A 112,692-nucleotide genomic window follows, 5' to 3' on the forward strand; every position below is an offset into this window, starting at 1 on the left:
CGAGAAGGCCTTCGCCGCCGGCGCCGATATCGGCTTCATGAAGGATTTCGATTACCTGCACGCCTACAAGACCGATTTCATCACCCGCAACTGGGAGCGCATCAAGACCGCGCGCAAACCGGTGATCGCCGCAGTGGCCGGCTTCGCCCTGGGCGGTGGCTGCGAAATGGCGATGATGTGCGACATGATCTATGCCGCCGACACCGCCCGCTTCGGCCAACCCGAAATCAAGCTCGGCACCCTGCCCGGGGCCGGCGGCACGCAGCGCCTGCCGCGCGCGGTGGGCAAGGCCAAGGCCATGGATCTGTGCCTGACGGCGCGCATGATGGATGCGGCGGAAGCCGAGAAGTCCGGGCTGGTCGCCCGTGTTATCCCGGCCGACCAGCTGCTCGACGAAACCCTGAAGGCGGCACAGACCATTGCCGGCTTCTCGCTGCCGGTGGTCATGATGATCAAAGAATCGGTCAATCGCGCCTTCGAATCCAGCCTCAACGAAGGCCTGTTGTTCGAGCGCCGCGTCTTCCATGCCGCTTTCGCCGTCGAAGACCAGAAGGAAGGCATGGCCGCCTTCGTCGAGAAGCGCAAGCCGGTTTTCAAGAATCGCTGAGGCCCGCCATGTACCAAACCCTGGAAATCGAACGCGCCGGCAAGGTCGCCACCATCTGGATGAACCGCCCGGCCGTCTTCAACGCCTTCGACGAACAACTGATCGCCGAGTTGGCTGCCGCCTGCAAGGAGCTCGATGCCGACGACAGCGTCCGCATCGTCATTCTTGGCGGGCGCGGCAAGCACTTCTCGGCCGGCGCCGACCTCAACTGGATGAAGCGGGCTTCGCAATTCACTCATGAGCAGAACGTCGAGGATGCCCGCAAGTTCGCCGGTATGCTGCGCACCCTGGCCGAGATGGGCAAGCCGACCATTGCCCGCGTGCAGGGTGCCGCGTTGGGCGGCGGCACCGGCCTGACCGCCGCCTGCGACATGGCGGTGGCCAGCGACGATGCAGCCTTCTCCACCTCCGAGGTCAAGTTCGGCATCATCCCATCGGCGATCAGCCCCTACGTGCTGCGCGCCATCGGGCCGCGCCATGCCCTGCGCTACTTCCAGAGCGCCGAGCGGATCAGTGCCCAACGGGCGCTGGCTATCGGCCTGGTCGGTGAGGTAGTGTCGCGCGACGAACTCGACAGCTGCATCGCCGGCATCGTCGACGCGCTGCTGGCTGGCGGCCCGCAGGCGCAGAAGGCGGCCAAGGACCTGATCGCCGCGGTGCACGGCCAGCCGATCGACGAAATCATCAGCGAGGAAACGGCGCAGCGCATCGCCCGTCAGCGTGCTACCGATGAAGCGAAGGATGGCATCGCCGCTTTCCTCGACAAGCGGCCGCCGGCCTGGCTGTAGTCCTGGCCCGGCCGGGGAGTGCAGGGCAGCCAAGGAAGCACTAGAATGCCCGCCACCAACCCCGGCCTTGCCGGGAGTCCCCCGACTTCGCCAGGATCCGCCATGCCGACGAAACACCTGTATCCGATCGCCCTGCTTGCCGCCACGCTACTGGCGGGCAGTACCTTTGCCGCCGAACCGCCCGAGCATCACCCGCACCATCATGCCTTTGCCCAGGATGTCGATGCCTTCCATGCCGCCTTGGCGCCGCTCTGGCATGCGCGGCCGGGCAAGGAACGCTCGCGCAACGCCTGTGCCAAGGCCAACGATCTCGAGACATTGGCCGGCAACATCCGCTCCGCCGACGCCAAGCCGCTGTTGGGCAGCATCGCAGCCTTCAGGAAGCAATGCCAGACCAGCCCGGGCAAGGTCGATGCCGCGTTTTCGGATGTGCACGACGCCTTTCATCGCCTGATCGAGCCGGCAGGGCGCTGATTGCTTGGTCAGCTATTTTTCCGCTAGCCGTCGTGCGGCCATAACCGAACTGGGCCGGCCCCGGAGTCCCAAGTGCTTCAGGATGCTAAGTCCGGCCTACTTGGCCTTGTGGCGGTCGGATTCCTCGAAGAAATCGAGGAATTTCGTACCCGCCGTCAACCTGGCGCTATGCACCGCTCCGGCCGGGATGGTGTACGAACAGCCGGCAGTCAGCGTAGAGGTCTTGCCGTCGATGGTCAGTTCGACCGTCCCGGCGAGGACCGTTCCCCATTGCCCGCCGTGGCTGTGCGGCGGGATGTCGGCATCCTGCAGAATTTCGAAGAAAACGACCTGTCCGCGCTCCGCTTGCAGCAGGTAGGCGCGCATGCCGTCGGGCGGGAAGGGCAGCGCCACTTCCGGCAGGTTGGTGATCATTTGCGGCAATTCCATCATTCACCTCCCGTGTCCTGCTGAATATATGGTCGGTGGGTTGCCCGGCGAGTTCCGTGTCAGGTCGGAACTTTCGGCTCGCCATGCATGCCCAGTCGCAACGACAGCGCCTCGGCATGCCGCTTCAGGCTGGTCACCGCTTCGCTGTCGGCGCTGACGTCGAACATGCCCTGTACGCCGACGACGAGGACGGTCATGGTGATTTCGTTCTTGAAGTTGAAGACCGGGGCGGCGACCGCCTCGACACCGGGGACGCGGTGAAAGCCGTTGGTCGTCGCGAAGCCGTCGCGGCGTACTTCGGCCAGCATGGCTTCAACGCCGGCCTTGGTCTTCAGGTCGGGCGGCACATCGCCGGCCTTTATTTCGGCGGCGATCAGCGGGGCGACCGTCTTTTTCGGCAGCCAGGCGGCGAAGACGCGGCCGGTGGCTGACGACAGCATATCGAGCACGGTGCCGGTGATGACATTGACGGTGATCGGCCGGCGCGGCCGTTCCCAGCGCACGATGACCGGGCCCTTGTCGCCCCACACGGCGAGGGCGGTGGTCTGGTTGATTTCGTCGCGCATTTCGGCAATGACGTTGAGGCCGAGGCGGACGCGGTCCAGGCGGTCGAGGGCGACCAGGCCGATGTTCATGGCGAAGGGGCCGAGGTCGTAGCGCGAGGACATCGGGTCCTGCTCGACCAGCCCGGCGCGGATCAGGCTGACCAGATAGCGGTGCGCCTTGGACGCCGGCATGTCGGCGGCGGCGGCGATTTCCTTGAGCATCATCGAGCGCTGGCCATTGACCATGGCACGCAGGATACCCATGCCGATTTCCAGCGACTGTACGCCGTGCTTGCCATCGCTTTCGTCATTCATGGCTGCTCCCGAGGTTCTGTTATGTGAAACTGATTCTATAATATCGTACAGGAAATTATAAGTGAGTGTCCCCATGCAATCCTTGCGCGTCTATGCCATCGACGGCATCGTCCCGGTCGTCGATCCGACGGCTTATGTCCATCCCAGTGCGGTCCTGATCGGCGATGTCATCGTCGGTCCGGGCTGCTATGTCGGCCCCTGCGCCAGCTTGCGCGGCGATTTCGGCCGCCTGATCCTGGAAGCCGGGGCCAACCTGCAGGACACCTGCGTCATGCACGGTTTTCCCGGCACCGATACGGTGGTCGAGGAAAACGGCCATATCGGCCACGGCGCCGTGCTGCACGGCTGTCGGGTCGGGCGCAATGCCCTGATCGGCATGAATGCGGTGATCATGGACAACGCGGTGATCGGCGAAGCGAGCGTCGTGGCCGCCTCGGCCTTCGTCAAGGCGAGCCAGGAAATCCCGCCGCGCATGCTGGTCGCCGGCATGCCGGCCAAGGTGATTCGCCCGCTGAGCGACGAGGAAATCGCCTGGAAGGCCGACGGCACGCGCACCTATCAGGAACTGACCCGGCGTTGCCTGGCCACCATGGTCGAGACGGCGCCGTTGACCGCCGTCGAGCCGGATCGCCCGCGCATCGAGATGCCGGACGTCATTCCGCTGACCGAGCTGAAAAAGCGCGGCGGCTGATCAGGCCGATAGCGGGTCGTACTGGGAAAAGCGCTCGGCCAGCGAACTGTCCACCACCGGCACGCTGCCGTCGGCGAGGCACAGCAACTGATCGAGGTGGCGGTTGGACGCCACTTCCAGCCGCTTGTACAACTCCTTGCACAGCAGGCGCGCCTGCTGGCCCGGCCAGTCCGCCGGGAGCAGGACTTCCGGCAATTCCGGGTCGCGCAGCAACAGCCGCCGGTAGTCGTGGATGAGCAGCATGCGCAACAGGAAGGCGTCCTGGTCGCTGATGGTCGCCAGGTGGTCGCGCCGCAGTTCTTCGAGGATGGGCCGGTAGGTGGCGACGAACTCGCTGTAGGCGTCGGCCAGCATGGCGAGATCCCAGGCCCGGCTGACCAGGTCGGCGTCGCTGGCCGACTGGGCCGACCGCGAGTCGGCGGCGAACAGCGGGAGCAGGGAGGCCAGGGACGACGACAAGCCTTCGGCGATCAGGGCATCGAGCACGCTGGACAGCTCGGCGCTCGGATGCACGAAGCAGTCGGCGCCGAGGGCGCCGAAGCCCTGCCAGAAGAGGGCGCGTCGCACCTGGTCGCGGACCTTGCCTTCCAGTTCGCCGACCACCAGGATCAGGCGCCAGCGGCGATCCCATAGCGGGGCGTGCGACGCGTAGATGTGGCGCGAAGCCTCCTCGAAGCGGCGGCGGCCGGACGGGGTCAGCACATAGTCTGCGCGCCTGCCGATGGTTTCGGTGCGTAGCCATTCATCCTTGGCCAGCCGGAAGACCGAAGTGCGGATCAGACGCTCATTGAGTTCGAGCGGTTCGAGCAGGCGGATCAGGCTGCCCAGCCAGATGCGCCCGCCACGCGGCAGGATGGCGTCGCCGAACATGGTGATGATCAGCGAACCGGCCTGAACGCGGCGTTGCTGACGGAAAGCGTCGAGACGCCGGCGGACGAGGTCGCTCACGAGATAAAGGCCAAGGGAGAGGCGGAAAATGGCACGGCAGGCTCGGCAAAAAACAGGGGTGGCGGAATTGTACTGCACCCCGCGTATCGTTTTCTGTTGCAGGTCAAGGTTTTGGCCAGCCATGTCCACGGGGGATTAGTGTTTTGTGGATACCAAAATTAACGCAATTTATATAATTTTGTATCATTTTGGCGGCCGGGCGAAGACGTCAGGCCGCGGCCTCGTTTCGGTGCGCCGACGGGGCCGGTGGCCTGCGCCGGCGTCGGGGTCCGTTACTCGGCGCCGGGCGGTGCGCGGGCTGTCCGGGGAAATGTGGTAGATTCGTTGCCGATGCCGCGCTCCGGGTGTCCGGCAAGCGGTTGAGTTGATTGGCTTTTGTCGGTAGCTTTGGGCGCCGAAGCCGCACCGCTGAGGAGCGGGACCGGCAAAGCCGGCGGTCGCATTTCAACCGGAAGCCGCGTTTTTCGATGCAGGCTTCGCCAATATCGGGATGGTCGATGAAATATCTGCTGTTGTTCGCATTGCTGGGCGTGGTGTGGTGGATCTGGTCGAAGCGCACAGCGGCCGATCAGGCCGATTCCTCGCCGCGGCCGGCGAAGGATCCCGAAAAGATGGTCAATTGCGCCCAGTGCGGCGTCTACCTGCCGGAGAGCGACAGCATCGCCGACGGTGGGCGGGCCTATTGCTGCGAGGCGCATCGTGCCGCCGGTCCTGCCGCGGGCCGCTGATGACCGAATGGCTGTCATCCACCTGGGAAGCCAACTGGCGTTCCTTTCAGTATTTCAACCTGTACCGGCTGGTGCTGGCCGCGCTGTTCGGCCTGTCCCTGCTTTTTCCTAACGAATGGACGGCACGCCTGAACCTGTTGCCGTCGTGGCTGATGTTCGGCCTGACCGGCGTGTACATGGCGGCAACCATTGCCGGCCTGGTGCTGGCCACCCACTGGCAGCGCCACTTCAATGCCCAGTTGTCGGCGCAGGTCATGGTGGACATCGTGGTGGTCACCACGCTGATGCAGCAGGCGCGCGGCGTCAGCAGCGGCCTCGGCGTGCTGCTGCTGGTCTCCCTGGCGGCATCCAGCCTGGTCGGCCGGGGGCGGCTGGTTCTGTTCTATGCCGCCATGGCCACCGTCGCGGTGCTGCTGATGCAGTCCTTCGGCATTCTGCTCGAGCAATACGACCCGGCGTCCATCGTTCAAGCCGGCTTCATTTCGGCCGGCTTTTTCGCCACGGCCATCCTTGCCCGGCTGCTCGGCCAGCGCGTCATGATCAACGAAGACCTGGCCCGCCGGCGGGGCGTGGCGCTCGACAACCAGATCCTGATCAGCCAGCGGGTGGTCGAACGCATGCAGGACGGCGTGCTGATCGTCGGCCAGGATGGCTTCATCAATCGCTGCAACCCGGTCGCCCAGGCCATGCTGGGGCTGCCCGACGCTCCCGCTCCGCTGTCCGGGTATGCCGCAGCGCTGGCCGAGGCGCTTCGCGCCTGGCTGCGCAGCGACGGCGCCGAGCGCTTTGATTTTTCGGCCAATGACGGCGGCGCACTGCGGGCGCGCTTCGAGCGGACGGCAAGCTCCGACGGCGAGGTCCTGGTTTTCCTCGAGGATGTCGGCCGGGTCCGCGAACGGGCGCAGCAGATGAAGCTCGCTTCGCTCGGGCGGCTGACGGCCAGCATCGCCCATGAAATCCGCAATCCGCTGTCGGCCATCGGCCATGCCGGCGAATTGCTGCGTGAGGAAAGGCGCGGCGAAATGCAGGACCGCCTGCTGCGCATCCTGAACGACAACGTGTTGCGCCTCGACCGCATCGTCAAGGACATCCTGGAAGTGGGGCGGCAAAACCAGGCCGAGCCGGAACCGCTGCCGGCTGACGAATTCTGTGCCGGCTTCCTCGATCAGTTCGCCGCGAGCGAAAACCTGGCCAATGGGGTAGTCGTGCTCGAGGTGCAGGATGCCTTCCGCATCAGCTTCGACCGCTCCCATCTGCACCAGGTGTTGTGGAACCTGGTCAGCAACGCCCTGCGCCATTCGACGCGCGGGCCGGGCGCCGTGCGCATCGTGCTGCACGGCAGCCACGCCGACGGGCGGGTAGAATTGCATGTGATCGATGACGGTCCGGGCATTCCGGAGACGGTGCGCGAGCAGGTCTTCGAGCCCTTCTTCACGACCCACACGCAGGGTACCGGCCTCGGACTGTTCATTGCGCGCGAACTGTGCGCGACCAACGGGGCCAGCCTCGAACTGGCGGCATCGAGCCGCGGGGCGCATTTTATTGTTGCAGGGAGAAACGACACATGCCTGTTGCCAAAACCGAACGACGTACGCGCGGCGAACTGAGCCGGGTGCTCGTCGTCGACGACGAGGCCGACATCCGTGAACTGATCGACCTGACCTTGGCCCGCATGGGCCTCGCCACGGAATGTGTCGGCTCGGTCGCCGAGGCCCGGGCGGCACTCGATGCCGGCGACTTCCAGCTATGCCTGACCGACATGCGCCTGCCCGACGGCGAGGGCCTCGATATCGTCCGCTATATCGGCGAGCATTGCCCGCAAACCCCGGTTGCCGTGATTACCGCCTACGGCAGCGCCGGCAACGCGGTGGCGGCGCTGAAAGCCGGCGCCTTCGATTACCTCGCCAAGCCGGTCGGTCTCGAACAGTTGCGGACGCTGATCAAGTCGGCCCTGCGCCTGCCCGGTGGAGAACAGGACAGCGAAAACCCGTTGCAGTCGCTGATCGGCGAATCGGCCAGCATGCAGCAGGTGCGGACCATGATCGAAAAGCTGGCGCGCAGCCAGGCGCCGATCTACGTCTCCGGCGAATCGGGGAGCGGCAAGGAACTGGCGGCGCGCCTGATCCACAGCCGCAGTGCCCGTGCCGCCGGACCGTTCGTGCCGGTGAACTGCGGCGCCATTCCGGAAAACCTGATGGAGAGCGAATTCTTCGGTTACCGGAAAGGCGCTTTCACCGGCGCCCAGGACGACCGCGAGGGCTTCTTCCAGGCGGCAAGCAGTGGCACGCTGTTCCTCGACGAAGTGGCCGATCTGCCGCTCGCCATGCAGGTAAAGCTGCTGCGCGCCATCCAGGAAAAACGGGTGCGCAAGGTCGGCAGCGTGGCCGAGGAGCCGGTCGATGTCCGCATCATCTGCGCCACGCACAAGAACCTGCGCGACCTGGTCGATAAGGGGACTTTCCGCCAGGACTTGTACTACCGGTTGAACGTCATCGAATTGCGCATGCCGCCCCTGCGCGAGCGGATGGAGGATATCCCGCCGCTGGTCGACGCCATCCTGCGCCGCGTTTTTGGCGATACGCCGCCCCGGCTGTCGCCCGGCGCCCTCAAGGCTCTGCAGTTCTATGCTTTCCCCGGTAATGTGCGCGAACTGGAAAACATCCTGGAGCGGGCGACTGCGCTGTGTTCCGGGGACAGCATCGAGGTCGACGACCTGCACCTCGGACCGGAGGAAATGCACGAGGACGAAATCGAGGGCCGGGGCAGCGAAACACTGGACGAGTACCTGAACCGTCTGGAACGCCAGGCCATTCTCGAAGCTCTGCAGAAGGCCGAAGGCAACCGTACGGCGGCGGCCCGCCTGCTCGGCGTCACCTTCCGCTCTATGCGCTATCGTCTCGAACGGCTGGGTATCGAATAATGACCTGGCAGGACGGTGGCTGGCTGGAGGGGGGGCGCTGGCTGCCCTCGCCGAATTTCGGCGAACGGCCGCCGGGTGCCGAGGTATCGCTGGTCGTCATCCACAACATCAGCCTGCCGCCGGACGAATTTGGCGGCGATTGGGTCGAGGATTTCTTCCTCAATCGCCTCGACCCGGCGGCACATCCCTATTTCGCCACCATCGCCGACCTGCAGGTCTCGGCCCATTTCTACATCCGGCGCGACGGTGGCGTTGTCCAGTTCGTCGGCTGCGACCGGCGCGCTTGGCATGCCGGACAATCGTGCTGGTGCGAACGCGACAACTGCAACGACTATTCGGTCGGCATCGAACTGGAAGGCTCGGATACGCAAGCCTTCACTGCCGCGCAGTATGCGGCGCTGTGGCCGCTGCTCGACGCGCTGCGTGGGCACTACCCAATTGCTGCCATAGCCGGGCACAGCCATGTCGCGCCGGGCCGCAAGACCGATCCGGGACCGCATTTCGACTGGGCGGCCCTGGCCGCCCGCCACGCCGACCTCGCTTTACCGTCCGAAATAGGCGCTTAGGCGACTGACCGCTTCGGCCAGGCGCGGGATTTCCGTCGTGTAGGCAAAGCGAATGTGTTTTTCCGGTTCGTTGCTGCCGAAATCGAGCCCCGGTGTCGCGGCGACGCCGGTCTTTTCCAGCAGGTCGCGGGCCAGCACGAAACTGTCGGCGGCCAGCGCCGAGCAATCGCAATAGAGATAGAAAGCGCCCTCAGGGCGGGCGGTGACGCGAAAGCCAATGGCTTCCAGCGCCGGGGCCAGGAAATCGCGACGGCGACGGAATTCGCCGCGCCGCGCTTCGAGTATTTCGATGGTAGCTGGCGCAAAAGCGGCGAGAGCGGCGTACTGGGCCGGCGTTGACGGGCACAGTGTCAGATTCTGCGCCAGTTTCTCGACGTCGCGCACGTAAGGCTCCGGAATGACCATCCAGCCGAGACGCCAGCCGGTCATCTGGAAATATTTCGAGAAGCTGTTGATCACCCAGATGTCGTCGCCGGCGGCGCAGGCGGTGGGGGCATCCACCTCGTCGCCCAAGGGGACTTCCTGCGCCGCGGAGCAAGTCCCCTTGGGGGACGGGGCGTACGTGAGGCCGTGGTAAATCTCGTCGACCAGGAAATGCCCGTCTTTGGCTCGGCATTCGTTAGCCAGCGCCGCGATCTCGTCTAGGGTCAGCAGCGTGCCGGTCGGATTGGCCGGTGAGGCGACGAGCAGGCCGGCGGTGCGTTCATTCCACTCCGCTGAAACCTGTTCCGGCGTCGGCTGGAAATTGCTGTCCGGGCCGACCGGGATGCTGCGCGGCAGGCCTTCGTAGGTGCGCAGGATGTGCCGATTGCACGGATAGCCGGGGTCGGCCAGCAGCCATTCGTCGCCGGGATTGGCCAGGGCGGCGAAAGCGAGGTTGAGGGCGCCCGAGGCGCCGTTGGTGATGGCGATGCGGCTGGCCGGCACCGTCACGCCGTAGCGTTGGCCATAGAACGCCGAAATGGCGGCCCGCAGTTCGGGCAGGCCGAGCGCCTGGGTGTACAACGTCTTGTGGTCGCGGATGGCGGCGATGGCCGCCTCGGCAATTGGTTCCGGCGTCGGGAAATCCGGCTCGCCGACTTCCATGTGGATGATGTCGCGCCCTTCGGCTTCCAGTTGCCGGGCGCGGGTCAGCAGTTCGACGACGTGGAAGGGCTCGATGTCGGCCAGGCGATGGGCGGGACGGTAGGTCATGGCATTCCTCAAATGAAAACGGCCACCCGAAGGTGGCCGTTGCATTATCGCTCAGGGACGAATCAAGCAGCGTCCTTGAAGATGCCCATTTCGAACAGTTCGCGCTTGAGCACGAGTTCGCGCGGCATCTTTTCGCCCATCTTGTCGAACCATTCCTTGTGGCCGGCCAGTTCGGCCTTCCAGGCGTCGGCGTCGATGCTGGTCAGGGCTTCGAAATCGTCCTTGTTGATTTCCAGGCCGTTCCAGTCGAGGTCCTCGAACTTCGGCATCCAGCCGAGCACGGTTTCCTTGGCGGCGACGGTGCCCTTGCAGCGCTGGACGATCCACTTCAGGACGCGCATGTTGTCGCCGAAGCCCGGCCACATGAATTCGCCCTTCTCGTTCATGCGGAACCAGTTCACGCAGAAGATCTTCGGGGTGGCATCGACGGTCTTGCCCATCTTCAGCCAGTGGTTGAAGTAGTCGCCCATGTGGTAGCCGCAGAACGGCAGCATGGCGAACGGGTCGCGGCGGACGACACCCTGCTGGCCGAAGGCGGCGGCAGTGGTTTCGGAGCCCAGCGTGGCAGCCATGTAGACGCCGTAGTTCCAGTTGAAGGCCTGGTAGACCAGCGGCACGGTGGTGGCGCGGCGGCCGCCGAAGATGAAGGCGGAAATCGGCACGCCGGCGGGATCTTCCCAGGCGGCATCAACGGACGGGCACTGGTTGGCCGGGGCGGTGAAGCGGGAGTTGGCGTGGGCGGCCTTCTTGCCGGCCTTGCCGTCTTCCGGCGTCCAGTCGTTACCCTGCCAGTCGATCAGGTGATCCGGCGCCTGCTTGGTCAGGCCTTCCCACCACACGTCGCCGTCGTCGGTCAGCGCGACGTTGGTGAAGATGATGTTTTCCTTCAGGGTGGCCAGGGCGTTGTAGTTGGTCTTTTCAGACGTGCCCGGGGCGACGCCGAAGAAGCCGGCTTCCGGGTTGATGGCGTAGAAGCGGGTGACGCCGTCGGCATCGACGCGCGGCTTGATCCAGGCGATGTCGTCGCCGATGGTGGTGATCTTCCAGCCGTCCAGGGTCTTCGGCGGAATCAGCATGGCGAAGTTGGTCTTGCCGCAGGCCGACGGGAAGGCGGCGGCGACGTAGGACTTTTCACCTTCCGGCGATTCGACGCCGAGGATCAGCATGTGTTCGGCCAGCCAACCCTGGTCGCGCGCCATGTTGGAAGCGATGCGCAGCGCGAAGCACTTCTTGCCGAGCAGGGCGTTGCCGCCGTAGCCGGAGCCGTAGGACCAGATCTCGCGGGTTTCCGGGTAGTGCACGATGTACTTGACGGTCGGGTTGCACGGCCACTTGGCATCCTGCTGGCCGGCCTCGAGCGGAGCGCCGACCGTATGCACGCAGGGGACGAATTCGCCGTCGCTGCCGAGCACGTCGAACACGGCCTTGCCCATGCGGGTCATGGTGCGCATGTTGACGACCACGTAGGCGGAATCGGAAATCTCGACGCCGATGTGGGCGATCGGCGAACCGAGCGGGCCCATCGAGAACGGGATGACGTACATCGTGCGGCCCTTCATGCAGCCCTTGAATAGGCCGTTCAGGGTCTCGCGCATCTTGGCGGGCTCTTCCCAGTTATTGGTCGGGCCGGCGTCTTCCTTCTTTTCGGAGCAGATATAGGTGCGGTCTTCGACGCGGGCGACGTCGGATGGATCAGAGAAGGCCAGGTAGGAGTTCGGGCGCTTCTGTTCGTTCAGCTTGATCAGGGTGCCGGCGGCGACCATTTCGGCGCACAGACGGTCATATTCTTCTTGGGTTCCGTCGGCCCAGTGGATGCGATCCGGTTGGGTCAGGGCGGCGATTTCGGCTACCCATTTCTTCAGGCCTTCGTGCTTGACGTAGGCAGGAGCGTTCAGCGGTGCGGTCATGGCGATATGTCTCTCTCTAAGTTGCTGATAAAGCTAGGTTTCACGCCAGTCGCCGGGAGCTGCCACCAAGACTGCGAGCGGCTGGAGGCCGTCGGCTGGGAAGCGCATAATTATGCCTCAACTTAGGGTAAACATCTACTTGACGGAAGCGGCTACGTGATATCCGATGGTGTGGTATTTCACGGTCGGCATGCTATTATCGTTGCGCAATTCGAAACCGTATTTCACGATATAAAACGGAGACAAGGAAATGGACCCTCGACAGCTACGCGAAGCAGCCCTTTACTATCACCGCCAGCCCAAGCCGGGCAAGATTGCGGTGACCCCGATCAAGCAGCTCACCAACCAGTACGACCTGTCGCTGGCCTATTCGCCGGGTGTCGCCTACGCTTGCGAGGAAATCGTCGCCGATCCGCGCGAAGCCAGCACCGTCACCTCGCGCGCCAACCTGGTCGGCGTCATCACCAACGGCACCGCCGTGCTCGGGCTCGGACCGATTGGCGCCCTGGCCGCGAAGCCGGTCATGGAAGGCAAGGGCGTGCTGTTCAAGAAATTCGCCAATATCGACGTCTTCGACCTCGAAATCGACGAGCGCGACCCGGATAAGCTGATCGACACCATCGCCTCGCTGGAACCGACCTTCGGCGGCATCAACCTTGAAGACATCAAGGCGCCCGAATGCTTCTACATCGAGAAGAAGCTGCGCGAGCGGATGAAGATTCCCGTTTTCCACGACGACCAGCACGGCACGGCCATCGTCGTCGGGGCCGCCATCCTCAATGGCCTGCACCTGATCGGCAAGGACCTGTCCAAGGTCAAGATCGTCACCTCCGGCGCCGGCGCTGCCGCGCTCGCTTGCCTCGACCTGCTGGTCATGCTCGGCGCCCCGGTCGAGAACATCTGGGTCACCGATATCAAGGGCCTGGTCTATGAAGGCCGCGTCGAGGAAATGGACGAGATCAAGGCGCGCTACGTCAAGAAGACCGACGCCCGCACCCTGGGCGAGGTGATCGAAGGCGCCGACGTCTTCCTCGGCCTGTCGGCCGGCGGCGTACTGAAGCCGGAAATGGTCGCCAAGATGGCCGCCAGGCCGGTGATCATGGCGCTGGCCAACCCGACGCCGGAAATCCTGCCTGAAAAGGTCAAGGAAGTCCGCGACGACGCCATCATCTGTACCGGCCGCTCGGACTACCCGAACCAGGTCAACAACGTGCTGTGCTTCCCCTTCATCTTCCGCGGGGCGCTCGATGTCGGGGCGACCACCATCACCGAGGAAATGAAGATGGCCGCCGTGCGGGCCATCGCCGAGCTGGCGCGTGCCGAACAATCGGAAGTCGCCGCCCGCGCCTACGGTGAGAAGGTGGCCAGCTTCGGTCCGGAATACCTGATTCCCAATCCCTTCGACCCGCGCCTGATCGTCAAGATCGCCCCGGCGGTCGCCAAGGCCGGCATGGATTCGGGCGTCGCCACCCGGCCGATCAAGGACTGGGATGCCTATCTGCAGGGATTGAACGAATTCGTTTACCACTCTGGCATGATCATGAAGCCGGTCTTCTCTCAGGCCAAGTTGGCGCCCAAGCGCATCGTTTTCGCCGAGGGCGAGGACGAGCGCGTGCTGCGCGCGGTCCAGGTCGTGCGCGACGAAGGCATCGCCATGCCGGTGCTCATCGGCCGCCGCAGCGAGATCCAGCGCCGCGTCGAAGCAGCCGGCCTGCGCATCCGCGAAGGCGAGGACTTCGAAGTCATCCATTCCGACAACTGCGCCTTCTTCGACGAGCATTACGAAGAGTTCTGCGCGACCTACCACAGCATCATGGAGCGCAAGGGCGTGTCGCCCGAGTTCGCCCGCCGCGAAGTACGCCGCCGCAACACCCTGTACGGCGCGCTGATGGTCCGCCTGGGCTACGCCGACGGCCTGATCTGCGGCACCTTCGGCCGCCACGAGACGCACCGCGAATACGTGCAGAACGTGATCGGCACCCGCGCCGACCAGGATCGCTACTACGCGATGAACCTGCTGATTCTGCCGGAACGCACGGTCTTCATCGGCGACACCTATGTCAATTACGACCCCAGCGCCGAACAACTGGCCGACATGACCCTGCTCGCCGCCGAAGAAATCCGCAATTTCGGCATTACGCCCAAGGTTGCGCTGCTCTCGCATTCGACCTTCGGCACCGAGGACACGCCGACCTCGCTGAAGATGCGCGAAGTGCTGACGCAACTGAGCCAGCGGGCGCCGGAACTGGAAGTCGAAGGCGAAATGCACGGTGACGCGGCGCTCGACGAGAGCATCCGCCTCAAGGCCTTCCCGAACTCCCGCCTGAAGGGGCAGGCCAACCTGCTGGTCATGCCGACGCTCGATGCGGCGAACATCTCGTTCAACCTGCTGAAAGTAGCGGCTGGCGACAACCTGACGGTCGGTCCCATCCTGCTCGGCGCGGCCAAGCCGGTCAACATTTTGACGCCGACCGCCACCGTGCGGCGCATTGTGAACATGACGGCGCTCACCGTGGTCGATGCAGGCTAATATGGGCTAAGTCGTTGCTTTAATTTGTTTTTATATCTGCTTATTTTTATTGAAAATTCCACGTCTCCTGCTAAACTCGGATAAAATGCCGGCGATTGGCGGGAGATGTGAAATGAAGCAGAAATTGAAGGCGGCCTTGCTGGTCGGTGTCGTACTTGGACTGTGTGGGCAAGCGCCTGCGTTTGCCGCGCAGACCACAGAGCAAAATACCTCGAAAAAGGCCGCCAAGAAGGCACCGGCAGTGGCCAAGTCGGGCAAGCAGCCGGCTGCTAAAACGGCGGCCAAGGCGCAGCCGAGCAAGACCGCTGCCGCCAAATCCTCGATTAAGCATGCCGCAGCGAGCCAGCCTCGTCCGTCGGCGAAGAATTCCCTCGTCGCAGCCAAGCCTGCCGTCAAGCACGTTCGCCATGTCGCCATGGAAATGGACGGCGACCCGCGTCGCCTGGCTCTCTATTCGGCTTCGGCGCTGGTCATCGACCAGACCAGCGGCCAGCCCCTGCTGGAAAAGCAACCGGATGTCGTCGTCCCCATCGCTTCCATTTCCAAGCTGATGACCGCCATGGTCGTGCTTGATGCCAAGCTCGACCAGCAGGAAGTGATCTCCATCGGCGACGAGGATGTCGATGGCCTGAAGGGCACGCGTTCCCGTTTGCCGGTCGGCACCACGATGACCCGCGAAGCGGCCATGCTGCTGGCCCTGATGTCTTCGGAAAACCGCGCCGCCCACGCTCTTGGCCGCCATTACCCGGGCGGTATGCCGGCTTTCGTGCAGGCCATGAACAAGAAGGCGCAGGCGTTGGGTATGTACAACTCCCGCTTCGAAGAGCCGACCGGCCTGTCGAGCAACAACGTGTCCACAGCACATGACCTGGCCCGCATGGTGGCCGCTGCCGCCCGCTACCCGGAAATCCGCCAGCATTCGACGACGGCCGAGGCACGGGTCGAACTGAACGGCCGCATTCGCGACTTCCACAACACCAACGCGCTGGTGCGCAGCGACAACTGGGAAATCGGCGTGTCGAAGACCGGCTACATTTCCGAAGCCGGCCGTTGCCTGGTCATGCAGGCCCGCGTCGCGGACAAGCCGGTGGTCATCGTGCTGCTCGATTCGGTCGGCAAGATGACCCGTGTCGGCGATGCGCAACGGATCAAGCGCTGGATGGAAAGCGCCTCGTTGGCTCCGGATCGGCGCAAGGTCTGATCACGTTTTGCGCATATGGAGAAGGCCGCGTCGAGCGGCCTTTTTGCTTTATGGGCGCCGGGTCGGCGCTGATATCGGGGGTTACTTGCGCGGGCTGCTGTAGCCGAGCGCTTGCGACACAGCGTCGGCGGTTTTCCTGACCTGCAGCGCCCAGTCCGGATCGTGGCGGTCGGCGGGGGCGGAAACCGACAGCGCGGCGACGGTGTTGCCTTCGTCGTCGTGGATCGGTGCCGCGACGCACTTGAGGCCAAGTTCGGCTTCCTCGTCGTCGTAGGCGATGCCGTGGCGGCGAACCTTGTCCAGTTCCTTTTCGAGGGCGGTCAGGGTGGTCAGCGAACGCGGCGTCTTGCCGGGCAGGCCGGTCCGTTTGGCGTAGTCGCGAACTTTCTGCGGGCCATCGGTGGCCAGGAACAGTTTGCCGAGGGAGGTCAGGTGCAGCGGCGCACGGCCACCGACCAGATAAACGACGCGGACCAGGGAGCGGCCCGACGAGGTGCGTTCGAGATAGACGATTTCGTCGTCGTGGCGGGCGCCGAGGTTGATCGCCTCGCCGATGCGTTCGTGCAGTTCCTGCATGTAGGGCAGGGCCACTTCGCGCACATTGATGCGCGATTTGACGATATTGCCCAGTTCGAGCAGGCGGATACCAAGCCGATAAGTGCCGGCGTCTTGACGTTCGACAAAGCGGGCATTGCTCATCGCTGCCAGAATGCGGTGCGCTGTCGACGGATGCAGGTCGGTGGCGAGCGCCAGCTGTTTCAGGCTGGCAGCATCGGGCGACGCGGCGAGCGCGTCGAGTAGCGACATCATGCGCTCGATGACCTGGATGGATCCGGGAGCTTTTCCGGACCCGCTGACTGCTTCAGACAACTGGATTCCTTTATTGGTGTGGTTTGAGTAGCATTAGCCACTTCTATTTCTTGTGCGCCGCAATATTAGCATGCGCGTAGCCCTCTACGTTACCTGTCTGGTGGACCTGATGCGACCGTCGGTCGGCTTCGCCTCTTTGCGCCTGCTGGAAGCGGCCGGCTGCGAAGTGTTTGTTCCGGAAGGACAAACCTGCTGCGGCCAGCCGGCGTGGAGCGCTGGCGAGCGCGCCGTGGCGGGCGATCTGGCGAAGAAGGCGATTGGCGAACTGGAAGGCTACGACTACGTGGTTATCCCCTCCGGTTCGTGCGCCGACCAGATCCGCAATATCTATCCGCAACTGTTCGCCGACGATCTGCAATGGGGGGCGCGCGCTCGGGCCGTGGCCGAGCGGACCTACGAATTGACCGCCTTTCTGGCCGATATTCTGAAAGTGTCAGCGGTGCCCGGCGAATTTGCCGGCAGCGTGACCTACCACGACTCGTGCAAGGGCTTGCGCGGCCTCGGTATCAAGCGCCAGCCGCGCGACTTGCTGCAGCGCGTGCCGGGCCTTGCGGTCAAGGAAATGAGCGATAGCGAGGAGTGCTGCGGCTTCGGCGGCGCCTTTTCGGTGAAATTCGGCGAGGTATCGACGCGCATCGTCGATCGGAAGTGCGATTCGATTGCCGCGGCTCAGGCCACGGCGGTGGTCGGCGGCGACCTCGGCTGCCTGCTGAATATCGAAGGCCGTCTGCGCCGGCGTGGCGACGATACGACGCGCGTGCTGCACATCGCCGAGGTGTTGGCCGGAGACGAGGCGTGACGGCTGCCGCCCGGCATTCGCAGGCCATGCACTTCCAGGCGCGAGCCGGCGACAAGGTGCGCAACCCGGTCCTGCAGCGTGCCCTGCAGAAGGCCAAGCCGCTGTTCGTCGGCAAGCGGGCCAAGGGGATCGCCGCGCTGGCCGAGGATGGCCTCGATTTCGAAACCCTGCGTATCGCCTGCGAAGACATCCGCAACCGGACGCTGGCCGATCTTGATGTCTGGCTCGACATCTTCGAACAGCGGGCCATGGCGAGCGGAGCCGAGGTGCTTTGGGCGCGCGATGGCGAAGAGGTCGGCCGGCTGGTCGTCGACATCGCCCGTCGCCACGGCGTGACCGAGGCGACCAAGTCGAAGTCCATGCTGTCCGAGGAGGCGCATCTCAACGAAGCCCTGGCTGAAGCCGGCATCCGGCCGGTGGAGACCGATCTCGGCGAATACATCGTGCAACTGGCCGGCGAAACGCCGTCGCACATCATCGCCCCGGCCGTGCACAAGACCATCGAGGAAGTCGAGGCCCTGTTCGCCAAGGAGCACGGCCGCCCGATCGAAATGCGGACTTCGGCCGACATTCCGGACATGACCCGCGAGGCACGCAAGGTGCTGCGCCAGCATTTTCTGAGCGCCGAAATGGGCATTTCCGGCGCCAATTTTCTGATTGCCGAGACTGGCACCGCGGCGCTGGTCACCAACGAAGGCAACGGTCGCATGGTGACGACCCTGCCCAAGGTGCACGTGGTGGTTACCGGCATCGAGAAGGTCGTGCCGACGCTGGAGGATTTCGCCACCCTGATGCGCTTGCTGCCGCGCTCGGCGACCGGGCAGAGCATCTCCAATTATGTGTCGCTGCTTACCGGCACCAAGCGGGATGGTGACCATGACGGCCCGGAAAAGACGGTCTTCATCCTGGTCGACAACGGTCGTGCCAATCTGCTCGGCTCGGCCTACCAGGACATGCTGCGCTGCATCCGCTGCGGTGCCTGCATGAACCATTGTCCGGTCTATTTTTCGCTCGGCGGCCACGCCTACGGCTGGGTCTATCCGGGGCCGATGGGCTCGGTGCTGACGCCGCTTTACACCGGCATCGAAAACGCCCTCGACCTGCCGCATGCCACCACCGGTTGCAACCAGTGCGGCAGCGTCTGCCCGGTGCGCATCCCGCTGCCCAAACTGATGCACCGCTTGCGCGAGGAGCAGGTCGAGCGCGGCCTGCGCCCGTGGTCCGAGCGTCTGGCGCTCAAGGCCTGGGCATGGGTGGCCGGGCATCCGGCACTTTATCGCTGGGCCACGCGGCGGGCCATCCGCTATTTGAACTGGCTGGCCGACGACGCCGGCCGCATCCGTATTTTCGGCCTGGCGCCGGGGTGGACCGCTGGACGCGATCTGTCCGTCGGCTCGGGCCGGACGTTTCACGAACTCTATAAAGCAAGAAAGCGAGCTTGAGCATGGAATTTGCAGCCGACGGCCCGATGGCCATCCCCATGTGGGTCAATGGTCACGCCTTTTTGACCGTCACCAGTGACTTCTTTACCGTGACCAACCCGCAGACCGGCGAAGCGCTGCGGCGCGTGCCCTTGTGTGGCGCCAGTGAGGCTGCCGAGGCGGTGCAGGCGGCGCAAGCCGCGCAATCGGCCTGGGCCATGATGGGCATGCCGGCGCGCCGGGTCTGCCTCGGCCGCCTGGCCGATGGGCTGGATCGCTATACCGGCCATTTCGCCAAGCTGCTGCAGGCGGAATGCGGTTTCGACGAGGCGCGGGCTACGGCCGAGGTCGGTGAAGCGGTCGAAGCTCTGCGTGGCGCGTCGGTCGGCGAGACCGGCGTGCTCGGCGTCGTGCTCGATGCTTCTCGCCCGCTCGCTGGTTTTGCCGAAACCATCGCGCCGGCGCTGATGGCCGGTGCCACCCTGGTCGTCAAGCCGAGTCCGAAGGCGCCGTCGGCGGTCTTCGCGCTGTGCGAACTGACCAGCCGGGAAGAATGGCCGGCCGGCGTGGTGAACCTGGTGCACGGCGATGTCGCCGCCATCGAGGGGCTGTGCGCCAGCTCCATCGATCGCCTGGTCTATTGCGGCAATGCGGCGCTCGGGGCGCAGATCGGCGCCATGGCCGAAGCGGCCGGTAAGGCCTTCGAACTGAAGGCGGCCTGAGCGTGCGCATCGTCCAGCTCGAGAGCGAAGGGCTGGTCGCCGACGTGCGGCGGCCGGCCTTTGCCCACGAATGGGTCGAATACGGCAAGACCCTGCCGGGGCAAGTGGTGGAGCGGCTGGCCGGGGCGACGGTGGCCCTCATCAACAAGGTGCAGATCGATGCTGCCATCCTCGACCGCCTGCCCGAACTGAAAATGATCGCCGTCGCCGCCACCGGCACCAACTGTGTCGACTTGGCGGCGTGCAAGGCGCGCGGCATCGTCGTCTCGAACATCCGCGGCTATGCCGTGCATACCGTGCCCGAACACGTCATGGCGCTGCTCCTCGCCCTGTCGCGCAATCTGGTCGCCTGGCGCGAAACGCTGCAGGCCGGCGGCTGGCAGAAATCCGGACAGTGGTGCTTTTTTGACCACCCGATCCGCGACCTGCACGGCGTAACGCTCGGCCTGATCGGTAGCGGCACGCTGGGCAATGGTGTGGCCCGCCTGGCCGAAGCCTTCGGCATGCGCGTGCTGCGCGCCGAACGCAAGGGGGCGGCAACGCTACGCCCCGGCCATGTCGCTTTTGACGAGGTGCTGGCCCAGGCCGACGCGATCAGCCTGCATTGCCCGCTGACCGACGAAACCCGTGGCCTGATCGGCGAGGCAGAATTGCGCGCCATGAAGCCTAGCGTCCTGCTCATCAATACGGCGCGCGGCGGCATCGTCGACGAAGCCGCTTTGGTCCGGGCGCTGAAGGAAGGCTGGATCGCCGGCGCCGGCTTCGACGTGCTGACTGCCGAACCGCCGTCCGACGATCATCCGATGGTCGATGCGGGCCTGCTCGCCTTGCCCAATTTCCTGCTCACCCCGCATGTCGCGTGGTCCAGCCGGCCGGCCATGCAGACGCTGGCCGACCAGCTGATCGACAACGTCGAGGCTTTCGCGGCCGGCACGCCGCAGAACCGGGTGGCATGAGCGCCAGGGACGACATTCTCGGACGCGTCCGTCAGGGCGTCGGCAAGGGCGACTTTGTCGGACGGCGGGCAGCGGCCGAAGCCATGCTCCGCGCCCCGCTTCGCGGGCCGCAGCCGGCAATCTCGGGCAGCCTGGTGGAGCGCTTTCGGGTCAAGGCCGAAAGCCTGGCCAGTACGCTGGATGCGGTCGCCGACCGGCAAGCGGTGCCGGCTGCCGTGGCCGCTTATCTGACGGCGGCTCATTTGCCTCTGCGTGTCGTCGTGACGCCCAATCTGGGCAACGTGGACTGGTCGGGCCGTGCTATCGCCAGCGAAGCGCGCGGCGCGGTCGATGCCGATCAGGTCGGCGTCACCGGCTGCTTCTGCGCCGTGGCCGAAACCGGCACCTTGATGCTGCTGTCCGGGCCCGACTCGCCGGCCACCGTCAGCCTGTTGCCGGAAACGCACATTGCGCTGGTCGACACCACGCGTATCGTCGCCACCATGGAAGAGGCCTTCGCGCTGCTCCGGGTCGAACGCGGCGAGGTGCCGCGGGCCGTCAATTTCGTTTCCGGCCCGTCGCGGACCGGCGACATCGAACAAACCATCGTCCTCGGCGCCCACGGGCCTTGCCGGGTGCACCTGATCCTGATCGGAAACCCATCATGACCATCCGCTTTGCCGTGCGCGGCGACCATATCCAGCTCGACCAACTGCTCAAGGCGACCGGCCTGTGTGAATCCGGCGGCGCGGCGCATGCGGCGATCGCCGAGGGGCGGGTCAAGGTCGATGGAGTGGTCGATACCCGCAAGCGGGCCAAGCTGCGGCCTGGACAGGTGGTGGCGTTTGCTGGCGAGACCGTCGAACTGGTCGCCGAATAGGGGTTGTTTGGTGTTTGGGTTCAGCTGGCCGGCTGACCAGGGGACTGGCCCGTAGCGACTGGCGCCAGCCGGAAGCGGCTCAGCCCCGTACTTTGTCGAAAATATCGGCCGCAGCTTCTTCGGCTTGTTTATCGGCAGTCGATGAGGCGCCGAAATAGCTGAGCCACTCCGTTTCCGTCATGTCTTGTTCCTCGACGGTCGGAATGCGTCTTTCGGTATGGCGCCGGCGGTCCTTCCAGCCATCGGGCGGCCCGAGATCATCGTCGCGGCGGTCTGTTGCTGCGCGTGTCTTGTGTTCCTTGCCCATGCCTGAATCCCCGGTTTTTCTTGCGACCAAGTTGTATTGTATTTCAGGATCTATGTCTTTAGTCGTGTCTAATTTAACGCAGCATGGGATGTTTTGAACAGGCCACACCCGTTGATTTTGACCCGGCGCTTTGCGCGCCATCCAGGCTGCTTTCCAGAGCTTTTCGTGGGAATGGACGAAAAAAAAGCGGGAGACCAGCTCCCGCCAAGCGGAGTCTGCCCCCGATCTACTGGGGTAGGAGGAAAGCGGCTTTTTCCCGAACCTTGATGTCCGGGTTGTCGACGGCGACGATGTCGAAGTGGATCGGATTGGAGCCGACCTTGCCGGCATCGGGCGGCACGCGGACGACGGTGTTGTACGAGGTCAGGCCGGCAGCGCCGGCATCGACTTCCGGATTGCCGGCGATCTCGGCACCGGGCAGGCCGTCGACGCTGATCCGGTAGCGGTGCGGGCGTTCCTCGGTATTCATGATTTGCAGCATGTAGACGTTCTCGATACGTCCGTCGTCCGCCTCGCGCGCCAGCACCGAACGGTCGCGGATGATATCGACCTTGAGCGGGATGCGGTGGGCGAGGAACCAGGCGCACAGGCCGAGAATGACGGCCAGAATGGCGGTGTACAGCAGGATGCGCGGGCGAACGATGTGGGCCAGGATGGCCTTGCGGTCGAGATGCTGCGCCATGGCGTTTTCGGTCGAGTAGCGGACCAGTCCGCGCGGCTGGCCGGTCTTGTCCATGACCTGGTCGCACACATCGACGCAGGCGGCGCAGCCGATGCACTCGTATTGCAGGCCGTTGCGGATGTCGATGCCGGTCGGGCAGACCTGCACGCACAGGCCGCAGTCCACGCAATCGCCGAAGCCGGCCGCTTTGGCATCGACCCCCTTCTTGCGTGCTCCGCGCGTTTCGCCGCGTTCCGGATCGTAGGTGATGATCAGTGTATCCGGGTCGAACATCACGCTCTGGAAGCGGGCATAAGGGCACATGTACTTGCACACCTGTTCGCGCATGAAACCGGCGAACAGGTAGGTGAAGCCGCCGTAGAAGAAGATCCAGAAAGTCTCCCAGGGGCCGAGGTTGCCGGTGCGGACGTTGTTGATCAGTTCATTGACCGGCGTGAAATAGCCGACCAGCGTGAAGCCGGTCCATAGCGACAGCAGCAGCCAGAGCAGGTGCTTGGTCCCCCTGATGCGGATCTTGCGCGTATCGAGCGGCGCCTTGTCGAGCTTGATGCGGGCATTGCGGTCGCCTTCGACCCAGTTTTCTATCCACATGAAAAGCTGGGTATAGACCGTCTGCGGGCAGGCATAGCCGCAGAACAGGCGGCCGGCGACGGCGGTGACCAGGAATAGCGCATAGGCGGAAACGATGAGCAGGGCGGCCAGGTAAATGACGTCCTGCGGCCAGAACACCACGCCGAAGATGTAGAACTTGCGTTCGACCAAGTGGAGCAGGATGGCCTGTCGGCCATTCCAGTTCAGCCACAGGCCGCCGTAGAAAATGACCTGGGTCAGCACGACCAGGGTGATGCGCCAGTTGTCGAAATAGCCGCGGATGCCCTTGGCGTGGATTTTCTTGCGCTTTTCGTAAAAAGAGACTTGGGCAGGAATTTCCTGCGCGCGGGCTTCTGACTGGCTCATCGGTCCTCGTTGGCTGGGTGAATAAGTCGGAAACCGTGACCGCTGACTTCGGGCGACCTGGACGCATCAAGCTGGCCGCGCGGCGAACTCAAGGGGGATATGCGGCCAGGAGCCGGTTGGCCAACCGCTGCCCATTGGGTGGTGAGGAAAGCGCCGTGGGCAGAGGGGTCATCGGTTTCCGGTAGGGCTTATATCAAGATGCATGCCCGTTTTGATCAAGGTCGGAAGCCGTTGTTAATCAATTGGTTGTAATTCCTTGGTCGGGCTGGTCTTGCTATTTGGCGGGTCGGTGTGTCAATAATGGCGGACGAACTTTGCCGTGGTGACAAAATTGGCATGCCAGCACATTCGCTCAATGAACTGATTTCCTTCCTCGACGGCTTGCCCGAGCCGCGTATCGTGATGGATACCGACTACCGGATCGTCGCCGCCAATGCCGCCTATGTCCGGGAATTCGGCGGCGGCCAGCCGCTGGCCGGGCGAAAGTGCTATCAGGTGTCCCATCATTTCGACGTGCCCTGCGACCAGGCCGGCGAATCGTGCCCGCTGAAGCTCAGCCTCGAGGGCGGCGAGCCGCAGCGCGTGCTGCATCTGCACCACACGCCGCGCGGCGAGGAGCACGTCGCCGTCGAAACGACGCCGATCCGCGACGATCAGGGCAGGATCACCCATTTGGTCGAAACCATGCGCGTCGTCCGCCAGGCCAGTAGCCGGGCGGCTGCGCAGGGGCTGGTCGGCCGTTCGCCGGCCTTTGTCGGCATGCTGGAAAAGATCCTGCGCGTCGCCCCTTCCGACGCTGCGGTGCTGTTGTTGGGCGAAACCGGGACCGGCAAGGAACTGGTCGCCCGGGCCATACACGAGGCCAGTGCCCGTGAAGACGGGCCGTTTGTCGCCGTCGACTGCGCCGGGATGACGGAAACCCTGTTCGAAAGCGAGCTGTTCGGCTACGAGAAAGGCGCCTTCACCGGTGCCATGGCCCGCAAGCAGGGGCTGGTCGAGGCGGCGGCGGGGGGCACGCTGTTCCTCGACGAAATCGGTGAGTTGCCGCTGGCCTTGCAGGTCAAGCTGCTGCGTCTGCTGGAAACCGGTACCTATCGCCGGGTCGGTGGCCTGGACTGGCTGCCGGCCGATTTCCGCCTGGTCACCGCCACGCACCGCGACTTGCGGGCCATGGTGCAGGCCGAAACCTTCCGCCGCGACCTGTATTTCCGGATCAATACCTTTCCCATCCATGCGCCGGCCTTGCACGAGCGGACAGAAGACATCCCCCTGCTCGCCGCATCGCTGCTTGAGCGGGTCGATCGCAAGGCGGGGCGCCGCTTTTCGCCGACGGCGCTGGCCTGGCTGTCCGAACGGCGGTTCGCCGGCAATATCCGCGAACTGCGCAATCTGATCGAGCGCGCCACCCTGCTCGCCGATGGCGAAATCATCGACCAGCCGCACCTGACCGAACTGGCCGACGACTTGCCGCCGCTGGCCCGGCCGGCCGCCGATGCCTTCTCGGTAGGCGAAGTGGTGGCGCTGGATGATCTGGAACGGAGCTACCTGGCGTGGGCGAAAGCCCGGCCGGGGTTGGACATGGCCGGCCTGGCGGCCCGCCTGGGCGTCAGCCAGCGTACCCTGTACCGCAAGCTGCAGGCACTGCCGCCGGCCTGATTCCATCCAGACCGGCGCGCATACGATCAGACCGACACGGAGAGCAGGCTGCTCAGGGCCGAATTGCTGCTGTTGTCGTTGAAGCTGCCGTAGGCGTGCATCAGTTGCATGATCTTGAACATGACCTGGCTGTCGCTGTTGGCGGCCGCCGTCGTGCTACTGGCCGTAGTGCTCGCCGTGCCGGTGGTGTCCGTGCCGGTGCTGGTCGACGACTTGCTGTTGTAGGCCTGGGCCTCGCTGAACGAGACCTTGCCGTCGCCGTCGGTATCGGCGGCTTCGAAATTCTGCACGACGTTGGAAATGAACGAAGAGCGCTGGCTGTCGCTGCTGCCGATATCTTCCAGCTGGCTGCTCAGTTCGTCCTTGGTGAAGCCGGCGTCGTCCTGCGGCGGCGGGGGCGGCATGCCGCCCATGCCCTGCGGGCCGTGTCCGCCATGGCCTTGCATGCGCATCTGGGTGAACTGGCTGTCGAGTTTTTCCTGCAGCTTGGACAGCGTCGTGGAAAATTCGCTTTCGGTGACCTTGCCATCGCTGTCGCTGTCGAGCGCCTGAAAGACTTCGTCGGCGCTCGATGAACTGCTGTCGCCGCCGATCTTGGCAAATGCCGAAAGCAGGTCGCTTTTTTCCAGGTAGCCCTGGCTCTTGGTGTCGAGTTTGGCGAATAGCTGGCTGATCGAAGAGTTGCTGTTAACGCTGCTGACCATGATGATCTCCTTAAATAGTCAATGAATCGGGAGCCCGGGGCGGGTTGCATGATTCTGAGCAATTTATCGGCCAAAAGCGCCTGAAACTGGCGGTGATTCGCGTTAAACGAGGTAAATTTCGGTTAACGAAACAGCGTTTTTGCGCTGTTTTGCTCGAAATTTGGTTGTTTTTGCGTGTTTTTCGGGAAAAAATGGCCGCCGACAAATACTGCCGACCGCCGCTTTGCCGGCCAGTCGTAAATATCTGTAAAGCCCGCCCCGCCCGGATAGGTCGCCCGTCGCGCCTTGGCTATCATTGAGCTTTCTCAACGAATTCATCGGGATATGGCGCACATTCTTCTGGTTGATGACGATGTCGAGTTGGCGGGCATGCTGCGCGACTACCTGGACGGGGACGGCTTCACCGCCACGGCCGTCCATGATGGCGAAGCCGGCGTCGCCGAGGCCCTGTCCGGGCGCTACGCCATCGTCGTGCTCGACGTCATGATGCCGAAGCTCAGCGGCGTCGAAGTCTTGCGCCGCATCCGGGCGGCCAGCCAGGTGCCGGTGCTGATGCTGACCGCCAAGGGTGACGATATGGACCGCATTGTCGGCCTTGAGCTGGGGGCCGACGACTACGTACCCAAGCCTTGCCTGCCGCGCGAACTGGCGGCGCGCTTGCGCGCCATTCTGCGCCGCACCCAGGCGGCTGAATCGGCCAGCGCTCCGCTTTGTGTCGGCCCGCTGGCGGTCTATCCGGAGCAGCGGCGTGTCGAATGGCAGGGCAGTTCGGTAGACTTGACCAGCACCGAGTTCAATCTGCTGGAAGTGCTGGCCCGCAACGCCGGGCGCCCGGTGAGCAAGGGGGCCTTGTGCGAACAGGCTCTCGGCCGGCCGCTGGCGCGCTTCGACCGGAGCATCGATGTCCATCTGTCGAGTATCCGCCACAAGCTGGGGCTGTTGGCGGACGGACGCTCCTGCATCCAGACCGTGTTCCGGCAGGGCTACCAGTTGATTCGGGAATAGCGTGGGACGGCTGTTCTGGAAGCTGTTCCTGTTCATCTGGCTGGGCCAGATGGCAGCCGTCGCCGGCACCGGGGCGCTGTTCTGGGCGGAGCACCGCGGCCTGCTCAGCGCCATCGAGGGCGAGCGGCGGCCACCCTTGCTGCCGGACGAAAGGCGAGGGGAGGGGCCGCCCCGGCCCCCGCCGTTCTCGCCCGATTCGCCGCCCTTCGATGACAGGCCGCCGCCACCTCGGTTTCGACCGGGACCGCCGGGCCAGCATTTACCGCTGTGGCCGCTTTTTGCCGGGTTCGTCGCCAGCCTGTTGTGCGCCGGCGGGGTGGCGTGGTACTTCGCCCGGCCGATCCGCCACCTGCGCAGCGGTTTCGATGCGGTTTCCAGTGGCGACTTGGGGGCGCGCGTGATGCCGGGAATGGGGGCGCGGCGCGATGAGCTGGCCGATCTCGGTCGCGATTTCGACCATATGGCCGACCGCTTGCAGGCGGTCGTCGAAGGCCAGAAGCGCCTGTTGCACGATGTGTCGCACGAGCTGCGCTCGCCGCTGGCCCGCCTGCAGGCCGCGGTCGGCCTGGCCCGCCAGCAGCCGGAGCGGACGGAAGACACGATGGCCCGCATCGAGCGCGAAAGCGAGCGGATGAACCGCCTGATCGGCGAACTGCTTACCCTGTCCCGTCTGGAGGCGAAAAGTGCCGTAGAGCTCGGCCCGGTGGATATGGACGAGCTGATGGCCGGCCTGGTCGAGGACGCCCGTTTCGAAGGCATGGGGCGCCACATCGACATCGACTACGCGCCGACAGGCATGGCCAGCGTGCTGGCCAACGGCGAACTGCTGCATCGCGCCATCGAAAACGTGGTGCGCAATGCCCTGCGTTACGCGCCAACCGACAGTTCGGTGCGTATCGAGGCCGGGGTGTGCGCCTCCGGTGTCTTTCGCATTTCGGTCCTCGATTGCGGGCCAGGGGTGGCCGACTCCGATCTGGCAACGATTTTCACGCCCTTCTTTCGCGGTCAGGCCATGGCCGGCCATGAGGGGTATGGCCTCGGGCTGGCCATCGCCCGCCGGGTGGTCGAGAGCGTCAACGGGACGATTACCGCGACAAACAGAAAAAATGGCGGCCTTGCGGTGTGCATCGAAATCCCGCTTTCAACAACATAGTCGTTTGTTTTCAGACGCTTGGTACGTTGGTGTGGTCATGACGCCGGCACCCGTGCTATGGGCGTTGGCCATCGCCGATAGGTGATGCCATGGGCGGCGTAGATGGGGCATGTCATTGAAAAAAGACGGTTTTTTCCCGGCAAATTTGTGATTTATTTCTCACTCCGTTTTACTAATTCCTACTAAGAGGTAATACGTACTACCTATAATTGCCGGCATTTACTTGGAGTCGCTCCTTCTTTTGAGGTTTCGGTCGCCGTGCCGGAGGTCGAGTTCCTGTCAAACGAGTTTCCCTGTGCCGAATATCAAATACAACGCCGTTGCCTCCCTCTTCCTCGCCGTGACCATTCCGGTTCTTGCCCAGACGGCATCGGCGCCGCTTCCGGTGCAGTCGACCTTGAAGGATGTGGCGCAACGCGCGGTTCTCAATAGCCCGGAAGTGACGTCTAAGTGGCACAACTACAAGGCCGCCGACGAGGAAATCGGTGTCGCCCGCGGCGGCTATTTTCCGCGCGTCGATCTGTCCGCCGGCGGCGGCCGCGAAAGCCTGCGTCAGCCCTCCGCAGCCGACCGCGACTACACCCGCAGCGGTTACGTGCTCAGCCTTAACCAGATGTTGTTCGATGGTTTCGCCACGCGCAACGAGGTGCGCCGCCTCGACAAGGCCCGCCTGGTCCGCTATTACGAACTGCTCGATGCTTCGGAAACCGTCGCTCTCGAGGCGTCGCGCGCCTATCTCGACGTGCTGCGCTATCGGCAGATGGTCGATCTGGCCAAGGACAACTATGTCCAGCACAAGGCGACCCACGATCAAATCCAGCGCCGCGTGCAGAGCGGTGTCGGGCGTCGGGTGGACCTCGAGCAGGCGGGTAGTCGCCTGGCCCTCGCTGAAATCAACCTGGTTACCGAGCAGGCCAACCTGCACGACGTTTCGGCGCGTTACCAGCGCCTGGTCGGCACCCAGCCGACCGGCGCCATCATTGCGCCGATCCAGGTCAACAGTGCCTTCCCGGGGCAGGCGAAGAGTGCCCTGGATACGCTGCACCGGAAAAATCCGGCCCTGCTCGCCGCCACCGAAAACATCGAGGCCAGCCAGTACGAGATCGATGCCCGCCGCGCCGCCTATTCGCCCAAGCTCGATTTCCGCGCCCGCACCGACCAGACCAAGAACTACCTGGGCGACGAAGGCCAGCGCGATTACAAGGTGGCCGAGTTGGTCGTCAGCTGGAACCTGTTCAACGGCGGTTCCGACCGCGCCCGCGAAAAGCAGACCATCGAAAAGAAGAACCTCGCGTTCGACATGCGCGAAAAGGCCTGCCGCGACACCCGCCAGACCCTGCTCATCGCCTATAACGACGCCCTGCGCCTGAAAGAGCAGTCGGCCCATCACGCCCGCCAGGTCGCCATGCTGGAAAAGACTCGCGATGCCTACCGCGACCAGTTCAACGTCGGCCAGCGTACCCTGCTCGATCTGCTCGATACCGAAAACGAACTGCTCTCCGCACGCCGTTCCAGAGTCAATGCCGATACCGATTTGAGCTTGGCCTATCTGCGCACCTACGCCGGGATGGGAACGCTGCTCGAATACCTCGGTCTGCAGCGCCTTGATGCCCCGACCCCGGAGGCCAGCGAACTGGCCGAGGTCGATCCGTCCCTGCTGTGCCCGAGCGATCCGATCGCCCTTGACCTGACCGATCGCGAGGCGCTCGATGCCAAGGCGGCAGCCTTGAACGCCACGCGTCCGCAGTTGGTGCCGGCACCGGTGCCAGCGCCGGTTGCTGCCGGACCGGAGTCCGACATTGAAAATCGCGTCAAATCCTGGGCGGCGGCCTGGGCGTCCCGCGATTACGCGGCCTACACCGGTTTCTATGCACCGAGCTTCACTCCGGACGGCGGCCTGTCCCGCGAAGACTGGGCCCAGTTGCGCCGTGGGCGGATTTCGCCGCGGGCCGACATCGGCGTCGAGATTCAGGAGTTGAAGGTCCGCATGGACGGTCCCGACCGTGCCTTTGTCGAGTTCCGCCAGGTCTATTCGTCCACTGCTTTCAGCGATACCACGCAGAAGACGCTGGAGATGATCAGGGTAGGTGGCAAGTGGCTGATCAACCGCGAAAGCTCGGTGCCCTGCGTCGGCAACACGGTGGGTGGCTGCAAGCCGAAGCGCTGACTGTCAGCCAATCGCCAAGCAAAAGGCCATGCATTCGTGCATGGCCTTTTCTCTTTGCAGCGGCTGGATTCAGCCTTGCAGCAGCGGATTCAGCGTATAGCTACCAGTCAGGCTGGCTTCGGCCAGGATATGCCCCTGCATCGCGGCGCGCACCTCCGGTCCGCCGAATTTGCCATCGATCGGTAGTTTGTCGACATCCAGCGCAAACACCGTAAAGACGTAGCGGTGGATGATTTCATCGTTCCACGGCGGGCAGGGGCCGTCGTAGCCGTAGTAGTCGCCGCACATGTCGTGGTCGCCGGCGAACCAGTCGGTGTAGTTGTTGATGCCCTGGCGGGCGCCGTGCGCAGCCTGCGGCCCGGGCTTGCCGCGCGGCGTCACTTCGCTGCTGAATTCGCCTTCACGGAGCGCCGTGATCGAAGGCGGCAGGTCGATCAGCACCCAATGGAAGAAATCGACGCGCGGCAAAGAGGCGGGAACGGTGCGTCCCTCCTGATTGACGTCGTCGCCCTGGCTGGGAACATCCGGATCATGGCAGACCAGCGCGAAGGACAGTGTGCCGGCCGGCGCTTCGGTCCATGCCAGCTGCGGATTCAGGTTGCGGCCAAGGCAGACATGATGGGCCGGGTCGGGAATACAGAAGGAATGGTCGCCGGGGATAGTCTGGCCATCGGAAAAACTGCTGCTGCTCAGTTTCATCGTCATGTCTCCTGTTAGACGGCCGTGCGCTTCTTGAAGTCGCGCAGCCGGAAGCCGAATGCCCATAGTGTAGCGAAATATGACCCACAACCAAGTGGAACCAGCCATGCCAAACGGACGCCGCGCGCCATGAAATCGGCCTGCAGCCAGCTTGCCTCGCTGCCCATGCCGAACCACAGCACGGCGGCCATGACGATCAAGGCGAGGCTCAGCTTGAGCAGGAAACTGCCCCAGCCTGGTTGCGGATGGTAGATGTCCAGGCGGCGCAGGCCGCGATAGAGCATGGCCGCGTTCAGGCAGGCCGCGAGGCCGATCGATAGGGCCAGGCCGGCGTGGCCGATGCCGACCCACAGCACGAAGGCGAGGTTCATGACCTGCGTGGCGGTCAGCGAAATCAAGGCGATGCGCACCGGCGTTTTGACGTTCTGCCGGGCGTAGAAGCCGGGCGCCAGCACCTTGACCAAAATCAGGCCAACCAGGCCGACCGTGTAGGCAACAAGCGCCTCGCGGGTGCGGAAGACGTCATCGGCCGCGAAGGCGCCATGAAAGAACAGCGTCGCGATCAGCGGTACGGCGAGGATGGCCAGGCCGACAGCAGCTGGCGCGGCTAGCAGCAGGGTCAGGCGCAGCCCCCAGTCGAGCAGCCGGGAGTATTCGACATGGTTTTCGCTGGCATGGTAGCGAGACAGGGAGGGCAGCAGAATGGTGCCGAGCGCCGCGCCCAGCATGCCGGACGGGAATTCCATCAGGCGGTCGGCGTAGTACAGCCAGGACACGCTGCCGGTTTTCAGGAAGGAGGCGAAAATGGTGTTGATCAGCAAACTGACCTGCGACACCGAAACGCCGATCAGCGCCGGACCCATCAGCGTGGCGATGCGGCGGACGCCGGGATCGGCCCACGCCGCCCGCCAGTTCAGTGTCGGGCGCGGCAGCATGGAAATTTTTTTCAGTGCCGGAATCTGGATCGCCATTTGCAGCAGGCCGCCGATGAACACCGCCCAGGCCAGCGCCAGCACGGGCGGATCGAAATACGGGGCGGCAAACAAGGCCATGGCGATGAACGACAGGTTGAGCAACACCGGCGTGAAGGCGGGCAGGGCGAAGCGGCTCCAGCTGTTGAGCAGGCCGCCGGCCAGGGCGACCAGCGACATGAAGAAGATGTACGGAAAGGCGATGCGGGTCAGGGTGACCGTCAATTCAAACTTGCCGGCATCGGTGCTGAAACCGGGGGCGGAGATCCAGACCAGCAGCGGTGCAGCGGCGATACCGACGACGGTGACGGCGAACAGCATCATGGACAGCAGGCTGGCCACGTGGTCGACCAGGGTGCGGGTATCCTCGACGCTGCGCTTATTCTTGTATTCGCCGAGAATGGGCACGAAAGCCTGCGAAAAGGCGCCTTCGGCGAACATGCGACGGAGCAGGTTGGGCAACTTGAAGGCGACGAAAAAGGCGTCGGTCGCCAGCCCGGCGCCAAAAGCGCGGGCGATCACGAAGTCGCGAACAAAGCCGAGGATTCTCGACAGCAGGGTCATTCCGCTGACGGTGGCCAGCGCGCGAAGCAGATTCATTGGTTGCTAACGTTGCCTGAAGAGGGGCGAAAAAGCTATAATTCTACGCTCTGCTTTTTCGGAAGCGGCGAAAGCCCGGTGTTTGTGGGCTTTTGGCAAGTGTGCCGTTGTAGCTCAGTTGGTAGAGCAACTGATTCGTAATCAGTAGGTCGAGTGTTCGATTCACTTCAACGGCACCAGTAAAATCATGCACTTAGGCTAACTTTTCGAAGTTGGCCTTTTTGCGTTTTGTGTTTTCTGTATTGCTCCTCTGTTGCGCCTTGGCGAGGAAAATTATCCTGGTGTTTTTTGCCGGGGTCCAATTTTTCCTCGTTCAAGAACACTGAGAGAAGTTATGCATAAACCGAGTAAAGGATAGGCGATGACGACTCCCAAGGTTCTTGATCATCTCAAAAAGCACGGGCAACTGCTCGATCTGGAAATCGCGAATGCCATCAAGCTTCCCCTTGCTGAAGTGCGCGCCGCGCTGTCCGAGTTGTCGGCGCAGCAGGAAATCTCCATGTGCAGCGTGACCAGCTTCAAGAACGGCAAGCCGGTCGAAGCGATCCAGTGCCGTATTTTCGGGTATTTCCCCAAGCCCGCTCCGGGCCGCAAGCCGGCCAGCAAGCCGGTCGAGTAAACCCACGCTCTTCGAAGGCAGCCTATCCACGGCTGCCTTGCTGATCACCGTCGTCGGCCACAGCTTGGCGAACGGCCGGCACCAGACGTCTGTGGATATCGTCGAGTACGGTAATGAAGCTTGCCAGCGGTTCGCCATGCAGATCGTGGAAAGGCAGATGGATGCGCCTAACCGGGCGCGGAAAGATAGGGCAGGCTCCTGGGCGTTGTCGCAGACGCTGACCGCCAGGTCGATGGCCAGCGGCGTCGGCACGCCGGCCAGTTTCAGGGCTTCGAGGGCGCCGTCGGCGACGGCGGGCTGCGGGCGCGTACCTGCCGATATGTCGCGCACTTGGCCTGCCTGGTCGTGGTTCAGAATGGCCTCGGCCATCTGGGAGCGGCCCGAGTTGTCTGTGCACGGCACCAGCACGGTTTTCGGGGCCGGCATCGGGCAGTCTTCGCTTTCCGCGGCGGTGCTTTTTCGTGCGGCCGCAACGGCATTCAGTTGAGCATTTCGCTGCTAATCTCGACCCGGTTTCGCCCAGCCCGCTTGGCCGCGTACAGGCCGGCGTCGGCAAAGCGAAGAAGCTGGTGCGGAATCCTGTCCGGGCTGGGATAGATGCTGGCGACGCCAAAGCTGCACGAGAGCTGGCCGCCGATCCCTTTTTCGTGCGGAATGCACAGTTCCCGCGCCGACTGGCGCATCCGTTCGGCCACCGCATAGGCGCCACTGGCGTCGGTACCGGGCAGGATGGCGACAAATTCCTCACCGCCGTAGCGGGCCACGCTGTCTTCAACTCGGAACAGCGATTCGCTCAGTGTGCTGGCCACCGCCTTGAGGCAGGCGTCGCCTGCCTGGTGTCCGTAGATGTCGTTGAACTGCTTGAAGAAATCAACGTCGCTGAGCACGATGCTCAACGGCGTTTCAGTGCGTAGACAGCGTTTCCATTCGCTCACCAGCGTATCGTCAAAATAACGCCGGTTCGGGATGCCGGTGAGGCTGTCGAGGGTGGCAATATCCTTCAGCTGGCGATGGACTTCGCAAATTTCCCGTTGCCGGGCGGCGATACGCAACATGGCCCGGACCTTTGCGAGCAGCACCACTTCGGAAACGGGCTTGCAGACGAAGTCGTCGCCGCCTGCCAGGATTCCTTGCGCCAGCAGGTCTTCGTCGTTGATCGAGGAGAGGAAGACGATCGGCGTCCACGGCGAAAAAACCTGGTTGCCGCCGGATTGTTCCCACGCGCGGATGGCCCGGGTCAGCGCAATGCCGTCTATGCCTTTTTGCGCGCTGTCGAGCAGGACCATGCTGGGCCGGGCCTGGCGGACCAGTTGCAGCGCCTGCTCGGTGTCGCCGGCGGCCAGTACATGGATATCCGCCAGTTGGCTCAGGCACTCGCAAATCTGGGCGCGATCGATCGGCGAGGGGTCGATGACCAGAACCGTTGCATTCCGGGTCCTGACGGGGAGGCGATCAGACATGGTCGGGAAGAGGGCGCCAGATGATCATCCGTCAATCATAGCACCGGTCGTGATACGGGGATTTTTCTTTGTCGTGGCGAGGAGTAATATGTTTGTTTTCCATACGGTACCGTCTGGAGTGACGGCCGATATACACACAGAGGAGAGCGGCAATGCAGATCAAGGACAAGATTTTTCTGGTGACTGGTGGTGGCTCCGGGCTGGGCGCGGCGACGGCGACGAACTTGATCGAGGCGGGCGCCAAGGTGGTGCTGGCCGATCTCAATCGCGAAGCAGGCGAAAACCTGGCGGCGCAGCTCGGCGCCAATGCCGTGTTCGTGGAAACCGATGTGGCGAGCGAGGCTTCGGCGATCAACGCCGTGAATTCGGCCGTCACCAAGTTCGGTGCCCTGCATGGGCTGGTTAATTGCGCCGGCGTCGCTCCGGCCGAAAAGGTGGTCGGCAAGGAAGGTCCGCACAAGCTGGAAAGCTTCGCCAAGGTCATCAACATCAACCTGATCGGCACCTTCAACATGCTGCGCCTGGCGGCCGAAGCGATGCTGAAGAACGAGCCGGACGCCGGTGGCGAGCGCGGCGTGATCGTCAATACCGCCTCGGTGGCGGCCTACGAAGGCCAGCTCGGCCAAGCCGCCTACGCCGCCTCCAAGGGCGGCATCGTCGCCCTGACCCTGCCGGTAGCGCGCGAACTGGCGCGCAGCGGCATCCGTTGCCTGACCATCGCGCCGGGCATCATGGAAACCCCGATGCTGCTGGGCATGCCGGCCGAGGTGCAGGATGCGCTGAACAAGATGGTTCCGTTCCCGACGCGCATGGGCAAGCCGGCCGAATACGCGGCGCTGGTTCGCCATATCGCCGAAAATGCCTACCTCAATGGTGAGGTGATCCGTCTGGACGGCGCCATCCGAATGGGGGCCAAATAAACTATACTTTCGTACTGCCCTTGATTCAAAAGGCACTTCGGTGCCTTTTTTCGTTTGTATGTCCCCCTGCTCCTGCTATCACTGTGGTTTGCCCATTCCTGACGACGTCGATCTGTCGGTCTTGATCAAGGGGGAGGCGCGGGCGGTCTGCTGCTACGGCTGCCAGGCGGTGGCCCAGTCGATCGTCGATAACGGGCTGGCCGACTACTACAGCAGCCGTGACGCGCTGCCCGAGTCGCCGCGCGAGGCGATGCCGGCGGTGCTCGACCAGTTGGCCATGTACGATCATGCCGAATTCCAGAAGAGTTTCGTCAAGGCGCTCGGCGACAGCGAGCGCGAGGCTTCCTTGCTGCTCGAGGGTATTACCTGTGCCGCCTGTATCTGGCTGAACGAGCAGCATGTCGGCCGTCTGTCGGGCGTGACGGCGATCGACATCAACTATGCCACTCGCCGCGCCCGGGTCCGCTGGGACGAATCGCGCATCAAACTGTCGGATATCCTGGCGGCGGTTGCTGCCATCGGCTACCGCGCCTATCCCTACGATGCGGCCAAAAATGAGGAAATTTCCCGCAAGGAACGCCGCGATGCCCTGTGGCGCCTGTGGGTGGCTGGTTTTGGCATGATGCAGGTGATGATGTACGCCTATCCGGTGTACATCGCCGACGGCGACATGGCGCCGGATATCGAAAGCCTGATGCGTTGGGCCAGTCTGCTGCTCACCCTGCCGGTCATCTTCTATTCGTCCGCCCCGTTTTTCCGTAATGCCTGGAGGGATCTCAAGCTGCGCCGTGTCGGCATGGATGTGCCGGTGGCGCTGGGGGTCGGCGCCGCTTTCCTGGCCAGTTGCTGGGCGACTTTCGTCCAGCAGGGCGAGGTGTATTTCGACTCGGTGACTATGTTCATCTTTTTCCTGCTCGGCGGCCGTTTCCTTGAGATGACGGCGCGCCAGAAGGCGATCAGCGTGACCGAGGCGCTGGCCAAACTGCTGCCGGCCTTTGCGCAAAAAATGCCGGCCTTCCCCGGCGATCGCACCGCCGAACAATGCGTGGTCGCCGATCTGCGTGCCGGCGACCACGTCTTGGTGCGTCCGGGTGACATCGTTCCGGCCGACGGCCGGGTGGTCGAAGGAATGAGCTCGGCCAACGAGTCCCTGCTGACCGGGGAGAGCAAGCTGGTGCCGAAGGCGCCGGGAGATGCGGTCACCGGCGGTTCGGTTAATGCCGAAAGCCCGCTCGTCGTGCAGGTCGAGCAAGTCGGCGAAGGCTCGCGCCTGTCGGCCATCATCCATCTGATGGAGCGTGCGGCGGCTGAAAAACCGAAAATCGTTGAAATGGCCGACCGCATTGCCAGCTATTTCGTCGCCGCACTGCTGCTGGTCGCCATCGGTGTTGCTGTCGGCTGGTATTTCGTCGAACCGGCCAAGGCCTTGTGGATTACGGTGTCGGTGCTGGTGGTGACTTGTCCCTGTGCCCTTTCGCTGGCGACGCCCATTGCCCTGACCGTGGCGGCTGGGGCGCTGGCCAAGGACGGTTTGCTGGTCACCCGAGGCCATGCCATCGAAACACTGGCCCGCGCCACGCATTTCGTCTTCGACAAGACCGGTACTCTGACCACCGGTCGCATGCATTTGGTCGATGTCCTGCCGACCGGCAAGCTCGGGCGCGAGGATTGTTTGGCCTTGGCGGCAACCTTGGAACACGCCTCTGAGCACCCGTTGGCCATGGCCTTGCGCTCCGCGTCCGGGCGCCCGCCGCTGGTTGCCGTTGAGGCGCGGAGCGAGCCGGGGCTGGGGGTTGAGGCCGTTGTCGAGGGGCGTCGATACCGGATCGGGCGCCCGGATTACGCCTTGGGTCGGGCCACAGGGCGCTTGCCGGAAAGTGCTGGCGATTGGCTGGGTAGCGGCGATACCGTGGTCGTCCTCGGCGACGACAGCGGCTGCTTGGCACTGTTCCGTATCGGTGACGAGTTGCGGCCGGAGTCGGCGCGCCTGGTCGCCGATTTGCGTGAGGCGGGCAAACGGGTCGTGCTGCTGACCGGGGATGCCGAAAGCGTGGCGCGCCGCATCGGCGGCGTGCTAGGTATCGACGATGTGCGGGCCGGGGTGACGCCACAGGGCAAGCATGCGTGCGTCAAGGAGCTGCAGGCGGCGGGGGCGGTTGTCGCGATGGTCGGCGACGGCGTGAACGACGCGCCGGTCCTGGCTCAGGCCCAGGTCTCGGTGGCCATGGGCGGCGGTGCGCAACTGGCGCGTACTCAGTCCGATTTCGTGCTGCTGTCGGAAAATCTGGATCATCTGCGCCATGGTTTGCGGCGTGCCCAGCGCACCCTGCAAATAATTCGCCAGAACCTGTGGTGGTCCTTCGCATACAATTTCGTTGCACTGCCCTTGGCTATCGCCGGCTATGTCACGCCATGGCTGGCCGGTATCGGCATGTCGGCCAGCTCCTTGCTGGTCGTGCTCAATTCTCTGCGCATCCAGCGCCAGGAGGCTGACGACTGATGGAAAGCGTCTATCTATTGATTCCGGTGTCGGTGCTGCTTGTTTTCGGGATCGCGATCGCCTTCTGGTGGTCGGTGCGGAGCGGGCAGTTCGACGACCTCGAAGGGCCGGGTTTTCGCGTCTTGATGGACGATAATCCGCCGCCACCCCCAGTCGAAAAGAGCGACCCTGATAAAACAGAGAAAGTTTGACCTGCGTCAACGCAGGCTTCGGCCCGATCGCCATAATGGGCGCATTGCGGAGCGAGTGTCCCGCTGCGATTCTCTGTTGGGGTTGGGGTGCGTTACGACGCACCCTTTTTTTGTCCACGCCACCCCGGAATATGATCTTCCGGCTAGGCAATTCGGACTAATTTGACTTAGATAATCGGTAGATTGATCTAGGTCAAAACGCCCCCGTTCAACTAGAATACCATCCGTTTCTATGTGCCCCCTTGGTCTCAGGGAGGTGGGCATCCCGTTTTTTATTAACGAGAGGTGGGTTCATGTCTGGAACGCAAACCACATATAACGATAAGGTCGTACGGCAATTTGCCGTCATGACCGTCATCTGGGGCATCGTCGGCATGCTTGTCGGTGTCATCATTGCAGCGCAACTGGTCTGGCCGGAGTTGAATTTCGGTCCGTGGTTGCACTTCGGGCGTCTTCGCCCGTTGCACACCAATGCAGTTATTTTCGCGTTTGGTGGCTGCGCGCTGTTCGCAACGTCCTACTGGTGCGTGCAACGTACCAGTCACACCCGCCTTTGGGGCGGTCCGCTGATCCCCTTCACCTTCTGGGGTTGGCAAATCATCATTCTGTTGGCTGCCATTACCCTGCCGCTTGGTATCACCACCGGCAAGGAATACGCCGAACTGGAATGGCCGGTCGACATCCTGATCACTCTGGTCTGGGTCTCCTACGCGCTGGTCTTCTTCGGTACGGTCGCCACCCGCAAGGTTTCCCACATCTACGTGGCAAACTGGTTCTTCGGCGCCTTCATCATCGCCGTCGCGCTGCTGCACATCGTCAATAGCATGGAAATGCCGGTCACCCTGACCAAGTCCTACTCCATGTACTCGGGCGTGCAGGATGCCATGATTCAGTGGTGGTACGGCCACAACGCCGTCGGCTTCTTCCTGACTGCAGGCTTCCTGGGCATGATGTACTACTTCGTGCCGAAGCAGGCTGGCCGTCCGGTCTACTCCTATCGTCTGTCGGTTGTGCACTTCTGGGCGCTGATCTTCACCTACATGTGGGCGGGTCCGCACCACCTGCACTACACCGCGCTGCCGGATTGGACCCAGTCCGTCGGTATGCTGTTCTCCCTGATTCTGCTGGCTCCGTCGTGGGGTGGCATGATCAACGGCATCATGACGCTGTCCGGTGCATGGCATAAGCTGCGCGACGACCCCGTCCTGAAGTTCCTGATCACCTCGCTGTCCTTCTATGGTATGTCCACCTTCGAAGGCCCGATGATGTCGATCAAGACCGTCAACGCCCTGTCGCACTACACCGACTGGACCGTCGGCCACGTGCACTCCGGTGCTCTGGGCTGGGTGGCCATGGTTTCCATTGGCTCCATCTACTACCTGCTGCCGAAGCTCTTCGGCAAGACCGAGATGTACAGCACCAAGCTGGTGACCGCTCACTTCTGGATCGCGACTATCGGTACTGTTCTGTATATCGCCTCCATGTGGATTGCCGGTGTGATGCAGGGCCTGATGTGGCGTGCGGTGAATACCGACGGCACGCTGGCTTACAGCTTCGTCGAATCCGTCAAGGGCTCCTACCCGTTCTGGGCGATCCGTTGGCTGGGTGGTGTCCTGTTCCTGTCCGGCATGCTGATCATGGCTTACAACATGTTCAAGACCATGGCTGGCGGCAAGACCCAGGATATGCCGGTGGTTGCTCCGGCTGGTCATCACGCCTGATTAGGGAGAGATAACAATGCTTAAGCATGAGCAAATTGAAAAGAGCGTAGGCCTGCTGATTGTGCTGACGCTGCTCACCGTGATTTGGGGCGGTCTGCTCGAAATCGTTCCGCTGTTCTTCCAGAAGTCGACCACGACTCCGGTTGAAGGCACCAAGCCTTACGACGCAGTTCGTCTGGCCGGTCGCGATATCTACATCCGTGAAGGCTGCTTCCTGTGCCACTCGCAGATGATTCGTCCGTTCCGTGCCGAAACCGAGCGTTATGGCCATTACTCCGTCGCTGGCGAGTATGTTTATGACCACCCGTTCCAGTGGGGTTCCAAGCGTACCGGTCCTGACCTGCATCGCGTTGGCGGCCGCTATTCCGACGAATGGCAACGTGCCCACCTGATGAACCCGCGCGACGTGGTTCCGGAATCCAACATGCCTGCTTTCGCCTTCCTGGCTGCTACCAAGGCCAAGGATTCGGTTGGCGCCGACATCGAGAAGAAGATGGAAATCATGCGCGGCTATGCCAAGGTGCGTGGTATCCCGACCTATTCCGATGAGGAAATCAAGGGTGCCAAGGCTGCCATCGGCGACAAGACCGAAATGGATGTTCTGATCGCCTACCTGCAGGGTCTGGGTCTGGCGCTGAAGAACGTCAAGTAATAGCCATGGACATCAACGATCTCCGATCCATCGTCACCGTCGTCGGCCTGCTTTGCTTCCTGGCGATTGTGGCATGGGCCTACGGCCGCAGCAGCAAGAAGGGGTTTGACGAGGCTGCGAACCTGCCGTTCTCCGGAGATGATGATCAGGATGCGCCGTCAAAAACGACGCATCCGCGCTGAAAAAAGGAAAGCAAATGAGCGATTTCGTTAGCGATTTTTGGAACCTGTATGTAGTGGTGATTGTGGTGGGCAGTATTCTGGCCTGCGTGGCACTACTCATCATTCAGGGCAAGGCGACTTTCACGCCGGGCAAGACCATGGGTCACGTCTGGGATGAAACTCTCGAGGAATACAACAATCCGATGCCGAAGTGGTGGACCTGGATGTTTGTGATCACGGTCGTGTTCGCATTCGTCTATCTGTCCCTCTATCCGGGCCTGGGCAACTTCAAGGGCATGCTGGGCTGGACCGCGGTTGGCCAGCACAAGGCGGAGGTCGAAAAGATGGATGCCACCGTCAAGCCGCTGTTCGACAAGTTCATGGCCATGGATCTGAAGGCGGTCGCTGCCGACAAGCAGGCAATGGAAATGGGCAAGCGCCTGTACCTGACCTACTGCATGCAGTGTCACGGTGCTGATGCCCGCGGTGCCAAGGGCTTCCCTAATCTGACCGACTCCGACTGGCTGTATGGCGGCGAACCGGAACAGATCAAGGAAACCATCTCCAACGGCCGTACGGGCGTCATGCCTCCGCATGCGCAACTGGGCGGCGACACGATCAAGGATCTGGCGAACTTCGTTCGTTCCCTGTCTGGTCTGCCGAACGATGCCACCCGTGCTGCCAAGGGCAAGGAAACCTTTACCTCGGCCGGTTGCGTGGGCTGCCACGGTCCGGAAGCCAAGGGTACGCAAGCCGTCGGTGCCCCGAATCTGACCGACAAGGTCTGGCTGTATGGTTCTTCGGAAGCCACCATCACCGAGACCATCACCAAGGGTCGCCAAAACCAGATGCCGGCTTGGAAGGAATTCCTGGGCGAGGCCAAGGTGCACCTGCTGGCTGCTTATGTGTTCAGCCTGAGTCAGGGCGCGAAGTAAGACTGTGAAGCGGGGCGGCCCTTGGCCGCTCCGTTTTTTCACGCATCAGCATGCCTGATCTGTATCCAAATTGCGTTGCCGCAAATTTGACTCACATTCGCCTAGCGTAATTTCGATACGGATATAGCCTACGATGGAACCACAAGACAGCACTCCCCAGCCGGCGCCCGCGCCGGTCTCCTTCTACGAGAAACACAAGAAGATCTATATCCGGGATGTCAAAGGCTGGTGGAATACCTGGCGCTGGGTTCTGGTCTGGTTTACGCAAATCCTCTTTTACGGTGCGCCTTGGCTTGAATGGAACGGTCGCCAGGCTGTCCTCTTTCACCTGGTCGAACGCAAGTTCTATCTCTTTGGCTTGGTGTTGTGGCCGCAGGACGTTTTTTATCTGGCGTTGCTGCTGATCATTTCGGCTTACGCCTTGTTTTTGTTCACGGCCATCGCCGGTCGCCTGTTTTGCGGCTACGCCTGTCCGCAAACGGTGTATTCCGAAATCTTCATGTGGGTCGAGAACAAAATCGAAGGCGATCGTTCGACCCGAATGAAGCTCGACAAGGGACCGCTCACCGCTCGAAAATTCGGGCTTAAAGCGGTCAAGCATGCAATCTGGTTGTTGATTTCGCTGTGGACCGGATTCACGCTGGTCGCCTATTTCACGCCGGTGGACGAGCTGCTGGCCGCCTTGCCGTTCGATTTTTCCGGCTGGGAATTGTTCTGGACCTTTTTTTACGCGGGTTTCTGCTACATGCAGGCCGGCTTTCTGCGTGAGCAGGTCTGCAAATACATGTGCCCCTACGCTCGTTTCCAGGGCGTGATGTTCGATCCGGACACGCTGGTCATCACTTATGATCCCGAGCGCGGCGAGCCGCGCGGCACGCGCAAGAAGGGATCGGCGGCCAAGACGACCGGCGATTGCGTCGATTGCGGTTTGTGCGTGGCGGTCTGTCCGACCGGCATCGATATCCGGAAGGGCATCCAGTACGAATGCATCGGCTGTGGTGCCTGCATCGACGCCTGCGATCCCGTGATGGACAAGGTCGGCTCGCCGCGCGGACTGATCCGGTACACGACCGAGAATGCGCTGGAAAAACACTTTACGCCCAAAGAGGTCGTTGGCCACATCCTGCGTCCGCGGGTCATCCTTTATACGGCGGTTCTGGTGGCCATTACGTTGGCTTCCATCTGGTCGCTGGCGACCCGTGTTCCGCTTAAGGTCGATGTGATACGCGATCGCTCGATTCTGGCGCGCGAAGCCGACGACGGGCGTATCGAGAACGTCTATAACCTCAAGCTAATGAACACCACCGAAGAGCCCAAGCGTTATGCACTGTCCGTCGAGGGCATGGACGGGATCGAGATCGTCGGCGACCGTATCGTCGAGGTGGCCAGCGCCGAAAATCATGAAGTCACGATCGTCGTGCGGGTGCCGCCGGAGTCCGGCAAGGCGGGCGCCAACACCATCTATTTCGATATCAAGGCCCAGAACCACGACAGTATCGCGGTTCATGAAAAAGCCACTTTTTTGATGCCCTGACATGAGCCATACAATGACTTTGCGTAGCGACAATCGACCCTGGTACAAACAACGCTGGCCGTGGCTGCTGATGGCCGGGCCCATTGCCGTGGTTATCGCCGGGGTGATCACCACCTGGCTGGCCGTAACCAGCAACGACGGTCTGGTCACCGACGACTATTACAAGCAGGGTTTGGCGGTCAATCAGACCTTGCAGCGCGATCACCAGGCGAGCAGCCTTGGCATCCAGGCCGACGTCATGCGTGCCGGACAGAACATGCGGCTGCTTATCCGGGCCAATGAAGGTGTTGCCGTGCCACAGGCCCTGGAACTGAAGTTGGCGCACCCGACGCGCGCCGGCCAGGACCAGTCGGTGGCGATGACAGCAGAAGGACAGGGCTTCTACAGCGGAAAACTGACTGGGGAAGTCGCGGGGCGTTGGCTTGTTTCCATTGAAGACCCAGCCGGACAATGGCGGCTTCATGGAGAGTGGCAGGCCGATTCGGAGGAACCGCTGCGCCTGACGGCACAAGCGGGTAAGTAGTTTTTATTTGTTACTGGGAGGTAACTTATGGCGTGGGAACTTTTGTTTAGCAGCGATATCGGCCTGATGAGCCTGGTCGTCATTGTCGGTGTTCTGATCATCGGCGCCGTGATGGGCAAGATGTACTCCAACAAGATCGAAGAAGAGTCGCGCAAAGTCGGCAAGTGACTCGAGCGGCGGCGCCACTCGCTGGCGTGCCTGCCTGGCCCCCGTTCCGTTCATTCGGGCGGGGGTTTGTTTTTTCCGTGACGGCGTAACACAATGCCTTATGCGCCGTGCCATTGTCATATCCATTCTGGTTCACCTGCTCATGGCCGCCAGCCTGATGGAGCCGCTGGCACTGCCGACGGGTGCGCTACGGCAGGCGAATGGCGGCTTACCCCTGTCGGTCAGTTTCAAACTCACTAGCGAACTTGATAACAAGGACACCGCGCTCCGCGGGACGGCAATGCTGCCAATAGCGGAGCGGCCGAAAAGCGCAGTATCGCCTGCCGTGGCGAAACGGAAAGGCAAAGTGCTGGCACGGCAGGAGCGCGGCGAGGCCGGGGTGCCTGTTCCAAGTGAAGCGGACGAAAACCTTGCCTTCCTGGCGGCAGACCTGGAGCGCGAGTATCGTCTCGATCTGGCGCGTGCGGCACGCCGATCCCCCGATTATCCGGCTGCGCTCGCCGCCCAAGGACAGCGAGGCATCGTCCGGATGAGCATTTCGTATTGGAGCCGCCAAGGGGCGCCAAGCGTTGCCCTGGAACAGTCCAGCGGGCATTGGGAACTCGATCAGCAGGCGCTGAAAACCCTAGCCCTGGCGATCGGCATGGTCCCCGTGCCGCCAGGGGCGCAGGGCACCAACTTCCGCATGCACTATGCCCTCGAATATCGCGGAATATCGCGTGACTGACTAAACTGCTTACAGAGGGCGCAGATTGGTCTCGTGAAAGCCGTAGCGTGCGGTTTCGCGATCGGCCAGGTAGCGCTCGAGACAAAATGCGACGCTACGAAACGCCAGATCGTTCCAGGGAATGTCGGCCGGGGCCACCAGGCGGACTTCGAGGCTTTCGTCGCCGGCAGCAAAGGCCGGGCTACGTAGTTGCCCCCGATAAAAGAGGTGCACTTGGTTGATGTGCGGGATATTGACCATCGCAAACGGCGCCTGGACCTCCACGTCGGCACCGGCTTCCTCCTGGGTTTCCCGCATGGCCGCCTGCGCCGTGGTCTCACCGTTTTCCATGAAACCGCCGGGCAGCGTCCAGTAGCCATGCCGCGGCTCGATGGCGCGGCGACACAACAATATCTTTCCTTCCCACTCCGCCGCGCAGCAAACGACGAGGCGTGGATTTTCATAATGGATATGCCCGCAGCTCTGGCAGACGTGTCGGGGCAGGGTGTCGCCTGCCGGGATGGCCAGCGAGACGTTCGAACCGCAGCGGTTGCAATACTGGATCACGGCAAGAGAACGGGCTGTTTCGGAGCGAACCAGTTTAGCACTTTGCGACTCGTTTTCGCCCGAGTCGCCCGCAAATCGGGCGTTTCTTTCTTTACACTACGGCAATCCAAGTAGATACAATAGCGCCAACTAGTGAAGGGATGAATAAGCGCCGGTTTGCTGGCTGGCGCTAGGGGGCTTGCATGTTTTTGATCGTCGGGTACGTCATTATTCTGGCTGCGGCCTTGGGGACCTACGCCATCCACGGGAGCCTGCTCGCGCTGTGGGTGCCCACCGAATATGTCGCCATTGTCGGCCTGACCATCGGCTACTTCGTCGCGGCGAACAACATCACGGTCATCAAGGCCACTGTCGCTGCAGTGCCCGGTATCCTCAAGGGTTCCAAGTTCACCAAGGCTTTCTATATCGACGCCTTGGCCATGCTCTTCGAAATCCTGGCCAAGGTGCGCAAGGAAGGCCTGATGTCGATCGAAAACGACATCGAAAATCCTGATGCCAGCCCCATTTTCTCGAAATACCCGAACCTGGTGCAGGACCACCACATCATGGAATTCGTCACCGACTATCTGCGCATGATGGTGGGCGGTAACCTGAATACGGTGGAAATCGAAAGCCTGATGGATGTCGAGCTGGAAACCCACCACCATGAAGCGGCGGAGCCCGGGCATGTAGTGTCTTCCATGGCTGGGGCGGTTCCTGCCTTCGGTATCGTCGTCGCCGTCATGGGCGTGGTCAACGTGATGGGGTCGGTGGGCTCGCCGCCGGCGGTGCTGGGCAAGATGATCGGCGGCGCGCTGGTCGGTACCTTCCTCGGTATTCTGATTTCTTACGGCTTTGTCGAACCGGTGGGCAAGCTGCTGGAGCAGAAGGCGGCGGAAGAAGGGACAATCTACAAGTGCATCAAGATGGTGCTTCTGGCCTCGATGTCCGGCTACGCGCCGCAGGTAGCGATCGAATTCGGCCGCAAGACGCTGGATTCGCATTCCCGTCCCAGCTTCCGCGAGCTCGAGGAAGAACTGAAGGCACGCAAGGGCAAGTAGCCTGCCTGCCGACTGAGTTAATGCGATGAGCGACGATTCCACTCGCCCCATAGTCATCAAGCGCAAGAAGGTGGTCGCCGGCGGCGCGCATGGCGGCGCCTGGAAGATCGCCTATGCCGACTTTGTGACGGCGATGATGGCCTTCTTCCTGCTGATGTGGCTGCTCGGCTCTACCGCCAAGGGCGACCTGCAGGGTATCGCCGAGTTTTTCCAGAACCCGTTGAAGGTTTCCCAGCAGGGTGGCGCCGGTTCGGGCGACGCGACCAGCGTGCTGCAGGGCGGCGGCAAGGATTTGACACGGCAGTCCGGGCAGGTCAAGAAGGGTGATGTCGAAGCCAAGAAGTCCACGTCGTTTTCCAAGGAAGCGCAGGCTGAGTTTCGCCGCAAGGAGCAGGAGCGGCTCGAAAGCCTGAAGATGGAAATCGAGAAAATGATTGAACGCAGCCCCCAGTTGGCCCAGTTCAAGAAGCAGATGCTGCTCGATATCACGTCGGAGGGCTTGCGCATCCAGATCATCGACGAGCAGAACCGCCCGATGTTCGACTCCAGCAGCGCCGATCTGAAGCCGTACACCCGCGATATCCTGCGCCAGATCGGCAAGGCGCTGAACGGCGTGCAAAACCGGGTCAGTCTGGCCGGACACACCGATGCGGCGCAATTCGCCGGGGGCGAAAAAGGGTTCTCGAACTGGGAGTTATCGGCCAACCGGGCCAACGCCTCGCGACGGGAACTGGTTGTTGGCGGCATGGATGACAGCAAGGTGATACGTGTGGTCGGTCTGGCGTCCACCGTGCTCTTCGACAAGAATGATCCGCTCAGTTCGGTCAATCGCCGAATTAGCATCGTGATCCTGAACCGCAAGACCGAGCAGGCCATCCTGCAGGAGGAAGGGCCGGAGTCCGAAGTGAGCGAGGACGAAGGCTTGCCGCAAGGATTGAAGCTGCCGGGAGTGGGCGCCAAGGGTACCGCCGGCTGAGCGTCCCCCGGTTGGCGAGGGACGGGAAGGCGCCATTCCGCAAGAACTGAATAATCATTCCGATAACCAAAACGGCTTCGCCAGCGGCGACGTCGAGCTGTACTGAATAATCACGAGGTAGAGATGGCAAAAACCGTTCTGGCAGTTGATGATTCCGCATCTATTCGACAGATGGTTTCATTTACGCTGAAGAGCGCCGGTTACGAGGTTGTCGAGGCAGTCGACGGAGTGGACGGGCTGGAAAAAGCCAAGACCCAGGCCATCAATCTGGTACTGACCGATCAGAACATGCCGCGCATGGACGGACTGACCCTGATCAAGAGCCTGCGCGGCCTGCCGCTCTATGCCTCGACCCCCATCCTGATGCTGACCACCGAATCCTCCGACACCATGAAGGCACAAGGCCGCGCGGCCGGGGCCACGGGTTGGCTGGTCAAGCCCTTCGATCCGCAAAAACTGATCGAAGTCGTGCGCAAGGTGATCGGCTAGCGTTTTGGCCGATCGACCCACATCAGGGTGGGAAGGTCGCATTCCATTTTCGGCTGCCCTCGCTTGGCGGCCGTGCTCCGGGGGGTAGCATGGCTATCGACATGAGTCAGTTTTACCAGGTGTTCTTCGAGGAATCGGCAGAACACCTGGCGGCTATGGAGAGCCTGCTGCTCGACCTGGATGTCGGGAATCCCGACGCGGAGCAACTCAACGCCATTTTCCGCGCCGCGCACTCGATCAAGGGCAGCGCCGGTACTTTCGGGTTCACCGATCTGGCCGAGACGACGCACATCCTGGAAAGCCTGCTCGACCGCATCCGCAAGCAGGAACTCGCCTTGCGTCCGGAGATGGTCGATGCCTGCCTGCAGTGCGGCGACCTGCTGAAGGGCATGCTCGGCGCCCACCAGGGGCAGGGCGCCGTCGATGTCGCGGCGGTCCAGGCGAATGGCGCCCGCCTGCGCGAACTGGCGACGGACCGTGCCGCAGCCGCTCCGCCGGCTGAACCGGTGGTGTCTCCCGCCGCTGCTGAGCCCGCTGAGACTGCGCCGCACGGCCAGCGGGTATTCGTCATCCAGTTCGTGCCGACCGAGCTTTCGGCCAGCGGTGATGGCGTCAACAACCTGCTCGAGGAGTTGAAACTGCTCGGCCAGTTGGAAATCGTTCGCCAGCCGGATACCGGCGTGCATAGCGTCGGTTTCTGGGAAGTGCGCCTGTGCAGCGATTTCGGCCAGGAAGCCTTTACCGACCAGATCGATTTCATTGCCGACAACGGAGCCTGGCGGGTACTCGAGAGCGCGCCGGAAGGCGAGCCGGATGAAAAGCCATTCGGCCTCTTTGCCGATGCGCCGGGTGCCCCGGTCGAAGAGGCTGCCTATGGTCTTTTTGAGCCGAGCGAATATGCGGATGAGTCGGGCGCCCCGCCGACGCCGGCCGACGACGAGGCGTATGGCTTCTTCGCGCCCCTGCCGCAGGTCGCCGCTTTTACCGCTGCGGCCGACGACAGCTACGGATTTTTCGAACCGCTACCTGGGCCAGTGGCGCAGCCGGTGAGCGAACCAGCGGTGGCGACACCCGTGGCTCCTGAAGGTCGTGCCGGGGCCGACGTTGCTGTTGCCGAAAAGCCGCCGGCCGGAATGCGAGGCCGTCAGCCTCGCTCGGCGTCTGATGCGTCCATCCGCGTCAGCGTGGAAAAGGTCGATCAGCTGATCAACCTGGTCGGTGAACTGGTCATCACCCAGGCCATGCTGCTGCAGACGGCGGGGCAAATGCAGGACAGCGCCCCGGAGCGTTTGCTCAACGGCCTGACGCAGCTGGAGCGCAATACGCGCGACCTGCAGGAATCGGTGATGTCGATCCGCATGCTGCCGATCTCCTTCGTCTTTTCGCGCTTTCCGCGCGTCGTTCGCGATTTGTCGGCCAAACTCTGCAAGCAGGTCGAATTGAAGACCTCGGGGGAAACGACCGAGCTGGACAAGGGGCTGATCGAACGGATCGCCGATCCGCTCACCCACCTGATCCGCAACAGCCTGGACCATGGCATCGAATTGCCCGAGCAGCGCGTCGCCGCCGGCAAGAGCCCTGTCGGGACGATCACCCTGAAGGCCAGCCACCAGGGGGGCAATATCGTCATCGAGGTCGGCGACGACGGCGCCGGCCTGTCGCGCCAGCGGATATTGGCCAAGGCCCGCGAGCGCGGCTTGCCGGTTGCCGACCAGATGAGCGACCAGGAAGTCTTCGCGCTGATTTTCGAAGCCGGGTTCTCGACGGCCGAGCAAGTGACCGACGTATCGGGACGCGGCGTGGGCATGGACGTCGTCCGCCGCAATATCCAGTCCATGGGCGGGCGGGTCGAGATCGACTCGATGCCCGGCATCGGGACCCGCATGACGGTCCGCCTGCCGCTGACCCTGGCCATACTCGACGGCATGTCGATCGCCGTCGGCGAACAGACCTACATCATGCCGCTATCCCACGTGGTGGAGTCTTTCCAGCCGCGCCCTGGCGAGGTTAAGACCCTGTCCAACCAGGCACGGGTGATCCAGGTGCGGGGCGACTATCTGCCAGTGCTCGCCCTGCATGAGCTGTTCAATATCGAGTCCCCGGCGGAAGATTTCGCGCAAGGCATCGTGGTCGTCGTCGACGCCGACGGCATCAAGGCGGCGCTGTTCGTCGATGCGCTGCTCGGTCAGCACCAGGTGGTGATCAAGAGTCTGGAGGCCAATTACCGGCGGGTGCATGGCATTTCGGGGGCGACCATCATGGGCGACGGCCAGGTGGCGTTGATTCTGGATCTGGTGGCGATTGCCGGCCTGGCCCGGAGCAGTGTGCAGAGAGCCGGCTGACGGCGGAAGCGAGGAGCAAGACATGGAAACGACGACGCAAACCACCAGTGCCGCGCCGGAAGGCGATCTGCCGGCCAGCGAGTATCTGACCTTTACGCTGGGCAGCGAGGAGTACGCGATCGATATCCTGAAGGTCCAGGAAATCCGTGGCTACGAACGGCCGACCCTGATTGCCAATACCCCGCCTTTCATCAAGGGGGTGATCAACCTGCGCGGCACCATCGTCCCCATTGTCGATCTGCGCATCAAATTCAATCTGGGCCGCATCGAATACACCCCGTTCACCGTCGTCATCATCCTCAATGTGGCCGGGCGGGTGATCGGTACGGTGGTGGACAGCGTTTCCGACGTCATTGCCCTGACCCGCTCGCAGATCCGCCCGGCCCCTGATTTCTCGGGCAGTTTCGATACCCAGTACATCCTCGGTCTGGCCACCCTCGACGACCGGATGATGATCGTGACCGACATCGAGCGTCTGATGACCAGTGCCGACATGGAGCTGATCGACAGCGCCGCGGCATGATGGCCCCGGATGCGGACAAGCGCCTGGACAAACGGCACCGCGCAATATCTCGTGAATGGAATCTTCTGGCATGAAATCGGAAAAGCTGGCCCACAAATTTATCGGTCTCGGACTCCTGGCGGCGATTGCCGTGGCGGTGCCCATGGTACCGTTGATCAACGGCTTCAACGAACAGATCGGCCTGGTCGCCAAGGAGCGGGCCGGCGTCGCGGTGCACAAGGAGTTGCGTCTCGTTCTGCAGGACGCCCAGCGACATCGCGGCGCAACGACCTCGCTGCTGCTCGGCAAGCCGGAATTCAAGGAGCGGGCGGATAGTGCCCGGGCCGGGGTTGATGCAGCCATCGCCAATGCCGACGCGGTGATCACGGCGAGCCAGGAGAAAATCGGCGAACTGGCTGGTTGGCGCGACTTCAAGGCGGGTTGGCAACGCCTGAAAAGCGAATATTCCGGCCTCGCCGCGCCGGAAAACAGCCGCCGCCATACCGAGCTGATCGTCCACCTCATGGGCCTGATGGACCGGACGGCCGATCAGTCCGAGCTGGTCCTCGATCCCGAGGCGATCAGCTATTTCGCCATGGACCTGGCCGTCTTGCAGGTGCCGCACGTCACCGAGCGCATGGGCCAGGCCCGGGCGCTTGGTTCGGTGATCCTGTCCAGCAAGCTGCTGACGCAGACGCAGCGCGACGCGCTGATCGACGGCTTCTCCGAAATGTCGCTGCGCCAAAAGCAGATCCTGGCCGATGCCGGCAAGGTCTTCGCCGAGGATGCCGGTGCCCAGGCGTCGCTGGCCGGCGTCTTCGCCGAGGCCAAGGGCGGGCTCGAAGCCTTTGCTACCAACATTCAGCACAACATCCTCCAAGCCGAGGCTCTGGCTTACGACCCGGCCCGTTATTTCGACGAGACCACCCACAGCATCAACGCCCTGTTCAAGCTGTACGACAGCTCGGCGCATTACCTCGACCAGACTCTGTTGCAACGGAGCGAACGGATCCGCAGCCACCGCCTGACGGTCCTCGCCATATCCTTCGCCCTGATCGGGCTGGTGGCGCTTGTCGGCTTCGTCATCCTGCGCCGGGTGAACCGCTCGGTGGTGGAGGTTTCCGATGCCCTCGACCAGATCGCCGGCGGGCGCCTGGATGTCGCGCTGAATCCCCGCAGCCATGACGAAATCGGCCATATGGTCGACCGCCTGGCCGAGATGCAGACGCAGCTGCACAAGCGCCTGGCGGCCGAGCACGCCGCGGCCGATGCGACCTTGCGCATCAAGGTGGCGCTCGATGTCAGTTCGAACAACGTGATGGTTGCCGACCCGGATGGCCAGATCATCTATTGCAACGCAGCAGCCTTGGCCATGATGCGGGCGGCGGAGAACGATATCCGGCAGCAGCTGCCGGACTTCCGCGCCGATGCCATTCTCGGCTCCGATTTCGATCGCTTTTACCAGAGCCTCAGCCAGCAGCAAAATTCGCTGGCCGGTCTACGCGGCAGCCAGCGCGCCGTGCTGAATGTCGGCGGCCATCATTTCAATCTGGTGGCCTCGCCCATCATTAATGAACGCGGCGAGCGTCTGGGTACCGTGCTCGAGTGGCTGGATCGCACACCCGAGGTGCTGGTCGAGCAGGAAGTGGAAGGCATCATCCAGGCGGCCGTGGCCGGCGACTTCAGCAAGCGTCTCGACAGTTCGCGCATGAACGGCTTTTTCAAGCAACTCGCCGAGGGGGTTAACAGTCTGCTCGAAGCCAATACACGGGCGCTGGAAGATATCGGCGCCATGTTCGCGCGCCTGGCCCAGGGCAACCTGACGCAGAAAATCGACCACGACTATCAGGGCATGCTCGGGACCTTGAAGAGCGACGCCAATGCGACGGTCGATCAACTGGAGCAGATCGTTTCGTCGATCCAGGAAGCGACCGAGGCGATCACCAATGCCGCCGAGGAGATTGCGGCCGGCAACCAGGATCTGTCGGGGCGTACGGAAGAACAGGCGAGCAGCCTGGAGGAAACGGCGTCGAGCATGGAAGAGCTGACCGGGACGGTGAAACAGAACGCCGACAATGCGCGGCAAGCCAAGGAACTGGCCGGCAACGCGCAACAGGTGGCGATCAAGGGCGGCGAAGTGGTCGCCCAGGTGGTGGACACCATGAGCGCCATCCATCAGTCGAGCAACAAGATCGCCGACATCATCGGCGTCATCGACGGCATCGCCTTCCAGACCAATATCCTGGCCCTCAACGCTGCGGTTGAGGCGGCGCGGGCCGGCGAACAAGGGCGTGGCTTCGCCGTGGTGGCGACCGAAGTGCGCAATCTCGCCCAGCGCAGCGCGGCGGCCGCCAAGGAAATCAAGGGGCTGATCTCCGACTCGGTGGACAAGGTCGAAACCGGCAACCGGCTGGTCGATCAGGCTGGGCGGACGATGGAAGAAGTGGTCGGCAGCATCAAGCGGGTGGCGCGGATCATGAGCGAAATTGCCGACGCCAGTCGGGAACAGACGGCGGGGATCGAACAGGTCAGTCAGGCGGTCAGCCAGATGGACGAAGTGACCCAGCAGAATGCCGCGCTGGTCGAGCAGGCGGCGGCTGCGGCGGAAAGTCTGGAAGAACAGGCGCACAACCTGGCCCAGGCGGTGGCCGTCTTCGTGCTCGGCGACAGACCGGAAGCGCCGCAGCGGCCAGCGATCGGCGCGCCGGCACGCTTCTCGCGGACGCCGTCCCGTCCGGCCTTGCCGCACCATCAGCCGGTTCGTCTGGGGGCGCCGGCTATTATGGCCAAAACGCTGGCGGCGAGCAGCCGCGACGACGATGAGTGGCAAGAATTCTAAGCAAAATATCGATAGCGACAGCAAATCGAGCATGGAGACAGCATGAGAATCAACCAGCCGGTCAGCGACCGGGAAGTGGTGTTGCGACCCGAGACCTTGATCGTCTCGAAAACCGATCTCAAGGGGGTGGTCACCTACATCAACCGCGACTTTGTCGACATCAGCGGATTTCCCGAGGCCGAGCTGCTGGGTGAGTCCCACAATATCGTCCGCCATCCGGACATGCCGGGCGAAGCCTTCGCCGACCTGTGGCGCGATATCAAGGCGGGCCGGCCGTGGACCGGCATGGTCAAGAACCGCTGCAAGAACGGCGATTTTTACTGGGTCGAGGCGACGGTGACGCCGACCCGCGATGCCGGCGGCAATATCGACGGCTATATGTCGGTTCGCCGCATGGCCACCGCTGAGAAAATCCAGGCCGCCGACCAGGCCTACCGGCTGCTCCGTGAGAGGCGGGCCGGCAATCTGCGCATTCGCCATGGTGCCGTGGTCAAGGGGGGCTTCCGGGGGCTGGTCGATCTGAGCCTAAAGGCCCGGATGATGGGCGGATTCGGCGTCATGCTGCTGGCGCTGTTCACTGTTGCCATTCTGGGTTCCTGGGGCATGGCGCGTACCGCGGACCAGGTCAAGGGACTCTACGAGCGCCGGGTGGTTCCGCTACAGGAAATTGCCGTCATCGGTAGGCTGATGGCCGACAATCGGGCTCAGCTGCTGGCCGCCCTGCAGCATGATCCCACCAGTCCCTACGTCAAACCGCAGGACCATGCCATTGACAGCCATCTGGCGGCGATCGACCGGAACGTTGCCGCCATTGCCGAACATTGGGCGATTTATCGCCGGCATGTCGATAGCGCCGAGCATGGTCGGCTGGCCGACGCCTTTGATGCGATGCAAAAACGCTTTATCGCCGACGGACTGCTGCCGGCCCGGGCCGCCTTGGCCGACGGGCGGTTCAGCGATGCCAACGATATCCGGCGTCTGAAGTCCGACCTGGCCTACGTCGACGTCTCGCAGGGCATCGACAATCTGCTCCGGCATCTGAACGAGGGGGGCGAGCAGCAGGTCAGGCTGGCCGACGAGGCGTTCGAGACGGCGCGCCTGTGGATGCTCCTGGCCGGCCTGCTGGCGGCGGTGTTCGGCATCGCGATCGCGCGCCAGCTGGTCCGCGCCGTGACGCAGCCGATTGCCGAGGTGGTTGCCACGTTCCAGTCGCTGGCGCGCGGCGACTATACCCACAACGTCGATACCACCCGCAACGACGAGATGGGCAAGGTCTTGCAAGGCCTGCAGGCGATGCAGATCCAGCAGGGCTTCAATGTCGCCGAGGCGGAGCGGGTAGCCAACGACAACCTGCGCATCCGCAGCGCGCTCGATTGCGTGTCGGCCAATCTGCGCATCGCCAATGACGACGGGGTCGTTCTCTATGCCAACAAGGGCCTGCTGACCACGCTGGGCCAGATCGAATCTGGGCTGCGCGAGCAGGTGCCGGGCTTCACCATTGACGGCTTCGTCGGCAGCAATATCACCGGCTTCTACGCCGATCCGGCCGCGGCGCTCCGCTCTTTGCGCGAACTGCAGGGGACCCGGCAGAACGAATTGATGCTCGGCGGGCGCATCTACAACGTGATCACCAATCCCATCGTCAACGAGCGTGGCCAGCGCCTGGGCACGGTCGGCGAGTGGGTGGACCGGACGGCCGAACTGAATGCCCAGCATGCGGTGGCTGAACTGATCCACAAGGCGGCGGCCGGGGATCTGGCGGCGCGGCTCGATACGGCCAGCCTCGAAGGCTTCTATCGCGAGTTGGGGGGCGGCATCAATCGCCTGCTCGAAACCAGCGGCAACGCCATCGCGGCGATTGCCGAAATTCTCGGCCGGGTCGCCGCGGGCGATCTGACCCATACCGTCGAAGCCGAGTTCCAGGGGACCTTCGGGCAGCTCAGGGACGACGCCAACAGCACCGTTCGCCGCTTGCGGGAGGTGGTCGGCGAAATCAAGATGGTTACCGATTCCATTAATATCGCCGCCCAGGAGATCGCCTCGGGCAACCAGGACCTGTCGGGGCGTACGGAAGAACAGGCGAGCAGCCTGGAGGAAACGGCGTCGAGCATGGAAGAGCTGACCGGGACGGTGAAACAGAACGCCGACAATGCGCGGCAAGCCAAGGAACTGGCCGGCAACGCGCAACAGGTGGCGATCAAGGGCGGCGAAGTGGTCGCCCAGGTGGTGGACACCATGAGCGCCATCCATCAGTCGAGCAACAAGATCGCCGACATCATCGGCGTCATCGACGGCATCGCCTTCCAGACCAATATCCTGGCCCTCAACGCTGCGGTTGAGGCGGCGCGGGCCGGCGAACAAGGGCGTGGCTTCGCCGTGGTGGCGACCGAAGTGCGCAATCTCGCCCAGCGCAGCGCGGCGGCCGCCAAGGAAATCAAGGGGCTGATCTCCGACTCGGTGGACAAGGTCGAAACCGGCAACCGGCTGGTCGATCAGGCTGGGCGGACGATGGAAGAAGTGGTCGGCAGCATCAAGCGGGTGGCGCGGATCATGAGCGAAATTGCCGACGCCAGTCGGGAACAGACGGCGGGGATCGAACAGGTCAGTCAGGCGGTCAGCCAGATGGACGAAGTGACCCAGCAGAATGCCGCGCTGGTCGAGCAGGCGGCGGCTGCGGCGGAAAGTCTGGAAGAACAGGCGCACAACCTGGCCCAGGCGGTGGCAAACTTCCACCTTGGGGACGACAGGCCGGCGCCGCGCCTGGCGGCACGCGATGCCGTTCGGGCTGTGCCACGCCCGGCTCGGCGGCCATCGCCGAACCCCGAACGCAACGACGCCAGGGCCGTACCGGCGTTACCGACCAGCCTCGACGATGAGTGGGAAGAATTCTGATTATGAGTGATCTGCGCAAACCTGTTCCGCCCTCGCCGCCCTCGCCGCCTTCCCGGCCGTCATCGCCGCTGGTCCCGCCGCCGCGCGATAACGCCATACGGGAATTCGCCTTCTCGACGGCCGATTTTGACCGGGTTCGCCAGTTGATCTACAAGCATGCCGGGATATCGTTGTCGCCGGTCAAGCAGGACATGGTGTACTCGCGTCTGGCGCGCCGCTTGCGGGCCACCGGCAAGCAGACCTTCGGCGAATATCTCGATGCCCTGGAAAAAAACGGCGGCGATGAATGGGAGCGTTTCGTCAATTCGCTGACCACCAATCTGACCTCCTTCTTCCGCGAGCCGCATCATTTCCCGATCTTGGCCGAGCACCTGCAGAAGCTGGGCAGCCGCCGCCCGGTGCGGGTCTGGTGCTCCGCCGCATCGACTGGCGAAGAGCCGTATTCGATCGCGATGACGGTGGCCGAAACTTTGGGCAGCAATTGCTCGCATGTGTCGATCGTCGCCTCCGACCTCGATACCAATGTGCTGGCCACGGCGCAGAAAGGCGTCTATTCGGCCGATCGGGTCGAAAAACTTTCGCCCGAGCGCTTGCGCCGCTTTTTCCTGCGCGGTGCCGGGGCCCAGGAAGGCTACGTCTCGGTGCGCCCGGAATTGAAAAACATGATCCAGTTTCAGCGCATCAACCTGCTCGATCAGAATTACGCGGTGAAAGGTCCGCTCGACGTCATTTTTTGTCGAAACGTCATGATCTACTTCGACAAGCCGACCCAGTACAAAATACTGTCGCGCTTCGCTCCGATGATGCAGCCGGATGGCCTGATGTTCGCCGGGCATTCGGAAAGTTTCCTGCATGCCGCCGACCTTTTCAAATCGCTGGGCAAGACGGTCTATGCCCTGGCCCGGGCGCGATAGGGGAAAGGCTCGGTGCACCACGCCTACGACGAAAGTCTGTCCAACAACCGTTACTTCGACCGCAAGTTCGGGCTCGAAGCGGCCAAGATTCTGCCCGGCGAGTATTATGTTTCCAACCAGGACGCTCTGCTCGTCACTGTGCTCGGGTCGTGCGTCGCCGCCTGCATCCGCGATTGCGAGTCAGGCATCGGCGGTATGAATCACTTCATGCTGCCGGACGACGGAGGACGCGATGTCATCGCCACCTCGGCGCGCTATGGAACCTACGCCATGGAAGTCTTGATCAACCACCTGCTCAAGCTCGGTGCGCGGCGCAATCGCCTTGAAGCCAAGGTGTTCGGTGGTGGCGCCGTGCTGCCCAGTCTGACCAGCAGCAACGTCGGCGCACGCAATGCCGAATTCGTCCTCGATTTCCTCAAGACCGAAAAAATCCCGATTGTCGCCAAGGACTTGCTCGATTCATACCCGCGTAAAGTCTACTATTTCCCGCTGAGTGGCAGGGTCCTGGTCAAGAAGCTGCATCGTGTTCATAACGACACTCTGTTCAGTCGGGAAAACGACTACAAAGCCAGGTTGTCCGGTTCGTCGCTGGCCGGCGAAGTCGAGTTGTTCATTTAAACCGCTCGCCGCCCAACCCCGATATTTGTCTTGACGAGATACATGCCGCAAAAGATTCGAGTCCTGGTGGTCGACGATTCAGCCCTGATGCGTGGCCTGCTGAGCCAGATGCTCGGCTCGGTCCCCGATCTCGAGGTTGTCGGCGCCGCGCCGGATGCGGCGACGGCGCGCGAGATGATCAAGTCGTTGAATCCGGACGTGCTGACCCTCGACGTCCAGATGCCCAGGATGGATGGTCTGGAATTTCTCGAGCGCCTGATGCGCCTGCGTCCCATGCCTGTGGTCATGGTCTCTTCCCATACCGAGGCCGGATCGGAAACTACTTTGCGGGCGCTTGAACTGGGCGCCATTGATTTCATCGGAAAACCGCGTTCCGATGGTGGAAGGAGCATGGACAGCTATGCGGAAGAACTTGTTGAAAAAATACGCGCCGCCAAGGCTGCGCGTTTGCGTCGTCCGATGACCACCTCGCCAGCCACATCGTCGCCGAAGCCTGCCGCCATCCCGAGGAACGGGCCGAGTGCCACCGGCAGAATTGTTTTCGTCGGCGCGTCGACCGGCGGGACGGAGGCGATCAAGGATTTCCTGCTCGGTATCCCGGCCGACTGTCCGCCGATCCTGATCGTCCAGCACATGCCGGTGGCGTTTACCGCTTCCTTTGCCCGGCGCCTGGACGGTCTCTGCGCGCCGCGCGTCATCGAGTCGCAAGGCAACGAAAAAGTGGAGCCGGGCACCGTGTATATTGCTCCCGGCCATTCGCATCTGCAGATCAAACGCTCCGGCAACGGCTATCTGACTGAATTGACGGCCAGCGAGCCGGTCAACCGGCACCGTCCGTCGGTCGATGTACTGTTCGATTCGGCGGCCAGTGTGGTCGGCAAAAAGGCCATCGGGGTCATCCTGACTGGTATGGGCAAGGATGGCGCACAAGGGCTGCTCCGCATGCGCCAGGCCGGGGCCCGGACTTTCGGACAGGATGAAGCCAGTTGTGTCGTCTATGGCATGCCGCGGGAGGCCTATCTGATCGGCGGCGTCGAGGAACAGTATGCCCTCGATGAAATCGCCCGGCGGGTGGTGGTGGCGGCCGCCGCGGCCTAGCGCTGGCTGCGCAGGACAAGCTTGTCGACTATGGGTAAAGTATTAAACTAATGAGAAATCTGGTTTTTGGATAGGAATACGCATGCAAGCAAGCATTCTCAATGAATCCGGCAAGGCAATCATCAAGCTGACGGGGCGTTTCGACTTCAATACGCACCGCGAATTCCGTGCTGCCTATGAGCCCCTGGTCGGCGATGCCGCCGTTGGCTCGGTGGTCGTCGATTTCTCCGGCGTCGATTACCTCGATAGCTCGGCATTGGGTATGTTGTTGATGTTGCGCGACAAATTGGGCGGCGCCAATAAAGAGGTGGCGCTGGCCGGCGTGCGTGGCAACGTAAAACAGGTGCTAGATATTGCTAATTTTGGTAAATTATTTCAGATTTCCTAAATGTTCTGTTCGGTGGGCCACTCCTACGGTGATAGCCTGCCTGCTGCTCTAGGGAGAAGGACTTCGTTGCTGTGGTGTTTCGCGGCGGAAGAACGGCCGGGAAACTGCGGAAGTAACGCGCGAGAGGAATGCAATGTCGGAATTGTTGAAGAATATTGATGCACGGACCAAGTTGGCTGGTACCAACAAACTGGAAATCCTGCTCTTTTTCTTGGGTGTGGACCAGCGTACCGGTCGTCGGGAAACCTATGGCATCAATGTCTTCAAGGTCCGGGAAGTCATGCGCACGCCAGCCATCACGGCGGCGCCGGACATGCCGGCTTCGGTCGAGGGCATGGTCAGCCTGCGCGGCGCACTGGTTCCGGTGATTGATCTGGCCAAATATTCGGGCATTACCTCCGATACGCCGCGCGAGATCATGATCGTTACCGAGTACAACGCGCGGACCCAGGGCTTCCTGGTCGAGGGGGTGGATACCATTCTGCGCCTGGACTGGAGCAAGATGCGCGTCCCGCCGGAGATGCTGACGGCGCAGACCGGCGGTCTGGTGACCGCGGTGACCGAGCTCGATGACAATCGTCTGGTCATGATGATGGACGTCGAAAAGGTCTTGTCCGAGACGACCAACATCGACAACGAAATCATGTATCGCAGCGTGATTACGGTTAATCGTCCCGACTGCACCGTTTTCTATTGCGACGACTCCAGCGTCGCCCGCAAACAGATCGAGCGTACCTTGGCCGCCATGGGCGTCAAGGGCGTGTCGGCAGTGAATGGCCGGCAGATGTGGGAAGAGATGGACAAGGTGGCCAATTACGCCCAGTCGATCGGCCAGCCGGCGTCCTCCATCATCAACCTGGTGCTGACCGATATTGAAATGCCGGAAATGGACGGCTACATCCTGACCAAGAAAATCAAGTCCGACCCCCGATTCAATGGCGTTGCGGTGGTGATGCATTCCTCCTTGTCGGGGATGTCGAACCAGAAGCTCGGCTTGTCGGTCGGCGTGGACGAATACGTACCCAAGTTTGAACCGCAACGCCTGTCGGAAACCCTGGCCCGCCGCCTGGGTGTCGACACCTCGCGGCCCAGCTTGCCTTGAGAGAGCGGGAGTAAAGATGGACCTCGTCGAAAACAAGAACCTGCTGGACAGCGTCGATGCCCGGACGCGCCTGGCCGGTTCCAACAAGATGGAAATCCTGCTGTTCTCGCTGGGGACGCGCGAGATATTCGGTATCAATGTGTTCAAGGTCCGCGAGGTGGGGCGTACTCCCCATATCACCAAGACCCCCAACATGCCACGCGGCGTCGAGGGACTGATTTCCCTGCGCGGCAATGTCATTCCCGTGCTGTCGCTGGCGCCGTTCCTGCAGTTCGACACCCAGCCCGAACGCGGCAAGACCATGATGGTCGCCGAGTATTCCAAGCGCACCCTGGGCTTTCTCGTGCACGATGTCGACCGCATCATCCGCGTCGACTGGGAGCGCGTGAAGGCGCCGGAGAGCGTGCTGACGGCCAACCAGGGCCTGATCACCGCGGTCATCGAGTTGGAAGGTGGCGGTCTGGTCTCCATCCTCGATGTCGAGCAGATTCTGGCCAATGCCTTTGGCGAAGCTATGATCGTCGATATCCAGCCGGCCCGCGTCGATCCGGAGACCAGCGTGTTCTTCGTGGACGATTCGAGCGTCGCCCGGCGCAAGATTTCCGAAGTGCTCGACAAGCTGGGCGTCCGCCACAAGCATGCGACCAACGGCATGGAAGCCTGGACGCGTCTGCAGGGGATCGCCGCGCACACTATGCAGATGGGGCGAAATATTCGCGACGACGTGCGCCTGATACTGGTCGATGCCGAAATGCCGGAAATGGACGGCTATGTCCTGACCAAGAACATCAAGTCCGACCCCCGCTTCGAAGGGGTGCCGGTGGTCATGCACTCATCCCTGTCGTCGGAAGCCAATCGCGCAATGGGCAAGTCAGTCGGTGTCGATGCCTATGTCGCCAAATTTGATGCCGAGGCGCTGGCCGATACGTTGCGCCCCTTGATTGAACGATAACAAATAGAGCTCCTGGAGTAGTAGATGGCTGATCCCAAAATGAGATTTCTGGTGGTGGATGACTTCTCCACGATGCGCCGTATTGTCCGTAACCTTCTGAAGGAACTCGGCTATACCAACGTCGATGAGGCCGAAGACGGCGCCATTGCCTTGCAGAAGCTGCAAGCCGGCGGTTTCGAGTTCGTTGTGACGGACTGGAACATGCCGAACATGGATGGCCTGACCCTGCTGCAGACCATCCGGGCAACGCCGAGTCTCAAGCATTTGCCGGTTCTGATGATCACGGCGGAAGCCAAGAAGGAAAACATCATTGCCGCTGCGCAGGCCGGTGCTAGCGGTTATATCGTCAAGCCATTCACGGCGGGTACTCTTTCCGAAAAGCTGAACAAGATTTTCGAAAAGATGGGTCAGGCGTAAGGGGAAATCATGTCTGCCAGTAACGATTCCGCCGATCTCGAAGCGCTGTTCGACTCGGTCTCCGCGACCTTTACGCCCGCCGCACCGGCCCCTGCCCCGAGCCCGGTTCCCGCCGCCACGGCAGCTGCTGATGGCGATTCGGACGATCTGCAAGCCCTGTTCGATAGTGTCGCGGCCGAAACCGTGGCCGCCCAGCCTGCTCCCGATGAGTCCCCGGCACAGGCAGGCGAGGATTGGTCAAAACAGGAGGCCGTGTTCAACCGCATCGGCCATATGGCTCGGAGCCTGCATAACACCCTGAGGGAATTGGGGTATGAAAAGCTGGTCGAGAAGACTGTCTCTGCCTTGCCGGATGCCAAGGATCGCCTTGCCTATGTGGCGAATCTGACCGAGCAGGCCGCCTGCCGGGTGCTGAACGCCACCGATATTGCCGGCCCGCTGGTCGATGATATCGAGAATGCTGCCGGCGCCCTCGGGGACCGCTGGGACAAGGCTTTCGCCAATCAGCTGGGCGTCGCCGAATTCAAACAGTTGGCCGAAGAAACGCGGACCTATCTGAAAGAACAGCTGCCCGCCAAAACGCGCGGGACGCACGCCCAGCTCACCGAAATCATGATGGCCCAGGATTTCCAGGATCTGACCGGGCAGGTCATCAAGAAGGTCGTCGCGCTGGCGCAGGAGCTCGAAGCCGGTTTGTTGGGGACGCTGATCGACGTGCTGCCGGAAACCCGGCGTACTGAAGAAGTGGCCAGTTTGATGAATGGCCCGGTGGTCAACGCCGAGGGGCGTACCGATGTCGTGGTCAACCAGGAGCAGGTGGATGACCTGCTCGATAGCCTCGGATTCTGAGGAGGGGCACTATGAGCGACTTTAGCGGAATGGAAGATCTGCTGCAGGATTTCCTGCAGGAGGCGAGTGACCTGTTGTCGGATGTCGATAACAAGCTGGTCGATCTGGAAAAAATGCCGGACGATCGAGGGTTGCTCAACGATATCTTTCGCGGCTTTCATACCGTCAAGGGCGGAGCGGGCTTCCTCAATGCGACGGAACTGGTCACCCTGTGTCACCTGACCGAAAACCTGTTCGATCGTTTGCGCAATGGCGAACTGGAACTCAATCCGGAGCTGATGGACGTCATCATGGCGGCCACCAAGGGGGTCCGCGAAATGTTCGGCGAACTCGGCCAGATGGTTCAGCCGCAGCCGGCCGATCCGATGGTAATCGCCGCCCTGCAGGGCGCCCTCTCCGGCGAGGCGCCGGTTGCCATGGCCGCGGCGCCCGCTGCGGCGGTGCTGGCCCCGGCGGACGCCCTGAGCGGAGCGCTGAACGAACCGGACTGGAATGCCTTGCATGCGGCCGTCACCGGCCAGCCGGTGGCGGCCGTGGCGACACCCGCTGAAGTGATTCCCAAGGCGGAGGCCATTGCCGTTACGCCGGCCGCGGCCCAATCGGGGGCACCATCGCCTTATGGGCGGCGTGCGGCCGACCGGCCGGGCGGGCAGCCGACCAATGCGCGGCGGGCCGAGGAGCGGGTGCGCGAAAACACCATCCGCGTCGATACCTCGCGCCTCGATCAGGTTCTAAACCTGTCCGGCGAAATCGGCCTGACCAAGAATCGGCTGACCAGCTTGCGTGCCGACATCCTGGCTGGCAAGAACGATTCCGAAACGCTGCATGCCCTCGACCAGGCGGTCAGTCAGCTCGATCTGCTGGTCTCCGACCTGCAGAATTCGGTGATGAAAACCCGGATGCAGCCGATCGGTCGCCTGTTCCAGAAATATCCGCGTATCGCCCGCGACCTGGCACGCCAGTTGGGCAAGGACGTCGAACTGGTGCTGGCCGGCGAGGAGACCGAGGTCGACAAGACCATGATCGAGGATCTCGCCGATCCGCTGATCCACCTGATCCGCAATGCCGTCGATCATGGTGTCGAGATGCCGGCCGAACGCCAGGCTGCCGGCAAGCCGCCGAAGAGCTTGGTGCGCCTCGAGGCGCGTCAGGAAGGCGACCACATCGTCCTGATCATTGCCGACGACGGCAAGGGCATGAGTGCCGAGCGCATTCGCGCCAAGGCCATCGAGAAGGGGCTGATTTCCGAGGAAGAGGCGAATACGCTGGATGAGCGGCAGAGCCTCAACCTGATTTTCCTGCCGGGGTTCTCGACCAAGGCGCAGATTTCCGATGTGTCGGGACGTGGCGTCGGCATGGATGTGGTGAAGACCAATATCCAGAAGCTGAATGGTTCGATCGAAATCCGTTCGGAACCGGGCAAGGGCTCGGTTTTCATCATTTCCCTGCCGCTGACCCTGGCTATCCTGCCGGTGCTGCTTGTCCTGCTGGGCGACCAGCCGTTTGCGCTGCCGCTGTCGATGGTCCGCGAAATCCTCCCCATCGAACAGAGCCGGATACAGGAGGTGGGCGGCAAGGAAACACTGGTCGTTCGCGGCGAAGTGCTGCCGGTCATCACGTTGTCGCGCATGCTCGGCTGGCCGCTCGACCACTATCCCGAGTACGGCGTCTTCATGCAGACCGCCGAGCGCAGCTTCATCCTCGGCGTGGACAGCTTCGCCGGCCGCGACGATGCGGTGATCAAATCGCTCGAGGATTTCCGCCCGAGAGGGGTTGCCGGGGTGACCACGCTGTCCAATGGGCAGATTGTGCTGATTCTGGACATGAAGGAGTTGCTGGCCGATCTCGGGCAGCATGCCGACATCGGATCGGGTGTTCGGGCGCTCGACTTCGCCTGATTCACGTTTCAAGTCAACGAGTTGGGAGGGGGCTGCGGCCCCCTCTCTGTTTTTGGATGTTTACTCTGTTGTCATGTGCTTGCGTCCGGCATCTAAGAAACCAGCTAAAAAAAGCGGTGTACCTATTTAATTTTTTTGGTTTTTTCCTATAATAGCCACAACATCAATTGACTGTGGCCATGGCGGAAGACAGCGACCTCGATAAAACCGAAGAGCCTACTGGTAGGCGAATCGATCAGGCCCGCGAGCAGGGGCAGGTCCCCCATTCCCGTGAGTTGGGTTCTTTCCTTATATTGATCGTTGCAAGCGCCGGGTTTTGGATGATGGGTGGCTGGTTTGCCCAACGCGCCATGGCTATCGTGCGGAAGGGGTTCGCTATCGAGCCCCAATATGCGCGCGAGCCCGCGTTGATGCTGCCGCGCCTGGGCGAGATTTCCTGGGATGCGCTGGTTGTTTTTTCTCCTCTGTTCGGTTTGTTGTTGGTTGCCGCTATCCTGCCGCCGTTTTTCATGAATGCTTGGATTTTCTCCACCAAGGCATTGGTGCCCGATCTTAGTCGTTTGAATCCTTTGACGGGGCTGGGGCGGATGTTTTCCTGGAACAGCCTGATGGAGCTTGGAAAGGCTGTGCTCAAGGCGCTGTTGATCGGTGGCATTGCGGCCATGCTCATCTGGAAGGAGCGCGACGAGATTTTCGGCTTGCTGGCGGAGCCGCTCGAGCTTGGTTTGGCGCACGCCGGTCATCTGGTGACCTACTCATTCATTATTCTTGTCGCGACGCTGATCCTTCTGGTGGTCGTCGATGTGCCCTTCCAGTTCTGGCAATACTTCGACAAGCTGAAGATGACCAAGGAAGAGGTCAAGCAGGAACTGAAGGAAATGATGGGCGATCCGCACGTCAAGGGGCGTATTCGCAGCCTTCAGATGCAGGCCGCACGGCGTCGCATGATGGCGGCCGTTCCCCAGGCAAATGTGATTGTGACCAACCCTACCCATTACGCGGTTGCCCTGTCCTATTCTGCAGGCATGTCGGCCCCGAAGGTGGTCGCCAAGGGGGTAGGGGCCGTTGCGCTGAAGATACGGGAGTTGGGTGCGGAGCATTCCGTACCCCTGTTGGAGGCGCCGCCCTTGGCGCGAGCGCTATACAAACACGCCGAACTCGATGCCGAGATCCCCTCCGCCCTGTATAACGCAGTCGCGGAGGTTCTTGCTTATATCTACCAGCTTGCCAATTGGCGGCAGGTCGGTGGGGCCTACCCAGTCCAGCCGCGTGATTTGCCTATCCCGCCGGAACTTGTGCCGGAGGCTACGTAAATGGCCGCAATTTCTCTGGGAGTGCAGAACTTTCTGGGGCGCCTCAACGTTACCCAACTTGCGGCACCGATTCTGATCCTGATGATCCTGGCAATGATGGTGCTACCGTTGCCAGCGTTCGTGCTCGATCTGCTGTTTACCTTCAATATCGCCATTTCCGTCCTCGTCTTGCTGGTGGCGGTGAATACTCAGCGCACCCTCGAGTTTTCCGTTTTCCCTGCTGTGCTGCTTGTTACAACCTTGCTTCGTTTGTCGTTGAACGTGGCCTCGACCCGCATCGTCATGCTCCAGGGGCATACTGGTCCCGATGCGGCCGGTAAGGTGATTGAAGCGTTCGGGCATTTCCTGGTTGGCGGCAATTTTGCAGTAGGCATCCTGGTATTCCTGATCCTGGTGGTGATCAATTTCGTTGTTATTACCAAGGGCGCCGGACGAGTAGCTGAAGTTTCCGCGCGGTTCACCCTGGATGCGATGCCCGGCAAGCAGATGGCGATCGATGCCGACTTGAATGCCGGATTGATCGGCGAAGAGGAGGCGCGCAAGCGCCGCTCCGATATTTCACGCGAAGCCGAATTCTTCGGTTCGATGGACGGTGCGTCGAAATTCGTACGGGGCGATGCCGTTGCAGGCATCGTCATCATGTTGCTCAACGTTGTTGGCGGTCTGATTGTCGGTGTTGTTCAGCACAACATGGAGTTGGGGCTGGCGGCGAAGAACTACACCCTGCTCACCATCGGCGACGGCCTTGTTGCCCAGATCCCAGGCCTGATCATCTCGATTGCTGCCGGTATGGTAGTGACCAGAGTGTCCGATGACCGTGATATCGGGCAGCAGGTGATCGGGCAGATGTTCCAGAACGGCCGGGTAGTCGCCATCACGGCCGCAATCGTCGGTTTCCTCGGCCTGATTCCCGGTATGCCCAACGTGGTATTCCTGCTCTTGGCTGGATTGCTGGGCTGGTTTGCCTGGAAGATGATGGAGAAGGAAAAACACGCTGTGGCTACCCCGGTACAGGTTGCACCCGCGCCGGTTCAAGAGGCGATGGAGGCCACCTGGAATGATGTCGCACCGCTGGATGTGCTTGGTCTTGAAGTCGGTTATCGTCTGATTCCCCTCGTCGATAAGTCGCAAGATGGCGAGTTGTTGCGACGGATCCGTGGCATCCGCAAGAAGTTTGCGCAGGAGGTCGGTTTCCTCGTTTCCCCTGTGCATATCCGGGATAACCTGGAATTGAAACCCAATGCCTATCGAATTCTGCTCAAGGGGGTAGAGGTTGGCGTAGGCGAGGCGTATGCCGGTCAGTTCTTGGCAATCAATCCGGGCCGTGTTGCCGGGACGCTCAATGGTACGGCGACGACAGATCCCGCCTTTGGTCTGCCTGCGATCTGGATTGACGCCAGTCAAAGGGATCAGGCCCAAGCCTACGGTTATACCGTGGTCGATGCCTCCACTGTCGTGGCGACGCATCTAAATCACCTGATTCTTACCCACGCATCCGAACTTCTGGGGCGTCAGGAGGTTCAGCAGTTGCTCGAGCATCTCGGCAAGGAAATGCCGAAATTGGTCGAAGACCTCGTGCCCAAGGTTCTGCCGCTGGGTACCTTGCAGAAGGTGCTTCAGGGTTTGCTTGATGAAGGCGTTCATATCCGCGACATGCGGACGATTATCGAGACGGTGGCCGATCACGCGATGCGAACGCAGAACGCCGACGACCTCATCATCCAGGTTCGCAACTCGCTGGGTCGGGCCATTGTGCAGCAACTGTTCCCCGGGACCGGCGAAATGCAGGTCATGTCCCTCGACCCGACATTGGAGCGCCTCTTGTCGCAAGCAGTGGCTGGTGGCTCGGAAAACACCAGTTTTGAACCCGGTCTTGCCGATACGCTCGTCCGTGAAACGGCTTCTGCTTCGGAACGTCAAGCGAGCCTCGGGCTCCCTGCAGTCTTATTGGTTCCGGCCAGCTTGCGTCTGCTGCTGTCCCGGTTCCTGCGCCGAACCATTCCTCAACTCAAGGTGCTTTCCCATAACGAAGTGCCTGAAGCTCGAATTATCAAGGTGACCTCGATCATCGGAGGTAGAACATGAACGTCAGAAAATTCATCGCCGCCAACGCAAGGGATGCCTTGAGGAAGGTAAAGGAGACCCTGGGCAACGACGCGATCATCCTCTCCAACCGTGGGGTTCCCGGTGGGGTGGAGATCATGGCGGTAGCCGCACGGGACATGGCCATGATCGCGCCCACACCGGTCGCTGAGAGTGCACCGGTCCAGCGGCCGCAGCCAGTGGTGGAGCCAGATGACGATTACCGTGTGGTGCTCAATTCGGCGCGCGCTCGTATTTCGCAGCCGGTGCCGCCGCCGGCCGCGGTTCGGCCGGCCCCCGTTATGCAGCGCCCGCCAGTGAATCACGCCATTCCGCAGAGAGCAGCCGGTCCGGTCAATGCCGGCATTCCGAAGAATGGTGCATTGCGCAATCTGGAAATGGCTCGCCCGCAGCAGCCGGTAGCCCCGCGCCCGGCCGTCGCACCGGCGCCGGCCATGGCTCCAACTCCCGCTCCGCAGGCGGCGGCCCCGGCGCCGCGCCGGCCGGAGGCGGAGGTCGTGCCGATGGAGGTCATGGAGGAAATCCGTTCGCTGCGCAAGATTGTCGAGCAACACTTGGCTGGCTTCGCTTGGGGGGAAGTTGCCCGCTCCGAGCCGGTGAAGACAGATATCCTGCGCCAGATGCTGGACACCGGTTTCTCGCCGCAATTCGCCCGTGACCTGCTGACTGACCTGCCGCCGGAAATGAACAGCATCGAGGCCATGGCCTGGGTCAAGGGGGCGGCCGATCGCTCGTTGATGACCTTGGGCAACGAAAACGATATCGTCGACCGCGGTGGTGTGTACGCATTGGTCGGTCCGACCGGCGTCGGCAAGACGACGACGACGGCCAAGCTGGCTGCGCGCTGCGTCTTGCGCCACGGCCCGAGCAGGGTCGCGCTGGTGACCACCGACGGCTACCGGATCGGCGCCCACGAACAACTGCGCATCTACGGCCGCATCCTCGGGGTGTCCGTCCATCTGGTCAAGGATGCCGTCGAACTGCGCCAGACCCTGAACGAACTGCAGCACAAGCACATGGTGCTGATCGATACCATGGGCATGAGCCAGAAGGACAAGCTGGTTCCCGAACTGACCGACATGCTTGCCGGTTGCGCTGTCCAGCGCCTGCTGCTGCTCAATTCGACGTCGCGCGGCGATACGCTGGACGACGTGGTGCGGGCCTATGCCGGCGATTCGCTGGCCGGCTGCATCCTGACCAAGATCGACGAGGCGGCGAGCCTGGCGACGGCGCTCGATGTCATCATGCGCCAAAGCCTGAAGCTGCTGTACGTGTCGAACGGGCAGCGTGTTCCGGAAGATATCCATCTGCCCAATCGCAGCTATCTGCTGCATCGTGCCTTCAAGGACGTGCCGGAAAGCTCGCCGCACAAGTATGACGGTATCGAACCGGCAATGATGATGGCCAATGCCGGCATGGTTGCCGTCGGAGGACGCCGTGGCTGATTTCCGCGTCGATCAGGCCGCCGGCCTGCGGCGTCTGCTCGGGGGCGGCCACCAGCTGCAGGTGGTCACCTTCGTCGCCGGTTGCGAAGGGGTCGGCCGCAGCGTGGCCGTGGCCAATATCGGCGTGGCGCTGGCCCGTCTCGGCAAGGAAGTGCTGATCATCGACGAGCATGCGCCGGGCGACGATATCGCCTCGACCTTCGGCCTGATCGCCCGTAACGACTTGCTGAACGTCGTGCAGCGCGAAGTGCCACTATCCCAAGTTCTGCTACAGCCGATGCATGGTCTGCGCGTGTTGCCGGCAGCACGTGCGGTGAAGAAACTGGGCCGCCTGTCGCTGCACCAGCAGCAGACCCTGCTCGACGCCATGTCCGGCCTCGAGCGCCCGGTGGACGTTATCCTGGTCGATGCCAGCACGGCGCATCCGCATGGCTTTTCGCCTTTCGGCGTGGCAGCCCAGGAGGCGGTGGTGGTCTTGTCGGGCAGCAGCGCGTCGATCACCGAAGCCTATTCGCTGATCAAGAAGGTCAGCCACGCCTTTTCGCGCCGGCATTTCCGCATCCTAGTGAACAAGGTGCGCAGCCAGCCCGATGCCCGTTCGATCTTCGACAATATCGCCCAGGTTGCCGCCCAGCGCGGTATCGCCCGTCTCGACTACGCCGGCGCCATTCCGCTCGATGATTCCCTGCGCCAGGCCGCCCAGCTGTGCCGGCCGGTCCTGATCCAGGCACCGGATTCAGCCGCCGCGGCGGCATTCCGCGACATCGCTTCCGACATGCTGTACTGGCAGCGCAGCGAGAGCGAAGCGGGTGGAGTCGAGCAATTCATGCAGCAACTGCTACACTTGAGCCAACGCATAACTCCCAACGTACTTCGAGCTTGATGTATACCGCTGCCGGGCAGCCAGACAGGGATCAGTTGGTTCAGCGCTTCGTGCCGCTGGTGAAACGTATTGCCTATCACCTGATGGCGCGCCTTCCGCCCAGTGTGCAGTTCGACGATCTGGTGCAGAACGGGATGATCGGCCTGCTCGATGCGATTGACCGTTTTCAGGAAGGCTTCGGCGCCCAGTTTGAAACCTATGCCACGCAGCGCGTGCGCGGCGCCATGCTCGACGGCTTGCGCGAGAACGACTGGCTGCCGCGCAATCTGCGCCGCGAATTGCGCCGCATCGAGACGGCCATCAACCAGCTTGAACACGAGCATGGCCGTGTCCCGTCCGAGCGCGAACTGGCCGACGCCCTCGGGATGTCGCTGGCCGATTACCAGAAGACCTTGCAGGAGGCCCGTGGCCACCAGCTGGTCTATTTCGAGGACATCTCGGGCGACGGCGAGGAAGACTTCCTTGAGCGCCATCTGACCGACAATGACGCAGACCCGGCAGCCATTCTGGAAGACCGCGGCATCAAGGCCCTGCTGGTTACCGCTATCGCGCAATTGCCCGAGCGAGAAAAAATGATGATGGCCCTGTATTACGAGCAGGATCTCAATCTGCGCGAAATCGGCGAGGTCATGGGCGTCACCGAGTCGCGAGTCTGCCAGCTGCACAGCCAGGCGGTGGCCCGGCTGCGCGCCCGCATCGTCGGCGAGGTGCCGCTAGCCGCGAAGCGCCGCAAGGAGAAGGTGCATGGATAAGATCAGCCTGGCTGGTCTGGTCATCGGTCTGTTTGCCATCATCGGCGGGCAATATCTCGAAGGCGGCAGTGCGGGTTCGCTGGTCCAGCCGACGGCGCTGCTGATCGTCCTCGGTGGCACGCTGGGGGCGGTGCTGCTGCAAAGTCCGATCCACATCTTCCGGCGCGGCATGAAGATGGCGAAATGGGTGTGGGTGCCGCCGGTAATCGAACAGAAGCGGCTGATCGAGCAGATCATGCTGTGGAGCCAGCTGTCGCGGCGCGAAGGCTTGCTCGCCCTGGAAAACCAGATGCCGCGGGTCAAGGACGAATTCGTCAAGCGCGGCCTGCAGTTGCTGGTGGATGGGGCCGATCCGGAGCGGATACGCGAATTGCTCGAAGTCGAGATCAATACCTTCGAGGATGAGTGGCGCCAAGCGGCAAAGATCTGGGAGTCGGCCGGCGGCTATTCGCCGACCATCGGCATTCTCGGGGCCGTCATGGGGCTGATCCACGTGATGGAAAACCTGTCGGATCCGACCAAACTCGGCGGCGGCATTGCCGTGGCGTTTGTCGCGACCATTTACGGTGTCGGGCTGGCCAACTTGGTGTACCTGCCCATTGCCGGCAAGCTCAAGTACTACATCGGCCGCATGGTGGCTACCCGCGAAATGCTGATCGACGGCCTAGTCGGCATCGCCGTCGGCGACAATCCGCGCATCATCGAAGGCCGCCTCAAGGGCTATCTGCACTGATGGCGCGTCGTCGTCGCGAAGATGAGCATGAGAACCACGAGCGCTGGCTGGTTTCCTACGCCGACTTCATCACCCTGCTGTTCGCCTTTTTCGTGGTGATGTACGCCATTTCGTCGGTCAACGAGGGGAAGTACAAGGTTCTCTCCAACTCGCTGACCAATGCCTTCAACAACAAGACCGCCGAAACAGGCGGGCAGCCCATCGCCGTCATCCAGGGGGCGCCCCTGATGCCGGTCAAGCCGATTGCCAAGCCGGACAAGCTGGCCGACCAGAAGAAAGAAGAAAAGAAGAACGAGCAGCGGAAGAAGATGAAGAATGTCGCCGACGACATCAAGAATGCCCTGCAACCGCTGATTGCTCAGGGGAAGGTCAAACTGCTCGAGACCAGCCGTGGCGTCACCATCGAAATCAACGACAGCATTCTTTTCCCGGCGGGGCAGGCGCGATTGCAGTCCGCGTCGATCAACGCCATGCTGGCAATCGCCCAGGTTCTGGCCACTTCGGACTTTCCGATAACGATCGAAGGGCATACCGACAATGTACCGATCGCCACGGCCCAGTTCCCGTCCAACTGGGAGTTGTCAGCCATGCGGGCGACAACGGTGCTGCGCCTGTTCAACGATGGCGGCGTTGGGGCGGAGCGCCTGACGGCGATCGGCTACGGAGAGACTCGACCTATCGAAACCAACACGACAGCGGAGGGCCGGGCGCGTAATCGCCGGGTAAGCATCCTCATCGATTCGGCTCGCCCGGAGGAGCCGACGGAAATCGGCTCTGCGCGGGGCAATTAGGCGCCATAAGGCGCGCCAGGTGGCGCGGTTCGGTTCAGGCCTGATCGATGATCCGGCTGCCGCTGCTTTGGTGCGTCTGGCCGTTCGCTCCATATAGCGTCTGGTGTTCGCTGCGCTTGAGGACCGCAAGCAGCTCGCTGGTCCGCTGAAGATGCATGGCAATCAGTTGTCCATTCAGGTCATGCAGTCGCTTGGCTTCGCGAGCCAAGTTCTTCACCGCCAGCCAGGTGTCGGCGGTCGCCTTTTGGTCAGGATGCACGGCCAGCCATTGCGACATTGCTTCGCGCGTATTCTCCCCTGGCGCCAGCTTCAGAATTTGGGCACGTATCTGTTCGTGGCGGTCCAGGTCTGCCAGAAGAATCAGTTTCCGATTGTTGATGTCGGACAACGAGCCAGGGTCGGCACGAACCAACGCCTCCTGTTCCTGCTTCAGGAGGGCGATAAAATCACCGAGCAGCGCGACTTCCTGCTGCGTTACAGGCTGTCCCGCTACCATCAGGCTTGACGTCTGCCGATCAATTCCCGTGCAGATTCGATCAGGCCGTCCGCGATGGCTTCCGGATTGATCTTGAAGCGTCCTTCGGCGATGGCCTGCTTGATTTCCTGAATCTTCGCGCTATTAACCGGCGGCTGGTCATTGCTCTGCAGGCTTCCCGCGAGCGAACTCAAGCTCACTGCATCCTGTGCTGCGTTCGCAGCAGGAGGGGCGGTTTGTTGCCTGGACGACGGCAGCGGTGACGCAGGCTTGTATGAATTGTCAATTTTCATTTTGGATCTCGCATTACTTTAGAACTCAATCCGGTTAACGACCAATTTTTCTGAAACTTTAGCCTAAAAAGAAATTTCAATGCTGCCATCGCTTTTGGCCCGGCCGCTGACGGTCTGGCCCGACGGCATGCGGATTTGAACAACTTCTCCCTCGGCCGCATTGGTCAATGCCTTGCCTTCGCTGCTCACCATGAAGCCGTTCCCTTGCGATATTACGCGGACAGTCTGGCCTAGGCGAATCACGATAGGCGCGATGAGCTGATTGCTCCGTAAGGGTTGTCCGGCTGCCAGCGAGTTCCGCACGGTTTTTCCGATAGCGGCGGACGCTTCGTTGACGACGCCCGGCGGAAGCGATTCGAGATCTCCGGTCGAGGTAACCAGATCGCCTGCAGTGATAACTTGACCGGCAGTCAGGGGGCGGGCCGTACTGACGTAGGTGCCCGTAACACTTATCTGGACGGGGACCAGAACGCTCCAGATATTCGGGCCAAGGCAGCGGACGGCGACATGGGTCTTGCCGCTCATGCGGGTGCCCGGAGGGGCATAGGCCTCATGCGCTGAGCAAGCGGGGAGGCGACTGACATCAACCTTGCCCAGGGTGATATTGACTTTGCCCGGCAGCCCCTGGGTTTGCATCCGGACGTAGCGTTCGGCGGTGTCGAGCACGGGGTCAAAATTTACAGCCCAAGACTGCGGCAGGCAGAGGAAAAAAATAAAGAGAATCAACAGGCGACAGAGCATGACGATATTTTGCCCGAGGCAGCTGCGCAACGGGGGATAAATCCGTTTGCCGGGCGGCAAGTTTTGCCGAGGCAAAGCAGGCGCCAGTATCGAAACTTGCCGTTTGAAGCGATAAGTCGTTATGGCATGGAAGGTGCTTTTCAGGAAGCGAGTCTTTTGGGAGTCCGCCATGAATAGTCTGCAACAGAACCTTTCGGTATTCAGCCAAGCCATGAATCTGCGCACGCAGCGCCATCAAGTGCTGGCGTCCAATATTGCCAATGCCGATACCCCCAATTACAAGGCGCGCGACTTCGATTTTGAAAAGGCCATGCAGAACGCGATGGCCGGGCGTAGCGGCGGCGGGCTGTCGCTGAGCACAACGACCCGTGGCCATATTGCCGGTGGCGGGGGCGGTGCCGCTGCCCTGCAGTTTCGTACCACGACCCAGTCGGCAGTCGATGGCAATACGGTCGATATGGACGTGGAGCGCTCGCAGATCGCCGAAAACGCGCTTCAGTACCAGATTGTCAGCCAGTTCATCAGCGATGAGTTCAAGGGCATGCGCAGTGCGTTGTCGAGCACCTCGAGTTAAGGAGTAGGGAATGAGCCTGTTCAATGTCTTTAAAGTGTCGTCGAGTGCGATGACTGCGCAGTCGATGCGCTTGAACACGACTGCATCGAACCTTGCCAATGCGGATAGCGTGATTTCCTCCGACGGCAAGCCCTATCGCGCCAAGCAGGTCGTGTTCGAAGCCACGCCGATGGGCGGCGCCGACGAAACGGCCAAGGGCGTCCGGGTTCGTCAGGTGGTTGAGGATGCATCGCCGCCGCGCATGGTCTATGACCCCAAGAATCCGTCCGCTGACGAGAAGGGCTATGTCGCTTTCCCGAACGTCAATGTCGTCGAGGAAATGACCAACATGATTTCGGCCTCGCGTTCGTATCAGACGAACATCGAGGTCATGAATACCGCCAAGACCATGATGCTGCGCACGCTTAGCATCGGTCAGGGCTAATCGGAGATTCTCATGACCACCACTTCCGTATCCCAAGCTGACACCATTGCCGCCCTCAATGGAACCAGAAGCTCGGTCAGCAAGAATCCGCAGTCGGCGGCAGAGTTGCAGAGCAGCTTTCTCAACATGCTCACCACGCAGCTGAAGAACCAGGATCCGCTGAAGCCGATGGACAATGCCCAGATGACCTCGCAGCTTGCGCAGATCAGCACGCTGCAGGGTATTCAGGGACTCAATACGACCCTGACCCAACTTTTGTCTTCCTACAATACGAGCCAGGCCTTGCAGGCTTCGGGATCGATAGGTTCCCAGGTGCTGACCGAAGGCAACAAGCTGCTCTTGAGCAAGGGTGTGGCGCAGGGAGGGGTCAGTCTGGGCAGCGCAGCCGACAAAGTCACGCTGACCATCAAGGATGCCACCGGCAAGATCGTACAGACCGAGGAACTCGGGAAGCAAAACGCTGGCATGGTCGCCTTTGCGTGGGATGGCAAGAATGCGGCGGGGGCCCAGCTGGCAGATGGCAAATACACCTTCGAGATCGCCGCGAGCAAGGCGGGGACCACGGTGAGTACGACACCGATTCAGGTTGGCACGGTATCTGCTGTAGTGAAGAACGGATCAGCGTTCCAACTCGAATTGTCGTCGGGCGATATGGTCGATTTCAACGAAGTACTGCAATTCATGTAATTCCGGGAGATAGCGATGGCATTCCAACAAGGGCTGAGCGGCCTAAATAGCTCCTCCAAGGCGCTGGACGTCACCAGCAACAACATCGCGAATGCGAGCACCGTGGGCTTTAAGACCTCGGCGGCACATTTTGCCGATGTCTACGCCGCCTCGCTATCGGGTGGTGGAGCAAGCCAGGTCGGGATCGGTACTTCGGTGAGCTCGATTGTCCAGCAATACACCCAGGGCAATATCACGACGACGAGCAATCCGCTCGATGTCGCGATCAATGGCGCCGGTTTCTATCGCATGGCTAAGGATGGCGCGGTGATGTATTCGCGCACCGGGCAATTTCACCTTGATGCCAATGGGTTCATGGTGAATGACGCAGGCGCCAATGTCACCGGGTATAGCGCTAACGCCAATGGCATCATCACACCGACCACGCCGTCTGCCCTGCAGATTTCGATGGCCGACATCCCGCCGCAAGTTACCGGTTCGACGTCAAAGGGCGTTGCCGCCCAACTCAACTTGGACTCGACCAAATCGGTCCCGGCAACCGCGTGGACGTCACCGGTTGGTGTCAATACACCCCAGACGGATACTTACAACTACTCGACCGCCACCACGATCTACGATACCTTGGGCAATCCCCATACGATGACGATGTATTTCGTTCGCGGTACCCCGACTGCTGCTGAAGCGCTGGCTGGGGCGACTGGTGCCTGGGATGTGCATTACCAGGTCGACGGGACTGCCGAGGCCAATGTGACGAGCTCGCCGAGTCGCCTGACATTCAACAGCTCGGGTACCTTGCTCTCGACCACGCCGATCGCCGGCTTCAGCATCAACCTGAACGGCGTCATGGCCAACCTCGGCAAGGCCAATAATGCAGCCAGCCCGCTGACGTTCAACATGGACTTCAACAAGACGACGCAGTACGGCAGTTCGTTCAGCGTCAGCGCCTTGAGTCAGGACGGCTACGCTGCCGGCCATATCGCCGGGATGTCGATTGGCAAGGACGGTATCGTTCAGGGCAACTACAGCAACGGGCAGACCCGCAACCTGGCGCAGATTGTTCTCGCCAACTTCGCCAATCCCAACGGTTTGATGGCAGTCGGCAACAACGCCTGGGTCGAGACCGCAGCATCCGGGCAGCCGCTGGTCGGCGCCCCGAACAGCGGGACGCTGGGGGTGCTGCAGTCGGGAGCGATTGAAGAATCCAACGTCGATCTGACCGCCGAGTTGGTGAACATGATCGTCCAGCAGCGCAACTACCAGGCAAGCTCACAATCCATCAAGACACAGGACCAGATCATGCAGACCCTGGTCAATCTCCGCTAAGCCTTTCGGAGACGTTTGAATGGACCGCCTGATCTACACCGCAATGACCGGCGCCAAGCATGTTTTCATGCAGCAGGCCGGCACAGCCAACAACCTGGCCAACGCGAGTACCGTCGGTTTCAAGGCTCAGGAGCACCGCTTCCGTGCCGTTCCGGTACTGGGCGATGGCATGCCGACGCGTGCCTTCGTGGTCGATGCGTCGGTCAGCGATGTGATGGACGAAGGTCCGTTGATGTTCACCGGCCGCAATCTGGATGTGGCGATCAACGGTCGAGGCTGGCTGGCGGTTCAGTTGCCGGATGGCAGCGAGGCCTACACCCGCGCGGGCAGTCTGGATGTCGATGTGACCGGCCTGCTGCAAACCAAGAGCGGCCACACGGTGATGGGGGATGGCGGACCGCTGAATATCCCGCCCGACAACACCATCGAAATCGCGCCGGATGGCACGGTGTCCGTGGTGCCGACGTTCGGTACGCCGAACAATGCCAATGCGATTGGCCGGATCAAGATGGTCAACCCGCCCGAGGCCGACATGGTGCGTGGCGCGGACGGCCTGTTTCGCCTGCGCGACAATCAGCCGGCGCCCACCGACGACCGGGTCAAGCTCACTTCCGGAACGCTCGAAGGCAGTAACGTCAATGTGACGGATGCGATGGTTAATCTGATCAGCTTGTCGCGCCAGTTCGAAATGCAAATCAAGATGTTGCAAACCGCCGACACCAATGCCCAGCGTGCGGATCAATTGCTCTCCCTGAATTCCTGATAGGACCTGAATCATGATCCGCTCACTATGGATTGCCCGTACCGGACTGGATGCCCAGCAGACCCAGCTCGACGTGATTTCCAACAACCTGGCCAACGTCAGCACCAATGGCTTCAAGCGCGGTCGTGCCGTATTCGAGGATCTGCTGTATCAAACCCTTCGTCAGCCGGGCTCGCAATCCAGCCAGCAGACGCAGGTGCCGAGTGGCCTGCAACTCGGTACCGGTGTCCGCCCGGTATCGACGGCGCGTATCTTTACCCAGGGCAACCTGCAAAAAACCGATTCGACGCTCGATGTCGCGATCCAAGGCAGCGGCTTCTTCCAGATCCTGCTGCCCGACGGGACGACCGGCTATACCCGTGACGGCTCTTTCCAGAAGGACAACCAGGGTCAGATCGTGACTTCGGATGGCTACCCGCTGCAGCCGAACATCACCATTCCGGCCAATGCCCTGTCGGTTGCCATCGGTTCAGACGGTACGGTAACGATTACCCAGCCGGGAACTGCGGCGGCGACGCAGATCGGCAGCATCCAGGTGGCGACCTTCATCAATCCGGGCGGTCTGCAGAGCATCGGTCAGAATCTGTACCTCGAAACCGCATCCAGCGGAACGCCGACCCCCAATACTCCGGGAACCAATGGCGCCGGCCAGGTTACCCAGGGCTATGTCGAGACATCCAATGTCAATGTGGCCGAAGAGCTGGTCACCATGATCCAGACACAACGCGCCTACGAGCTCAATTCCAAGGTGATTTCGACCTCCGATGCCATGCTCGGGCGCTTGACCCAGCTATGAGGTGATTTCATGAAACGCCTTGCCCTGATATCGCTCCTGCTGTCGGCCGGTTGCTCGACCGTGCCGCCTACCAACGTGCATCAGCCCATGTCGGCACGGCCCTCGCCACGCTTCGAAATGCCCAGCGGAAACGGTGCCATTTACCAGGCGAGCGGCAGTCGGCCGTTGTTCGAAGATCGGCGGGCCCGTTTTGTCGGGGACACGATCACGGTGAAAATCACCGAAAGCACCACGGCCTCGACCAAGTCGAACAACAAGCTCGATCAATCCAATGCCCAGAAATTTGGCCTGGGTGCATCGACGGGCATGTTCGGCCGCGTTTTGCCCGGCGCGGCGGATCTTTCGGCGAGCAGTTCGACGGCATTCAGTGGCAAGGGGGAAGCGGCAAACAACAATGTCTTCACCGGTAACATGACGGTCACCGTGATCGATGTGATGCCGAACGGGAATTTGCTGGTTTCCGGTGAAAAACAGGTGGCGATCGGGCATGAGCAGGAGTTCGTCCGTATCTCCGGCGTCATCAACCCGAGTTTCGTTGACGCTTTCAACACGGTCGAATCTTCCCGGATTGCCGATGCGCGCGTCGAGTACAAATCCGCCGGACAAATCAGCGATGGCCAGGTCATGGGGTGGCTGGCACGCTTCTTCCTTAATGTGATGCCGTTCTAAGAGTTTTTCTCCGGAGGCGCATCATGAAGACGAAAAGCGGCAAACTATTCCGGCAGGCGGCAATTCTGGCCGCTTGTCTGCTGCCGCTGTGGTGCCAGCCGGCACTGGCCGATCGCATCAAGGATCTGGCCAGCATCCAGGGGGTGCGCAACAACCAGTTGATCGGCTACGGCATTGTTGTCGGTCTCGACAACACCGGCGACCAGACCACGCAGACGCCATTTACCACCCAGGCCATCGCCAACATGCTGTCCCAGCTCGGCGTCAACCTGAGTCAGGACCAAGCGCAGAAATTGCAGCTCAAGAACGTCGCAGCCGTCATGGTGACAGCCAACCTGCCGCCGTTCTCCCGCCAGGGGCAGAGTATCGACGTCACGGTATCATCAATGGGCAATGCGAAGAGCCTGCGCGGCGGCACGTTGCTGATGACCCAGCTCAAGGGGGCTGATGGACAGGTGTATGCCATCGCCCAAGGGAACGTCATGGTCGGTGGTGCCGGTGCTTCTTCAGGCGGTTCCAAGGTGACCGTCAATCATCTGTCTGCCGGGCGTATTCCCGGTGGCGCCAGCGTCGAGCGTGCAGTTCCGACCATGCTGGGGCAGGGTGGGGTGGTCTATTACGAGTTGTCGAGTAGCGATTTCGGGACGGCCCAGAAGGTCGTCGATGCGATCAATCGAAGCGTCGGAGCGGGTACGGCCCAGGCGATCGATGGGCGGCGAATTGCCGTGCGTACGCCTGAAGATGCGGATAGCCGTGTCGCCTTCCTCGGCCGTGTCGAGAACATCGAAGTCCAGCCGGTCGCCGGCCTGGCCAAGGTTATCGTCAATCCGCGTACCGGTTCGGTCGTGATGAACCAGAAAGTGACGATCGAATCCTGCGCCGTGGCGCATGGCAATCTCTCGGTAGTCGTCGAGGCTGCTCAACCGCAATTCGGGCAGGGAGCGGATATCCAGGTCAAACAGGACGGCGTCAGCCTGATGAGTGTCAAGGCCGGTGCCAACTTGGCCGATGTGGTCAAGGCCTTGAATGCGCTGGGCGCAAATCCGATGGATCTGCTGGCGATTCTCCAGGCCATGAAGGCGGCCGGTGCACTACGCGCTGATCTCGAAATCATCTGATTCGGTTGGTGTCGATGAAAATCCAGAATTCGCCAAACCGGGCGGCTTTTGACGTCCAGTCGTCGCAGGATGTACGCACCCAGTTCGCCAAGAATCCCCAGGAAGGTCTGAAGGCCGCAGCGCAGCAGTTTGAGACCCTATTCCTGCAACAAGTCATCAAAAGCATGCGCGACGCGACGCCGCAAGATGGCTTGATGAATAGCGACCAGTCGCGCTTCTACACTGGATTGCTCGATCAGCAGATGGCGCAGAATATTGCCGGCACCGGCAAGGGCCTTGGTTTTGCCCGCCTGATCGAACAGCAGCTCGGCCGCAACATGCAAAATGGTGATGGCAGCGCCAATCTTGCAGCACCGGCAAATGCTGCCGGCAATGCCTTGCCGTTGACCACCGCTGATAGTCGCCACTTGCAGCAAGTTGCGGTTCCCGGAAAGTTGCCGACCTCGGCGGCCTATGCGCCTGTGGGTGCGGCGAGTGGCGCAGCAACGGCAGCCACCGATGTGCCGGCGTCTGCGAAGGAATTCGTCAATCGCGTCTGGCCACAGGCTGTCGAAGCCTCGCGCTCGACCGGCATTCCCCCGCAGTTTGTGGTTGCGCACGCAGCGCTTGAAAGCGGCTGGGGGCGGAGCGAGATTCGGCGCGCCGATGGCTCGACCAGCCATAACCTGTTTGGGATCAAGGCTGGCAAGAACTGGAATGGGCCCACGGTTGATGCGGTGACGACGGAATACGTCGATGGTCAGCCGCAGCAGAGCGTTGAGCGTTTTCGTGCCTATGCGTCCTATGACGAGGCTTTCCGCGATTACGCCGGCCTCCTGCGCAGCAATCCACGCTACAGCGGCGTGATCGGGTCGCAGGATGGCGCGGAGTTTGCTAAAGGTCTACAGCGGGCAGGTTATGCAACCGATCCGGCCTACGCCGACAAGCTGACCCGGATCATCAGTGGCCCCAGCCTGCGCATGGCATTGCTCGGATAAGGATCAAGTTACTTCCGTTTGTGCCGTAAACAAACGGGAAGGAGATAGGAATGGCTAGCGGCTTACTCAGTATTGCGATGACCGGCATTAACGCGGCACAGGCCGGCTTGATGACGACGAGCAATAACATTTCAAACCTCAATACTGAGGGCTATAACCGTCAGCGCATTATCCAGGCGTCCAATTTCACGGTGATGACGGGGGCTGGCGGCTTGGGGCAGGGCGCGCATGTCGTCACGGTCGAGCGCATGTACAGCCAGGCACTTGACAAGCAGGTGCTGACGGCGCAGAGCAGTGTCAGTTCGTTGGATACCTACTTAGGCCAGATTTCGCAGATCGACAACATGCTGGCCGATCAGAGTGCCGGTCTGACCCCGGTGATGCAGCAATTTTTCGATGGTATTCAGGCCGTCGCCAGCAATCCGTCGTCGATTTCGGCTCGCCAGTCGATGGTGACGGCAGCATCCACCATGGTCGGCAGTTTTCAGAGCATGTATACCCGTCTCGACGAGCTGGAGAAGGGCGTCAATTCCCAGGTCAGCAGCATGGTGAACACCATCAACGGGTACACGCAGCAGATCGGCGAGATCAACGACAACATCCTGAAATCCAGCGCCCTTAACGGCCAGCCAGCCAATGATTTGCTGGACAAGCGCGACCAGCTGGTGGCCGACCTGAACAAGTTGGTCAAGGTGGATGTGTCGACCAATGACGATGGTACGTTCAACGTTTTCGTCGGCAGCGGGCAGCAACTGGTGGTGGGTAGCCGGGTGACGCAGATGGCGGCGATCGGGTCGGCGGCCGACCCCTCGCGCATCGTCGTCGGTTTGGTCGGTGCGACAGGCGTGGTTCAGGAACTGCCGGAGTCGCTGATCACCGGCGGCAGTCTGGGCGGGCTGATCAGTTTCCGTTCGCAGGCGCTCGATACGGCATTCAACCAGTTGGGATTGATGGCCGCTTCCGTTACCTCCACCTTCAATGCCCAGCATGCGCTGGGTCAGGATATGTTGGGGAAGATTTCCGGCGATCCCGGTTTCATCTCCAACTTTTTCTCGGTGACGGCGCCGACGGTGATCGCCAAGTCGAGCAATGCCCCGGCCGGGCCGACGGTGTCCGCCAGCTTCTCGGCTGCAAGCTACAACGGCAGCAATTTTTATACGAATCTGACTGGCAGCGATTATCAGCTCTCTTATGATGGAGCGAATTTCTCGCTGAAGCGCCTTTCCGACAATACGACGTGGACCGGCGCTTCCATCGGTGCACTCAACACAGCGGTGGCGATTTCTTCACAAGGTCCGCAAGGATTCACGCTCAGCGCTACAGCCGGCGCATTTGCCGCCGGCGACAGCTTCCTGATCCAGCCGACGCGTGATGCAGCCCGGTTGTTTTCGGTAGATCCGAACCTCGCGGCCGATCCGCGCCTGATCGCGGCGGGCACGCCGGCTCGCGGTGGCGTGGGGCTGACCAATGCCGGCGCCGCCACGGTTGGCTCGGTCAGCGTTGGTCCCGGCTATTCGGTCAATGGCATGCCCTTGACCTTGAACTATAACGGGGGCAACTTGAGCGGCTTCCCCGCCGGGACGGTAACCGTCACGAACGGTTCGACTACTACTACCTATCCGATCACGCTGCCGACTGATACGGTGCCCTATACTTCGGGGGCGATCCTGTCGATTAATGCGACCACTCCGGCGACCTCCCCGTCCGCTATTTCCTTCAGCATCTCGGGAACCCCCGCTAACGGCGATGTGTTCCGTCTGTCCAAGAATGTCAGCGGGGTTGAGGATGGCGGCAATATCGTCCGTCTCGGCAAGCTCCAGATCCAGAACACCATGGCGGGAGGCCAATCCACCTATCAGGATAGCTATGCCGCTTTTGTGAACGATATCGGCAACAAAACCGCGTCGGCCGACGTGTCGTCGTCAGCCCAGACTGCGTTGCTGAGCCAGGCGACTGCCGCCCGCGAGTCGGTGTCCGGGGTGAATCGCGACGAGGAGGCTGCAAAACTCGTCGAGTATCAGCAGGCCTATATGGCATCGGCCAAGGTGATGGAGATCGCCTCCAAGCTGTTCGATACCCTGATGTCCATCCGCTAGGCGAGGGAGTAGATCATGAGCATGCGAGTCAGTACAGCACAAATCAACAGCTCGGGAACTAGCGGAATCGTCCGTTTGCAGAGCGATCTATATACGCAGCAGAATCAGATATCGACGGGGCGCCGGGTTGTGACCCCCAAGGATGATCCGGTGGGGGCGGCACAGGCGCTGGTTGTCACGCAGTCGCAGTCGGTGAATGCCTTGTTCATGAAGAACCAGGAGACGGCGCAGACTAGGCTGAATGCGCTGGATGCCACACTCGATGGTGTCAATAACGAGCTGAGCGCGATTTATGAGAAGGCCGTGTCTGCCGGCAATGGAACTTATTCGGATGCCGAACGTGCGGCGGTAGCCAATGAGCTCGAGCAGCGACTCGGTAGTTTGATCAGCCTTGCCAATACGCAGGATGGCACCGGCCGCTATGTTTTTGGCGGATTCCAGTCCACGACGAAGCCCTTCGATCTGAGCGGCAACGCCAGCCCCTATTCGCTGGCCAATCCTTATGTCAGCTATGCCGGCGACGATGGCGTGCAGATGCTGCAGGTTACCGCCAGCGTGTCCATGAGCATCAGTTCGCCGGGTAGCGAAGTGTTCATGCGGGCCAAGGATTCATCCGGCAATGTGACGGGGAACAGCATATTCGATTCGGTCAAGAATATGGTGGATCTGCTGAGAACCCCCGGTCCGAGCGGAACATCTCCGGTCTATGCCAATTCGCTGGCGGGCATCCGTTCCTCGATGGATAGCATTTCCCAGGTTCGCGCCACCGTGGGTTCCAGCCTGTCATCGCTGGATACCCTCAGCAATACGTCGAGCGATCGCGATGTGCAGTACAAGACCCAGTTGTCCAATCTCCAGGATCTCGATTATGCGAGCGCGATCACCAGCCTTTCGCAGAAAAAGATTCAACTGGAAGCTTCACAGACAACGTACATGATGATTGCCAAACTGAGCCTTTTTGATCACCTATGATGCAGGGAAAGTATATCGTTGGGCTCGCCTTGTCTGCCGCGCTGCTTGCGGGCTGCAGTTCCGTTGGCGATTCGCAGAAACCCTTGATTCCGGCGAAGGCCATCCAGCTCACAGCAGGGACCTCCATATCCCTGTCTACTCTGGCGACGGGAGCGCTGATCATCGGTGCGGTTCATCTTTTTTATGATCCGCTGGCGCCGAATTGGGAAATCGAAGAGGCGCGACTCGATAACGATACCTATCGCTTCTCCATGAAAATGAAGCGCTACCATACCGGAGGGGCCGGAGAGTCGATCCAGATTCTCAAGCGTCGCGCCGGGCAACTGCAGCGCGAACAGGGCTACGCCGCCTATCAGCTCATGGAATATTCGGAAGGTATCGACTCACAGACGCTCGGCGCCCGCCGCGTCGCGGAAGGAACGATCAGGCTGGTCCAGCGCCAGCAGGCTGACTCGTTCATGCTCAACGAGTACAACTAGGTTCCCGGCACCACATAGCCGAGCATTGCGCTCATGGCGTATTCGAACATCGCCTGCAAGGGTGACGCCAGGTAGCTGAAGCAGATGGCGATGGCGATGAAGCCGCCGGCAAGCGTCAGGGGGAAGCCCAGCGCAAACAGGTTGAGCTGCGGGGCCGCTTTGGTCAGTATCCCCAGCGCAAGGTTGGTGATCATCAAAGCAATGATGACGGGCAATGACAGCAGCAGCCCCGTCGAGAATATTTTTCCACCCAATTCGCTCAGATTGAGCCAGCTTCCTGCAGCGGGCAGCGGGCCGCCGACCGGGATGGCAACGAAACTTTGGGCCAGCGTGGCGACAAATAGCAGATGACCGTTCAGCGACAGGAAGGTGAGCAGGGTGATGACGCCGAGAAACTCCGCAATGACCGGCGTTTGTGACGAGTTGAGCGGGTCGTAGAAGGTGGCGAAACCGAGGCCCATCTGGTTGCTGATAAAGGTGCCGGCAAGGTCGACTGCGGCAAATATAATGCGGGCGGAGAAACCCATACCGACGCCGATCAGCATTTGTTGCACCATGATCCACAATCCGGTCAGCGAGCCCGGTTCTCCTTTGGGCATGTCGGGGAGGCTGGGGGCAAGCGCGACCGCGATGGCAATTCCCAGAATCAACCGTGTGCGTTGGGGAATGCCAACCGTGTTCCAAAGCGGTGCTGTGGCGATAAAAGCAAGAATGCGCACCAGTGGGTAAACGAAGGCGGCAATCCAGACATCAATCTGGGCGGAGGTTAGGCTGATCATTTCAGCCGATCAACTGCGGAATGCTCTCAAACAGGCGCTGGATGTAATCCATCAGATACTGAAGCATCCATGGTCCGACCAGCAGCAGCACCAGAAACATGACGACCAGTTTGGGAACAAACTGCAGCGTGCTTTCATTGAGCTGGGTTGCGGCTTGAAAAATGCTGATGACCAGGCCGACGACAAGCGCCGCGAGCAGCATCGGGGCCGAGATGATCAGCGTCACCTCGACCGCTTGGCGGCCAATTTCCATGACGGTATTGGGGGTCATGCGCCGAAGCTCTGAACCAGGGAGCCGATCACCAAGTGCCAGCCATCAACCAGAACGAACAGCATCAATTTGAAGGGCAGGGCGATCATCACGGGCGACATCATCATCATGCCCATCGACATCAGGAGACTGGCAACAACCATATCGATGACGAGGAAGGGGATGAAAATGATGAAGGCGATCTGGAAAGCCGTCTTCAACTCGCTGATAACAAAGGCCGGAACCAGGATGCGCAAGGGAATATCGTCAGGCTTCTCGAGGCGCTCGATCTTGGCGATACCGGCAAATAGCGCCAGATCCGATTCCCGGGTCTGCTTGAGCATGAACCCGCGCATTGGGATGGCGGCCCGCTCGGCCGCCTGCATGATGTTGATCCGGTTCTCGGAAAGCGGCAGGTAGGCCTCGGTATAGACCCGGTCCAGAACCGGCGACATGACGAAGAAGGTCAGGAACAACGAAAGGCCGACGATGATCTGGTTTGGCGGCGCAGTTTGCGTACCCAGGGCATGGCGAAGCAAGGAGAGCACGATGACGATGCGCGTGAACCCCGTCATCATCAGCACGGCGGCCGGGATGAAGGTCAGCGCTGTCATCAACAGCAGCGTCTGGATGGTCAGCGAATAGGTAGTGCCGCCGCCAGGAGTCGGCGTACTGTTGATTGCCGGCAACCCGCTGGCCTGAGCCATGACGAGACCTGCTGGCAGCAGCAAGGCGAGGGCGAGAAAGACGCGCTTAGTCATTGCGGCGACGCTCGGTAACGGATTTCAACCACTGCGCAAAAGGTTTATCGGCTTCGCCAGAAGCCTCTTCCGGGGCCAGCAGGGAGCCCTTGCTCATTCGGTGCAAGGTACGAATCTGTCCGGGGACAATGCCGATGACCAGCCAGTCATCACCGATTTCAACAAGAACGATACGCTCGCGTGGCCCCAGTGCGACCCCGCCGATTACTTTCATACCCCCGTGCCCAAACCCCTTGCCGCCAGAAAGCTTGCGCGCAACCCAGGCGGTGCCGGCGAGTGCAGCGACAATCAGTGCCAGGGCAAGGCCAGCCTGGACGTAACTGCCAAACCCCAGTCCGGGGCTGGGAGTATCGGACGCCATCGCATAGGTCGAGGCAAGAAAAAGGGTGAGGAAATGGAGCACAGGCGCGGTAGCGGGTAGCGAAGATTGGCCGCTATTTTAAACTCAAACTGGGGGATGGCCGCGCAACTCCCCCTTCTCCATCGGCGGCTTAACGATTGAGCTTACGCATGCGTTCCGAGGGGGTGATGATATCGGTCAGACGGATACCGAACTTGTCGTTCACCACCACAACCTCGCCCTGCGCAATCAACGTCCCGTTCACCAGTACATCCATCGGCTCGCCGGCCATGGCGTCTAGCTCGACGACCGAGCCATGAGCCAATTGCAGCAGGTTCTTGATAGTGATCTTGGTGCGACCGAGTTCAACGGTGATTTGGACAGGAATGTCGAGGATCATGTCGAGCTCGTTCATCATCCCGCCCGCCTCGGCGTTACCGCCGAATGAGGGGAAGATATCGGCGGGCTGTGCGGCCTGCGTCGTTCCCGAGTCGGTGATCGCCTGTTCCGCCATGGCGGCGGCCCAATCGTCCTCACTGATCTGGCCGTCATCTTCGGTTGCGGTGTTTTCGATATTTTCCATTTCGTCAGCCATTCTTTTCTCCCAACGCGGTGTCTAGTCCAATAGTCTCCGGGGGGGAGGCGATAAATTTTTCGACCTTCAGTGCATATTGACCATTGAGCTGGCCATAAGTGCATTCCATCAGCGGGACGTTGTCCGCCAAGGCATATATCTTTTCGGGGATGTGAAGCGGAATCACGTCCCCGGTCTTCAGCTTGAGAATCTGCCCTAGTGTGATCTTGCCCGAGCCCAGTTGAGCCACGATCTCGACCTCGGCGCCCTGCAATTGTTTGCGCAGGGTACCGATCCAGCGTTTGTCGGTAGAGAGCTGGTCGCTTTGCATCGTGCTGTACAGCAGGTCGCGAATTGGCTCCAGCATCGAATATGGGAAGCAGATGTGCATGTCTGCAGTGGCGCCGCCAAACTCGAGCGTGAAAGATGTCGAAACGACAATTTCCGAAGGCGTGGCGATATTGGCGAACTGCGAGTTCATCTCGGAGCGTATGTACTCGAACGTAATGTCGTACACCGGCTTCCACGACTTCGAATATTCGGTGAACACCACGTTGAGCAGGCCTTGGATGATGCGCTGTTCGGTCGGGGTGAAGTCACGCCCTTCGACACGGGTATGGAAGCGCCCGTCGCCGCCGAACATGTTATCGACCACGAGAAATACCAGGTTGGGGTCGAAGATGAACAGTGCAGTCCCGCGTAGGGGCTTGGCGATGACCAGGTTCAGGTTGGTCGGAACCACCAGGTTGCGAATGAACTCGCTATATTTTTGCACCCGAATCGGCCCCACCGAAATTTCGGCATTCCGGTGCATGTAGTTGAACAAGCCGATGCGCAAGTAGCGTGCAAAGCGCTCGTTGACCAACTCCAGCGTGGGCATGCGCCCACGGACGATCCTCTCCTGTGTGCCGAGATTGTACGAACGAACTCCGGCGCCGTCCCCCTCGTGCTCCTCGGGTTCGTCCGTCTCGCCGGTGACGCCCTTGAGTAGGGCGTCGACCTCGTCTTGGGAGAGAAAATCGCCGGCCATGACTCCTTACTGGATGATGAAGGAGGTAAACAGAACCGATTTGACCGGGCCTTCCGGCATAACCAGTTCGCCTTTCTTGTTCTTCTTGGGGGGTTCGAAAACCGAGTTGATCTCGTCCTTCAAGGCTTCGGCGAGATGTTCTTTCCCCTCCTTGGGGAGGAGTTCCGAGGCCTTTTTGGCAGAGAGCAGCAAGGTGATGTTGTTGCGGATCTTTGGCATCTGAGCCTTCAGGACAGGCTCGGACTGCGCATCTTCGATTTCCAGAGAGAGCGCAACCTGCAGGTATTGATCTCCTGTTTCCGGGACCAGGTTGACGGTGAACGGATCAAGATTGACGAACACCGGGAGGGCATGGGCGTCTTTCTTCTTGTCCTTCTTTTTCGTCTTGACCGTCTCTTCTGCTGCTTCCTCATCATCTTCAGTGTGGTCGCCTTTTTTCAGCAACATGAAGGCGGCACCACCGCCGCCCAGTACCACCACGAGTACGGCTGCAAGAATGATGATCAATAGTTTTTTACTCTTTTTGGGGGCTACTGCCCCTTCTTCTGCTGGCTTGGCATCCTTTGCCATGAAGGTTTTCTCCTCTTACTCCGTGTTCAATCAGGCAAACAGATCAACGAGTCCCCTGCCTCGTTGAGCCAGTACGCTTGGCGCACCGTCTGTCGGTCTTCCAATGTCCGGGAGTATAGCGGTTTCATCTGGTGCGCGGTTTCCGTTAGCTGACTGGAAGTGAGTATTGTCGTTATGGCGCGCCATGTTGGCGCCGACATCTGCCTGACCGAGATTGATGCCGGTTGTCGCCAGCATGTCACGGAGTTGAGAGAGCGAGCCTTCGATTGCCTGGCGGACTTCGGTGTGTGGCGAAGCAAAGATGGCGGTAGCCTGATCGCCGTTGATTTGCAGCGTGATCTGGACTGGGCCGAGTTGCGGCGGATTGATGTTGATTTGGGCGGATTGTTGGTCGTTTTTTGCCATCCAGACGACCTTGTTGCCGAAATCCTGTCCCCAGGAGGGAGATTGCAGGTGCGTCTGGATTTCAGCGGGCGCCGCTGCGGCGTGGCTTCGGTTTTCGGTGGAGGCCTTGGCGGTCGCAATTGCTGCCGATGCCTGGGCGGCAGTGTCGGCGGCAATATTTGCCGTTGGCGTTTCACTTTGCTTGTCGCGTGCTGTGCTCAGCGCATTTTTGAACGCATCGGAAGATTGCTGCATTAAATCTGTTGCCCTCAATCCGGGGACTTCTTCGTTGGTGCCGCGTGCTTCGCTGGTCACTGCGCCAAGCAGAGTGGCGGTATCCTGAGGCTTGGCGGCCTCGTTTCGGGCAATGTTCGTGTCCAGGCGTACGGGTTGGTTGGGTAGCACCGGTGGCGTAACAGGGGGAACTGCCATCAACAGGGCAAGCGTCTGATCTGCATTTTCGCTGCCAAGCAGCTTCTCTTCGGCCTTTTCGCTATCGTGTGGCGTTGTTGCCGTGCCGCTTGCCGGCACATTGCTCGTCACGGTACGGCCGAGTTGGCTGCCGAGCAGGGCTGCAAAACCACCGGGCAATCCTTCGGGAACCCCGGTGCTGCTGGCGGTCGCTGAATTGGCGCTGGCCGTTGCGGTGGCTGCTGCCGGGGATGAAACAACCGTGATGCCCATATTGGAACCCTTGTCAGACTTAATTCTTGTCTGGAACAAGCAATAGGCATGCCCACAGGGCGTCAGGTGTCTTGCGGTTCCTTGCCGCTATATTTGTGTGTCGAGAACTCGTCTTGCAGCTTTTGTTCCTGCTTGCCTTCGCGGTAGCGCTGCCGGATATCGTGGCGTTGGGACAGGGTGTCGAGCGCTTTTAACTGCTTGTTCTGTGTTTTCCAGGCCTCTTGGCCTGCCCGGGTGTTGTTCTCCGAGCTTTGGACTGCTTGCCGTTGTGCTGAAATGGCGTCGTCGATACGCGCGAGAAACTCCTGATAGTTGCGCAATACCATGCGGGTGACGCCTTGCGACGTAGCATCGTTCATTCTGGCGGCATATTCTGCGCGATACTGCTCGAGCATCTGGAGGCGGCTTTTTTCGTTCTGCTCCGCGGCAAGCAGCTGGCCCAGCTTGCGCGTTGCCTCGTCAGTCCTCTCCTGCATGATGTTAAGCAAGGGTTGAAGTGAAAAAGGCTGGGTCATGGCTTATCAGAAGAGGCTGCCGAGAGCTTCGAGGCTGTCTGCGAACATCGATTGTTCGGTCAGTTGCTGTTGCAGAAATCCCTCCATGCGCGGATAAAGGCTGATTGCCTGGTCGAGCACAGGGTCCGATCCCGGCGCGTAGGCGCCGACGGAAATCAGATCTCGCGAGCGCTGGTAGCGGGCAAATAGCACTTTGAAGCGACGGATCTGTTCGAGATGGGGCGGGGTGATCAGGTTGACCATGGCACGGCTGATCGACTGCTCGATATCGATGGCTGGATAGTGGCCAGCATCGGCTAAAGTGCGGGAAAGGACAATGTGTCCATCAAGGATGGCGCGCGCGGCGTCGGCAATCGGATCCTGTTGATCGTCCCCTTCGGCCAGTACGGTATAGAAAGCTGTGATCGAGCCGCCGCCCTCCGAGCCATTACCAGCGCGCTCAACCAATTGTGGCAGGCGTGCGAAGACTGAAGGTGGGTAGCCGCGCGTTGCCGGGGGCTCTCCGATCGCCAGGGCGATTTCCCGTTGGGCCATCGCATAGCGGGTCAGGGAATCCATGATGAGCAGGACCTGCTTGCCCTGGTCGCGGAAGGATTCGGCAATGGTCGTTGCGTAGGCGGCGCCCTGCAGGCGCATCAATGGCCCGGTATCGGCGGGGGCGGCAACGACGACGGCACGGCGCATTCCCTCGTCGCCGAGGATTTGCTCGATGAATTCCTTTACTTCGCGGCCCCGCTCACCGATCAGTCCGACAACGATGACTTCCGCCTCAGTGTAGCGGGCCATCATTCCGAGCAGAACAGACTTGCCGACGCCGGAGCCGGCGAAGAGCCCCATGCGTTGCCCGCGTCCGACTGTGAGCAGCGAATTGATGGCACGGATGCCGACATCGAGTGGCTGGTGAATGGCTGCACGCGACATCGGGTTGACCGGGCGTGCCTGCAGCGAACGGGAGTGAGCGGTATTGATCGGCCCCTTGCTGTCAAGGGGGCGTCCAACGCCATCGACGACGCGGCCGAGCAGTTCGTCCCCAACGGGAACTTGTTTGGCACGGTCAATGGCACGACGGCGGAATGGCGGCGGGCCATCGACCTGCGGTGGCGGAGTCGGGGACTCGAAGGCGACTACTTTGGAGCCGGGGGCAAGTCCATAGACGTCATCCGACGGCATCAGGTAGAGCTTTTCGCCAGCAAAGCCCACCACCTCTGCTTCGACCGGTGCGCCGGTCATGGGGTAGATCTTGCACGAACTACCCAGGGGGAGTTTCAGACCCGCCGCTTCCATGACCAAGCCGTTGATGCGCGTCAGGCGACCAATGGGCCACTGCGGTTGGGCGTTGCTGGCCGCCAGGCGGCAGTTATCGAGGAAATTCTGCCAGCGGCCAGTATGGTCGAGCAACGGGTTTGTCATGGTGCTTGCCAATCGGGGGCAGAGCCGCCGATTGATTCCAGAACGCGCTTCCAGCGCGTTTCCAGGGTGGCATCGACTTCACTGCTCCCGGCGCGAACCAGGCAGCCACCACGGCTGATATCGTTATCTTCAATCAGTTGGGTGCCGCTTTGAGCAAAGGATTCGCCCATGTGCTCGCGGACTGCCGCAGCGTCCTGCGGATTAAGACGGACGACGATATGGGCGTGATGCAGCGGCAGGGCTGCGATCGCCTCGCGAATGATCGGTAGCAACAGGTCACTCTTCATCGTAATGGTGCCGCCTACGACTTGCTTGGCAATTTCGGTGGCAACCTCCAGCAGGTGGTCGGCAATGGTCTGGTCCAGCTCGCCAAGGGCATGCTTCAGGTTGGCGGTGAGTGCGAGCAGATCCTTGCAAGTCTGTTCAGTCGATTCCCGACCTGCTATTTCACCTGCCTGGCGCCCTTCGTCGTAGCCGTCCTGGTAGCCGGTCGTGCGGGCTTCATTGTAAATGTTTTCAATTTCCTCCGCGGTAGGCGCGGCGATGTCTCCGCTCGACTCGGAGGGGGCTGCGGCAACAGGTTCTTTTGCAGGAGGTTCGACTTCCGGTGAGGGAGGGGGGCTGGTTGGGGTGTCAAACGAGTTGATCTGCCAGCGCTTGAAACTGGATGTTTCTTCTTTGGGGATGATGCCGGACATGGTCGTGGGTGTTTTTCAGGGTCAGAGCATCTGCTCGCCGCCGGCACCGCCGAGAACGATCTGTCCCTCGTCTGCGAGGCGGCGGACAATCTTGAGGATTTCCTTTTGCTCGGCCTCGACTTCGGAGACCCGAACGGGGCCTTTCGATTCCAGATCTTCGCGGAGCATTTCGGCGGCGCGCTGGGACATGTTCTTGAAGATTTTCTCGCGAAGGTCTGGCGAGGCACCCTTGAGAGCGAGGATCAGCGAGTCGGACTGCACCTCGCGGAGGATCAATTGAATCGATCGATCGTCGATATCCAGAAGATTTTCGAACACGAACATTTCGTCGAGAATCTTCTGCGCCAGGTCAGGGTCGTATTCGCGGATGGCGTCGACAACCGAGGTTTCATTCGCGGTGCCGATGAAATTGAGAATCTCGGCCACCGTTCGCACGCCGCCCATGGCGGTACGCTTGACGCTGGCGGAACCGGACAGGATGCGCATCATCGCATCATTCAGTTCGGTTAGCGCGGCAGGCTGGATGCCCTCCAGCGTTGCGATACGCAGGATGACATCGTTACGTAGCCGCTCAGTGAAGAAATTGAGGATTTCGCTGGCGTGATCGTGCTCCAGGTGAACCAGGATGGTTGCGATGATCTGCGGGTGTTCGTTTTTGATCAGATCGGCAACGGTTGGCGCATCCATCCATTTCAAGCCTTCGATACCTGCTGTTTCGCCTCCCTGGAGAATTCGGGAAATCAGGTTCGAGGCCTTGTCGTCGCCCAGGGCCTTGGTCAACACCGAGCGGACATAGTTGTCCGTGTCGACGTGTACGGCTGCACTCTCCTCGGCGGTCTTGTGGAATTCCTCAAGTACCGCTTCAACCTTCGTGCGTGGCACCGATTTGAGCTGCGCCATGGCGTGGCCGATTTTTTGCACTTCGCGTGGACCAAGGTGCTTGAGTACCTCGGCGGCGTGATCTTCGCCAAGGGCGATGAGCAGCGTGGCAACTTTTTCCAGGCCTTCGTCAGGATTAGCCATTGGCGCCCATCCAGTCCTTGATGATGTTGGCGACCGCCTTCGGATCGGACTGCGCTATATCCCGAGCTTTCTGAACCATCGCCGCGTAATGATTGATCTGAACGTTGTCTTCGCCTTCCTCGCCGGCGATGGCTACGTGTCCGGCTGCGCCAGCCACACCTTCCGGTGTTTCCGTACGGTCGGCTTCCGATGGGAACATGACCTTGAGGGAGGGCTGGATGATCTTCAGGTAGAGGAAGGCAATGATTCCGGCCAGCAGCAGGTACTTGAAAAGTTCCTTGGCGTAGGAAATGTTCTCCGGATCCTTCCAGATCGGCAGTTCGCCAGACGCCTTTTCGCTCGCCGTGAAGGGGGCGTTGGCTATCGACAGGGTGTCGCCACGCTCCTTGCTGTAGCCCATCGCCTCGCGAACGAGGTCATTGATCTGCTTCATTTCAGCATCGGGCAGCGCTTTGGCCAACGGCTTGCCGTCTTTGCCTAATTCCTTGCGATGATTGACTACAACGGCCGCGGATAAGCGGCGGATGTTGCCCATGGCCTGCTTGGTGTGGCGGATGGTTTTATCCACCTCGTAATTGATGGTCGCATTCTTGCTGGTGTTGATCGGCTGTCCAGCAGCGTTGAGCGGGGCGGTAACCCCCGCAGCCTCAAGGCGGCCTGCTGCCTCTCCTGGCTTGCCCGGCTGGGCAGGTGTCGTGCCGGTCGCCGGTTGAGTCAGGGGGGCCGTCGCGGGGACCGGAGGTTGATTGGTCAGCGCGCCAGGCACACCGCCTGCCGCCTGGTTGATGCTGGCGGTTTCGTTGTTCTGCTGACTGCGGATACTGGTGCTTTCCGGCGTGTTGTTGGGGCGGAAGCTTTCGGCGGTTTGCTCTGTCTGCGAGAAATCGATGTCGGCCGCGACCTGAACTTTGAAATTTTCGTCGCCCAGGACAGGCTTGAGGATCTCCTCGATGCGCTTGATGATGCTGTCTTCGACATCGCGTACGTACTTGATTTGCGCAGGATCAAGCCCCGCTTCAGTCAGCTTGCTCTTCAGTTGGGAAAGCAGGGAGCCGTTCTGGTCGATAACCGTAACGTTGCTGATGGGCAGGTTGGGAACGCTCGACGAGATCAGGTGGCCGATGCCGGCAATCTGTCCGGCGTCGAGCGTGCGGCCGGGGTAGAGATTGAGGAGTACCGAAGCGGTCGGCTTTTGCTCCTCGCGAACAAAAACCGAGGGCTTCGGAATTGCCAGGTGAACGCGGGCTGCCTGAATTGATCCGATCGAGAGGATGGTCCGCGCCAGTTCGCCTTCCAGGCCGCGTTGGTAGTTTACCTGCTCGGCAAACTGACTGATGCCGAACTTCTGGTTTTCCATCAGTTCGAAGCCGACCATGCCGCCACGCGGCAAGCCTTGCGAGGCCAGTTTTAGGCGTACTTCGTGAACACGTTCGCTGGATACGAGAAGCGAACCGCTTTCATTGAATTTGTGCGGGATATTCTGCTGTTCGAGGATGGCGACTATGGCACCGCCGTCTTTCTCGCTGAGATTCGAGAAAAGGACTTTCCAGTCGGGTTGCCGGCTCCACATCAGCGTACCGATAACAACCGCAACGATGGCGGCCAAGGCGACCATGAGCATGATCTTCTGCTGATTGGCCAAGCGGTTGAATGCCTCGCGCAAGCGCTCCACGGGATTCTGGTCCGGTGCGGTATTAGCCGTCGTTTCAGTTGTCGCTACCATCAAAGCCCGGGTGAAATTCCATGAAACAGAAGGAGAATCAATTAAGAAGCCAAACTTTCCTAGAAATATTCTACTATTACCGGCGCTGAATCGCGCTGAATTGAACTTATCTTTTTCGATGCCTGTTTCCCAAGATCCTGCCGCAGAGTACCTTGCCCCGACGGACGCCGACGCCAAGGCGGCGGAATTGCAGCGGGCGTTCGCCATGTTCAATCAGGTGTCGGCAGAGTTGACCCAGGCGTACGAGGCTCTGCAAACAAGGGTGACCTCGCTGACCAACGAGTTGGCCATTGCCAACGGCGAGTTGCGGCGCCAGTACCAGGAAAAGGAGGCGCTCTCGGAGCGCTTATCGTCCTTGTTGGACGCCCTCCCCGCCGGCGTGGTGCTGCTCGATGCTGCAGCGGTCGTGGTGGCGGTGAATCCTGCTGCCATGGCGATGTTCGGCGCCGATATGGCCGGTCGTCACTGGGGCGATATCGTGCGCGCCTCGCTTGAGCCTACGTTGACGGTTGGAGAGTGGTCATTGGGAAATCGGCGCCTATCGATTGCGGAGAGCATGTTGCCGTCGGCTGGCGGCAAGATCTTGCTGGTGCACGATGTAACGACCGCGCATCAGATGAAGTCGGAACTTGAGCGCAGTCAGCGTCTCGCCGCCATGGGCGAAATGGCCGCTTCGCTGGCCCATCAATTGCGTACGCCATTGGCGGCAGCCTTGCTTTACACATCAAATCTCGGTCAGCCGGGGGTTGCCGATGAGGCGCGGGCCAAGTTTTCGGAAAAGGCGACTGGGCAGTTGCGGCGCCTTGAGCGCCTCATTCAGGATGTACTGTTGTTTGCGCGGGGTGAGAGTATCGGGCGCGACCGGATGGCGGCAAGCGAACTGTTGGCCGAGGCTGCGCAGACTGTCGAGCCGTTGATGCGGGAGCATGCGCTTGGTTTCGAGGTTGATGATGCATGTGATTCGGCGGTACTGATAGGGAGCCGGAAGGCGCTGTTCGGTGCGTTGGTGAATTTGCTGGAGAATGCCATGCAGGCTACGCCGGCAGGCGGCAAAATTTACCTGTCCGGCCGGCGCCAGGGCGATCTCCTGAGTTTTGCCGTGCGCGATAGCGGGCCAGGGGTGCCGGCTGCCATGCAGGCGCGTATTTTCGAACCGTTTTTTACGACCAAGGGGCAGGGGACGGGGTTGGGGCTGGCCATTGCGGTGGGGGTTGCCCGGGCACATGGCGGCGCAATCGAATTATTGTCGGAACCAGAACGCGGAGCGGAGTTTGTGATGACGCTCCCTCTCGGGCAGGCAGATAACGAAGTGGATGATTGATGGCTGAACATAGTTTGCCAATTTTGGTGGTTGAAGACGATCCCAGCCTGCGCGAGGCCATAGGCGATACCCTGGAACTGGCCGGGCGCCCTTACGTGGCAGTCGGTGGCGGCGAGGAAGCGTTGGCCGTGCTGGGGACGCAGGCGTTCTCCATCGTGCTCAGCGATGTCCGGATGATGCCGATGGACGGTATTACCCTCCTCAAGGAAATTCGCAGTCGCCTGCCGAATTTGCCGGTAGTCCTGATGACCGCTTATGCCGAGGTCGAAAAGGCCGTGGACGCCATGCGTTCCGGTGCCTGCGACTTCCTGCTCAAACCGTTCGAGCCGCAGGCGCTGCTGGCGCATATCAACAAATATGAACTGCCGGAGAGTGGCGAGTCGGCCGGGGTGATTGCCTCCGATCCAGCCAGTCGCGACATGTTTGCAATGGCGCAACGCGTTGCGCAGACGGATGCAACGGTCCTTCTGACGGGAGAGTCAGGAGTGGGCAAAGAGGTTGTGGCGCGTTTCATTCACCGGAATTCGGCACGCCGCGATGGACCTTTCGTTGCCATCAACTGTGCTGCAATTCCCGACAGCCTGCTGGAAGCGACGCTCTTCGGCTACGAGAAAGGCGCGTTCACCGGCGCGCAGCAGGCGCAGGCCGGCAAGTTTGAACAGGCACAGGATGGCACCCTGTTGCTCGACGAAGTGACGGAAATGCCGATGGCGCTGCAGGCCAAGTTGCTCCGCGTGCTGCAGGAGCGTGAGGTGGAGCGGGTCGGGGGTAAGAAACCAGTGCCGCTGAATATCCGCATCGTGGCGACCTCGAACCGTGATATGGCCGAGGCGGTCGCGAAGGGGGTATTCCGGGAGGATTTGTACTATCGGCTGAATGTTTTTCCGGTTGCAATACCCGCCCTGCGGCAACGGCGGAGCGATGTCGTCGCCATCGCCCGCCACTTTGTTGTCGAACACGGCGGCCGTTTTGGGCGGGCCGGTGTGACGCTTTCCCCCGAGGCGGAGGCAATTCTTGCCGCTTACGATTGGCCGGGGAACGTTCGCGAACTCGAGAATGTCATACAACGGGCATTGATTCTTTCGACTGGCAGGGTGATCAACCCGGAACATTTGAATTTGCCGATCAGTCAGAGCGCTACGACGTTCGAAGCTGTTGCCGCCGAGGCGTCTCGGGAAAGCGTGGCGGTAGTCGCGGAAACTGGGAAAAAGGTCGATAATATGAAGGACTTGGAGCGTGAACACATCCTCCGTACCCTCGCCGAAGTGGGCGGTTCGCGCAAGCAGACCATCGAGCGTCTGGGGATATCGGAGCGTACGTTGCGCTACAAGCTGCAGCAATATCGAGATGAAGGGTATTTGAAGGACTGATTTGGCCTGAAATTTGCTAGATAAGTCTTGAGGTTTTAGGAGCTGATTATGGATACCCAGGGAATCGAACAAATGTTGAGCGTGCTGCGCACTACGGCGGCACAGGCGACCGGCAAGGCGGCTGAAAGCACGCCTGCGGCCGGCTCGCCGGATTTTGCGACGGTTCTGAAAGGCTCCATTGACCGAGTCAACGAAACGCAACAGCAGGCCGACCAGATGTCCGAAAAACTGGCGGCCGGTGATACCTCCCAGAATCTGCACGAAGTCATGATCGCCTTGCAGACCGCTTCGGTGTCGTTTCAGGAGATGGTGCAGGTGCGCAATAAGCTGGTGTCGGCCTATCAGGATGTCATGAACATGCAGGTCTGACCTGCGGGTTAGGCTTCGATCAGCCCACTGTCCATCGCCTTGCGTTCTCGTTCGACGCGCGCGATGTAATGTTCAATCTGGCCCAGTCGGGCGCCAGACAAATTGATGAATTCGCAGCCTACCCGCAGGCTGTGCTCCCCGTTTCGTTCCGATAGTTCGATAGCTTTGCGTACCCTCAGGTTGACGAGAATGACACTGTTGCCCAGCAGTTCAAGTCGGCAATTCTGAAACAGGGTGTCACGTTCGAAATAGTGGGCCATGTCGACCGTGGCGGTCAGACAGACTCCTCCGCCACTGATATCGGAAAGCGGGAGTTCGAACGTCCGGAAAGCACCGCTCCCCTCGGTGTGAGTTGCCAGCTTGCAGAAAATCGGAGCGGATAATGGGGGTTCGAGGCGAAAGAATTCCCGCCGCTGAAGGCGCAGCAGCGCCTCTGGCAACGGCGCGGCAAGAAGGGGCTGCCCTTGGTATTGCTGCTTTTCCAGTGGGGCGAGACGGATCTGGATCTTGATGCGGTCAAGATTGGTGACCAGTGTGATTGTTCGGGCGGCGAGAACGGGAATTTTGTTCTCTTCATGCTGGGCGGGGTCCAGCATAATTTTTCGGTCAGCGACGTCGATTGCCAGGAGGGAAGTCAGGAAAAACCGTTCGCCAGTGTCGAGGTAGGCGGTGATGATACTGTGTCGCTTGACGAGAAGCCCAAGGTAAAACTCGACTTCCCGCGCATCGGTCAGGAGGCACTGGCCATACTCATCGAGATGATCGATTTCAAAGCGAGGAAGCGCTTCGTCGGGTGCCACGGACATATGCGGGCCGGGTGATGGAAAGGTGCAATCTTAACCGTTTGCCGGTGATTCCGGTTCAAATCGGTGCTTCCGCCTCGCTGTCGCCATGCTCTATCCGATATAGCCATGCCAGCAATTCGGCAACCGCCATATACAGTTGCGGCGGGATGCTCTGGTCGATGTCAACCTGGGTCAGCAAAGCGACCAGTTCCGGGGATTCATGGACGTAAACACCGTGCTCCCTGGCTCGGGTGATGATTTGCTCGGCGATCAGCCCTTTGCCACGCGCCACGACACGGGGAGCCGCGTCGGTCTGGCTGTAGGCGAGCGCGATGGCTTCGCGTGTCGGGTCAGCTTTCGGCGCTGTCATGCTTGATGCTGAACTGGACGAGTTTGAGACCCGCGGCTTCGAACTGTTCCTGCAAGCGGATGCTAGCCGCACCGAGGCGGGTTTCGCCTTCTCGGCTGGAGGCAGTTAACGCAATGTCTACCTGGCCTCCAGGTTGTAGTCGAAGCGTCGCATCGATACCGCCAAGACTAGGTAGCTGGAGTTTCAGGCGAGTACGCCATTGGTCCCTTTCGCCATCACCTGAGTTGCGCTGGGCTTGATCGTCGATTTCCCAGCGCATCTCCTGGCCCGGCCATGCTTGCCCTTGCCATGCAAAGGTCTGGGTGGCCAGTGCATCCAACTGCTGCTGAACCAGTGGGGTCAGGTCGGCTGGAATGCCGCTGATTTGTGGGGGACTGGTCGGCAAACGAGTTGCCGCAGCGGACGATTCGCTGGTACTGCCGGCTGCGGCGGCGTTCATGGAGGCAGTTGCAGGCTCGGAAGCGTTTCCGATGGTATTCGCCACAAATCGAGCGGTCTCGACGATTACTGGCGAATGCTTCCCCTGCGGCTCCTGTAGCAGTCGTTCCGTGGGAAGTTCTCCGGCCGCCCAACGTGCTTGATGTGCTTCGTAGAAAACCCCACTTTTGCTCAGGGCGTCACGGAGAATTGGCGCCAGATCGGCGGCATTAGCGGGGAATTTGTCGACCAGCGGTGCGTTGCCGTTGAGGGGGGCGGGGGAGGCTTTTTTCCCTTGTTCGCCAATTTCACCCAGCAGATCGCCAATCAGGCGGCCAGTCTGGCTCAGGGTCGTGGCGACCGAATCGGTGCTTGTCGCGGAACTTTGGCTCGATGATTGATTGCCAACAACGGCGAGGGCTAGCTTGCCATCATTGTCCACAACTTCGAGTTCAAGGCTGTCTCCGGCCTTGGCAGAGAACGGTAGGGCGAGGGTTATTTCCCGTTGCGCGACCAAGGCACGGTAGGCGCCGTTAGGCAGTAGCGCCATGATCTCGGCCATGACGCGTTGGCCGGGAACCAGTTCGGAAAGGACATCCGTCAGGTTCTTGCTGGGCGATATCGCCTGCGGGGCCGTCGGCTGTTCTTGAACGGCCAGCCTTAGGCGACTGGCGACGTCGGCAGGGATCATGGTGCCCTGTTATTTCCTTAGCGGATGAGCATCGAATGATGCCAGAAAGGGGCTAACGTCGTTTTGCCAATCGGCGATTTCAGCTTTTATGCGCAGCTGATTTGCCAGAATGTCTTTGATCAGCCCCGAAATCATTGCTTGTTGCTCGGCAGAGAGACGTAAGGGCGGGATGGTTTGGATTCTGGCAACCAGCGTATCTACTTGCGATTGCTGGTCGGGGAGTTCGGTAAAGCGTTGGCAAACGGCATTTGTTGCCATCGCAGCGTGCAGTTTTTGCAGTTCTTGATAAAGCCCGATGAGTGACACGGAGGGCGTCATGGCTGTGCGCTGGTGATGATTTTGGCTGCTTCGCCCCAAGCCGAGCTGATTTCTTTCAGCAACATGGATACTTCATCCAGAATTGCCGGTTGGTTTTTGATGTTCGCCGTAATCAGTCTCCGCGCCATGTAGTCGTACAGCGCAGACAGATTTTGAGCGATCTCTCCGCCAGCCTCGAGGTCCAGGCTCGCTTTCAAGCCGAGATTGATGATGTCGATGGCCTTGGATATCGATTGGCCCTTTTCAGCCAGGTTTTGGCTCTCCATGTGCACGCGGGCGAGTGCGACAGCCTGCTCGGCGCCCTGAAACAGCAGGGCTACCAACTGGTGCGGGCTGGCGCTTTCGATGTTGGCGTCGTACTCGACCTTCTGGTACGAAGAGATGGGGTTGGATGCACTGTGGAACATATTGGAGCCTTAAGCCAGCTTGGCGAGCTGTTGGGAGAGGTAACTGCTGGTGGCGTTCATTTGAGAAACCGTCGTATCCAGCGCGACGAATTGGTCGCGGTAGCGTTTTTCGAAAGCCGCCAGTCTGAGATTCATCTGGTCGATGCGAGTCCCTGTCAGCTTGTAAGAGGAATTCAAGCCGTTGACCCGGTTCGTGAGCGTACCAGACGTGCTGGTCAAATCCGCGGCCGCTGCCGCCGTCGCAGTCGCGTAACCAGACAGCACACTTTTGACGCTGGTGAAATCGGTGCTGATTGCCTTTTGCAGCTTCGTGCTGTCGACTGCGAGCGTACCATCCTTGTTCAAGGTAATACCCAGGCTGGCCAGGTTGTTATAGGTTCCGGTGACTGTAGCCGGTGTCTGTTGAACGGTACGAGTGATTGCGCTGAGGATCGAGCGTGTTGCGGATTCCCCATTGAGAACCTGCCCCGTTTTGGTGGTGCTGTCGTAGCTGCTGGCCGACCGGGTAGAGGTCTGGAAATCGTTGAACGCATTGATATAGCTGGTAACCAGCTTGGTGATGCCTTCGATGTCCCGATCGACGGTCAGGGTGGTATCGCCGGCCTTTGACAGATTGACCGTGACCCCTGAAATAGCGGTAGTGAGGGTGTTGCTGGCCGAATTGATACTGATGCCGTTGATGGTTAGCGACGCATTGGCGGCTGGTTGGGCCTCGGTCAGATTGGTTGCAGCACCGGTGACATAGGCCAGCTTGGAAAGGCCGGTGGTGTCCCGGTTGGCCGGGTCGCTGGTGGCCGAAGTGAAGTCCGGAGTTCCTGTTTCACTGACGGCCACCGAAATGGCGTTAGTCGTGCCGGTATTCTTGCTGGTCAGCGCGAGCCGGGCGCCGTTAACGTCTTGAATCACGGTGGCTTGAACCCCCGTGTTGCTGGCTGAAGCGTTGATCGCGTCACGGATGCCGTTGAGCGAATTGTTGCTGTTGTCGATCGTCACGTCGAAGGAGGCAGTACCCACCGTTACGCGCATGGTGCCGGTGCCGATGGCCGCTGTCGGGTCGGCAAAGGCAGTCGAATTCAAGGTATGTGCCTTGGCGAGCGAGTTCACATGCAAGGCATAGGTGCCCGCTGCAGAGCCTACCCCCGTGGTTGCGGACGCCACGGATGTGTCAGTGCTCGAAGCCTTGTAGCTTTCCAGGCTGAGAGGGGATTTCAGGGCATTGGCCGCAGTTTGGAGCGTCGATAGCTTGCTGCTGATGCTGCCGTAGGCCGAAATCTTCGTTTTATAGGACGATTGCTGGGTTTGCAGCAAGGTGATCGGTTGCTTTTCTGCCGCAACCAGATTTGTCAGCAGCGACTGAAGATCAAGGCCGCTGCCTACGCCCAGGCTAGATACACTAGATTGAGTTGCCATCATGATCTCCTCGTTGAGTCAAACCATAGTTTACCGCATCAGGCTTTGTCCCGGATCAGCAATCCTTGCAGCCGGTCGAGAACCTTGGCAATTTGAACAGCTTCTGCCGACGGGAATTGTCGAATCAATTGCTTGGTTTCCCTGTCGATAATCTTGACCACGGTGAGATCGGTATCCTTATCGACGGTGAACTGTATCTGGTCGTTTGCACCACCGATAAATTTGTTCAGCCTTTCAACGGCGTCCTTCAACGAATCCGAGGTCGGCTGCTCTTTCTGCGAATCGGATTTTTGCGATGCGGTGTCCGGATTGGCTTTGCTAACTCCCGCCGGTATGTTTTGCTGGGGAGGAGTGCCGCGCGACTCTCCAACAACAGTCTTCCCGTTTGTGCTCGGTGGTGATTGCTGGGAGAGGATGCTGCTTTCGATCGATTGAATAGCCATGATTCACTCCATGGTAATTTGCCACAGGCACCCTCTCGGGGCCTGTGGCAAGGGAGGGCTACAGCGAGCTGGCTAGAACTTAGCCGCGCAGCAGGCTCAGCACGTTTTGCGGCAGGCTGTTGGCCTGGGCCAGCATGGCCGAACCAGCTTGTTGCAGGATCTGCGAACGGGTCAGGTTGGCGGTTTCAACGGCGAAGTCGGTGTCCATGATGCGGCTGCGGGCTGCGGTCTGGTTTTCGGAGGCGACTTGCAACTGGGAAATCACGGATTCGAAACGGTTCTGGAAGGCACCGTACTTTGCGCGGACACCAGCGGAGATTTGCAGACCGGAGTCCAGGTACTTCAGTGCGGAAACAGCCAGCGTTCCAGAGCTGACATCGAGAGTCGCCGTATCGGCGATTTCCATGATGGCAGTCCAGTTGGTGTCGATCTTGCCGGAAACGGTAATCACGTTTGCGCCGGAGGCTTCGGCGCCCACCTGGAAGCTGGCGGTACCAACGAAGGTATTGTTGGCGTTGGTGCCGGTGTCGAGCAGGGCGAGGCCGTTGAAGGTGGTGCCGGAAACGATACGGACGATTTCCTTTTGCAGCTGAGTGAATTCCAGGCCGATGTTTTCACGGTCGTTGGAGTTCAGCGTACCGTTGGCGGCCTGCACGCTCAGTTCGCGCATCCGGGTCATGTTGTCGGCAATCTTGCCGACGGCAGATTCTGCCGTTTGATAGAGCGAGATACCGTCGCTGGCGTTGCGCTGGGCGACAGCCATGCCGCGAACCAGGGAGTCCATGCGGGTGGCAACGGCCAAACCGGCGGCGTCGTCCTTGGCGCTGTTGATACGCATGCCGGAGGACAGGCGTTCAAGGGAGGAGCGCAGCGAGTTCTGCGATTGATACAGGTGGCGTTGAGTGTTGATGGACGCCAGGTTGGTGTTGATTACTTGTGCCATGATTTTCTCCTGTGAGAAATGTTGATTTCAATTCGAGGGCGGGGCTTGGTAATCCGTTTTGTCCTCGCTTGAATACTATTTCGGCACACCCGGAGAAAACTTTAGGCTTTTTTGATGATTTCGTTTTTTTGGTGATCTAAGGGGTTCCAGAAAAGCAGTTGGCCGTATGTCAAACCACGACGGTCTGACATACGGCCACGCCCGGAGAGTACTAGTTGGCCGTTTAGCCGCGTAGCAGACTCAGCACGTTCTGCGGCAGATTGTTGGCTTGTGCCAGCATGGCCGTGCCGGCCTGCTGGAGAATCTGGCCGCGCGTCAGGGCGGCGGTTTCCGTTGCGAAGTCGGTATCCATGATCCGGCTGCGGGCCGATGTCTGGTTTTCCGAGGCGACTTGCAATTGCGAGATGATGGTTTCAAAGCGGTTTTGCAGCGCACCGTATTTCGCACGCGTTCCGGCGGTGATTTGCAGGCCGGAGTCCAGGAACTTGAGGGAGGACGCGGCTACGGTTGCGGAGCCGATGTCCAGGACGGCGGTGTCCGCGATATCGAGAATGCCGGTCCAGTTCACATCGACCTTGCCCGATACCGTGATGACATTGGCGCCGGAAGCTTCCGCACCGATCTGGAAAGTCGTGGTGCCGACGAAGGTATTAAGGGCGCCGGCGCTATCGAGGAGGGCCAGGCCATTGAAGGTGGTTCCACTAACGATACGGGTTACTTCTTTTTGGAGCTGGGTGAATTCCAGGGCAATGTTTTCGCGGTCGTTCGAATTGAGCGTGCCGTTTGCCGCTTGAATCGACAGTTCTCGCATGCGCGACATGGCGTCGGCAATTTTGCCGACGGCAGATTCTGCCGTCTGGTACATGGAAATGCCGTCGCTGGCATTGCGCTGGGCAACGGCCATGCCGCGAACGAGGGAGTCCATGCGGGTGGCGACGGCCAAACCGGCGGCATCGTCCTTGGAGCTATTGACGCGTTTGCCTGACGACAGGCGCTCAATGGCCGTACGCAGGTCAGTCAGGGAGGCGTTCAGGTGCCTCTGTGTATTGATTGAAGCAAGGTTGGTGTTAATGATTTGTGCCATGACAATTCTCCTCGGGCGTATTGACGGTCATGTTTAAGCAGGTTGTATGCCAGGTTATTTGGCGGGACTGGCGCTGGTTTGGGGGGGTCTCGCCCGGGCTCGGCGCCGTGCTTCCTCGGGGATTCTGGTAATCAGTTCCTGGCCGGCGACCAGGAACTCGATCATCGTTTGCATGCCTTCCTGGGCATATTGAAGTGCGATATCCCGGTCCTTGATCATCGTCAGGCATTCGAAGAAGACGCGGGTCATGTGCAGCATCGACCCGCGGAGCATCGGGAATGCCGCTGTCTTGGCGTGTTTGGGCGCATTCAGGTAGTGCTCGAAGTCAGCCAGTGCATCGCAAACTTCAAGGACACTCTGATAGTTCTTGATCAGAATCTGATGGGCGTCGACGACGACTGCGTCCATCTGTTCCACCAGGTTTGCGATATTGCGATCGGGTTCGCTTTCGTATTCCGTCGTGAAGCAATCGAGCAATGCATCAATGGTGGCCTGCTTGCTTTCCGGTTTTGAATCAAGATGGAAGTCTTTCGGGCGCAGCGGTTCGGTGCCGCGAATGGCGGCACCGCGATTCATGTTGTAAACGGTGCTTTGCTTGTGGAATTGCAAAACCGAGTACGAAATCAGGTCGCGAGCCTGAATGAAAATGTCCGTTGAATGGACTTCGTCGCCAAAATTTCCCGGGACGGGCTTGCGTATGGCGCAAGCTGCCTCGGTTTGCTTGACGGCATCGGCAAGATTTTCCGATGCATGCTCTTCGTCGTAATAGTGGCTCAACGTCGAGTGATGCGGGCCTTCAGCCGGATAGCCGACATCGACGCCCATCAGGTACACCTTTTTGATGCCCATGCGAACGCAGAAGTCCGTGCCGCAGTTGGTGACTGTGGGGCCGGTCGAAAAACGGGGGAAGGTATTGTCGATATCGGTGAGCTGGGTTCCGGCGTCCACAAACTTGAGCAGCATGAGCGGGCGGTTGGTCAGCTCGAACACGCCGGGTGGAATGGCAGGAATCATCAGCAGCGGGATGTCCTTGACGAACTCCCGGTGTTTCGGATCGGCCATGAACTCGTAGGTCAGATCGGTCCGTTCGATTTCGACGTGGAAATCCGGCTTGATTCCTTTGCGTGCCAGAACGGTCAATGCCGTACCGCACGAAATGATGACTGCCCGGTCTTTGTGTTCTTCGATGATGGGCAGCAGTTCGTCCAGCGATGGGCCGGAGCCGATGACGAATGCAACGGAATCTTCCGGCAGTTTCTTGGCCAGTTTTGTACAGAGGGGATATTTGGCGTCGAGGTTTTGCGTGGTGTGGAGCAGGGACAGGATTTCGTCGTCAAAAAAGCCCCAGCCCATGTAGAGAAGGAAGAATTCCTGGCCAAGGGCATTCCAGATTTCCTTGACGTCATCCGAGCGGTAATCATTGAAATGTAGGGCAGCACCGCGGGCCATGTACGGTGGCCAGAAAACACGGATGGCTTGGCGGAGGTCGCCGGCAAGGGCGCGGTTGCGCTCGGCGATAAAGTTCGCCTTTTCCTCGGTCGGGACTTCTTGCTCTTCGGTTGCTTCGCTGTCGTCTTTCTCCTCTTCCTTGGCCGACTTGGGATCGTAGGTCAGGAAAGTCATGTATTTCCCACCGCGGGCCATGAAACGGTCGTAGAGCGAAATGTAGTCCAGGAAGAAAAGCGAAAGATTCAGATTCCGCGCATCCGGCTCAATGATGATGAGGTGCCGGATTTCATAGTTGTTCACGATCTGCTCGATGTCCCAGCCGTAGCCAACGCCGAAAATGACGGTGATCAACAGGGAGTGGTCGCCAAAGCGGGAGTTCCGGTCGAAATTGTCATCGACCGGGCAGAGTTCCTTGAAGCGACGCAGCAGGCGCAGACGATATTCGGGTTCTACCGGATGATAGAAATAGGGCATGTCGGCCTGCGGGGCAATGATGGCCTCGTTCTCCAGGTAGCCGACACCGGTGGTGACGCGGGGGCGGCTTTCCGGATCATCGAAGAAGCCGTATAGCGCCTTGCCGAGATCGACGAAATCTCGGGGGCTGCCCACATTGGACTTGTAGTAGATGGTCAGCTTCCCCTCCTCGTCCATGGAGAAGGGAACCTCTGCCTTGAAATTGATCAGGTGCTTGAAGACGTAGGGGAATTTCTCCTGGAAGAACACCAGGTTCGCTTCGTAGGTGGCGAACAGCTTCTGCATGTAAGCCGCCTGTAGCGGATTGAGATCCACCGGGATGTCCTCATCTGCGGGCTGGGCATTGAGTTCGGGGTCTGTCAAAGGTGCGCTGGAGTCGGATGCGGACATGGGGGGCTCTGTGAGATTGGAGCGATTAGCGGTGGGCAGTTATCAGGATGTCTTCCCGGGAGCCGCCAAAGGGGAGTTCAAGGGGCTGGGGCAACAGGTAGGCCTCATATCCGCGTTGCCTGACGTGAGCCATGATCGCGAGGACCAGGCTGTCGTTGATGGCGACGAGGTTCTGATCTCCCGGAAGGGTATCGAATGCATGGCTTCCCGCCTGGGTGACCTGGTTATCCCAGTCGGCGCGTACGGCTTGCCCGGCTTCGGAGGCGCCGAAGCGCCGCTTGCGGTCCCGGTTGGGAAGGTCGCCGAGCAGAATGCGGCCGCCGGGGGCACAACAGGCCAGGCAGCGGTCTACGAATGCGAAAATTTCTTCTTCGCTGGCCAGGTAATGGAGGACGGAATAAACCAGCACCTTGTCGAAACGTGCTTCACCGGTATCCAGTTCCAGGAAATTGCCGGCCAATCCGGTCAGATTGGCGGCTCCGGGGGCGCGCTTCCGCATGCGTTCGATTGCCGGCAGGTTGTCGATACCCGTGGCGCTGGAGACAAAAAACGAAAGCGGAATAAGAAGGTTGCCGGGACCGCAGCCGACTTCGAGCAGGCGGTCTGCCGGTTGCAAATTCAGTTTCTGAATTAGATCGCTGAGGATGCGTCGTTCGGCCAGGGCCTGAAAGGGGTAGCGCCCGGCGATCTCGGTATCGACGAGGTCGGTTTGGGTCGCTGCCTTGGCAAAATTATCGAACGATACCTGGCTCATGAAGGCTGATCTGTGGCTGGGAGTAAATCTTGGCCACAGAATCAGCAATATGTGTGCCATCAGTATCCTGATGGATCGGGGCAGGAAAAACGCGTTGCCAGCGGACGTCGGGAGCGATTGCCGCCAAGTTGAAACTACGCAGTCCGACTGTCAATACGTGCCCGGAGGGCAGCGGACCGAGTGGTTGAAGCTCGACCGGAAGCGGCAGGCAGCAGGGCAGGCGGGGCGTGGATGGCAAAGGTACCAGGCTGTAGGGGGCGAGTTGCGCCAGTCGACGTTGCCTGGCGTCAACCTCTTCGGGGAGATCGTTCAGACAGGATTGGATCTGGCGCAGCGCAAAGGTTGGGAGCATTCCTGCGGCACCTTCCGTCCCGTGCCAGTAGAGATGCGCCAGGTGACTGCGCTCACCGGCAAGACGGAGCAGGGCTTGCGCAGTGGACGAGATGGGGCGAAGCGCGCGGATTTGGCGCAGATTCTGTGCATCGTCGCGTGATTGGCAAAACACGACTCCGCCCCAGTGGCTGGCGATTGTCTTCGGTAGGGACCATAAGGCGAAGCGCCCCCCGATGGCGAATGGGTTTGCCCCGGGGCACAGCAGGGTATCCACCGCATCTTCGATAATCGTCGTTCCGGCTGGGAATGCGCTGCTCACGACATACCCCCACTGATGGTAGATCAGGGCTACCTTGGGGGGGCGCTCACTTTCCGTATTGGGCGTTGCCACCCGGGCGATGCTCTCGAAGACGCAATGGCTTGAAAACGGTGGGCACCAGACAAGGTCCGGGCGTGTCAGGCCCAAGTGCTCAAGGCTTGCCGAGAGGCCTGCCCGGGCGCTGGAGAAGAGCACTGGCTCCGCCGCGGGAAAGAGTTGCCGCAACTGGTCCTCGATATCCTCCGTCGTGACCCCGGAGCCAAAGAAATGCTTCGCCTGCAATTTTTGGGGAGATGGCCACAGAAAAAGAGCGGTCATGTCGGCTGCTCTTCGCTGGGGCAGAGATGCGCCAATTGCTCGCCGATGATGTCGAGAGTCGGCAATAATTGCAGTTCAGTGGCAAAACCTTCCTTGAAAAAGGCAATTTTTGCCTCTTTTTCGCTGGGTTTTGCCATGTCGCCAGGAAAAGGTCGATCGCCAAGGATTACCCGATGACGTCCTGTCGCTCGCGCATGCCGGATAGCGGCATCCAGGCTCAGGTGGGCGACGGGTTGATCGAATAGGGCGCGATCGTAAACGCCGACCGCGTAATAAACCTCGTTGCGGCTGCAGTTGTACAGGCTGGCTCCCACCATCCGCCCATCGGCTTCGCGAAGATAGATCGCAAAGGCGCTGCGTTGCCGGATTGCCCTCAGTTGCTCGTCCCAGGTGGCTTGGGGGCGGGTGCGGCGACCCGCTACCTGTTCATGGAAAGCCTGGAAATCGGCAAAACTTGCCGCATTGCCTTCGGTGTCCAGATCAACCTGCCATAAGCGCCGCGCCTGATTGATCAGGGCTTTGTAACTCTTGCGGAGTTGCCGATGGTAATCGGCTTCGGAAAGTGCCAGATCGATCAGCATCCGGTGGCGAAGATGGGCCGATGCGCCAAGCTGCAGCAGTCGGCGATACCAGTCCGGAGCGGTCGGGCAGGGAGTTGGTGCTGTGAAACGCAAGCGCGTGTTGCTGCCAAGTTGTTTTGCCAGCACGGCCACTGCCTGAAGCCATGCTTGGTGCAGTTGGCGGGAGGCTTTTTCCGGCAAGGCAACCAGCGGGAGGGGAGGGGCAACGCCGACGATCCCGTTGAGATGGCTGGACAGCACCCATTGTCCGTCCTGCCGGAAGGCAGCAAGCGGGCACAGGGCGACAACTTCGCCGCGCCAGGAGATCAGGTGGTCGAACGAGTGGTAATCGGCGTAGGCGGAAGAAAAATAGGCGTGTTGATAGGCGAGGTGGCAACGACGATAGCCAACGGGTTGTACGCTGGCATTTGCCAGCGCCTGATCCCAGCGTTCAGCGGCCGACTCCCCTGTCAGGAAAGCAAATTCGCCGGCCGCGTCAGGAAAGAGGGCGACGGGCACGGTCTCCGCCATGTTCACAGGATGTCCCAGGATAGTGGCGTACCTTTTGCCAGGTCTCGGCTGGCGGTTTTGCCAAGAATGTATTCAAGATACTTCGGCGGAAGTCCAAACCCGGGCCGGATGGCGCGCACGTTGTCGGCGGTGAGGCGTTCGCCCCGGGCGATATCTTTTACGGCATACAAGGAGCGACGGAAAGCCAGCGATTTCTGTTCGGCTTCGCTGGCGCCATAGGCAACCTGCCCCAAGGCTTGCCAGGCGCGCTCCGTTTCCACGACCAGGGCCTTGAGTTCGGCCGGCTCCAGGGAGAACGCCGAATCGACTCCGCCATCGGCGCGCGCCAGCGTGAAGTGCTTTTCGACAACCGACGCACCCAACGCCACCGCAGCGACAGCGGCACCGATGCCCATGGTGTGATCTGAAAGGCCGACTTCGCAGCCGCTCCAGTCGCGCAGGTTGGGGATGGTGAGCAGATTGGTATTGGCCGGCGTTGCCGGGTAGGTGCTGGTGCATTTGAGCAGTACCAGATCGCGGCAGCCTGCGGCACGGGCGGTGCGAACGGTTTCGTCGATTTCGGCAGCGTTGGCCATCCCGGTCGAAACGATCATCGGTTTGCCGGTGGCGGCGATTTTTCGGACCAGGGGCAGATCGGTCATTTCAAAAGAGGCGACCTTGTAGCAGGGCACGTTGAGCGTTTCCAGGAAATCGACGGCTGTCTCGTCAAAAGGCGTGCTGAAGGGAATGAGGCCACGCTGCCGGGCCTTGTCGAAAATTGGGGCGTGCCATTCCCACGGCGTATGGGCTTCGTCATAGAGCTTGTGCAGCGATTTTCCGGCCCACAGGCTGTTCGGATCGTTAATTACGAAGCCTCCCTGGTCGCTGTCCAGGGTCATGGTGTCCGCCGTGTAGGTCTGGATCTTCAGCGCGTGTGCCCCCGCGTCGGCGGCGGCATCGACGATGGCCAGCGCCCGGTCCAGGGACTGGTTGTGGTTGCCGGACATTTCGGCGATGACAAACGGGGTGGCATCCCGGCCGATGGTGCGATGGGCAATGGAGAAGGCGGCCATGATTATCCTTGTTTGATGAACACACTGTGGTCGTGTCGGTAGCCGGCGCGCAAAAAGGCGCGGCGCGATGCTTCGTTGTCGGCCATCACTTCGGCGATGGTGCTGCTGATGGCGGGCCGTGCATCGCGTAGCCAGGCATCGGCGGCGATGAGCAGGGGGGCTGCCAGGCCTTCGCCCAGGTGTGCGGGGTCGAGGTAGATGGAAATTCGTGCTTGATGATCGTTTGGCGCGGGGCGTATGTCGAATCGGACGCACCCCACGTCAGTTCCGCCCATCTGGCCGATGAGTACGACGCGCTGCGAGTCGGACAGCGCGGCTTCGAACCAGGCTTTGTGGCTTTCCCAGGGAATCGGGGAAGGGTCGAAGGTATGCTGGCGAACGCCCGGATCGTTTCGCCAAAGGTGCAGCATGCGGGCATCGTCGGGGGTTGCCGTGCGAACATCGAGTCGACTGCTGTTCATGAATTGGCTAACGCGTGCTGCCCCGCTGCCGTCGGTGATGGCTGAGGCGGCATCCGCCATCGCTTGTCGCCAGTGGGGGTTGCCGGCCAGTAAATGCAGGGCCGTAGCCAAATCGCTGTCACTTACCGCGTCGGATCGCCCAAGGTAAAGGTGAGCGCCACGGCGGGCCAATTCTTCGGCCATCGCAACTTGATTGTCGGCAACCGCCAGGGTGATCGATGGTAAGCCCAGCGCGCAGCGTTCCCAGCTGGTGGTGCCGGGACTGGCAAGGGCGAGGTCAGCCTTGGCCATTACCGCGGCAACGTTTGCCGGGGCTATGTGCAGGGCGGCGTCTGGCAAGGCGGCCAGACCCTGGGCAAGCGCTTCGCGGTGGGCGTAGAGCGGTCCGACAACGACGTCGATTGCCATGGCGGCAAGGAGGGGGGGCAGCAGCCGAACGGCACGACCGGTCAGATCCTCCCGGTCAGCACCGCCGAACATGACGAGCAGGCGCGGTGTCGTGCTGGTCTGATTGGAACGGGATTGCCGAGCAACCGAAAATTCGGGGCGGAGCAGCGCATGGCTGGGGCCAAGCAGGTGGCGACAATGGGCGGGCGTCCGGTTGAGGTAGGGGTTGGCCTCGGTTGCCGGG

General features: G+C 61.1%; 115 protein-coding genes, 1 tRNA gene and 1 pseudogene (1 of these 117 only partly in view). 71 read left to right on the top strand and 46 right to left on the bottom strand.

Annotated elements, in window-relative coordinates:
* From LZ012_RS17320 to LZ012_RS17330, 3 genes are all read left to right on the top strand, one after another.
* Positions 1-607: enoyl-CoA hydratase-related protein (locus LZ012_RS17320; RefSeq protein WP_275712159.1), on the top strand; the 607-nt coding region annotated here is incomplete at its 5' end.
* An 8-nt stretch (positions 608-615) separates the two neighbouring features.
* Positions 616-1,395, top strand: coding sequence for an enoyl-CoA hydratase/isomerase family protein (locus tag LZ012_RS17325; protein WP_275712160.1), 780 nt, complete (start codon positions 616-618; stop codon positions 1,393-1,395).
* Between the two features lie 102 nt (positions 1,396-1,497).
* A complete protein-coding gene (locus LZ012_RS17330; RefSeq protein WP_275712161.1) occupies positions 1,498-1,869 on the top strand; it encodes a hypothetical protein in 372 nt (123 codons plus the stop codon).
* 96 nt (positions 1,870-1,965) lie between these two features.
* On the opposite strand, the gene LZ012_RS17335 is transcribed toward LZ012_RS17330, so the two are convergent.
* Both LZ012_RS17335 and LZ012_RS17340 read right to left on the bottom strand, forming a co-directional pair.
* The gene (locus tag LZ012_RS17335; protein WP_275712162.1) at positions 1,966-2,283 is read right to left on the bottom strand and encodes a cupin domain-containing protein; all 318 of its coding nucleotides are present in this window, start codon (positions 2,281-2,283) and stop codon (positions 1,966-1,968) included.
* Between the two features lie 74 nt (positions 2,284-2,357).
* Complete coding sequence (locus LZ012_RS17340; protein ID WP_275712163.1) at positions 2,358-3,158, bottom strand: IclR family transcriptional regulator; 801 nt, start codon at positions 3,156-3,158, stop codon at positions 2,358-2,360.
* A 73-nt stretch (positions 3,159-3,231) separates the two neighbouring features.
* Between LZ012_RS17340 and paaY the strand changes: the two genes are divergently transcribed.
* Positions 3,232-3,849 (top strand): phenylacetic acid degradation protein PaaY, encoded by a 618-nt coding sequence (paaY, locus tag LZ012_RS17345; protein ID WP_275712288.1) that lies wholly within the window; start codon positions 3,232-3,234, stop codon positions 3,847-3,849.
* On the opposite strand, the gene paaX is transcribed toward paaY, so the two are convergent.
* Positions 3,850-4,797 (bottom strand): phenylacetic acid degradation operon negative regulatory protein PaaX, encoded by a 948-nt coding sequence (gene paaX, locus LZ012_RS17350; protein ID WP_275712164.1) that lies wholly within the window; start codon positions 4,795-4,797, stop codon positions 3,850-3,852. It abuts the gene before it with no gap.
* Positions 4,798-5,294: 497 nt separating this feature from the next.
* Between paaX and LZ012_RS17355 the strand changes: the two genes are divergently transcribed.
* The 4 genes from LZ012_RS17355 to ampD are packed head-to-tail and all read left to right on the top strand — an operon-like array spanning position 5,295 to position 9,011.
* Complete coding sequence (locus LZ012_RS17355) at positions 5,295-5,525, top strand: PP0621 family protein (protein ID WP_275712165.1); 231 nt, start codon at positions 5,295-5,297, stop codon at positions 5,523-5,525.
* Positions 5,525-7,132 (top strand): sensor histidine kinase, encoded by a 1,608-nt coding sequence (locus LZ012_RS17360; protein WP_275712166.1) that lies wholly within the window; start codon positions 5,525-5,527, stop codon positions 7,130-7,132. Before LZ012_RS17355 ends, LZ012_RS17360 begins: the two co-directional genes overlap by 1 nt.
* The gene (locus tag LZ012_RS17365; RefSeq protein ID WP_275712167.1) at positions 7,090-8,445 is read left to right on the top strand and encodes a sigma-54-dependent transcriptional regulator; all 1,356 of its coding nucleotides are present in this window, start codon (positions 7,090-7,092) and stop codon (positions 8,443-8,445) included. The genes LZ012_RS17360 and LZ012_RS17365 overlap by 43 nt, the downstream gene beginning before the upstream one ends.
* Complete coding sequence (gene ampD / locus LZ012_RS17370; RefSeq protein ID WP_275712168.1) at positions 8,445-9,011, top strand: 1,6-anhydro-N-acetylmuramyl-L-alanine amidase AmpD; 567 nt, start codon at positions 8,445-8,447, stop codon at positions 9,009-9,011. The genes LZ012_RS17365 and ampD overlap by 1 nt, the downstream gene beginning before the upstream one ends.
* Here the strand turns inward: ampD and LZ012_RS17375 are convergent.
* Both LZ012_RS17375 and LZ012_RS17380 read right to left on the bottom strand, forming a co-directional pair.
* Positions 8,988-10,205: a pyridoxal phosphate-dependent aminotransferase gene (locus tag LZ012_RS17375; RefSeq protein ID WP_275712169.1), complete on the bottom strand. Its 1,218-nt coding sequence runs from the start codon at positions 10,203-10,205 to the stop codon at positions 8,988-8,990. The two genes, ampD and LZ012_RS17375, sit on opposite strands and share 24 nt — an antisense overlap.
* 62 nt (positions 10,206-10,267) lie before the next feature.
* Entirely contained in the window at positions 10,268-12,112 is a 1,845-nt protein-coding gene (locus LZ012_RS17380; protein ID WP_275712170.1) for a phosphoenolpyruvate carboxykinase (GTP), read from the bottom strand.
* Positions 12,113-12,362: 250 nt separating this feature from the next.
* On the opposite strand from LZ012_RS17380, the gene LZ012_RS17385 reads away from it, so the two are divergent.
* The gene (locus LZ012_RS17385) at positions 12,363-14,642 is read left to right on the top strand and encodes an NADP-dependent malic enzyme (protein ID WP_275712171.1); all 2,280 of its coding nucleotides are present in this window, start codon (positions 12,363-12,365) and stop codon (positions 14,640-14,642) included.
* Between the two features lie 112 nt (positions 14,643-14,754).
* Entirely contained in the window at positions 14,755-15,843 is a 1,089-nt protein-coding gene (gene pbpG / locus LZ012_RS17390; RefSeq protein WP_275712172.1) for a D-alanyl-D-alanine endopeptidase, read from the top strand.
* A gap of 81 nt (positions 15,844-15,924) precedes the next feature.
* On the opposite strand, the gene LZ012_RS17395 is transcribed toward pbpG, so the two are convergent.
* Positions 15,925-16,653: an IclR family transcriptional regulator gene (locus LZ012_RS17395; protein WP_275712290.1), complete on the bottom strand. Its 729-nt coding sequence runs from the start codon at positions 16,651-16,653 to the stop codon at positions 15,925-15,927.
* Between the two features lie 130 nt (positions 16,654-16,783).
* Between LZ012_RS17395 and LZ012_RS17400 the strand changes: the two genes are divergently transcribed.
* Genes LZ012_RS17400 through LZ012_RS17425 form a run of 6 tightly spaced genes read left to right on the top strand, consistent with a single transcriptional unit; the run spans position 16,784 to position 21,470 of the window.
* On the top strand, positions 16,784-17,512 hold the full coding sequence (locus tag LZ012_RS17400; protein WP_275712173.1) for a (Fe-S)-binding protein: 729 nt from the start codon (positions 16,784-16,786) through the stop codon (positions 17,510-17,512).
* The gene (locus tag LZ012_RS17405) at positions 17,509-18,954 is read left to right on the top strand and encodes a lactate utilization protein B (RefSeq protein WP_338033173.1); all 1,446 of its coding nucleotides are present in this window, start codon (positions 17,509-17,511) and stop codon (positions 18,952-18,954) included. The genes LZ012_RS17400 and LZ012_RS17405 overlap by 4 nt, the downstream gene beginning before the upstream one ends.
* A 2-nt stretch (positions 18,955-18,956) precedes the next feature.
* Positions 18,957-19,655 (top strand): aldehyde dehydrogenase family protein, encoded by a 699-nt coding sequence (locus LZ012_RS17410; protein ID WP_275712174.1) that lies wholly within the window; start codon positions 18,957-18,959, stop codon positions 19,653-19,655.
* Entirely contained in the window at positions 19,652-20,611 is a 960-nt protein-coding gene (locus LZ012_RS17415; RefSeq protein WP_275712294.1) for a D-2-hydroxyacid dehydrogenase, read from the top strand. The genes LZ012_RS17410 and LZ012_RS17415 overlap by 4 nt, the downstream gene beginning before the upstream one ends.
* Positions 20,608-21,258, top strand: coding sequence for a LutC/YkgG family protein (locus tag LZ012_RS17420; RefSeq protein ID WP_275712175.1), 651 nt, complete (start codon positions 20,608-20,610; stop codon positions 21,256-21,258). The genes LZ012_RS17415 and LZ012_RS17420 overlap by 4 nt, the downstream gene beginning before the upstream one ends.
* A complete protein-coding gene (locus LZ012_RS17425) occupies positions 21,255-21,470 on the top strand; it encodes an RNA-binding S4 domain-containing protein (protein ID WP_275712176.1) in 216 nt (71 codons plus the stop codon). Before LZ012_RS17420 ends, LZ012_RS17425 begins: the two co-directional genes overlap by 4 nt.
* A gap of 79 nt (positions 21,471-21,549) precedes the next feature.
* On the opposite strand, the gene LZ012_RS17430 is transcribed toward LZ012_RS17425, so the two are convergent.
* Together LZ012_RS17430 and ccoG (LZ012_RS17435) are read right to left on the bottom strand one after the other, a co-directional pair.
* Positions 21,550-21,777 carry a hypothetical protein gene (locus LZ012_RS17430; protein ID WP_275712177.1) on the bottom strand — a complete coding sequence of 76 codons (228 nt, stop codon included), beginning with the start codon at positions 21,775-21,777 and terminating at the stop codon, positions 21,550-21,552.
* 226 nt (positions 21,778-22,003) lie between these two features.
* The gene (ccoG, locus tag LZ012_RS17435) at positions 22,004-23,416 is read right to left on the bottom strand and encodes a cytochrome c oxidase accessory protein CcoG (protein ID WP_275712178.1); all 1,413 of its coding nucleotides are present in this window, start codon (positions 23,414-23,416) and stop codon (positions 22,004-22,006) included.
* 336 nt (positions 23,417-23,752) lie between these two features.
* Between ccoG (LZ012_RS17435) and LZ012_RS17440 the strand changes: the two genes are divergently transcribed.
* The gene (locus tag LZ012_RS17440) at positions 23,753-25,072 is read left to right on the top strand and encodes a sigma-54 interaction domain-containing protein (RefSeq protein WP_275712179.1); all 1,320 of its coding nucleotides are present in this window, start codon (positions 23,753-23,755) and stop codon (positions 25,070-25,072) included.
* 26 nt (positions 25,073-25,098) lie between these two features.
* Here LZ012_RS17440 and LZ012_RS17445 read toward each other — a convergent pair whose 3' ends face one another.
* Both LZ012_RS17445 and LZ012_RS17450 read right to left on the bottom strand, forming a co-directional pair.
* The gene (locus tag LZ012_RS17445; RefSeq protein ID WP_275712181.1) at positions 25,099-25,776 is read right to left on the bottom strand and encodes an EF-hand domain-containing protein; all 678 of its coding nucleotides are present in this window, start codon (positions 25,774-25,776) and stop codon (positions 25,099-25,101) included.
* Between the two features lie 122 nt (positions 25,777-25,898).
* Positions 25,899-26,072: a hypothetical protein gene (locus tag LZ012_RS17450; protein ID WP_275712182.1), complete on the bottom strand. Its 174-nt coding sequence runs from the start codon at positions 26,070-26,072 to the stop codon at positions 25,899-25,901.
* A gap of 28 nt (positions 26,073-26,100) precedes the next feature.
* Here LZ012_RS17450 and LZ012_RS17455 point away from each other — a divergent pair, with 28 nt between their 5' ends.
* The 3 genes from LZ012_RS17455 to LZ012_RS17465 all read left to right on the top strand — a co-directional run bounded on the left by LZ012_RS17455 (position 26,101) and on the right by LZ012_RS17465 (position 30,101).
* Positions 26,101-26,781 carry a response regulator transcription factor gene (locus LZ012_RS17455; protein ID WP_275712183.1) on the top strand — a complete coding sequence of 227 codons (681 nt, stop codon included), beginning with the start codon at positions 26,101-26,103 and terminating at the stop codon, positions 26,779-26,781.
* Position 26,782: 1 nt separating this feature from the next.
* Entirely contained in the window at positions 26,783-27,934 is a 1,152-nt protein-coding gene (locus tag LZ012_RS17460) for an ATP-binding protein (protein ID WP_275712184.1), read from the top strand.
* Between the two features lie 295 nt (positions 27,935-28,229).
* A complete protein-coding gene (locus tag LZ012_RS17465; RefSeq protein ID WP_275712185.1) occupies positions 28,230-30,101 on the top strand; it encodes a TolC family outer membrane protein in 1,872 nt (623 codons plus the stop codon).
* Between the two features lie 69 nt (positions 30,102-30,170).
* On the opposite strand, the gene LZ012_RS17470 is transcribed toward LZ012_RS17465, so the two are convergent.
* Positions 30,171-30,800 carry a YbhB/YbcL family Raf kinase inhibitor-like protein gene (locus LZ012_RS17470; RefSeq protein WP_275712186.1) on the bottom strand — a complete coding sequence of 210 codons (630 nt, stop codon included), beginning with the start codon at positions 30,798-30,800 and terminating at the stop codon, positions 30,171-30,173.
* 14 nt (positions 30,801-30,814) lie between these two features.
* The gene (murJ, locus tag LZ012_RS17475) at positions 30,815-32,371 is read right to left on the bottom strand and encodes a murein biosynthesis integral membrane protein MurJ (RefSeq protein WP_275712187.1); all 1,557 of its coding nucleotides are present in this window, start codon (positions 32,369-32,371) and stop codon (positions 30,815-30,817) included.
* Positions 32,372-32,474: 103 nt separating this feature from the next.
* On the opposite strand from murJ, the gene LZ012_RS17480 reads away from it, so the two are divergent.
* Positions 32,475-32,550 (top strand) — tRNA-Thr (locus LZ012_RS17480).
* Between the two features lie 182 nt (positions 32,551-32,732).
* On the top strand, positions 32,733-32,990 hold the full coding sequence (locus LZ012_RS17485; protein WP_275712188.1) for a transcriptional regulator: 258 nt from the start codon (positions 32,733-32,735) through the stop codon (positions 32,988-32,990).
* A 303-nt stretch (positions 32,991-33,293) separates the two neighbouring features.
* Here the strand turns inward: LZ012_RS17485 and LZ012_RS19820 are convergent.
* Positions 33,294-33,416, bottom strand: a pseudogene (locus LZ012_RS19820) (arsenate reductase/protein-tyrosine-phosphatase family protein); the annotation flags it as partial.
* Positions 33,417-33,469: 53 nt separating this feature from the next.
* The gene (locus LZ012_RS17495; protein ID WP_275712190.1) at positions 33,470-34,450 is read right to left on the bottom strand and encodes a diguanylate cyclase; all 981 of its coding nucleotides are present in this window, start codon (positions 34,448-34,450) and stop codon (positions 33,470-33,472) included.
* A 152-nt stretch (positions 34,451-34,602) separates the two neighbouring features.
* Here LZ012_RS17495 and LZ012_RS17500 point away from each other — a divergent pair, with 152 nt between their 5' ends.
* The 11 genes from LZ012_RS17500 to LZ012_RS17550 all read left to right on the top strand — a co-directional run bounded on the left by LZ012_RS17500 (position 34,603) and on the right by LZ012_RS17550 (position 44,482).
* Positions 34,603-35,370: a 3-hydroxyacyl-CoA dehydrogenase gene (locus LZ012_RS17500; protein ID WP_275712191.1), complete on the top strand. Its 768-nt coding sequence runs from the start codon at positions 34,603-34,605 to the stop codon at positions 35,368-35,370.
* A 58-nt stretch (positions 35,371-35,428) separates the two neighbouring features.
* The gene (locus LZ012_RS17505; protein ID WP_275712192.1) at positions 35,429-37,870 is read left to right on the top strand and encodes a heavy metal translocating P-type ATPase; all 2,442 of its coding nucleotides are present in this window, start codon (positions 35,429-35,431) and stop codon (positions 37,868-37,870) included.
* Positions 37,870-38,061, top strand: a complete 192-nt coding sequence (gene ccoS / locus LZ012_RS17510; protein WP_275712194.1) for a cbb3-type cytochrome oxidase assembly protein CcoS — start codon at positions 37,870-37,872, stop codon at positions 38,059-38,061. Before LZ012_RS17505 ends, ccoS begins: the two co-directional genes overlap by 1 nt.
* 293 nt (positions 38,062-38,354) lie before the next feature.
* Positions 38,355-39,782 (top strand): cytochrome-c oxidase, cbb3-type subunit I, encoded by a 1,428-nt coding sequence (gene ccoN, locus LZ012_RS17515; RefSeq protein ID WP_275712195.1) that lies wholly within the window; start codon positions 38,355-38,357, stop codon positions 39,780-39,782.
* Positions 39,783-39,792: 10 nt separating this feature from the next.
* Positions 39,793-40,434 carry a cytochrome-c oxidase, cbb3-type subunit II gene (gene ccoO, locus LZ012_RS17520; RefSeq protein ID WP_275712295.1) on the top strand — a complete coding sequence of 214 codons (642 nt, stop codon included), beginning with the start codon at positions 39,793-39,795 and terminating at the stop codon, positions 40,432-40,434.
* Between the two features lie 5 nt (positions 40,435-40,439).
* Positions 40,440-40,616, top strand: coding sequence for a cbb3-type cytochrome oxidase subunit 3 (locus tag LZ012_RS17525; protein WP_275712196.1), 177 nt, complete (start codon positions 40,440-40,442; stop codon positions 40,614-40,616).
* A gap of 14 nt (positions 40,617-40,630) precedes the next feature.
* On the top strand, positions 40,631-41,530 hold the full coding sequence (gene ccoP / locus LZ012_RS17530; protein WP_275712197.1) for a cytochrome-c oxidase, cbb3-type subunit III: 900 nt from the start codon (positions 40,631-40,633) through the stop codon (positions 41,528-41,530).
* Between the two features lie 133 nt (positions 41,531-41,663).
* Positions 41,664-43,064: a cytochrome c oxidase accessory protein CcoG gene (gene ccoG / locus LZ012_RS17535; RefSeq protein ID WP_275712198.1), complete on the top strand. Its 1,401-nt coding sequence runs from the start codon at positions 41,664-41,666 to the stop codon at positions 43,062-43,064.
* Positions 43,065-43,077: 13 nt separating this feature from the next.
* Positions 43,078-43,587: a FixH family protein gene (locus LZ012_RS17540; RefSeq protein WP_275712199.1), complete on the top strand. Its 510-nt coding sequence runs from the start codon at positions 43,078-43,080 to the stop codon at positions 43,585-43,587.
* Positions 43,588-43,614: 27 nt separating this feature from the next.
* Positions 43,615-43,755 (top strand): DUF3149 domain-containing protein, encoded by a 141-nt coding sequence (locus tag LZ012_RS17545; RefSeq protein ID WP_275712200.1) that lies wholly within the window; start codon positions 43,615-43,617, stop codon positions 43,753-43,755.
* 100 nt (positions 43,756-43,855) lie between these two features.
* Positions 43,856-44,482: an energy transducer TonB gene (locus LZ012_RS17550; RefSeq protein WP_275712201.1), complete on the top strand. Its 627-nt coding sequence runs from the start codon at positions 43,856-43,858 to the stop codon at positions 44,480-44,482.
* A gap of 9 nt (positions 44,483-44,491) precedes the next feature.
* On the opposite strand, the gene LZ012_RS17555 is transcribed toward LZ012_RS17550, so the two are convergent.
* Positions 44,492-45,025, bottom strand: a complete 534-nt coding sequence (locus LZ012_RS17555) for an NUDIX hydrolase (RefSeq protein ID WP_275712296.1) — start codon at positions 45,023-45,025, stop codon at positions 44,492-44,494.
* 185 nt (positions 45,026-45,210) lie between these two features.
* Here LZ012_RS17555 and motA point away from each other — a divergent pair, with 185 nt between their 5' ends.
* The 23 genes from motA to motD all read left to right on the top strand — a co-directional run bounded on the left by motA (position 45,211) and on the right by motD (position 72,364).
* On the top strand, positions 45,211-46,068 hold the full coding sequence (motA, locus tag LZ012_RS17560; protein WP_275712202.1) for a flagellar motor stator protein MotA: 858 nt from the start codon (positions 45,211-45,213) through the stop codon (positions 46,066-46,068).
* 25 nt (positions 46,069-46,093) lie between these two features.
* Positions 46,094-47,044 carry a flagellar motor protein MotB gene (gene motB / locus LZ012_RS17565; protein WP_275712203.1) on the top strand — a complete coding sequence of 317 codons (951 nt, stop codon included), beginning with the start codon at positions 46,094-46,096 and terminating at the stop codon, positions 47,042-47,044.
* 123 nt (positions 47,045-47,167) lie between these two features.
* Positions 47,168-47,533 (top strand): response regulator, encoded by a 366-nt coding sequence (locus tag LZ012_RS17570; protein WP_275712204.1) that lies wholly within the window; start codon positions 47,168-47,170, stop codon positions 47,531-47,533.
* A 101-nt stretch (positions 47,534-47,634) separates the two neighbouring features.
* The gene (locus LZ012_RS17575) at positions 47,635-49,875 is read left to right on the top strand and encodes a chemotaxis protein CheW (protein WP_275712205.1); all 2,241 of its coding nucleotides are present in this window, start codon (positions 47,635-47,637) and stop codon (positions 49,873-49,875) included.
* Between the two features lie 22 nt (positions 49,876-49,897).
* On the top strand, positions 49,898-50,398 hold the full coding sequence (locus LZ012_RS17580) for a chemotaxis protein CheW (protein WP_275712206.1): 501 nt from the start codon (positions 49,898-49,900) through the stop codon (positions 50,396-50,398).
* Positions 50,399-50,468: 70 nt separating this feature from the next.
* Entirely contained in the window at positions 50,469-53,216 is a 2,748-nt protein-coding gene (locus LZ012_RS19750) for a methyl-accepting chemotaxis protein (protein ID WP_338033174.1), read from the top strand.
* Between the two features lie 42 nt (positions 53,217-53,258).
* Entirely contained in the window at positions 53,259-56,108 is a 2,850-nt protein-coding gene (locus LZ012_RS17595) for a methyl-accepting chemotaxis protein (protein ID WP_275712207.1), read from the top strand.
* A 2-nt stretch (positions 56,109-56,110) separates the two neighbouring features.
* Positions 56,111-57,022 carry a CheR family methyltransferase gene (locus LZ012_RS17600; protein ID WP_275712208.1) on the top strand — a complete coding sequence of 304 codons (912 nt, stop codon included), beginning with the start codon at positions 56,111-56,113 and terminating at the stop codon, positions 57,020-57,022.
* A 12-nt stretch (positions 57,023-57,034) separates the two neighbouring features.
* On the top strand, positions 57,035-57,640 hold the full coding sequence (gene cheD, locus LZ012_RS17605; protein WP_275712209.1) for a chemoreceptor glutamine deamidase CheD: 606 nt from the start codon (positions 57,035-57,037) through the stop codon (positions 57,638-57,640).
* Positions 57,641-57,682: 42 nt separating this feature from the next.
* Complete coding sequence (locus tag LZ012_RS17610; protein ID WP_275712210.1) at positions 57,683-58,738, top strand: protein-glutamate methylesterase/protein-glutamine glutaminase; 1,056 nt, start codon at positions 57,683-57,685, stop codon at positions 58,736-58,738.
* Positions 58,739-58,820: 82 nt separating this feature from the next.
* Positions 58,821-59,126, top strand: coding sequence for an STAS domain-containing protein (locus LZ012_RS17615; RefSeq protein ID WP_275712211.1), 306 nt, complete (start codon positions 58,821-58,823; stop codon positions 59,124-59,126).
* 133 nt (positions 59,127-59,259) lie between these two features.
* A complete protein-coding gene (locus tag LZ012_RS17620; RefSeq protein WP_275712212.1) occupies positions 59,260-60,228 on the top strand; it encodes a chemotaxis protein in 969 nt (322 codons plus the stop codon).
* Between the two features lie 16 nt (positions 60,229-60,244).
* A complete protein-coding gene (locus tag LZ012_RS17625; protein WP_275712213.1) occupies positions 60,245-61,180 on the top strand; it encodes a chemotaxis protein in 936 nt (311 codons plus the stop codon).
* A gap of 24 nt (positions 61,181-61,204) precedes the next feature.
* Entirely contained in the window at positions 61,205-61,597 is a 393-nt protein-coding gene (cheY, locus tag LZ012_RS17630) for a chemotaxis response regulator CheY (protein WP_275712214.1), read from the top strand.
* Between the two features lie 9 nt (positions 61,598-61,606).
* On the top strand, positions 61,607-62,446 hold the full coding sequence (cheZ, locus tag LZ012_RS17635; RefSeq protein WP_275712215.1) for a protein phosphatase CheZ: 840 nt from the start codon (positions 61,607-61,609) through the stop codon (positions 62,444-62,446).
* Between the two features lie 11 nt (positions 62,447-62,457).
* Entirely contained in the window at positions 62,458-64,344 is a 1,887-nt protein-coding gene (locus tag LZ012_RS17640; protein WP_275712216.1) for a chemotaxis protein CheA, read from the top strand.
* A 179-nt stretch (positions 64,345-64,523) separates the two neighbouring features.
* Positions 64,524-65,657 (top strand): flagellar biosynthesis protein FlhB, encoded by a 1,134-nt coding sequence (gene flhB, locus LZ012_RS17645; protein ID WP_275712217.1) that lies wholly within the window; start codon positions 64,524-64,526, stop codon positions 65,655-65,657.
* A complete protein-coding gene (gene flhA, locus LZ012_RS17650; RefSeq protein ID WP_275712218.1) occupies positions 65,658-67,742 on the top strand; it encodes a flagellar biosynthesis protein FlhA in 2,085 nt (694 codons plus the stop codon). It abuts the gene before it with no gap.
* Positions 67,739-69,205, top strand: coding sequence for a flagellar biosynthesis GTPase FlhF (gene flhF / locus LZ012_RS17655; protein ID WP_275712219.1), 1,467 nt, complete (start codon positions 67,739-67,741; stop codon positions 69,203-69,205). The genes flhA and flhF overlap by 4 nt, the downstream gene beginning before the upstream one ends.
* Positions 69,198-70,088 carry a MinD/ParA family ATP-binding protein gene (locus LZ012_RS17660; protein ID WP_275712220.1) on the top strand — a complete coding sequence of 297 codons (891 nt, stop codon included), beginning with the start codon at positions 69,198-69,200 and terminating at the stop codon, positions 70,086-70,088. The genes flhF and LZ012_RS17660 overlap by 8 nt, the downstream gene beginning before the upstream one ends.
* Positions 70,088-70,840 carry an RNA polymerase sigma factor FliA gene (locus LZ012_RS17665; RefSeq protein WP_275712221.1) on the top strand — a complete coding sequence of 251 codons (753 nt, stop codon included), beginning with the start codon at positions 70,088-70,090 and terminating at the stop codon, positions 70,838-70,840. Before LZ012_RS17660 ends, LZ012_RS17665 begins: the two co-directional genes overlap by 1 nt.
* Positions 70,833-71,573 carry a flagellar motor protein gene (locus tag LZ012_RS17670; RefSeq protein ID WP_275712222.1) on the top strand — a complete coding sequence of 247 codons (741 nt, stop codon included), beginning with the start codon at positions 70,833-70,835 and terminating at the stop codon, positions 71,571-71,573. Before LZ012_RS17665 ends, LZ012_RS17670 begins: the two co-directional genes overlap by 8 nt.
* Positions 71,573-72,364: a flagellar motor protein MotD gene (gene motD / locus LZ012_RS17675; RefSeq protein WP_275712223.1), complete on the top strand. Its 792-nt coding sequence runs from the start codon at positions 71,573-71,575 to the stop codon at positions 72,362-72,364. The genes LZ012_RS17670 and motD overlap by 1 nt, the downstream gene beginning before the upstream one ends.
* A 34-nt stretch (positions 72,365-72,398) precedes the next feature.
* On the opposite strand, the gene LZ012_RS17680 is transcribed toward motD, so the two are convergent.
* The 3 genes from LZ012_RS17680 to flgA form a co-directional block, all read right to left on the bottom strand.
* Positions 72,399-72,860 carry a flagella synthesis protein FlgN gene (locus LZ012_RS17680; RefSeq protein WP_275712224.1) on the bottom strand — a complete coding sequence of 154 codons (462 nt, stop codon included), beginning with the start codon at positions 72,858-72,860 and terminating at the stop codon, positions 72,399-72,401.
* Complete coding sequence (gene flgM / locus LZ012_RS17685) at positions 72,860-73,132, bottom strand: flagellar biosynthesis anti-sigma factor FlgM (protein ID WP_275712225.1); 273 nt, start codon at positions 73,130-73,132, stop codon at positions 72,860-72,862. The genes LZ012_RS17680 and flgM overlap by 1 nt, the downstream gene beginning before the upstream one ends.
* A 63-nt stretch (positions 73,133-73,195) precedes the next feature.
* Complete coding sequence (gene flgA / locus LZ012_RS17690; RefSeq protein ID WP_275712226.1) at positions 73,196-74,044, bottom strand: flagellar basal body P-ring formation chaperone FlgA; 849 nt, start codon at positions 74,042-74,044, stop codon at positions 73,196-73,198.
* Between flgA and flgB the strand changes: the two genes are divergently transcribed.
* From flgB to LZ012_RS17750, 12 genes are read left to right on the top strand one after another with little or no spacing between them, the layout of a single operon-like run.
* Positions 74,043-74,447, top strand: coding sequence for a flagellar basal body rod protein FlgB (gene flgB, locus LZ012_RS17695; RefSeq protein ID WP_275712227.1), 405 nt, complete (start codon positions 74,043-74,045; stop codon positions 74,445-74,447). The two genes, flgA and flgB, sit on opposite strands and share 2 nt — an antisense overlap.
* 10 nt (positions 74,448-74,457) lie before the next feature.
* Positions 74,458-74,871: a flagellar basal body rod protein FlgC gene (gene flgC, locus LZ012_RS17700; RefSeq protein WP_275712228.1), complete on the top strand. Its 414-nt coding sequence runs from the start codon at positions 74,458-74,460 to the stop codon at positions 74,869-74,871.
* A 12-nt stretch (positions 74,872-74,883) separates the two neighbouring features.
* Positions 74,884-75,558, top strand: coding sequence for a flagellar hook assembly protein FlgD (locus tag LZ012_RS17705; RefSeq protein WP_275712229.1), 675 nt, complete (start codon positions 74,884-74,886; stop codon positions 75,556-75,558).
* 15 nt (positions 75,559-75,573) lie between these two features.
* A complete protein-coding gene (gene flgE, locus LZ012_RS17710; protein ID WP_275712230.1) occupies positions 75,574-76,881 on the top strand; it encodes a flagellar hook protein FlgE in 1,308 nt (435 codons plus the stop codon).
* Between the two features lie 19 nt (positions 76,882-76,900).
* Positions 76,901-77,644, top strand: coding sequence for a flagellar basal body rod protein FlgF (locus LZ012_RS17715; RefSeq protein ID WP_275712232.1), 744 nt, complete (start codon positions 76,901-76,903; stop codon positions 77,642-77,644).
* 13 nt (positions 77,645-77,657) lie between these two features.
* Positions 77,658-78,440 (top strand): flagellar basal-body rod protein FlgG, encoded by a 783-nt coding sequence (flgG, locus tag LZ012_RS17720; RefSeq protein ID WP_275712233.1) that lies wholly within the window; start codon positions 77,658-77,660, stop codon positions 78,438-78,440.
* A 9-nt stretch (positions 78,441-78,449) separates the two neighbouring features.
* Positions 78,450-79,109 carry a flagellar basal body L-ring protein FlgH gene (locus LZ012_RS17725; RefSeq protein WP_275712234.1) on the top strand — a complete coding sequence of 220 codons (660 nt, stop codon included), beginning with the start codon at positions 78,450-78,452 and terminating at the stop codon, positions 79,107-79,109.
* A gap of 23 nt (positions 79,110-79,132) precedes the next feature.
* Entirely contained in the window at positions 79,133-80,227 is a 1,095-nt protein-coding gene (locus LZ012_RS17730; RefSeq protein ID WP_275712235.1) for a flagellar basal body P-ring protein FlgI, read from the top strand.
* A gap of 14 nt (positions 80,228-80,241) precedes the next feature.
* Complete coding sequence (flgJ, locus tag LZ012_RS17735) at positions 80,242-81,204, top strand: flagellar assembly peptidoglycan hydrolase FlgJ (protein ID WP_275712236.1); 963 nt, start codon at positions 80,242-80,244, stop codon at positions 81,202-81,204.
* Between the two features lie 50 nt (positions 81,205-81,254).
* Positions 81,255-83,300 carry a flagellar hook-associated protein FlgK gene (gene flgK, locus LZ012_RS17740; protein ID WP_275712238.1) on the top strand — a complete coding sequence of 682 codons (2,046 nt, stop codon included), beginning with the start codon at positions 81,255-81,257 and terminating at the stop codon, positions 83,298-83,300.
* Positions 83,301-83,315: 15 nt separating this feature from the next.
* Positions 83,316-84,272 carry a flagellar hook-associated protein FlgL gene (gene flgL, locus LZ012_RS17745; RefSeq protein ID WP_275712239.1) on the top strand — a complete coding sequence of 319 codons (957 nt, stop codon included), beginning with the start codon at positions 83,316-83,318 and terminating at the stop codon, positions 84,270-84,272.
* Positions 84,269-84,751, top strand: coding sequence for a hypothetical protein (locus tag LZ012_RS17750; RefSeq protein ID WP_275712240.1), 483 nt, complete (start codon positions 84,269-84,271; stop codon positions 84,749-84,751). Before flgL ends, LZ012_RS17750 begins: the two co-directional genes overlap by 4 nt.
* Here the strand turns inward: LZ012_RS17750 and fliR are convergent.
* The 13 genes from fliR to fliF all read right to left on the bottom strand — a co-directional run bounded on the left by fliR (position 84,748) and on the right by fliF (position 95,699).
* Positions 84,748-85,530, bottom strand: coding sequence for a flagellar biosynthetic protein FliR (gene fliR, locus LZ012_RS17755; protein WP_275712241.1), 783 nt, complete (start codon positions 85,528-85,530; stop codon positions 84,748-84,750). The two genes, LZ012_RS17750 and fliR, sit on opposite strands and share 4 nt — an antisense overlap.
* Position 85,531: 1 nt before the next feature.
* The gene (gene fliQ / locus LZ012_RS17760) at positions 85,532-85,801 is read right to left on the bottom strand and encodes a flagellar biosynthesis protein FliQ (protein ID WP_275712242.1); all 270 of its coding nucleotides are present in this window, start codon (positions 85,799-85,801) and stop codon (positions 85,532-85,534) included.
* Complete coding sequence (fliP, locus tag LZ012_RS17765; RefSeq protein WP_275712243.1) at positions 85,798-86,541, bottom strand: flagellar type III secretion system pore protein FliP; 744 nt, start codon at positions 86,539-86,541, stop codon at positions 85,798-85,800. Before fliP ends, fliQ begins: the two co-directional genes overlap by 4 nt.
* Entirely contained in the window at positions 86,534-86,944 is a 411-nt protein-coding gene (gene fliO / locus LZ012_RS17770) for a flagellar biosynthetic protein FliO (RefSeq protein WP_275712245.1), read from the bottom strand. The genes fliP and fliO overlap by 8 nt, the downstream gene beginning before the upstream one ends.
* Positions 86,945-87,032: 88 nt before the next feature.
* Positions 87,033-87,476, bottom strand: coding sequence for a flagellar motor switch protein FliN (gene fliN, locus LZ012_RS17775; RefSeq protein ID WP_476728689.1), 444 nt, complete (start codon positions 87,474-87,476; stop codon positions 87,033-87,035).
* Complete coding sequence (fliM, locus tag LZ012_RS17780) at positions 87,469-88,485, bottom strand: flagellar motor switch protein FliM (protein WP_275712247.1); 1,017 nt, start codon at positions 88,483-88,485, stop codon at positions 87,469-87,471. The genes fliN and fliM overlap by 8 nt, the downstream gene beginning before the upstream one ends.
* A 6-nt stretch (positions 88,486-88,491) precedes the next feature.
* Complete coding sequence (locus tag LZ012_RS17785) at positions 88,492-89,055, bottom strand: flagellar basal body-associated FliL family protein (RefSeq protein WP_275712249.1); 564 nt, start codon at positions 89,053-89,055, stop codon at positions 88,492-88,494.
* 30 nt (positions 89,056-89,085) lie between these two features.
* On the bottom strand, positions 89,086-90,123 hold the full coding sequence (locus tag LZ012_RS17790; RefSeq protein WP_275712250.1) for a flagellar hook-length control protein FliK: 1,038 nt from the start codon (positions 90,121-90,123) through the stop codon (positions 89,086-89,088).
* A 62-nt stretch (positions 90,124-90,185) separates the two neighbouring features.
* The gene (gene fliJ, locus LZ012_RS17795; protein WP_275712251.1) at positions 90,186-90,638 is read right to left on the bottom strand and encodes a flagellar export protein FliJ; all 453 of its coding nucleotides are present in this window, start codon (positions 90,636-90,638) and stop codon (positions 90,186-90,188) included.
* Positions 90,639-90,644: 6 nt separating this feature from the next.
* Complete coding sequence (fliI, locus tag LZ012_RS17800) at positions 90,645-92,048, bottom strand: flagellar protein export ATPase FliI (RefSeq protein WP_275712252.1); 1,404 nt, start codon at positions 92,046-92,048, stop codon at positions 90,645-90,647.
* Positions 92,045-92,746, bottom strand: coding sequence for a flagellar assembly protein FliH (locus LZ012_RS17805; protein ID WP_275712253.1), 702 nt, complete (start codon positions 92,744-92,746; stop codon positions 92,045-92,047). Before LZ012_RS17805 ends, fliI begins: the two co-directional genes overlap by 4 nt.
* A gap of 21 nt (positions 92,747-92,767) precedes the next feature.
* Positions 92,768-93,769 carry a flagellar motor switch protein FliG gene (gene fliG / locus LZ012_RS17810; protein WP_275712254.1) on the bottom strand — a complete coding sequence of 334 codons (1,002 nt, stop codon included), beginning with the start codon at positions 93,767-93,769 and terminating at the stop codon, positions 92,768-92,770.
* A complete protein-coding gene (gene fliF, locus LZ012_RS17815; RefSeq protein WP_275712255.1) occupies positions 93,762-95,699 on the bottom strand; it encodes a flagellar basal-body MS-ring/collar protein FliF in 1,938 nt (645 codons plus the stop codon). The genes fliG and fliF overlap by 8 nt, the downstream gene beginning before the upstream one ends.
* Here fliF and LZ012_RS17820 point away from each other — a divergent pair.
* Genes LZ012_RS17820 through fliE form a run of 3 tightly spaced genes read left to right on the top strand, consistent with a single transcriptional unit; the run spans position 95,698 to position 98,552 of the window.
* A complete protein-coding gene (locus tag LZ012_RS17820; protein ID WP_275712256.1) occupies positions 95,698-96,813 on the top strand; it encodes a sensor histidine kinase in 1,116 nt (371 codons plus the stop codon). The genes fliF and LZ012_RS17820 overlap by 2 nt on opposite strands.
* Complete coding sequence (locus tag LZ012_RS17825; protein WP_275712257.1) at positions 96,813-98,183, top strand: sigma-54-dependent transcriptional regulator; 1,371 nt, start codon at positions 96,813-96,815, stop codon at positions 98,181-98,183. The genes LZ012_RS17820 and LZ012_RS17825 overlap by 1 nt, the downstream gene beginning before the upstream one ends.
* 48 nt (positions 98,184-98,231) lie before the next feature.
* Positions 98,232-98,552: a flagellar hook-basal body complex protein FliE gene (gene fliE, locus LZ012_RS17830; RefSeq protein ID WP_275712258.1), complete on the top strand. Its 321-nt coding sequence runs from the start codon at positions 98,232-98,234 to the stop codon at positions 98,550-98,552.
* Positions 98,553-98,560: 8 nt separating this feature from the next.
* On the opposite strand, the gene LZ012_RS17835 is transcribed toward fliE, so the two are convergent.
* From LZ012_RS17835 to pseG, 15 genes are all read right to left on the bottom strand, one after another.
* On the bottom strand, positions 98,561-99,352 hold the full coding sequence (locus LZ012_RS17835) for a flagellar brake protein (protein WP_275712259.1): 792 nt from the start codon (positions 99,350-99,352) through the stop codon (positions 98,561-98,563).
* A gap of 61 nt (positions 99,353-99,413) precedes the next feature.
* On the bottom strand, positions 99,414-99,707 hold the full coding sequence (locus tag LZ012_RS17840; protein ID WP_275712260.1) for an EscU/YscU/HrcU family type III secretion system export apparatus switch protein: 294 nt from the start codon (positions 99,705-99,707) through the stop codon (positions 99,414-99,416).
* Positions 99,688-100,815 (bottom strand): flagellar hook-length control protein FliK, encoded by a 1,128-nt coding sequence (gene fliK / locus LZ012_RS17845; protein ID WP_275712261.1) that lies wholly within the window; start codon positions 100,813-100,815, stop codon positions 99,688-99,690. The genes LZ012_RS17840 and fliK overlap by 20 nt, the downstream gene beginning before the upstream one ends.
* 9 nt (positions 100,816-100,824) lie before the next feature.
* Positions 100,825-101,133 carry a flagellar protein FliT gene (gene fliT / locus LZ012_RS17850; protein ID WP_275712263.1) on the bottom strand — a complete coding sequence of 103 codons (309 nt, stop codon included), beginning with the start codon at positions 101,131-101,133 and terminating at the stop codon, positions 100,825-100,827.
* Positions 101,130-101,540, bottom strand: coding sequence for a flagellar export chaperone FliS (fliS, locus tag LZ012_RS17855; protein ID WP_275712265.1), 411 nt, complete (start codon positions 101,538-101,540; stop codon positions 101,130-101,132). The genes fliT and fliS overlap by 4 nt, the downstream gene beginning before the upstream one ends.
* A 9-nt stretch (positions 101,541-101,549) precedes the next feature.
* Positions 101,550-102,950 carry a flagellar filament capping protein FliD gene (gene fliD / locus LZ012_RS17860; protein ID WP_275712266.1) on the bottom strand — a complete coding sequence of 467 codons (1,401 nt, stop codon included), beginning with the start codon at positions 102,948-102,950 and terminating at the stop codon, positions 101,550-101,552.
* Positions 102,951-102,988: 38 nt separating this feature from the next.
* Entirely contained in the window at positions 102,989-103,393 is a 405-nt protein-coding gene (locus LZ012_RS17865) for a flagellar protein FlaG (protein WP_275712268.1), read from the bottom strand.
* Positions 103,394-103,472: 79 nt separating this feature from the next.
* A complete protein-coding gene (locus tag LZ012_RS17870; RefSeq protein ID WP_275712269.1) occupies positions 103,473-104,336 on the bottom strand; it encodes a flagellin N-terminal helical domain-containing protein in 864 nt (287 codons plus the stop codon).
* 223 nt (positions 104,337-104,559) lie between these two features.
* Positions 104,560-105,420: a flagellin N-terminal helical domain-containing protein gene (locus tag LZ012_RS17875; protein ID WP_275712270.1), complete on the bottom strand. Its 861-nt coding sequence runs from the start codon at positions 105,418-105,420 to the stop codon at positions 104,560-104,562.
* A 54-nt stretch (positions 105,421-105,474) separates the two neighbouring features.
* Positions 105,475-107,733 carry a motility associated factor glycosyltransferase family protein gene (locus LZ012_RS17880; RefSeq protein ID WP_275712272.1) on the bottom strand — a complete coding sequence of 753 codons (2,259 nt, stop codon included), beginning with the start codon at positions 107,731-107,733 and terminating at the stop codon, positions 105,475-105,477.
* Positions 107,734-107,758: 25 nt separating this feature from the next.
* On the bottom strand, positions 107,759-108,535 hold the full coding sequence (locus LZ012_RS17885) for a class I SAM-dependent methyltransferase (RefSeq protein ID WP_275712273.1): 777 nt from the start codon (positions 108,533-108,535) through the stop codon (positions 107,759-107,761).
* Positions 108,465-109,457 carry a putative PLP-dependent aminotransferase gene (locus LZ012_RS17890; protein ID WP_275712274.1) on the bottom strand — a complete coding sequence of 331 codons (993 nt, stop codon included), beginning with the start codon at positions 109,455-109,457 and terminating at the stop codon, positions 108,465-108,467. The genes LZ012_RS17885 and LZ012_RS17890 overlap by 71 nt, the downstream gene beginning before the upstream one ends.
* Positions 109,454-110,536 carry a GNAT family N-acetyltransferase gene (locus LZ012_RS17895; RefSeq protein ID WP_275712275.1) on the bottom strand — a complete coding sequence of 361 codons (1,083 nt, stop codon included), beginning with the start codon at positions 110,534-110,536 and terminating at the stop codon, positions 109,454-109,456. Before LZ012_RS17895 ends, LZ012_RS17890 begins: the two co-directional genes overlap by 4 nt.
* A gap of 14 nt (positions 110,537-110,550) precedes the next feature.
* Positions 110,551-111,600 carry a pseudaminic acid synthase gene (pseI, locus tag LZ012_RS17900; protein WP_275712276.1) on the bottom strand — a complete coding sequence of 350 codons (1,050 nt, stop codon included), beginning with the start codon at positions 111,598-111,600 and terminating at the stop codon, positions 110,551-110,553.
* A 2-nt stretch (positions 111,601-111,602) separates the two neighbouring features.
* Positions 111,603-112,692: the 3' portion of a UDP-2,4-diacetamido-2,4,6-trideoxy-beta-L-altropyranose hydrolase gene (gene pseG, locus LZ012_RS17905; RefSeq protein WP_275712277.1), read on the bottom strand. 437 nt of this gene lie beyond the right edge of the window; 1,090 of the gene's 1,527 nt are visible here — the last part of the coding sequence; its start codon lies off the right edge, out of view — the gene reads right to left on this strand; it ends in the stop codon at positions 111,603-111,605.

The sequence above is a fragment of the Dechloromonas hankyongensis genome (assembly GCF_022012295.1).
Classification (GTDB): Bacteria; Pseudomonadota; Gammaproteobacteria; order Burkholderiales; family Rhodocyclaceae; genus Azonexus; species Azonexus hankyongensis.

Coding starts and splice junctions, on each gene's coding strand:
- LZ012_RS17325 (WP_275712160.1), top strand. CDS start 616: ATGTACCAAACCCTGGAAATCGAACGCGCCGGCAAGGTCGCCACCATC.
- LZ012_RS17330 (WP_275712161.1), top strand. CDS start 1,498: ATGCCGACGAAACACCTGTATCCGATCGCCCTGCTTGCCGCCACGCTA.
- LZ012_RS17335 (WP_275712162.1), bottom strand. CDS start 2,283: ATGATCACCAACCTGCCGGAAGTGGCGCTGCCCTTCCCGCCCGACGGC.
- LZ012_RS17340 (WP_275712163.1), bottom strand. CDS start 3,158: ATGAATGACGAAAGCGATGGCAAGCACGGCGTACAGTCGCTGGAAATC.
- paaY (WP_275712288.1), top strand. CDS start 3,232: ATGCAATCCTTGCGCGTCTATGCCATCGACGGCATCGTCCCGGTCGTC.
- LZ012_RS17355 (WP_275712165.1), top strand. CDS start 5,295: ATGAAATATCTGCTGTTGTTCGCATTGCTGGGCGTGGTGTGGTGGATC.
- LZ012_RS17360 (WP_275712166.1), top strand. CDS start 5,525: ATGACCGAATGGCTGTCATCCACCTGGGAAGCCAACTGGCGTTCCTTT.
- LZ012_RS17365 (WP_275712167.1), top strand. CDS start 7,090: ATGCCTGTTGCCAAAACCGAACGACGTACGCGCGGCGAACTGAGCCGG.
- ampD (WP_275712168.1), top strand. CDS start 8,445: ATGACCTGGCAGGACGGTGGCTGGCTGGAGGGGGGGCGCTGGCTGCCC.
- LZ012_RS17375 (WP_275712169.1), bottom strand. CDS start 10,205: ATGACCTACCGTCCCGCCCATCGCCTGGCCGACATCGAGCCCTTCCAC.
- LZ012_RS17380 (WP_275712170.1), bottom strand. CDS start 12,112: ATGACCGCACCGCTGAACGCTCCTGCCTACGTCAAGCACGAAGGCCTG.
- LZ012_RS17385 (WP_275712171.1), top strand. CDS start 12,363: ATGGACCCTCGACAGCTACGCGAAGCAGCCCTTTACTATCACCGCCAG.
- pbpG (WP_275712172.1), top strand. CDS start 14,755: ATGAAGCAGAAATTGAAGGCGGCCTTGCTGGTCGGTGTCGTACTTGGA.
- LZ012_RS17395 (WP_275712290.1), bottom strand. CDS start 16,653: ATGATGTCGCTACTCGACGCGCTCGCCGCGTCGCCCGATGCTGCCAGC.
- LZ012_RS17400 (WP_275712173.1), top strand. CDS start 16,784: ATGCGCGTAGCCCTCTACGTTACCTGTCTGGTGGACCTGATGCGACCG.
- LZ012_RS17410 (WP_275712174.1), top strand. CDS start 18,957: ATGGAATTTGCAGCCGACGGCCCGATGGCCATCCCCATGTGGGTCAAT.
- LZ012_RS17420 (WP_275712175.1), top strand. CDS start 20,608: ATGAGCGCCAGGGACGACATTCTCGGACGCGTCCGTCAGGGCGTCGGC.
- LZ012_RS17425 (WP_275712176.1), top strand. CDS start 21,255: ATGACCATCCGCTTTGCCGTGCGCGGCGACCATATCCAGCTCGACCAA.
- LZ012_RS17430 (WP_275712177.1), bottom strand. CDS start 21,777: ATGGGCAAGGAACACAAGACACGCGCAGCAACAGACCGCCGCGACGAT.
- ccoG (WP_275712178.1), bottom strand. CDS start 23,416: ATGAGCCAGTCAGAAGCCCGCGCGCAGGAAATTCCTGCCCAAGTCTCT.
- LZ012_RS17440 (WP_275712179.1), top strand. CDS start 23,753: ATGCCAGCACATTCGCTCAATGAACTGATTTCCTTCCTCGACGGCTTG.
- LZ012_RS17445 (WP_275712181.1), bottom strand. CDS start 25,776: ATGGTCAGCAGCGTTAACAGCAACTCTTCGATCAGCCAGCTATTCGCC.
- LZ012_RS17450 (WP_275712182.1), bottom strand. CDS start 26,072: ATGATAGCCAAGGCGCGACGGGCGACCTATCCGGGCGGGGCGGGCTTT.
- LZ012_RS17455 (WP_275712183.1), top strand. CDS start 26,101: ATGGCGCACATTCTTCTGGTTGATGACGATGTCGAGTTGGCGGGCATG.
- LZ012_RS17470 (WP_275712186.1), bottom strand. CDS start 30,800: ATGAAACTGAGCAGCAGCAGTTTTTCCGATGGCCAGACTATCCCCGGC.
- murJ (WP_275712187.1), bottom strand. CDS start 32,371: ATGAATCTGCTTCGCGCGCTGGCCACCGTCAGCGGAATGACCCTGCTG.
- LZ012_RS17485 (WP_275712188.1), top strand. CDS start 32,733: ATGACGACTCCCAAGGTTCTTGATCATCTCAAAAAGCACGGGCAACTG.
- LZ012_RS17495 (WP_275712190.1), bottom strand. CDS start 34,450: ATGTCTGATCGCCTCCCCGTCAGGACCCGGAATGCAACGGTTCTGGTC.
- LZ012_RS17500 (WP_275712191.1), top strand. CDS start 34,603: ATGCAGATCAAGGACAAGATTTTTCTGGTGACTGGTGGTGGCTCCGGG.
- LZ012_RS17505 (WP_275712192.1), top strand. CDS start 35,429: ATGTCCCCCTGCTCCTGCTATCACTGTGGTTTGCCCATTCCTGACGAC.
- ccoS (WP_275712194.1), top strand. CDS start 37,870: ATGGAAAGCGTCTATCTATTGATTCCGGTGTCGGTGCTGCTTGTTTTC.
- ccoN (WP_275712195.1), top strand. CDS start 38,355: ATGTCTGGAACGCAAACCACATATAACGATAAGGTCGTACGGCAATTT.
- LZ012_RS17525 (WP_275712196.1), top strand. CDS start 40,440: ATGGACATCAACGATCTCCGATCCATCGTCACCGTCGTCGGCCTGCTT.
- ccoP (WP_275712197.1), top strand. CDS start 40,631: ATGAGCGATTTCGTTAGCGATTTTTGGAACCTGTATGTAGTGGTGATT.
- ccoG (WP_275712198.1), top strand. CDS start 41,664: ATGGAACCACAAGACAGCACTCCCCAGCCGGCGCCCGCGCCGGTCTCC.
- LZ012_RS17540 (WP_275712199.1), top strand. CDS start 43,078: ATGACTTTGCGTAGCGACAATCGACCCTGGTACAAACAACGCTGGCCG.
- LZ012_RS17545 (WP_275712200.1), top strand. CDS start 43,615: ATGGCGTGGGAACTTTTGTTTAGCAGCGATATCGGCCTGATGAGCCTG.
- LZ012_RS17550 (WP_275712201.1), top strand. CDS start 43,856: ATGCGCCGTGCCATTGTCATATCCATTCTGGTTCACCTGCTCATGGCC.
- motA (WP_275712202.1), top strand. CDS start 45,211: ATGTTTTTGATCGTCGGGTACGTCATTATTCTGGCTGCGGCCTTGGGG.
- motB (WP_275712203.1), top strand. CDS start 46,094: ATGAGCGACGATTCCACTCGCCCCATAGTCATCAAGCGCAAGAAGGTG.
- LZ012_RS17570 (WP_275712204.1), top strand. CDS start 47,168: ATGGCAAAAACCGTTCTGGCAGTTGATGATTCCGCATCTATTCGACAG.
- LZ012_RS17575 (WP_275712205.1), top strand. CDS start 47,635: ATGAGTCAGTTTTACCAGGTGTTCTTCGAGGAATCGGCAGAACACCTG.
- LZ012_RS17580 (WP_275712206.1), top strand. CDS start 49,898: ATGGAAACGACGACGCAAACCACCAGTGCCGCGCCGGAAGGCGATCTG.
- LZ012_RS19750 (WP_338033174.1), top strand. CDS start 50,469: ATGAAATCGGAAAAGCTGGCCCACAAATTTATCGGTCTCGGACTCCTG.
- LZ012_RS17595 (WP_275712207.1), top strand. CDS start 53,259: ATGAGAATCAACCAGCCGGTCAGCGACCGGGAAGTGGTGTTGCGACCC.
- LZ012_RS17600 (WP_275712208.1), top strand. CDS start 56,111: ATGAGTGATCTGCGCAAACCTGTTCCGCCCTCGCCGCCCTCGCCGCCT.
- LZ012_RS17610 (WP_275712210.1), top strand. CDS start 57,683: ATGCCGCAAAAGATTCGAGTCCTGGTGGTCGACGATTCAGCCCTGATG.
- LZ012_RS17615 (WP_275712211.1), top strand. CDS start 58,821: ATGCAAGCAAGCATTCTCAATGAATCCGGCAAGGCAATCATCAAGCTG.
- LZ012_RS17620 (WP_275712212.1), top strand. CDS start 59,260: ATGTCGGAATTGTTGAAGAATATTGATGCACGGACCAAGTTGGCTGGT.
- LZ012_RS17625 (WP_275712213.1), top strand. CDS start 60,245: ATGGACCTCGTCGAAAACAAGAACCTGCTGGACAGCGTCGATGCCCGG.
- cheY (WP_275712214.1), top strand. CDS start 61,205: ATGGCTGATCCCAAAATGAGATTTCTGGTGGTGGATGACTTCTCCACG.
- cheZ (WP_275712215.1), top strand. CDS start 61,607: ATGTCTGCCAGTAACGATTCCGCCGATCTCGAAGCGCTGTTCGACTCG.
- LZ012_RS17640 (WP_275712216.1), top strand. CDS start 62,458: ATGAGCGACTTTAGCGGAATGGAAGATCTGCTGCAGGATTTCCTGCAG.
- flhB (WP_275712217.1), top strand. CDS start 64,524: ATGGCGGAAGACAGCGACCTCGATAAAACCGAAGAGCCTACTGGTAGG.
- flhA (WP_275712218.1), top strand. CDS start 65,658: ATGGCCGCAATTTCTCTGGGAGTGCAGAACTTTCTGGGGCGCCTCAAC.
- flhF (WP_275712219.1), top strand. CDS start 67,739: ATGAACGTCAGAAAATTCATCGCCGCCAACGCAAGGGATGCCTTGAGG.
- LZ012_RS17665 (WP_275712221.1), top strand. CDS start 70,088: ATGTATACCGCTGCCGGGCAGCCAGACAGGGATCAGTTGGTTCAGCGC.
- LZ012_RS17670 (WP_275712222.1), top strand. CDS start 70,833: ATGGATAAGATCAGCCTGGCTGGTCTGGTCATCGGTCTGTTTGCCATC.
- motD (WP_275712223.1), top strand. CDS start 71,573: ATGGCGCGTCGTCGTCGCGAAGATGAGCATGAGAACCACGAGCGCTGG.
- LZ012_RS17680 (WP_275712224.1), bottom strand. CDS start 72,860: ATGGTAGCGGGACAGCCTGTAACGCAGCAGGAAGTCGCGCTGCTCGGT.
- flgM (WP_275712225.1), bottom strand. CDS start 73,132: ATGAAAATTGACAATTCATACAAGCCTGCGTCACCGCTGCCGTCGTCC.
- flgB (WP_275712227.1), top strand. CDS start 74,043: ATGAATAGTCTGCAACAGAACCTTTCGGTATTCAGCCAAGCCATGAAT.
- flgA (WP_275712226.1), bottom strand. CDS start 74,044: ATGGCGGACTCCCAAAAGACTCGCTTCCTGAAAAGCACCTTCCATGCC.
- flgC (WP_275712228.1), top strand. CDS start 74,458: ATGAGCCTGTTCAATGTCTTTAAAGTGTCGTCGAGTGCGATGACTGCG.
- LZ012_RS17705 (WP_275712229.1), top strand. CDS start 74,884: ATGACCACCACTTCCGTATCCCAAGCTGACACCATTGCCGCCCTCAAT.
- flgE (WP_275712230.1), top strand. CDS start 75,574: ATGGCATTCCAACAAGGGCTGAGCGGCCTAAATAGCTCCTCCAAGGCG.
- LZ012_RS17715 (WP_275712232.1), top strand. CDS start 76,901: ATGGACCGCCTGATCTACACCGCAATGACCGGCGCCAAGCATGTTTTC.
- flgG (WP_275712233.1), top strand. CDS start 77,658: ATGATCCGCTCACTATGGATTGCCCGTACCGGACTGGATGCCCAGCAG.
- LZ012_RS17725 (WP_275712234.1), top strand. CDS start 78,450: ATGAAACGCCTTGCCCTGATATCGCTCCTGCTGTCGGCCGGTTGCTCG.
- LZ012_RS17730 (WP_275712235.1), top strand. CDS start 79,133: ATGAAGACGAAAAGCGGCAAACTATTCCGGCAGGCGGCAATTCTGGCC.
- flgJ (WP_275712236.1), top strand. CDS start 80,242: ATGAAAATCCAGAATTCGCCAAACCGGGCGGCTTTTGACGTCCAGTCG.
- flgK (WP_275712238.1), top strand. CDS start 81,255: ATGGCTAGCGGCTTACTCAGTATTGCGATGACCGGCATTAACGCGGCA.
- flgL (WP_275712239.1), top strand. CDS start 83,316: ATGAGCATGCGAGTCAGTACAGCACAAATCAACAGCTCGGGAACTAGC.
- LZ012_RS17750 (WP_275712240.1), top strand. CDS start 84,269: ATGATGCAGGGAAAGTATATCGTTGGGCTCGCCTTGTCTGCCGCGCTG.
- fliR (WP_275712241.1), bottom strand. CDS start 85,530: ATGATCAGCCTAACCTCCGCCCAGATTGATGTCTGGATTGCCGCCTTC.
- fliQ (WP_275712242.1), bottom strand. CDS start 85,801: ATGACCCCCAATACCGTCATGGAAATTGGCCGCCAAGCGGTCGAGGTG.
- fliP (WP_275712243.1), bottom strand. CDS start 86,541: ATGACTAAGCGCGTCTTTCTCGCCCTCGCCTTGCTGCTGCCAGCAGGT.
- fliN (WP_476728689.1), bottom strand. CDS start 87,476: ATGGCTGACGAAATGGAAAATATCGAAAACACCGCAACCGAAGATGAC.
- fliM (WP_275712247.1), bottom strand. CDS start 88,485: ATGGCCGGCGATTTTCTCTCCCAAGACGAGGTCGACGCCCTACTCAAG.
- LZ012_RS17785 (WP_275712249.1), bottom strand. CDS start 89,055: ATGGCAAAGGATGCCAAGCCAGCAGAAGAAGGGGCAGTAGCCCCCAAA.
- LZ012_RS17790 (WP_275712250.1), bottom strand. CDS start 90,123: ATGGGCATCACGGTTGTTTCATCCCCGGCAGCAGCCACCGCAACGGCC.
- fliJ (WP_275712251.1), bottom strand. CDS start 90,638: ATGACCCAGCCTTTTTCACTTCAACCCTTGCTTAACATCATGCAGGAG.
- fliI (WP_275712252.1), bottom strand. CDS start 92,048: ATGACAAACCCGTTGCTCGACCATACTGGCCGCTGGCAGAATTTCCTC.
- LZ012_RS17805 (WP_275712253.1), bottom strand. CDS start 92,746: ATGTCCGGCATCATCCCCAAAGAAGAAACATCCAGTTTCAAGCGCTGG.
- fliG (WP_275712254.1), bottom strand. CDS start 93,769: ATGGCTAATCCTGACGAAGGCCTGGAAAAAGTTGCCACGCTGCTCATC.
- LZ012_RS17820 (WP_275712256.1), top strand. CDS start 95,698: ATGTTCAATCAGGTGTCGGCAGAGTTGACCCAGGCGTACGAGGCTCTG.
- fliF (WP_275712255.1), bottom strand. CDS start 95,699: ATGGCGAACGCCCGCTGCAATTCCGCCGCCTTGGCGTCGGCGTCCGTC.
- LZ012_RS17825 (WP_275712257.1), top strand. CDS start 96,813: ATGGCTGAACATAGTTTGCCAATTTTGGTGGTTGAAGACGATCCCAGC.
- fliE (WP_275712258.1), top strand. CDS start 98,232: ATGGATACCCAGGGAATCGAACAAATGTTGAGCGTGCTGCGCACTACG.
- LZ012_RS17840 (WP_275712260.1), bottom strand. CDS start 99,707: ATGACAGCGCCGAAAGCTGACCCGACACGCGAAGCCATCGCGCTCGCC.
- fliK (WP_275712261.1), bottom strand. CDS start 100,815: ATGATCCCTGCCGACGTCGCCAGTCGCCTAAGGCTGGCCGTTCAAGAA.
- fliT (WP_275712263.1), bottom strand. CDS start 101,133: ATGACGCCCTCCGTGTCACTCATCGGGCTTTATCAAGAACTGCAAAAA.
- fliS (WP_275712265.1), bottom strand. CDS start 101,540: ATGTTCCACAGTGCATCCAACCCCATCTCTTCGTACCAGAAGGTCGAG.
- fliD (WP_275712266.1), bottom strand. CDS start 102,950: ATGGCAACTCAATCTAGTGTATCTAGCCTGGGCGTAGGCAGCGGCCTT.
- LZ012_RS17865 (WP_275712268.1), bottom strand. CDS start 103,393: ATGGCTATTCAATCGATCGAAAGCAGCATCCTCTCCCAGCAATCACCA.
- LZ012_RS17870 (WP_275712269.1), bottom strand. CDS start 104,336: ATGGCACAAGTAATCAACACCAACCTGGCGTCCATCAACACTCAACGC.
- LZ012_RS17875 (WP_275712270.1), bottom strand. CDS start 105,420: ATGGCACAAATCATTAACACCAACCTTGCTTCAATCAATACACAGAGG.
- LZ012_RS17880 (WP_275712272.1), bottom strand. CDS start 107,733: ATGTCCGCATCCGACTCCAGCGCACCTTTGACAGACCCCGAACTCAAT.
- LZ012_RS17890 (WP_275712274.1), bottom strand. CDS start 109,457: ATGACCGCTCTTTTTCTGTGGCCATCTCCCCAAAAATTGCAGGCGAAG.
- pseI (WP_275712276.1), bottom strand. CDS start 111,600: ATGGCCGCCTTCTCCATTGCCCATCGCACCATCGGCCGGGATGCCACC.